At 40.8% G+C, this 115,343-nt stretch carries 82 protein-coding genes, 5 tRNA genes, 2 rRNA genes and 1 pseudogene (2 of these 90 cut by a window edge); 30 read left to right on the top strand and 60 right to left on the bottom strand.

What is annotated here, in order from left to right:
* The 3 genes from HXT29_RS05800 to HXT29_RS05790 form a co-directional block, all read right to left on the bottom strand.
* A 23S ribosomal RNA gene (locus HXT29_RS05800) occupies positions 1–2,303 on the bottom strand (it extends 759 nt beyond the left edge of the window).
* Between the two features lie 375 nt (positions 2,304–2,678).
* Positions 2,679–4,206, bottom strand: a 16S ribosomal RNA gene (locus HXT29_RS05795).
* Together the 16S and 23S rRNA genes form the textbook arrangement of a ribosomal RNA operon.
* Positions 4,207–4,489: 283 nt before the next feature.
* The gene (locus tag HXT29_RS05790) at positions 4,490–4,678 is read right to left on the bottom strand and encodes a hypothetical protein (RefSeq protein WP_410297176.1); all 189 of its coding nucleotides are present in this window, start codon (positions 4,676–4,678) and stop codon (positions 4,490–4,492) included.
* 280 nt (positions 4,679–4,958) lie between these two features.
* Here HXT29_RS05790 and HXT29_RS05785 point away from each other — a divergent pair, with 280 nt between their 5' ends.
* Complete coding sequence (locus HXT29_RS05785; RefSeq protein WP_004106199.1) at positions 4,959–5,729, top strand: SIR2 family NAD-dependent protein deacylase; 771 nt, start codon at positions 4,959–4,961, stop codon at positions 5,727–5,729.
* 25 nt (positions 5,730–5,754) lie between these two features.
* Here HXT29_RS05785 and HXT29_RS05780 read toward each other — a convergent pair whose 3' ends face one another.
* The 12 genes from HXT29_RS05780 to tgt all read right to left on the bottom strand — a co-directional run bounded on the left by HXT29_RS05780 (position 5,755) and on the right by tgt (position 19,335).
* Positions 5,755–7,674, bottom strand: coding sequence for an alpha-glucosidase (locus HXT29_RS05780; protein ID WP_004106198.1), 1,920 nt, complete (start codon positions 7,672–7,674; stop codon positions 5,755–5,757).
* A 214-nt stretch (positions 7,675–7,888) separates the two neighbouring features.
* Positions 7,889–8,857, bottom strand: a complete 969-nt coding sequence (locus tag HXT29_RS05775; RefSeq protein WP_422118346.1) for a ketopantoate reductase family protein — start codon at positions 8,855–8,857, stop codon at positions 7,889–7,891.
* A gap of 242 nt (positions 8,858–9,099) precedes the next feature.
* Positions 9,100–10,146, bottom strand: coding sequence for a ribokinase (locus tag HXT29_RS05770; protein WP_004106193.1), 1,047 nt, complete (start codon positions 10,144–10,146; stop codon positions 9,100–9,102).
* A gap of 46 nt (positions 10,147–10,192) precedes the next feature.
* Positions 10,193–10,588, bottom strand: a complete 396-nt coding sequence (gene rbsD, locus HXT29_RS05765) for a D-ribose pyranase (RefSeq protein WP_004106191.1) — start codon at positions 10,586–10,588, stop codon at positions 10,193–10,195.
* A 293-nt stretch (positions 10,589–10,881) separates the two neighbouring features.
* On the bottom strand, positions 10,882–11,820 hold the full coding sequence (locus tag HXT29_RS05760; RefSeq protein ID WP_004119817.1) for a D-ribose ABC transporter substrate-binding protein: 939 nt from the start codon (positions 11,818–11,820) through the stop codon (positions 10,882–10,884).
* A 264-nt stretch (positions 11,821–12,084) separates the two neighbouring features.
* Positions 12,085–13,086, bottom strand: coding sequence for an ABC transporter permease (locus tag HXT29_RS05755; RefSeq protein ID WP_004106187.1), 1,002 nt, complete (start codon positions 13,084–13,086; stop codon positions 12,085–12,087).
* Positions 13,087–13,257: 171 nt separating this feature from the next.
* Positions 13,258–14,751, bottom strand: a complete 1,494-nt coding sequence (locus HXT29_RS05750) for a sugar ABC transporter ATP-binding protein (protein WP_032842457.1) — start codon at positions 14,749–14,751, stop codon at positions 13,258–13,260.
* Between the two features lie 216 nt (positions 14,752–14,967).
* A complete protein-coding gene (locus HXT29_RS05745; RefSeq protein ID WP_422118345.1) occupies positions 14,968–15,978 on the bottom strand; it encodes a LacI family DNA-binding transcriptional regulator in 1,011 nt (336 codons plus the stop codon).
* Between the two features lie 390 nt (positions 15,979–16,368).
* Positions 16,369–16,830, bottom strand: coding sequence for a nucleoside deaminase (locus HXT29_RS05740; RefSeq protein WP_004106182.1), 462 nt, complete (start codon positions 16,828–16,830; stop codon positions 16,369–16,371).
* A gap of 74 nt (positions 16,831–16,904) precedes the next feature.
* A complete protein-coding gene (locus tag HXT29_RS05735) occupies positions 16,905–17,675 on the bottom strand; it encodes an alpha/beta hydrolase (protein WP_422118344.1) in 771 nt (256 codons plus the stop codon).
* Between the two features lie 176 nt (positions 17,676–17,851).
* Positions 17,852–17,934 (bottom strand) — tRNA-Leu (locus HXT29_RS05730).
* A 75-nt stretch (positions 17,935–18,009) separates the two neighbouring features.
* Complete coding sequence (tgt, locus tag HXT29_RS05725) at positions 18,010–19,335, bottom strand: tRNA guanosine(34) transglycosylase Tgt (protein ID WP_004106178.1); 1,326 nt, start codon at positions 19,333–19,335, stop codon at positions 18,010–18,012.
* Between the two features lie 185 nt (positions 19,336–19,520).
* On the opposite strand from tgt, the gene HXT29_RS05720 reads away from it, so the two are divergent.
* Entirely contained in the window at positions 19,521–21,314 is a 1,794-nt protein-coding gene (locus HXT29_RS05720) for a S1C family serine protease (RefSeq protein ID WP_422118343.1), read from the top strand.
* Positions 21,315–21,453: 139 nt separating this feature from the next.
* On the opposite strand, the gene HXT29_RS05715 is transcribed toward HXT29_RS05720, so the two are convergent.
* Together HXT29_RS05715 and rlmB are read right to left on the bottom strand one after the other, a co-directional pair.
* On the bottom strand, positions 21,454–23,217 hold the full coding sequence (locus HXT29_RS05715) for an ABC transporter ATP-binding protein (protein WP_116442536.1): 1,764 nt from the start codon (positions 23,215–23,217) through the stop codon (positions 21,454–21,456).
* Positions 23,214–24,212, bottom strand: a complete 999-nt coding sequence (gene rlmB, locus HXT29_RS05710; RefSeq protein ID WP_004106172.1) for a 23S rRNA (guanosine(2251)-2'-O)-methyltransferase RlmB — start codon at positions 24,210–24,212, stop codon at positions 23,214–23,216. The genes HXT29_RS05715 and rlmB overlap by 4 nt, the downstream gene beginning before the upstream one ends.
* A 228-nt stretch (positions 24,213–24,440) precedes the next feature.
* On the opposite strand from rlmB, the gene HXT29_RS05705 reads away from it, so the two are divergent.
* From HXT29_RS05705 to trpB, 3 genes are all read left to right on the top strand, one after another.
* Positions 24,441–27,431: a cation-translocating P-type ATPase gene (locus HXT29_RS05705; RefSeq protein WP_422118342.1), complete on the top strand. Its 2,991-nt coding sequence runs from the start codon at positions 24,441–24,443 to the stop codon at positions 27,429–27,431.
* Positions 27,432–27,730: 299 nt separating this feature from the next.
* Positions 27,731–28,312 (top strand): dCTP deaminase, encoded by a 582-nt coding sequence (dcd, locus tag HXT29_RS05700; protein ID WP_004119774.1) that lies wholly within the window; start codon positions 27,731–27,733, stop codon positions 28,310–28,312.
* Between the two features lie 571 nt (positions 28,313–28,883).
* A complete protein-coding gene (gene trpB, locus HXT29_RS05695; protein WP_004106157.1) occupies positions 28,884–30,077 on the top strand; it encodes a tryptophan synthase subunit beta in 1,194 nt (397 codons plus the stop codon).
* Positions 30,078–30,226: 149 nt separating this feature from the next.
* Here the strand turns inward: trpB and HXT29_RS05690 are convergent, their stop codons facing one another.
* From HXT29_RS05690 to ahpC, 3 genes are all read right to left on the bottom strand, one after another.
* The gene (locus tag HXT29_RS05690; RefSeq protein ID WP_004106155.1) at positions 30,227–31,129 is read right to left on the bottom strand and encodes a LysR substrate-binding domain-containing protein; all 903 of its coding nucleotides are present in this window, start codon (positions 31,127–31,129) and stop codon (positions 30,227–30,229) included.
* A gap of 41 nt (positions 31,130–31,170) precedes the next feature.
* A complete protein-coding gene (gene ahpF / locus HXT29_RS05685; protein WP_004106153.1) occupies positions 31,171–32,844 on the bottom strand; it encodes an alkyl hydroperoxide reductase subunit F in 1,674 nt (557 codons plus the stop codon).
* 126 nt (positions 32,845–32,970) lie between these two features.
* Positions 32,971–33,534, bottom strand: a complete 564-nt coding sequence (ahpC, locus tag HXT29_RS05680; protein ID WP_032842454.1) for an alkyl hydroperoxide reductase subunit C — start codon at positions 33,532–33,534, stop codon at positions 32,971–32,973.
* 352 nt (positions 33,535–33,886) lie between these two features.
* On the opposite strand from ahpC, the gene HXT29_RS05675 reads away from it, so the two are divergent.
* On the top strand, positions 33,887–35,065 hold the full coding sequence (locus HXT29_RS05675) for a lipase family protein (RefSeq protein WP_004119768.1): 1,179 nt from the start codon (positions 33,887–33,889) through the stop codon (positions 35,063–35,065).
* 345 nt (positions 35,066–35,410) lie between these two features.
* Positions 35,411–38,409, top strand: a pseudogene (locus HXT29_RS05670) (Rib/alpha-like domain-containing protein).
* 66 nt (positions 38,410–38,475) lie between these two features.
* Here HXT29_RS05670 and HXT29_RS05665 read toward each other — a convergent pair.
* The 12 genes from HXT29_RS05665 to HXT29_RS05610 all read right to left on the bottom strand — a co-directional run bounded on the left by HXT29_RS05665 (position 38,476) and on the right by HXT29_RS05610 (position 51,863).
* Positions 38,476–38,549, bottom strand: a tRNA-Gly gene (locus tag HXT29_RS05665).
* A 130-nt stretch (positions 38,550–38,679) separates the two neighbouring features.
* Positions 38,680–39,555, bottom strand: a complete 876-nt coding sequence (locus HXT29_RS05660; protein ID WP_422118341.1) for a M48 family metalloprotease — start codon at positions 39,553–39,555, stop codon at positions 38,680–38,682.
* Positions 39,556–39,660: 105 nt separating this feature from the next.
* Positions 39,661–41,139: an FAD-dependent oxidoreductase gene (locus HXT29_RS05655; protein WP_116442538.1), complete on the bottom strand. Its 1,479-nt coding sequence runs from the start codon at positions 41,137–41,139 to the stop codon at positions 39,661–39,663.
* Positions 41,140–41,449: 310 nt separating this feature from the next.
* A complete protein-coding gene (locus HXT29_RS05650; protein ID WP_422118340.1) occupies positions 41,450–43,762 on the bottom strand; it encodes a heavy metal translocating P-type ATPase in 2,313 nt (770 codons plus the stop codon).
* Between the two features lie 325 nt (positions 43,763–44,087).
* Positions 44,088–44,160 (bottom strand) — tRNA-Ala (locus HXT29_RS05645).
* Between the two features lie 34 nt (positions 44,161–44,194).
* Positions 44,195–44,268 (bottom strand) — tRNA-Ile (locus HXT29_RS05640).
* 127 nt (positions 44,269–44,395) lie between these two features.
* Positions 44,396–44,875 (bottom strand): Dps family protein, encoded by a 480-nt coding sequence (locus tag HXT29_RS05635; protein ID WP_004106140.1) that lies wholly within the window; start codon positions 44,873–44,875, stop codon positions 44,396–44,398.
* 57 nt (positions 44,876–44,932) lie between these two features.
* Positions 44,933–46,228 (bottom strand): hemolysin family protein, encoded by a 1,296-nt coding sequence (locus HXT29_RS05630; RefSeq protein WP_391496095.1) that lies wholly within the window; start codon positions 46,226–46,228, stop codon positions 44,933–44,935.
* A 76-nt stretch (positions 46,229–46,304) separates the two neighbouring features.
* Positions 46,305–47,075: a TIGR03943 family putative permease subunit gene (locus tag HXT29_RS05625; protein WP_422118339.1), complete on the bottom strand. Its 771-nt coding sequence runs from the start codon at positions 47,073–47,075 to the stop codon at positions 46,305–46,307.
* Positions 47,072–48,166, bottom strand: a complete 1,095-nt coding sequence (locus HXT29_RS05620) for a permease (protein ID WP_422118338.1) — start codon at positions 48,164–48,166, stop codon at positions 47,072–47,074. Before HXT29_RS05620 ends, HXT29_RS05625 begins: the two co-directional genes overlap by 4 nt.
* Before the next feature lie 55 nt (positions 48,167–48,221).
* Complete coding sequence (locus tag HXT29_RS05615) at positions 48,222–48,881, bottom strand: carbonic anhydrase (protein WP_004106136.1); 660 nt, start codon at positions 48,879–48,881, stop codon at positions 48,222–48,224.
* A 225-nt stretch (positions 48,882–49,106) separates the two neighbouring features.
* Positions 49,107–51,863 (bottom strand): phosphoenolpyruvate carboxylase, encoded by a 2,757-nt coding sequence (locus tag HXT29_RS05610; RefSeq protein WP_004119754.1) that lies wholly within the window; start codon positions 51,861–51,863, stop codon positions 49,107–49,109.
* 206 nt (positions 51,864–52,069) lie between these two features.
* Between HXT29_RS05610 and HXT29_RS05605 the strand changes: the two genes are divergently transcribed.
* Entirely contained in the window at positions 52,070–53,791 is a 1,722-nt protein-coding gene (locus HXT29_RS05605; protein ID WP_004106133.1) for a threonine/serine ThrE exporter family protein, read from the top strand.
* Positions 53,792–53,889: 98 nt separating this feature from the next.
* Here the strand turns inward: HXT29_RS05605 and trpS are convergent, their stop codons facing one another.
* Positions 53,890–54,981, bottom strand: coding sequence for a tryptophan--tRNA ligase (trpS, locus tag HXT29_RS05600; protein WP_004119748.1), 1,092 nt, complete (start codon positions 54,979–54,981; stop codon positions 53,890–53,892).
* Positions 54,982–55,126: 145 nt separating this feature from the next.
* On the opposite strand from trpS, the gene HXT29_RS05595 reads away from it, so the two are divergent.
* Positions 55,127–55,507 carry a DUF3073 domain-containing protein gene (locus HXT29_RS05595; protein WP_422118337.1) on the top strand — a complete coding sequence of 127 codons (381 nt, stop codon included), beginning with the start codon at positions 55,127–55,129 and terminating at the stop codon, positions 55,505–55,507.
* A gap of 117 nt (positions 55,508–55,624) precedes the next feature.
* Here HXT29_RS05595 and HXT29_RS05590 read toward each other — a convergent pair whose 3' ends face one another.
* Positions 55,625–56,041: a sterol carrier family protein gene (locus tag HXT29_RS05590; protein WP_004106130.1), complete on the bottom strand. Its 417-nt coding sequence runs from the start codon at positions 56,039–56,041 to the stop codon at positions 55,625–55,627.
* A 237-nt stretch (positions 56,042–56,278) separates the two neighbouring features.
* On the opposite strand from HXT29_RS05590, the gene HXT29_RS05585 reads away from it, so the two are divergent.
* Both HXT29_RS05585 and HXT29_RS05580 read left to right on the top strand, forming a co-directional pair.
* Complete coding sequence (locus HXT29_RS05585) at positions 56,279–58,768, top strand: glycogen/starch/alpha-glucan phosphorylase (RefSeq protein ID WP_004119745.1); 2,490 nt, start codon at positions 56,279–56,281, stop codon at positions 58,766–58,768.
* Between the two features lie 301 nt (positions 58,769–59,069).
* A complete protein-coding gene (locus HXT29_RS05580; protein WP_064340446.1) occupies positions 59,070–61,427 on the top strand; it encodes a BspA family leucine-rich repeat surface protein in 2,358 nt (785 codons plus the stop codon).
* 187 nt (positions 61,428–61,614) lie between these two features.
* On the opposite strand, the gene HXT29_RS05575 is transcribed toward HXT29_RS05580, so the two are convergent.
* The gene (locus HXT29_RS05575; protein WP_004106126.1) at positions 61,615–61,824 is read right to left on the bottom strand and encodes a hypothetical protein; all 210 of its coding nucleotides are present in this window, start codon (positions 61,822–61,824) and stop codon (positions 61,615–61,617) included.
* A gap of 161 nt (positions 61,825–61,985) precedes the next feature.
* Here HXT29_RS05575 and HXT29_RS05570 point away from each other — a divergent pair, with 161 nt between their 5' ends.
* Both HXT29_RS05570 and HXT29_RS05565 read left to right on the top strand, forming a co-directional pair.
* Positions 61,986–62,690 carry a rhomboid family intramembrane serine protease gene (locus HXT29_RS05570; protein ID WP_004106124.1) on the top strand — a complete coding sequence of 235 codons (705 nt, stop codon included), beginning with the start codon at positions 61,986–61,988 and terminating at the stop codon, positions 62,688–62,690.
* Positions 62,691–62,946: 256 nt separating this feature from the next.
* Complete coding sequence (locus HXT29_RS05565) at positions 62,947–64,263, top strand: THUMP-like domain-containing protein (protein WP_116971253.1); 1,317 nt, start codon at positions 62,947–62,949, stop codon at positions 64,261–64,263.
* Between the two features lie 57 nt (positions 64,264–64,320).
* On the opposite strand, the gene crgA is transcribed toward HXT29_RS05565, so the two are convergent.
* Complete coding sequence (gene crgA, locus HXT29_RS05560; RefSeq protein WP_004106118.1) at positions 64,321–64,713, bottom strand: cell division protein CrgA; 393 nt, start codon at positions 64,711–64,713, stop codon at positions 64,321–64,323.
* Positions 64,714–64,790: 77 nt separating this feature from the next.
* Between crgA and HXT29_RS05555 the strand changes: the two genes are divergently transcribed.
* Both HXT29_RS05555 and HXT29_RS05550 read left to right on the top strand, forming a co-directional pair.
* Positions 64,791–65,546 carry a DUF881 domain-containing protein gene (locus HXT29_RS05555; RefSeq protein ID WP_004106116.1) on the top strand — a complete coding sequence of 252 codons (756 nt, stop codon included), beginning with the start codon at positions 64,791–64,793 and terminating at the stop codon, positions 65,544–65,546.
* A 45-nt stretch (positions 65,547–65,591) separates the two neighbouring features.
* On the top strand, positions 65,592–66,698 hold the full coding sequence (locus HXT29_RS05550; protein ID WP_004106114.1) for a class E sortase: 1,107 nt from the start codon (positions 65,592–65,594) through the stop codon (positions 66,696–66,698).
* Between the two features lie 401 nt (positions 66,699–67,099).
* Here the strand turns inward: HXT29_RS05550 and pknB are convergent, their stop codons facing one another.
* The 7 genes from pknB to HXT29_RS05515 are packed head-to-tail and all read right to left on the bottom strand — an operon-like array spanning position 67,100 to position 75,935.
* Positions 67,100–69,103, bottom strand: coding sequence for a Stk1 family PASTA domain-containing Ser/Thr kinase (gene pknB, locus HXT29_RS05545; protein WP_004106112.1), 2,004 nt, complete (start codon positions 69,101–69,103; stop codon positions 67,100–67,102).
* Positions 69,100–70,062 carry a serine/threonine-protein kinase gene (locus tag HXT29_RS05540; RefSeq protein WP_004109538.1) on the bottom strand — a complete coding sequence of 321 codons (963 nt, stop codon included), beginning with the start codon at positions 70,060–70,062 and terminating at the stop codon, positions 69,100–69,102. Before HXT29_RS05540 ends, pknB begins: the two co-directional genes overlap by 4 nt.
* Positions 70,059–71,525 carry a peptidoglycan D,D-transpeptidase FtsI family protein gene (locus HXT29_RS05535; RefSeq protein WP_004106109.1) on the bottom strand — a complete coding sequence of 489 codons (1,467 nt, stop codon included), beginning with the start codon at positions 71,523–71,525 and terminating at the stop codon, positions 70,059–70,061. The genes HXT29_RS05540 and HXT29_RS05535 overlap by 4 nt, the downstream gene beginning before the upstream one ends.
* Positions 71,518–72,999, bottom strand: a complete 1,482-nt coding sequence (locus HXT29_RS05530) for an FtsW/RodA/SpoVE family cell cycle protein (RefSeq protein WP_004106107.1) — start codon at positions 72,997–72,999, stop codon at positions 71,518–71,520. Before HXT29_RS05530 ends, HXT29_RS05535 begins: the two co-directional genes overlap by 8 nt.
* Positions 72,996–74,660, bottom strand: a complete 1,665-nt coding sequence (locus HXT29_RS05525) for a PP2C family protein-serine/threonine phosphatase (protein ID WP_101885817.1) — start codon at positions 74,658–74,660, stop codon at positions 72,996–72,998. Before HXT29_RS05525 ends, HXT29_RS05530 begins: the two co-directional genes overlap by 4 nt.
* A 3-nt stretch (positions 74,661–74,663) precedes the next feature.
* Positions 74,664–75,200 (bottom strand): FHA domain-containing protein FhaB/FipA, encoded by a 537-nt coding sequence (locus tag HXT29_RS05520; RefSeq protein ID WP_004119723.1) that lies wholly within the window; start codon positions 75,198–75,200, stop codon positions 74,664–74,666.
* Positions 75,201–75,233: 33 nt separating this feature from the next.
* Positions 75,234–75,935: an FhaA domain-containing protein gene (locus tag HXT29_RS05515; protein WP_004119721.1), complete on the bottom strand. Its 702-nt coding sequence runs from the start codon at positions 75,933–75,935 to the stop codon at positions 75,234–75,236.
* A 155-nt stretch (positions 75,936–76,090) separates the two neighbouring features.
* On the opposite strand from HXT29_RS05515, the gene HXT29_RS05510 reads away from it, so the two are divergent.
* Both HXT29_RS05510 and mscL read left to right on the top strand, forming a co-directional pair.
* Complete coding sequence (locus HXT29_RS05510) at positions 76,091–76,828, top strand: phosphatase PAP2 family protein (protein ID WP_004106098.1); 738 nt, start codon at positions 76,091–76,093, stop codon at positions 76,826–76,828.
* Between the two features lie 23 nt (positions 76,829–76,851).
* Complete coding sequence (gene mscL / locus HXT29_RS05505) at positions 76,852–77,262, top strand: large conductance mechanosensitive channel protein MscL (protein ID WP_174143496.1); 411 nt, start codon at positions 76,852–76,854, stop codon at positions 77,260–77,262.
* Positions 77,263–77,347: 85 nt separating this feature from the next.
* Here mscL and HXT29_RS05500 read toward each other — a convergent pair whose 3' ends face one another.
* From HXT29_RS05500 to dnaA, 7 genes are all read right to left on the bottom strand, one after another.
* Positions 77,348–77,917 (bottom strand): DUF3566 domain-containing protein, encoded by a 570-nt coding sequence (locus HXT29_RS05500; RefSeq protein WP_407645754.1) that lies wholly within the window; start codon positions 77,915–77,917, stop codon positions 77,348–77,350.
* Positions 77,918–78,162: 245 nt separating this feature from the next.
* The gene (gene gyrA, locus HXT29_RS05495; protein WP_004106095.1) at positions 78,163–80,793 is read right to left on the bottom strand and encodes a DNA gyrase subunit A; all 2,631 of its coding nucleotides are present in this window, start codon (positions 80,791–80,793) and stop codon (positions 78,163–78,165) included.
* Positions 80,794–80,862: 69 nt separating this feature from the next.
* Positions 80,863–82,938, bottom strand: coding sequence for a DNA topoisomerase (ATP-hydrolyzing) subunit B (gene gyrB / locus HXT29_RS05490; RefSeq protein WP_004106076.1), 2,076 nt, complete (start codon positions 82,936–82,938; stop codon positions 80,863–80,865).
* A 181-nt stretch (positions 82,939–83,119) separates the two neighbouring features.
* A complete protein-coding gene (locus HXT29_RS05485) occupies positions 83,120–83,587 on the bottom strand; it encodes a DUF721 domain-containing protein (protein ID WP_004106074.1) in 468 nt (155 codons plus the stop codon).
* A complete protein-coding gene (gene recF, locus HXT29_RS05480; RefSeq protein WP_004119711.1) occupies positions 83,587–84,888 on the bottom strand; it encodes a DNA replication/repair protein RecF in 1,302 nt (433 codons plus the stop codon). The genes HXT29_RS05485 and recF overlap by 1 nt, the downstream gene beginning before the upstream one ends.
* A 98-nt stretch (positions 84,889–84,986) precedes the next feature.
* Entirely contained in the window at positions 84,987–86,111 is a 1,125-nt protein-coding gene (dnaN, locus tag HXT29_RS05475; protein ID WP_004106071.1) for a DNA polymerase III subunit beta, read from the bottom strand.
* Between the two features lie 430 nt (positions 86,112–86,541).
* On the bottom strand, positions 86,542–88,155 hold the full coding sequence (dnaA, locus tag HXT29_RS05470) for a chromosomal replication initiator protein DnaA (RefSeq protein WP_004106068.1): 1,614 nt from the start codon (positions 88,153–88,155) through the stop codon (positions 86,542–86,544).
* 388 nt (positions 88,156–88,543) lie between these two features.
* On the opposite strand from dnaA, the gene rpmH reads away from it, so the two are divergent.
* From rpmH to HXT29_RS05425, 9 genes are all read left to right on the top strand, one after another.
* The gene (gene rpmH / locus HXT29_RS05465; RefSeq protein ID WP_004106067.1) at positions 88,544–88,678 is read left to right on the top strand and encodes a 50S ribosomal protein L34; all 135 of its coding nucleotides are present in this window, start codon (positions 88,544–88,546) and stop codon (positions 88,676–88,678) included.
* Between the two features lie 21 nt (positions 88,679–88,699).
* Positions 88,700–89,197: a ribonuclease P protein component gene (gene rnpA, locus HXT29_RS05460; protein ID WP_004119708.1), complete on the top strand. Its 498-nt coding sequence runs from the start codon at positions 88,700–88,702 to the stop codon at positions 89,195–89,197.
* A gap of 38 nt (positions 89,198–89,235) precedes the next feature.
* The gene (yidD, locus tag HXT29_RS05455; protein WP_004119706.1) at positions 89,236–89,556 is read left to right on the top strand and encodes a membrane protein insertion efficiency factor YidD; all 321 of its coding nucleotides are present in this window, start codon (positions 89,236–89,238) and stop codon (positions 89,554–89,556) included.
* Positions 89,556–90,569 carry a membrane protein insertase YidC gene (yidC, locus tag HXT29_RS05450; RefSeq protein WP_004106059.1) on the top strand — a complete coding sequence of 338 codons (1,014 nt, stop codon included), beginning with the start codon at positions 89,556–89,558 and terminating at the stop codon, positions 90,567–90,569. The genes yidD and yidC overlap by 1 nt, the downstream gene beginning before the upstream one ends.
* A 136-nt stretch (positions 90,570–90,705) precedes the next feature.
* A complete protein-coding gene (locus tag HXT29_RS05445; protein ID WP_004106048.1) occupies positions 90,706–91,260 on the top strand; it encodes a protein jag in 555 nt (184 codons plus the stop codon).
* Between the two features lie 138 nt (positions 91,261–91,398).
* Positions 91,399–92,109: a 16S rRNA (guanine(527)-N(7))-methyltransferase RsmG gene (gene rsmG, locus HXT29_RS05440; protein ID WP_004119703.1), complete on the top strand. Its 711-nt coding sequence runs from the start codon at positions 91,399–91,401 to the stop codon at positions 92,107–92,109.
* 756 nt (positions 92,110–92,865) lie between these two features.
* Positions 92,866–93,837 (top strand): ParA family protein, encoded by a 972-nt coding sequence (locus HXT29_RS05435; protein WP_004106046.1) that lies wholly within the window; start codon positions 92,866–92,868, stop codon positions 93,835–93,837.
* A complete protein-coding gene (locus tag HXT29_RS05430; protein ID WP_004106045.1) occupies positions 93,837–95,195 on the top strand; it encodes a ParB/RepB/Spo0J family partition protein in 1,359 nt (452 codons plus the stop codon). Before HXT29_RS05435 ends, HXT29_RS05430 begins: the two co-directional genes overlap by 1 nt.
* Before the next feature lie 611 nt (positions 95,196–95,806).
* A complete protein-coding gene (locus HXT29_RS05425) occupies positions 95,807–96,400 on the top strand; it encodes a hypothetical protein (RefSeq protein ID WP_410297160.1) in 594 nt (197 codons plus the stop codon).
* 150 nt (positions 96,401–96,550) lie between these two features.
* Here HXT29_RS05425 and trxB read toward each other — a convergent pair whose 3' ends face one another.
* The 5 genes from trxB to HXT29_RS05400 form a co-directional block, all read right to left on the bottom strand.
* Complete coding sequence (gene trxB / locus HXT29_RS05420; RefSeq protein WP_410297159.1) at positions 96,551–97,492, bottom strand: thioredoxin-disulfide reductase; 942 nt, start codon at positions 97,490–97,492, stop codon at positions 96,551–96,553.
* Between the two features lie 34 nt (positions 97,493–97,526).
* Positions 97,527–99,746, bottom strand: coding sequence for a kinase (locus HXT29_RS05415; protein WP_410297158.1), 2,220 nt, complete (start codon positions 99,744–99,746; stop codon positions 97,527–97,529).
* Between the two features lie 166 nt (positions 99,747–99,912).
* Complete coding sequence (gene murJ, locus HXT29_RS05410; protein WP_116442561.1) at positions 99,913–101,709, bottom strand: murein biosynthesis integral membrane protein MurJ; 1,797 nt, start codon at positions 101,707–101,709, stop codon at positions 99,913–99,915.
* Entirely contained in the window at positions 101,706–104,129 is a 2,424-nt protein-coding gene (locus HXT29_RS05405; RefSeq protein ID WP_410297157.1) for a DUF6049 family protein, read from the bottom strand. The genes murJ and HXT29_RS05405 overlap by 4 nt, the downstream gene beginning before the upstream one ends.
* On the bottom strand, positions 104,080–104,856 hold the full coding sequence (locus HXT29_RS05400) for an NUDIX hydrolase (RefSeq protein ID WP_064340307.1): 777 nt from the start codon (positions 104,854–104,856) through the stop codon (positions 104,080–104,082). Before HXT29_RS05400 ends, HXT29_RS05405 begins: the two co-directional genes overlap by 50 nt.
* 42 nt (positions 104,857–104,898) lie before the next feature.
* Between HXT29_RS05400 and HXT29_RS05395 the strand changes: the two genes are divergently transcribed.
* Positions 104,899–106,371, top strand: a complete 1,473-nt coding sequence (locus HXT29_RS05395) for a CCA tRNA nucleotidyltransferase (RefSeq protein ID WP_050397226.1) — start codon at positions 104,899–104,901, stop codon at positions 106,369–106,371.
* A 58-nt stretch (positions 106,372–106,429) separates the two neighbouring features.
* Here the strand turns inward: HXT29_RS05395 and HXT29_RS05390 are convergent, their stop codons facing one another.
* The 4 genes from HXT29_RS05390 to HXT29_RS05375 form a co-directional block, all read right to left on the bottom strand.
* Complete coding sequence (locus tag HXT29_RS05390; RefSeq protein ID WP_004105817.1) at positions 106,430–107,056, bottom strand: LytR C-terminal domain-containing protein; 627 nt, start codon at positions 107,054–107,056, stop codon at positions 106,430–106,432.
* 129 nt (positions 107,057–107,185) lie between these two features.
* On the bottom strand, positions 107,186–108,082 hold the full coding sequence (rsmA, locus tag HXT29_RS05385; RefSeq protein ID WP_116442562.1) for a 16S rRNA (adenine(1518)-N(6)/adenine(1519)-N(6))-dimethyltransferase RsmA: 897 nt from the start codon (positions 108,080–108,082) through the stop codon (positions 107,186–107,188).
* 55 nt (positions 108,083–108,137) lie between these two features.
* Positions 108,138–109,601 (bottom strand): G5 domain-containing protein, encoded by a 1,464-nt coding sequence (locus HXT29_RS05380; RefSeq protein WP_410294565.1) that lies wholly within the window; start codon positions 109,599–109,601, stop codon positions 108,138–108,140.
* 448 nt (positions 109,602–110,049) lie between these two features.
* Positions 110,050–110,126 (bottom strand) — tRNA-Thr (locus HXT29_RS05375).
* 165 nt (positions 110,127–110,291) lie between these two features.
* On the opposite strand from HXT29_RS05375, the gene HXT29_RS05370 reads away from it, so the two are divergent.
* A complete protein-coding gene (locus HXT29_RS05370) occupies positions 110,292–112,130 on the top strand; it encodes a serine/threonine-protein kinase (RefSeq protein WP_422118336.1) in 1,839 nt (612 codons plus the stop codon).
* A 132-nt stretch (positions 112,131–112,262) separates the two neighbouring features.
* Positions 112,263–113,225 (top strand): DsbA family protein, encoded by a 963-nt coding sequence (locus tag HXT29_RS05365; protein WP_004105824.1) that lies wholly within the window; start codon positions 112,263–112,265, stop codon positions 113,223–113,225.
* Between the two features lie 95 nt (positions 113,226–113,320).
* Here the strand turns inward: HXT29_RS05365 and HXT29_RS05360 are convergent, their stop codons facing one another.
* Positions 113,321–114,280: a DsbA family protein gene (locus HXT29_RS05360; RefSeq protein WP_101892176.1), complete on the bottom strand. Its 960-nt coding sequence runs from the start codon at positions 114,278–114,280 to the stop codon at positions 113,321–113,323.
* A gap of 240 nt (positions 114,281–114,520) precedes the next feature.
* Between HXT29_RS05360 and HXT29_RS05355 the strand changes: the two genes are divergently transcribed.
* Positions 114,521–115,343, top strand: the 5' portion of a protein-coding gene (locus HXT29_RS05355; protein WP_422118335.1) for an ABC transporter ATP-binding protein. The gene runs 305 nt beyond the window's last position; 823 of the gene's 1,128 nt are visible here — the first part of the coding sequence; its start codon is at positions 114,521–114,523; its stop codon lies off the right edge, out of view.

The raw sequence follows: 115,343 nt of genomic DNA, 5'->3' as shown, positions 1-115,343 counted from the left end.
CACGCTTCACAGCCTCCCGCCTATGCTACACGATCCACACCTAACGACAATACCAAGGTATAGTAAAGGTCCCGGGGTCTTTTCGTCCTTCTGCGCTTAACGAGCATCTTTACTCGTACTGCAATTTCGCCGGGCTCCTGGCCGAGACAGTGGGGAAGTCGTTACGCCATTCGTGCAGGTCGGAACTTACCCGACAAGGAATTTCGCTACCTTAGGATGGTTATAGTTACCACCGCCGTTTACCGGGGCTTAAATTCACCGCTTCACCGAAGCTAACGGATCCTCTTAACCTTCCGGCACCGGGCAGGCGTCAGAGCGTATACAGCGGCTTACGCCTTCGCACGCTCCTGTGTTTTTGGTAAACAGTCGCTACCCCCTAGCTTGTGCCACCCCCAACAGCTCAACAATGTAAAACCATATCACCATCAGGGGTCTCCCTTATGCCGAAGGCACGGGAGTAATTTGCCGAGTTCCTTGGCCAGGATTCGCCCGATCGCTTCGGTATACTCTACCAGACCACCAGTGTCGGTTTAGGGTACGAGCGGAATCACACCTCACGTTGAAGCTTTTCTTGGCAAGCAGGATCACCGGAATCAGCCTTACAGCCTACCCATCACGCCTCAGCTTAACATCCCCCGGATTTACCTAGGAGACAGCCCACACGCTTAGCCACGGAAAACCACCTCCGCAGCCGGCTACCTACCCGCGTCACTCCCACGCTAACCTACTACCGATACAGTCCCAACACAAACCCATCAACAACCCCGAAAGGCAATCAACAAGAAAATGAAGGTTAGTACTCTCAGATTCAGTTCGAACGGTGTAACACCGGTACGGGAATATCAACCCGTTCATCCATTCGACTACGCCTGTCGGCCTCGCCTTAGGACTCGACTCACCCGGGGACGACGAACGTGGCCCCGGAACCCTTAGTCATTCAGCGGACGGGATTCACACCCGTCTCTCGCTACTCATGTCTGCATTCTCACTCCTGTAAAGTCCACGACAAGTTCACACTGCCGCTTCACCCCATACAGGACGCTCTCCTACCCCGCATGAACAAAATTCATGCAGCCGCGTCTTCGGTGGCGTGCTTAAGCCCCGCTACATTGTCGGCGCGGAACCACTAGACCAGTGAGCTGTTACGCACTCTTTCAAGGATGGCTGCTTCTGAGCCAACCTCCTGGCTGTCTATGCGACTCCACATCCTTTCCCACTTAGCACGCGCTTCGGGACCTTAGACGACGATCAGGGCTGTTTCCCTTTTGACGACGGAGCTTATCCCCCGCCGACTCACTGCCGTGATAAACCTAACAGGTATTCGGAGTTTGGCTGCTATTGGTACCCGGTATGGGCCCGCAAGCATCCAGTAGCTCTACCCCCTGTAAGCAATAACACGACGCTGCACCTAAATGCATTTCGGAGAGAACCAGCTATCACGGAATTTGATTGGCCTTTCACCCCTAACCCCAAGTCATCCCCCCAGTTTTCAACCTAGGTGGGTTCGGTCCTCCACACGGTCTTACCCGCGCTTCAACCTGCTCAGGGCTAGATCATCCCGCTTCGGGTCCAGGACATGCGACTCAAACGCCTTTTAAAACTCGCTTTCGCTACGGCTCCCCCACCCGGGTTAGCCTCGCCACATACCACTGACTCGCAGACTCATTTTTCGATAGGCACGCCGTCACCCCACAAAGAAGGCTCCGACGGATTGTAAGCGCACGGTTTCAGGAACTATTTCACTCCCCTCCCGGGGTGCTTTTCACCTTTCCCTCACGGTACTAGTACACTATCGGTCAGACAGGAATACTTAGGCTTACCCAACGGTCTGGGCAGATTCACGCGGGATTCCACGAGTCCCGCGCTACTTGGGAATAAACATAAAGAGACATCGCACGACAAGCTACGGGGCCATCACCCTCTACGGCTGGGAATTCAATCCCATTCACCTAGCACGACATTTTATCACTCTCCTCAACCCCGTCAGAGGCTGAACAGTCCATCCCACGACCCCGAATGCGCAACACCTGACGGCTATCACACGCACCCGGTTTAGCCTGATCCGCTTTCGCTCGCCACTACTCACGGAGTATCCTTTCCTGCAGGTACTGAGATGTTTCACTTCCCTGCGTACCCCCCACAAAAACTGTGGTGACCACTCATAACAGTGGCCGGGTCTCCCCATTCGGAAATCCTCGGATCAAAGCCCACTCGGCAGCTCCCCGAGGCATATCGCAGCCCGTCACGTCCTTCATCGGTCCTGTCTACCAAGGCATCCACCATACGCCCTTACCAGTGACAAACACTAAAGTAAGAACCCATCAGCAAAATTCTCTAGACAAAAAATCATCACACTAAACGATCACAAAACGATCAAGCGACTCCAACAAAAGGAGCCGGTTGAAATTGATAAAAGCAAAAAAATCGAAACCAAAAAAGTCTCGCATTTTACTCGCGTCCACTATCCAGTTCTCAAACCACCACAACACCACAAAACCAGCATCAACACTCAAAAAGCATCAACCCGAAATCCTGTGAGTCAAGGACCGCAACCCCAAAACAAGGGGGGTGGCAATCCGGGAACCCAAAAGCATGCCCAACAAACTCATATAAAACGTTAACCACTGTTTTCCACACCAGTAACCACACTCAACCGAGCGTGCACAAAAACTCCGTAGAAAGGAGGTGATCCAGCCGCACCTTCCGGTACGGCTACCTTGTTACGACTTAGTCCCAATCACGAGCCTCACCTTAGACGGCTCCATCCCAAAAGGGTTAGGCCACCGGCTTCGGGTGCTGCCCACTTTCATGACTTGACGGGCGGTGTGTACAAGGCCCGGGAACGCATTCACCGCGACGTTGCTGATTCGCGATTACTAGCGACTCCGCCTTCACGTAGTCGAGTTGCAGACTACGATCCGAACTGAGACCGGTTTTAAGGGATCCGCTCCATGTCACCATGTCGCATCCCGTTGTACCGGCCATTGTAGCATGCGTGAAGCCCTGGACGTAAGGGGCATGATGATCTGACGTCATCCCCACCTTCCTCCGAGTTAACCCCGGCGGTCCCCCGTGAGTTCCCGGCATAACCCGCTGGCAACACAGGGCGAGGGTTGCGCTCGTTGCGGGACTTAACCCAACATCTCACGACACGAGCTGACGACGACCATGCACCACCTGTGAACCTGCCCCGAAGGGAAACCACATCTCTGCAGTCGACAGGCACATGTCAAGCCCAGGTAAGGTTCTTCGCGTTGCATCGAATTAATCCGCATGCTCCGCCGCTTGTGCGGGCCCCCGTCAATTTCTTTGAGTTTTAGCCTTGCGGCCGTACTCCCCAGGCGGGACGCTTAACGCGTTAGCTCCGACACGGAACCCGTGGAATGGGCCCCACATCCAGCGTCCACCGTTTACGGCGTGGACTACCAGGGTATCTAATCCTGTTCGCTCCCCACGCTTTCGCTTCTCAGCGTCAGTAACAGCCCAGAGACCTGCCTTCGCCATTGGTGTTCTTCCCGATATCTACACATTCCACCGTTACACCGGGAATTCCAGTCTCCCCTACTGCACTCTAGCCCGCCCGTACCCGGCGCAGACCCACCGTTAAGCGATGGGCTTTCACACCAGACGCGACGAACCGCCTACAAGCTCTTTACGCCCAATAATTCCGGATAACGCTTGCGCCCTACGTATTACCGCGGCTGCTGGCACGTAGTTAGCCGGCGCTTATTCGAAAGGTACACTCACCCAAAAGGCTTGCTCCCAATCAAAAGCGGTTTACAACCCGAAGGCCTTCATCCCGCACGCGGCGTCGCTGCGTCAGGGTTTCCCCCATTGCGCAATATTCCCCACTGCTGCCTCCCGTAGGAGTCTGGGCCGTATCTCAGTCCCAATGTGGCCGTCCGCCCTCTCAGGCCGGCTACCCGTCGAAGCCTAGGTGGGCCATTACCCCGCCTACAAGCTGATAGGACGCGACCCCATCCCATGCCACTAAACACTTTCCCAACAAGACATGCGTCAAGTTGGAGCATCCAGCATTACCACCCGTTTCCAAGAGCTATTCTGGAGCATGGGGCAGGTTGGTCACGCATTACTCACCCGTTCGCCACTCTCACCAGTCAGCAAGCTGACTAGATCCCGTTCGACTTGCATGTGTTAAGCACGCCGCCAGCGTTCATCCTGAGCCAGAATCGAACCCTCCACGAAAAACTTCAATGAAGAGCCAACAAAAGGCTCCAATATTAAAAAGAAAAAGACGAGACATTCTTTAAGGAAAGAACATCCCAACAAAAACCTCACCACCATTTAACCATCTCTCAGGCACCCTGCAATCTGCAAGGCAGGCAATGAACTGGCAATAATTAACTAATAAGTAGTACAGACACGCTCTTGAGTTCTCAAACCACCACCACACCAGCCGGCCCATCAACCTCAACCGAGGAGAACCAGCCGCGCTGAGCAGCAAGAGATAAACTTACACCAACCCACGCTAAAACGCAAACCCACCAAAAACAAACACCCCAAAACCATTGAAAACAAGCCAAAACACCGGCGTGTCGAAAATCGCAAAAAAGCACCCAAAAACCAACACAAAACCAGGAACAATAATCAAAACCAACAAAAAATAATCAAAAATAGCCCCAAAAACCTCAAAATCGGGAGTGTCGCGCACCCACACATTAAGAAAAACAACAACAAATACGCAATTAATACGGAATCAACGCGAAAAATACACAATAAAAGCAGAAAAAGATGAGATATACGATTAGATAACACAAAAATATATGAGTGCGATATATGGAATACATACGAAATAAGAAATACCTATATAAATAGATACTTATTAAATAAACTTTTATAAAGAATACAAAGCACATAAAAACACAAAAAGCATAAAGCACATAAAGAAAATAAGAATAGGACATTAACAGACATTAATAAAAAGAAGGAGCAGAAGAATGAGCAACAAGCAATCGAACAGCAAACGCCATATTGTTGTACTAACCGGAGCAGGAATCTCCACAAGCGCTGGCATTCCTGATTTTCGCGGACCAGATGGCGTATGGACTAAGCACCCAGAACAAATGAGTGTTTACGACATAGACGCGTTTTTAAGCAGCGAAGAAGAACGCATTTACTCTTGGCGATGGCAAAAAGAGTCACCTGTTTGGAATGCTCAACCAGGAACAGCACATAAAGCGCTTGTAAAACTTGAGAAAGCTGGAATGCTAGATTTAATCGCCACCCAAAACTTTGACGCACTTCACGAAAAAGCTGGCAATAACCCAGACATTATAGTGAATTTGCATGGAAGCATTGGAACCTCACACTGCATGAGCTGCCACGCGAGCTATAAAACTGCCGATATTATGGCAGATTTAGACGAGAATCCAGATCCGCATTGCAGACGCGCTCTTCCATACCGTAGCAATATGCCTTGCAACGGTTTAATCAAAACAGACGTTGTATATTTTGGCGAGGCACTTCCTGAAGGAGCAATGGAACGAAGCGCGCAAGCAATAGTTAAAGCGGACGAGCTGTGGGTTATTGGTTCCACGCTAGAAGTATTTCCAGCTGCTTCTCTCGTACCGCTAGCCGCGCGTGCAGGAGTGCCTATTACGATAATGAACTTGGGCTCTACACAATACGACTATTTGGCAGAGCGTATTATTCGCGAAGATATTGCGAAAGCTCTGCCAAAATTAGTAGACGAAACTATTGCAAAGTGATTATTGCAAAGTAACGCTATTAAAACTATTGCAAAGTAACAGCTATACCTTCCCAAGGCGCAAGCGTACCGTTTTTAAGCGATGTAAGCGCGTGATTCACGTCGTAAGTTGTAACCATTACTTCACGCCCCACAAAAGCGTTAGAGGCGCGATTTTGCAATAATTGCGCGCTCTGCGTAGGTATAGGCACGGTTGAATCAGTCATATTAACCATTACGAGCATGCGTTCTGTAGATTTCGCAGAATTTGCAGCAGATTCCGCAGCAGTCTCTGCAGAGTCATCCTGCTTTTCGCAATCAGATTTAAGCTCGCGCACGAAAGCGTACACGCACTCGTCATCCGCATCGACCAAATTCCAAGAGCCAGCAGAAACAATCGGCTCCGAATGGCGCAAAGCAATTAAATACTTATAGAAAGCGTAAACGGAATCTGAATCTTCCATCTGCTCAGCTGCATTAATGTCTACGTAGTTAGGATTCACGCTAATCCACGGCTCTGCGTTATTTTGCGACGTAACATTAAAAGGCATAAAACCCGCGTATTTAGAAGCATTCCACTGCATTGGAGTTCGAGAATTGTCGCGCCCGCGCTTTGCGAGCGCATCCATCATCGACTCAGCCGACTGAATATGCGCTTCTTCTACGCGCTGCTTAAACATATTCAACGCTTCCAAATCGCGATACTGCTCGAGACGCGTAAAGTGCGCGTTAGTCATGCCTATTTCCTCGCCTTGGTACACATAAGGCGTGCCGCGGTGCATGTGAAGAAGCATGGCAATCGCCTTAGCAGAGCGCACGCGCATCTCCTCACTAGCCTCACTACCCCAGCGAGAAAGCGCACGCGGCTGATCGTGATTATTAAAGAACAAGCTCGCCCAACCAGCATCCGCTACCGCTTGCTGTTGCTCTGCCATCACGCGCTTTAATTCCGTAAGCTTTAGCGGCACAGGGTTCCACTTAGTTCCGTTTTCGCAATCGATATCCACGTGATTGAACAGGAATAACATGTCGAGTTCACTGTGAGTAGGGTCAGTAATATAAGTATTACGGTGCGGAGAAATTCCCGGAGCTTCACCAACAGTTAAGAAACCTTCGCGCCCTTCGAAAACTTCTGCACGCATCTCACGTAAGAATTCGTCTAAACGAGGACCATCCGAGCAGAACGGGAACGGCGAAGAATAGCCGTCAGCACCAGCTGGAAAATCTTCAATCTGGCAGCCAACTTCCCCAGGCAAACGACCTTCAGAATCAACATGCTTGGAAATTTGCGTAATCACATCCATGCGGAAGCCGTCAATTCCGCGATCCATCCACCAATTCATCATCTTGTACACGGCAGCGCGAACCGCAGGATTTTCCCAATTCAAATCTGGCTGCTTTGGAGAATACTGGTGAAGGAAGTATTCTCCGCGCTTCGGATCGTAAGTCCACGCGGAACCGCCGAAATACGAACCCCACTTATTCGGCTCCGCACCCGGCTCACCAGGCACACAACCTTCACGCGCAGGCCTCCACCAATACCAATCAGCGTAATCACTAGAAGCATCTCTTGAAGCCTGGAACCAAGCATGCTCGTCAGAAGTGTGATTTACTACTAAATCCATCACAACTTTAAGCCCACGCTTGTGCGCGCCAGCCAAAAGTTCGTCCATATCTTCCAAAGTGCCAAAAAGCGGATCAATATCTTGATAATCGGAAATATCGTAACCGTTATCGTCTTGCGGAGACTTGTAAACAGGGCTGAGCCAGAGCACGTCAACACCTAAATCAGCCAAATAGTCAAGGCGCGAAGTGATTCCCTTCAAATCACCAATGCCGTCACCGTTCGTATCTTGGAAGCTTCGCGGATAAATCTGATACACTACTGCATTCGCCCACCAAGGGTTTGGCGTAGCGCCGTTTGTGCGCACGGATTCTGGCAAGTTTGCTCTGTCAAAAGTAGTCATATAAACCCCATTAATTTACGTTAATAAGTATTTTTATTACAGTTTTATTTATTACAAATAATTTTATTTATTTAATAGTATTGATGATTTTAGACTCTAAATTTTATCAGCATATTAGATGTTACGCGCGGATCATAAAAAGCGGCCCGCAGTAAAAACCGCGAGCCGCTCCTCCTTCTCATTCATTGCAAGAGCTATAGGGATACTCTCTAAATTATTGCTGATTATGAAGCTTGAACGCGAGTTCTGCCAAATGAACTCCGTGCGTTAAGAATTCGTGAGTACGGCAAACGTAATCATTTTCGCGACCGAGCTTTGCTATGCAACCATTAATGTAATCGACTTCAGTCTTTCGTCCGCGACTCATATCTTGGTACATAGAAGGATAGTGCAAAGGATTTGCAACACGACTTACGTAATCGATAGCCTCCAACTCCTGCTGACGCGTATTAACCATACGAATTCCTGCACGATCGCACACGTCGTACGCTTCGTTAATAAGCTGTCGAGCCATATCCATAGACCCAGGGTACGAAATAAACTGGCCCATTTGAATCTGATACATTGTGCACAAAGTGTTAACTACGGAATTGAAAACTACCTTCGCCATGCACGTACCCTTGAAATCTTCCGTAATAGTAGGATTCAAGCCTGCAGCTTTAAAGTCGTCTCGCATAGCAAGCTCAACATCGCTCACCTGCTCGTTTAACGCACACATGTTCATGGTACCAACGCCAACTTTACCAATAAAATCAACGTCGCCCGGACCGTTCAAAACGGTTGCAATCATTGCAGTTCCACCATAAATATGGTCATCCGGGAAATATTGCTGCAACTTTTCGAAATGACCCCAACCATTCATAGCAGCAAACACAACCTGATGCTCTTTAAACAAATGCTTACAACGCTCCAACATTTCCGCAAGCTGCATTTGCTTCATAAACACGATCCACACGTCTGGATCGCCGTCATAATCTTCAGGCGTATACATATTAATCGGCACTAAATGACGGTTTTCGTGGTCACGGCTCACCATTACGCCGCCTTGCTCGCGAACTTTATTCACATTTTCATCCCAGGCATCAATGAAATCAACATGAATGCCAGCCGTTTCCTGCAACAAAACGCCATAGCGATATCCCATAGCTCCCGAACCGATCATTGCATATTTCATGCCACTCATAGTGACACCTCCTTTTAGATAAAAATGTGCTTAGGCGAAATTCGTGCATACATGGAAATTCGTCGAAGCGGCTGTGAATATAATAAAAAGCAGTAAGGCTGATTGTAGTGACTAAAATCAGCCAACTGCTTTTTGGTTTTTATAGCATATTACACAGTTTTAGAAGAATGTCAAAATTCTGTACATCGGCAAGGCGCGAACGTCAACTGAATATACTTACAATTTATGCATGCATCACCTACTTACAAGTGAAAAAATTGACGAATTTGAGCAACTGTACCGTAGGAAGCTTGTGCGCCAAATCCAGTAGCAGCATATGCAGCTACATAAGAAGCGAGTGACGCCGCATCAACCAACCGCATATCCACAGACAAACACGCAAGCACAGTACCCATAAAAGCATCGCCACAACCCGTAGTATCAACGGCATTGACATGCTGAGCCATAATTCGATGCACCGAATTATCAGCATAATCCAAAACCATAGACCCACGTGAGCCAAGTGTTACTATTGCCTCATTAAAGCCAAACTCATGCATTGCATGAAGCGTATGCTTCCAATCAAATGAATCCCAATCACCACTATCTGGTTCTGAAATATGCAATAGCTGTGCCATTTCATGCTCATTGACCAGTAAGATATCTGCAGATCGTATAAGATCTCGCGGTAATGTATCCAAAAAAGGCGAATTATTAAGCAAAACTTTTACGCCATGCTCATGTGCTAAGCGAGCGCACATCGTAACCGATTCTAATGGACTTTCCAAGCAAAGCCCTAATACTTTTGCATTAGTAATAGCAGCTTGCACAGATGACGACTGAATATAATCAATATCAACTTGCGAGTTAGATCCAGGCGCATAAACAATAGTATTTTCGCCACTTTGCGCATCCACTGTAATCACTGTTGCGCCACTGTTGCAATTGGGTACATGACGTACATACGTCGTATCAACACCAGATTCTCGCAAAGCACCAGTAAGAAAATCAGCATTAGCATCATTACCTACAGCACCGAACATACATACGTGCGCACCAAGCTTTGCAGCAGATACTGCCTGATTACCTGACTTACCTCCAGGCAGTATTCGTATTTCGTCACCTTTAATGGTCTCACCAGGCATAGGAAGACGATTAGCAACAATAGTATAATCCGCATTCATAGAACCAACTATCGCTACAGTAGGCATCTTCATATTTCGTAACGCAGGCAATGTCTCATGTTGCAAAGCCACGTTAACAGGCTGAATGACTTTAATCTTTTCTAAACTCTCCAACGAGTCAAGCATATGATAACTACACATAATTCTCCCTAAATATTGCGCAAAACAAAGCTTAGAATGGAACACCACAACGCAGCAACACGTTAGAATACGGAGTAGTCTCACCCGTTCGAATCACGAATTTAGCTTGCGAAACAAGAGACTTAAATCCTTGTTCGCCATCATGAGGCACATAAGTCAATGGCACACCAAGCAAATCCTTGACCCATGTTTCTGGAACATCATCACAAGCTTCTTCCGCCATAATACCAGACTCAAGAACAAGATCGTCCTTTATTGATGCAAGCACATCAGGAAATCGCGGTATTCCAAAAACCAAGGCTAAATCAATAACTTCTACGCCCGCTGGGACAGGCAAGCCACAGTCAGAAACAACAAATTGATCCTTATGCCTCAATTTTGCAATAGCAGCTGCTAATTGTGCGTTCAAAATACCATGAGTTAACATAATTCACCCCATATCGTGGCTCATGAAAGCGACATCAACAATGATCATCACCTTTATAACAAATGCGCCACCACGAACATATATGATAAAAATCTTATTAAGAAAACAATGGCGTTGAGAACGCTAAATCATACGGTATTAATAAATTTTACTGTTACAATTATTTTCACGAAAACATCATGAATGCTCTCAGCGCCATATAAATTTTGCATTAGCTATATTAATCCATAAAACTACTCAACATAAACTTTAATGTTTATACACAGAATTACATAGTTTTATGCAAATATGTATTACTCAAAATCACCTACATTCTTTACTGTCACTGTTTTCACAGTAATTGGCTCAGTCTTTGGAACACTTTGCCCTTTAATAGCTTTTACAGCAGCAGCAACGGCAGAACGACCAAGTTCCTTTGGCTGCTGAGCAATTGTTCCAGCCATTGTGCCGGCTTTAATAGCTTTCATACCGTCAGCAGTGCCATCGAAACCTACTACTTTAATTTCTTTACCAGCTTTAGCTCCTAATGCTTGAATGGCACCTAATGCCATCTCGTCATTTTCGGCGTAAATGCCGGTTGCATTCGGGTGCGATTGCAACAAATTAGTAGCCACATTTAATGCTTCAGCACGGTCAAAGTTAGCAGTTTGTTCTGCTACAACTTTAATATTTGAATATTTTTTAATACGATCTTTGAATCCTTTGCCACGGTCGCGAGTAGAAGCCGCTCCAGGAATACCTTGCAAAACCAAAACTTCACCCTTTTCGCCCATACTATTAGCTAGCGTGTCAGCAGCCTGAGCACCACCAGCAACGTTATCGGAAGCAATATGCGAAGTAACTTTTTCACCAGTTACAGAACGGTCAACAGAAATCACAGGCAAGTTCGCGCTTAGCAACGGGGCAACTGCAGGACCAGCAGCATCAGAATCTACAGGGTTAATAATAACAGCTTTTGCACCTTGTGATTGAGCATTCTGCGCTTGATCCTGCTGCTTTGCAGAATCATTCTGAGCGTCGGAAACTTGCAAATCAACACCAAGTTTCTTTGCTTCAGCTTGGGCACCATCACGTAAATCCACAAAGAACGGATTATTCAAAGTAGAAACTAGCAATGCGACTTTATCGCCACCATTAGTACTACCACATGCACTCATGCTGACAATAAGTGCAGATGCTGCTGCAACCGCGCAAGCAATCTTTACGCCTCGACGCATAATTGGATAATTCATCATATCTCCTTTGATTATTGCCCTGTGCTACCGCAAGTTTTTAGTTCGATAAATCCACAATGTTGCAGTGACATAAGGCTGATGTTTCACCATCTCTTTACCTTATTGTTACGTAGTTTTGAGTTATAAAGTTCAGTTATAATATTCCAAATCGTTTCAATTCTTGCTGAAAATATTGATTACTCGCCACTTACGAATCAACATTTGCAAGATTCACCTCCTTCCTACGAGAAGATCAAGTTTATAAAAAGTATTAATTTGCTGTCAGTGCGTATCTTCCTTGCGGCGCAAAGTGTCAAGGCTCACAGCAAAGGCAATAACCAAACCAATAACTACTTGCTGCCAGAAGGAGGAAACATTCAAAATATTCAAGCCATTACGAATTACAGCCAGCAAAATTGCTCCTACGAAAGTGCCAGAAATCTTACCTTTACCGCCTGAAAGCGAAGCACCACCGATAACAACAGAAGCAATAGCATCCATTTCATAGCCAGTGGCGGCCTGAGGCTGAGCGGAATGTAAACGACCGGCAATAACTAAACCAGCGATGGCAGCGAAAATACCGGAAAAAATAAACACCATAATTTGTGTTTTATGAATATTGATACCAGAAAGGCGAGAGGCCTCCATATTCCCACCAACAGCATACATAGAACGACCAGTAGTGGTGAAGTTCAGTATTACTGCAGCAATAACACCCATGATAATCATCATCACGATTGGCATTGGAATACCTAATATGTTGGCACCAAAGAAATTCACCATACCAGAGGTGGAAATAGGACGACCGTCTGAAACAACAAGGGTAAGTCCACGCGCAACAGACATCATTGCCAATGTAGCAATAAACGATGGTAACTTAAGAAAAGCGTTCGCAACACCTGAAATAAGACCAAAAAGCGCACCGGTTACTATACCTACAACAACAGTTAACACTGGCGGCAACCCCATAGAAACGCCTGTATACGCAACCAACATGCTAGAAATTGCAGCCACCGCACCTACTGACAAATCAATACCAGCGGACACGATGACAAAGGTTTGACCGAATGCCAAAATAGCAACTGTCGCAGCTTGAATACCCACATTGAGAATATTCACACTTGTCAAAAATGCTGGCGTGGCGCACGAAAGCGCAGCACACAAGATAATCAAGCCGATAAGAGCGCCATTACGTGACGCAAACTTTTTCGCTGCAGGCAAAAATCCTTTATCAACTGCACCGTATCCCAAATGCTCAGATTTTGCACTACTCGTAGCAGCCATAATTTATACTCCTTTAACAAATTTTGCTATAACTCACTGCACTACTGTGTGCAATAAATTGTTGTATGCAAGTTTTACGTTTGATTGGTAACTTTAATTTTTAAGATTTCAATATGGCTCATGTATCAGTTTCATATTGAAAGCAGTAAGGTTTTACTCATTCCTGTATGCTCAAATACCAGATGTATTAAGGTGAGTCACTGCAAGCTCCATCACACTTTCCTGCGTAGCCTCGCTTGCAGCTAATTCACCGCTGATTCTGCCGTTCGACATCACCAATACGCGATCTGACATGCCAAGCACTTCAGGCAAATCTGAGGATGCCATCAGCACAGCACCTCCATTTTCTACGATACTGTTAATCAACTCGTAAATTTCTACACGAGCACCAACATCAACACCACGAGTAGGCTCATCCAGCAATAGCACTTTCACGTTCGCCATAGACCATTTGCCGAACACGATTTTTTGTTGATTACCGCCAGATAGCGAACCAGCGGGTTGATCAATGTTTGCCATACGAATACGCAATTTTTTTGCAGTTTCTTCTTCGCGAGTACGCTGCCCTTTCAAATCCGCAAATCCTGCATGTGCTGTAGGAACTAATGTAGAAATTCCCAAATTTTCTGCAACAGATGCTTCAAGAATCAACCCTTGTACTCGACGATCTTCTGGGACTAAACCAAGACCAGCTGCGATGCTTCCTGCAATATTCGCTTTCGCAATAGATTTACCATCAACAGTTATTGAACCTGAATCATAACTATCTGCACCAAATATTGCACGAAGAACTTCGGTACGACCAGCACCTACCAAACCTGCAAGACCCACAACTTCGCCAGCATGAACGCTGAAGGATACATTTTCTAACGTACCTTTTCGCGTTAAGCCTTCTACTTTTAGCAGCTCTTTGCCTTGACTACGTTTGCCATGAGGGAATTGATTTGTAATATCACGACCTACCATGAGTTTTACAAGTTCCTTCTCAGGAACTTGCGCATCAACAGTATCGACGTATTTGCCATCGCGAAGTACAGTTACAACATCACCAATACGCGCAATTTCATCTAAATGATGAGAAATAAACACCATTCCAACATTTTTGGATTTTAAATCTTCCATAATGTTAAATAACTGTTCACATTCTGGTTTTGTTAGAGCAGCTGTTGGTTCATCAAGAATAAGGATAGATGCATGTTGCATAAGTGCTTTGGCTATTTCTACCATTTGTTGACGAGCTACACCAAGTTGTCCCATTGGCTTATTGACATCTTCATCTAAACCGATAACTTGCAATGCAGATTCCGCACGAGCACGCATCGTCGCCCGACTAACAAAACCAGCTTTCGTAGGAAGCATACCAAGGAACAAATTTTCCATAATAGAAAGTTCTGGCACCAAATTTAACTCTTGGTGAATCACAGCAATGCCCAATTTGCGAGCAGTATCCACATTAGGAATTCGCACTGTTTCACCATTGATCTCAATATGACCTTTATCTGGCTGATAAATGCCACTCATCATCTTAATAACTGTTGACTTGCCCGCACCATTTTCACCAAGGAGAACATGCACTTCACCTGGTTTTACTGTTACAGACACATTGTCAACTACCGTAGAATTACCGAATATTTTCGATACTCCTACTAGCGATAGTTCCGTCATGTCCTACCTCTTTCTTCGCTACAGCACCACTGCTGCCACGAAAATGCAATAAATTACGCTACATTACGCTTGTACTTTGGATGAGAATTATGCCGCAATGTGCATGCAAAAACGTAACAACAACGGTACGCTCAGGCGATTGCTGCACACGCTTACAAAGTCACGGTACAAAAATCAATAACAATAGTGTCAAGCTATAGAATAACAGCCTTACAGCTACGCATTTCCTAACGATTCACGCGGAATATACATAGTTTCTACTCGCTGCGATTGAACATCAACATTATGTTCTAACATATCCAAAAAAAGTGCAGCACTAGTACGACCAATGCGCTGAACTTGTTGCGAAATAGTAGAAATACGCGGCGTTGCTAAGCGGAATATTTCAACATCATCAAACGAGATAAGTGAAATATCACTGCCTATCACTAATCCTTCACGAGCCATTACACCCATCACTCGCAGCGCATCTGGCGAATAGCCGATAATAAGCGCTTTTACACCAACGCTAATCATGCGATGCAACACGCTAGCACATGAGGATTGTTCAAATCCCGTAGATTCTACAAATACATGTTCTTCGCCAAATATCTCCGAAGCCACTGTACGAAATACTTGTTCACGTTCTTGCAGTGACGGTGAAGCGATAATTGGACCCGACACGTAGCCAACTGAGCAAAAACCATGTTGTTTAACATCCAATAATGCGTCACGAATACCTTGCTCTGGATCCGAATCCACAACTGGCACATGCGTCAAATCGCCAGTCCGAGGTTCCACATGTCGATCCATAAACATAAGTGGAAGATGCTGCTCCATCAACATTCTCATAGCATCAGTTTCCTCACCTTGAGGCACAATAATCGCACCATCAATGCGTTGAGAAAGAATACTTGTAATAAATGAATCTTGACGAGCCGCACTCTCAGAAGATGTTCCAATAAACGCACAATAGCCGGCATCAAACAACGAGTCTTGCACAGTATACGCAAGCTCAGCAAAATACGCATTGCGTATATCTGGCACAAGTAACCCCACTGTCTTAGTACGAGATGACCGCATCGCCTGAGCGCGAGAATCTGGTATATAACCTAGTTCCGCAACTGCACGCTCAACTTTCGCCTTAGTGTTTGCCGATATACGACCCGTATTATTCAATGCGCGAGAAACAGTTGATACTGATATACCAGCACGTTGCGCAACATCGCGAATCGTAATGTACGACATGACACCTCCAGCTCATCTCTTATGCTCAACCAGTGTTAACAATTTTGCACTGTTATCGATATGTTTTGATTTTAGCTTGTACTCCATGTTTTATACTACGTTTTTCCATATACTCCTCTCGTTGGAGAAAAACAGCACTATGCAACCATGCATAAGAGCCTCTGTGCAATCTTATTCTCAATGAGCAGCTTCATCAGCGCTGAATAGAATCCGCAAATTGAGATAACGTTTCCACAATTGTCAGTTTCTTCAACTTACCTCATGCGGTAACGTTACCGCAACTATAACATTTTGCTAGAATGAACACAAGGGGAACACGCTAAAAATTACTTTTCATGCACTGCGTTATCTTGAATTAAATGCAACATTAAAAAATAATGCAACACTTATCTAACGTTGATGCGCAAAAAAGTTTCGCAAGAGCCTAGCACACTCAGATTCGCATACTGAACCAATGACTTCCGGGCGTGAGCCAACATGAGGATCTCGTAAAATATCCCACACAGACCCACACGCACCAAGTTTGGCATCCCACGCCCCGAAAATCACGCGTTTAAGACGCGTTTGCAGCACAGCCCCAGCACACATGGGGCAAGGTTCAAGAGTTACTACCAGAGTACAGTCAGATAGATTCCAAGATTTACGCGAGATAGCAGCATCTTTCATAGCAAGCACTTCAGCATGAGCCAAAGGATCAGCACTCTGCTCCCGCATATTTGCGCCTTTGCCAATAATATTACCGCCACCATCAAGCACAACTGCTCCAACTGGAACTTCGCCTGCAGAAGCAGACTCTCGAGCCAAATTCAAGGCTTGATTCATTGCAAATACTATCTCATCGCGCATATTCATGAAATCACTTTACAGATTAATTTACAGATTAAGAAAAAACAAAATCGAATAAATTTACATAAATCTAAGTAAATTTACATAAGCCCAGAAGAAATATCGTGAGTTACGAACCACTTGCGAATATCGCCAATTTCGTTCATATCAACAGCGTGATCCAACCCGCGATAACGACGTTCTTCAAGCCAAGTGTGCTCCTCAAGCCACGCTGCAGCAGCCGAGAATTCGTAAGGAGGAATCACGCCATCCTCTAATCCATAGCCGAAAAATACAGGAGTATTACGCTCAGCTAAATCGTCATCTTTTAAAGCAATTTCAGATGCAGAAGCAGGAACATCAGGAGCTATGAATCCGGAAAGCGAAACGGCTGCACGGTAGCGTGAAGGATTCAAACGCAAAACATGCACTGCGAGCGCAGCTCCTTGCGAAAAACCAAATGGCACAATGTCGCGATTTGCTGGAATATTTTCACGCACCCACTCGTCGATTGAGACAGCAGCAGCATACATGTCGTAATCTAAATCTTCTCGCTGCGGCACAGCATCGTGGAACCAACTGTAAGCACCTTCTGCCAGCTTAAGCGGAGCGCGTAAAGCAATTGCATCATTATATGGTGCCACTACTCGCAACAAATCCAATAAATCTTCCTCATTAGAGCCCCAACCGTGAAGAAGCAGAAGCAGCGGATGCGTTGGATGAGCTGAAGCATCCCCTTGCGAATACTGTGCATTTGTAACTTTTAAAGGCTCACCAAAATGACCAGGCACAACATGCAATTCACGACCGATATGAGATTCGTAAGAATTGTTATTTGCATTATTGGTATTTAGTTCATCGTTAGCGTTCATTACATCACCGTCGCTTGTAATAAATAGAAGTTTGTACAATACTCGAGAAGTTTGTACAACATTTGCACTTTTTGCACCGCAGTTGCAATATAGTTGCTTTATATTTGCACTATACTTGCACAAAAGGCCAGAATCGTAAGAGGCAAAACCCTTGCAATTCCAGCCTTTTTGACGAGTGCGAACGGCGGGACTTGAACCCGCACGAGCATACGCTCACTGCCACCTGAAGACAGCGCGTCTACCATTCCGCCACGTTCGCATACAAAGTGCAAGGCTATCATATTTAACATAAATTCGCAATATTTAGCCTAGCATTTTGCGCTCAAAACTACTCTCAGCCTTTTGCACCTTTTTCGTAATAATGAGCAAGAGTTTCATCGCGAAACTCTTCAAAATATCCGCCGTCAATAGAAGCTCGAATATCGTCGAGCAGCTTCACAAAGAAACGCTCGTTGTGAATAGTTGCAAGCGTAAATCCGTTCATTTCACTAGCGCGCAGCAAATGATCCACATACATTCTGGAATAATGCGTACAAGTGTAGCAATCGCAGCCTTCTTCAAGCGGACGCTGATCATGCTTAAACTCAGCACGTTTTACGTTGTAGCGACCATGTCGAGTAAAAATTGCGCCGTTCCTTCCGCAACGAGCAGGAGCAACACAGTCGAAAGTATCTCCACCATTCTCAACACACGCAAAAATATCGTCAACTGCGGCAATACCAAGCACGTGACGAGGTCGATTTTCCGGCATAGCATCGCAAATCCATGCGCAAGTATCACCAATAATCCGCTTCTCAATAGCGCCGCCGATTCCAACTCCATCAAAATCTAAAGAAGCAATTTCTTCAGCTGCATGCCTACGCAAATCCTCATAATTCGCGCCCTGCACAACGCCGTATAACGCTTGATAAGGCTTACCAACACGCTCTTGCGTTAAACGCTGATGCTCAGCAACACAACGCTTAGCCCAGCGGAACGTGCGCTCCACCGACTCCTCCTGGTAGCGACGCGTATTCATCAAAGTAGTAAGCTCATCGAAAGCAAACATAATATCCGCACCCAGCTTATGCTGGATTCCCATAGAAATTTCAGCACTAAAACGGTGCTTAGCTCCGTTAAGAGGAGACTTAAAAGTTACGCCATCCTCGTCAACAAAAGCCATGCGCTCCTTACCAGCTGCAATAACATCATCCGACTTCATGCCGGTAACGTCCATTGCAAGAGTCTTCTTAAAACCAGCACCTAAAGAAAGAACCTGAAAACCGCCAGAATCCGTAAAGGTTGGCTTATCCCAGTTCATAAACTTTCCCAATCCGCCAGCTTCGTCAAGAACATCCGCGCCAGGACGTTCGTACAAATGAAAAGCGTTTGAAAGCATGCACTGAGCACCCAAATCCTTAATGCTTTCTGGCAACACTGCCTTCATTGCAGCTTGCGTTGCAACAGGTACAAATGCTGGGGTCTGAATATCCCCATGAGGCGTGTGAATTACGCCGGTGCGCCCATAGCGAGCGCCGTCACGACCTTTACCTTCAGCAGTATTGGAAAGTCGCGTTTTAGTTGTAAACGAAAATTCTTTGCGGTCACCAGGTTTCCCTGGCTCAGCTCCGCGTGGATGTTCAAGAAGACTTGTCATAGCATTTACTTTATTAGAAGGCATGACGAGTATAAATAAAAAACACGCACAATTTATATTTTTATGTGGCAATATCCAAATTAATTTGCAAAATTTATGAAATTTACAAGGCAAATTATTTAAAAAATTATAAAAAAACATACTATCTCTTACATAGATAATGGCATGGTTTATTATGGTGTGTTAAGAGTCTTTTGTAAGGAGGATGAATGGCTGACGATATGTATGGTGCAAATCAGCAGGAATCCAATGAAACTGCAAATAATGGATATTACGAGCAGCAGGAACAGCCGACGCAACCAGTACAACCAACGCAAACAACGCAACCAGCACAAACATATAGCCCAGCTCCTGAATTCGGAGCTTACGGCCCAACAAATAACGAAAATGAAGTTGGTACAAACACTACACAGTATCCAGCTAACAATTACGCCGTAAACCAAAATAACGATGCGGATAATACAAATATCAACAATGCTCCTACGCAATACATTGGATCACAAAATTACTACGGAAATAATAATTTTAACGGCTTCGGAAATCCGTATAATTACGGCACAGACAATAATTCTTACCCAAATAATGAAGTTGGCAATCAAACACCAGCGCAGCAGAATTTTAACAATAATGCAAGTAACGAAGAAAATGAAAATATAGCAAAAACAAGCATTATTAGCACAAATGCAGCAAATACAAACGACACAAACAAAAAAGGTAACAAAAGAAAAACAAAAAGCTCTTCGTCAACTGCTTTTGTCGCCATTTTATCCTCCGCAATTTCTGCAATAGTTTGCGTAGTTGTAGTCCTATTTGTAGTCTCGCAAGGTCTTATTTCAATTCCACAAAGCGGCTCTTTCGCAAACATCGGCTCTCATTCTTCTGGCCCTGGGACCGCAGTAGTTAAAGGTGGTCAATCTCCAGATTGGCAAGGAGTTGCAAAAAATGTTTCCGGAGCCGTTGTTTCTATACAAACTCGTTTAGAGAAAGGCATGGGGAAGGGTTCTGGAGTAATCATTGATTCAAAAGGTTATGTTGTAACAAACAATCACGTAATTTCTGATGCAAAAGAAATTCAAGTAACCCTTTCTAATGGTCAAATTTATTCAGCTACATTAGTCGGAGCAGATAAAACTACTGATTTGGCAGTACTTAAATTAGACAATTCACCAAATAATTTAAAGACAGTCCAATTTGCAGATTCTAATCTACTTTCCGTTGGTGAACCAGTTATGGCAATCGGAAATCCGCTTGGATATGACGATACAGCTACCACAGGCATTGTTTCGGCTTTGAATCGTCCAGTATCAGTTATGGACGACCAAAGCCGCTCTGAAATTGTAACTAATGCAGTACAAATTGATGCAGCTATTAATCCAGGAAATTCGGGCGGCCCAACTTTTAACACTGCCGGAAAAGTCATAGGTATTAATTCTTCTATTGCAGCAACATCAGCTCAAGGGGAAACTACAGGATCAATCGGCATCGGCTTTGCAATTCCAGCAAATTTGGTGAAGCGAGTAGTTACAGAAATTATTAAAAACGGTTCTGTAAAACACGTAGCACTGGGAATCATGATTAAAAGCACAGCAGTTGAGTCCGAAGGAATTACTCGCGGAGGAGCTCAAATTGTTTCTGTCAATCAAGGAAGCCCTGCTGAAAAAGCCGGACTCAAAGCCAATGACACTATTGTTGCCTTTGACGATAAGCCTGTATCCAATAATTACGCACTCCTCGGGTATGTAAGAGCAACAGCGTTCAATCAAAAAGCTACGCTCACAATAGTTCGTAACGGCAACACACTTAAGTTGCAAGTTACATTCAACCAAGAAGAAGCTGCTGTTAATGGCACAAATAAGCAAGAAAAGAAATTAAAGAAAAACCAAAAGAAGCCTAGTAAAAAACGCGGCAGTAAGTCGGACGATGACGACGATGACGATTTACAACAACGTGGAGATGACGATGGTGACGATGGTGGAATATTTGATCCATTCGGTTTCTGGTAAATAAAACCGCATGTTTTACTATTAAAAAGTAAAGCATTGTAATAAAAATAAATGCCCCTAAATAAGTTACTTAACTTACGCAGGGGCATTTTCATAATGTAATTAAATATATTTAAATGTATTTATATAAATGCGCTAATTATTTTTTACGCTCGTATACAATAATTCTTCCTTCTGAGGTCCCTGCTTTCCAAGATGATTTTGTTTTAGCAATAGTACGCTCAGTATAATGGTCAATATTGTAGTTTAAATACACAAAATAATACCAAGGCTTATCTGATTCTGTGACAAAGAATTTAGGTTCTTTCTTTGCTCTGCAAGCATCCATTTCATTTGATGCCTGTTCTTGAGATGGCTGCTCATTTGTAATAAACGAGCTATTCTTATAACTGCAATCAATAAGATTCTTTGAGAAATAAGGATTTGCTGTAATAAGCTGCCACGAATATTGATGAATATCTTCAAATTCAGGAACAATAACATTACCTTGTTTATCGGTTTTTTCGTCTTGATGCAGCCAAGACGTTACGAATCGCATGTTTTCAGCATGATTTTGCTTAATAAATTGCGCAAGTGCGCGCGAACCTGAATAGTCGAATCGAATATCGTTAACGCAAGAATATGCGTTCCAAATCAAGCTTGGGGACAATAAAACAACAGTAATAATGCCAGCAATAACTTTGTTTCCAACAGATTTACTTGCAGATCTACTGTTGCTATTTTCAGCTTTATTTGTATTTTTATTTACAACTTTGAATAATCTAAAAATAATCGTCGGCATATCTTTAGATTCCAGTGACTTACGCGCAATGCACATCCAAAGTTGAGCTACGAAGAATGCAAAAACGATTCCTGCGTGATGCAAAGTGAAATACTGCGTAGCAACTACTGCAAAAGTCAAGTAAGGGAGTATCAAAGAAACAAGCATGCCCCTTCGATAAGCAATTCTTACGGCGAAAGCCCATATTAAAATCGAAATAATAACGCAAATAATCGCGGACGGTACGCTTAGTGTAAGTCTGCGTAAAGAGACATCGCCGGCAAATTGGGTAAACATACTTTCTGATGGCATAACGAAAATAAACGACAAGAATTGCGTAAGAGGAGAATTTCCGTCGAATGTTTCACGTGATGCAAAAGCATTAGCAGCAGGCCAAATGCAAATAATGCTTGCAATTCCAACTAAAGCAAGAATTATCCAGCTTACTAATCTGTTAATGTTAGAGAATATTTCAGCAAAAGCTTTTTTAATTCCTGCAGATTTTGCAGCTCGCCAAATCCAAGCTAAAGCAAAACCTGCCGATAAAGCAATACCGTACGCGCTGATTGCACATAAAAGTACAAGACTTAAAGCGAGTTTCCAAGTATCAGAAGGTTTAGAATCAGATTGTTTCCAATAATGTGCAACCATAAACAAAGCCGCGCAAAGAAGAGCATATGGACGCGAGGTAACGCCATATTGGAAGCACAAAAAATACGTAAATGGAAGCAAAAATACAGCCAATTTACTAAAAGGCGCGCGGAAAATAAGCCAGCCACCCAAAAGCGCAGTACATAAAAGCTGCACGCCTTTAAGACCTATCTCGTATGGCACTCCTGTTTTTGCAGGGATTGAAAGAAGCAAAGTCCAAAGCGGTGGATGGCCTTCATAATGTGGGCGAAGAGTTAACAAATCAGCAAACGAAGAATCGCGTGCAATAAGCCAACTTTGAGCTTCATCGAACCAAGGCTCATGGAAGCACATCACTACTACAACAACAGCCATGTACGCAATAAAAATAATCGCGCGCGCATGTTTTACGAACCATAGTTTATTTGGAATATTTAAAGTTTTAGTCGTATCCGTAGTTGCAGTTGCATCTGTAATAACTGCATTTGTATTCACAGTAGTATTTTCGCTCATAGTTGTTCTGTTTTCGCAGCCAAACGACGAGCATTAGCAACAGCGTACAAACTAATGCCTGCTGCAACAGAAGCGTTAAGAGATTCAACCGCGCTAGAAATTGGGATTCCAGCAATAGCATCGCACGCTTCTCGTGTAAGGCGACTCATACCCTTGCCTTCGGAACCGAGCACAACAACTAACGGGTCAGTTTCAAAACCAGTTTCTCCAACAAGCTTATCGCCTCCGCCATCAAGACCAATTGCATACCATCCGCGCTCACGCAAACTTTGAATTGCCTTATTTAAATTCACAACTCGAGCAACCGGCAGATGAGCTGCAGCACCGGCAGAAACCTTCCAAGCGGCAGCAGTTACGGAAGCACTTCTGCGCTCAGGCAAAATTACGCCATTAGCACCAAAAGCCGCTGCAGAACGAATAACAGCACCCAAATTTTGAGGATCTGTAACGCCGTCCAAAGCAATAAACAATGGTCGAGCATTAATGCGAGCAGAATCTGAATCAGCAGCTTCCATTGCGCGCGCCTTCTTTTCAGCGCGTTCAACCAACTCTTGCAAAGAGTGATACTGGTAAGGCTGAACTTTCAAGATAATGCCCTGATGATTCGTGCTATGTGCAATACGATCCATCTCAAGGCGATCTGCTTCAAGCAAACGCAAACCTTGCATGCCTGCTAACTTCACGATCTCGCGCGTGCGATCGTCGTGCTCAATGCGATTAGCTACATACAATTGCGTGCTTGGAACTCCAACTCTTAAAGCCTCTAAAGCAGCATTGCGACCAATTACCAACTCGTCTGAATCGCTACCAAGCTTATCCACGCGACGACGCGCAGCCAAACGAGGATCCGCAAACGTGCGCTTAATAGCAGCCTTCTTAGCAAAATAAGCTTTGTGATACACGCGATCTTCAGCCTTCGGAGTAGGCCCTTTTCCGCGTAAAGCATTGCGATGTTTTCCACCCGACCCCTTGGTCGGTCCTTTTTTCGTAGTCATACTCCTATTCTCACATGCCCCCGAGGCATTGCTATTAATGGCTTTCTGGAGTCGGCAAAATTTGCTGATTCTAAGCTCGGCGCGTTGTATGGCATAATAGAACGGTACTTAATTGTTGCAAACTATTGCAATATTCCACAACCGCGCAATAGTTACAATACGAAGCGCTAAAAATAGCGTTAGCATTGCGATTATTGACTACTCCGCGGCACTCCCAAGGGGGAAGATATGGTTGATCACGCTCTTGATCAATCCAATAAGACAGCTGACTCTTCAGCTAATAGCAAAGATCCATCATTGTGTGATGTTCAACAAGTAGCTAAATCGCTTAACGTAGATATTTCATGCGGTTTAAGCTCTGAGGAAGCTGCAAAAAGACTTGATCAATTCGGTCCGAATGCGCTTGCTGCTGCTCCTAAAATTCCAGCATGGAAACGATTCCTTGATCAATTTAAAGATCCGCTCGTTTACTTGCTTATTGCAGCAACTATTATTTCTGCAATCGCGTGGTTTGTTGAGCGCGCACAACATAAAGGAAACAGCGGTGGGGAGATTCTGCCGTTTGATTCAATCGTAATTATCATTATTTTGATTGCAAACGCAGTTCTTGGCTACATTCAAGAGTCGCGAGCAGAAGAAGCAGTCGAAGCTTTAGCTAGAATGAGCGCTCCGCAAACTTCAGTTTTGCGCGATGGTAGCGTGGTGCGCATTAATACTGCAGAAGTTGTGCCAGGCGATATTTTAGTGCTTGGCGAAGGCGATGCCGTGTCTGCAGACGGTCGACTTATAGCAGCAGCCTCCTTACGCGTAGCAGAAGCAAGCCTTACAGGCGAATCTGTAGCAGTAAGCAAACGCCCAAACACACTTTCGTCTGCAAAAGCTTTAGGCGATCGTACAAATATGGTTTTCAACGGAACTGCTGTTACGCAAGGAACCGGTCGCGCTGTAGTCACCTCTACAGGCATGCGCACACAAGTTGGCAAAATCGCGGATATGCTTTCAAAATCAGATGACGAAGCAACACCTCTCGAGAAAGAAATGGTACACGTTTCTAAAGTTCTTGGAATTGCGGTGTGCATTATTGCGGCTGTTGTTCTTGCTTCCATGTGGCTGATTGAAGGCTTCCACAGTATTCAAGATATTATTGATTCTCTGCTGCTTTCTGTTTCCCTAGCTGTTGCTGCTGTTCCAGAAGGTTTAGCTGCGATTTTGACAGTAGTTCTTGCGCTTGGCGTGCAACGAATGGTGAAGCATCATGCTGTTGTAAAAAAGCTTTCATCCGTGGAAACACTTGGTTCTGCTTCTGTTATTTGCTCCGATAAAACAGGTACTTTAACTCGAAACGAGATGACTGTTGAGCGCGTAATAACACCTAGCGGCGAAGTTCAGCTTACAGGAAGCGGTTACAAGCCTGAAGGTCGTATGATATTAATTGGTTCTGTAGATGCTGACTTAGCAGTGCCGCAAAATCTTGCTACAGAAGTATTAGGCGCGTTAGGCTCCGGATGTTTAGCTAACGACGGCGATTTACACTATGACGAAACTACTAAAAGTTGGCAGCCTGTGGGAGACCCTACAGAAGTTTCGCTAGTAGTAGCAGCGCGTAAAACAAAGGCAGACAAACGTTACGCTCATTTGACTCGAGTTGCGGAAGTACCTTTTACTTCTGAACGCAAACGTATGTCTGTTGTCGTTAAAGATGGTTCGGATTCTGGAAATCTGATTGTTTGTGCTAAGGGCGCTCCGGACGTGCTGCTTTCTTATTGCACGCGTATTGCAGTAGCTGGTGCCGTGCGTCCGCTTACTGACGGCGATCGCGAAGATATTTTAGCAACTGTTGAGCGTCTTTCCGGAGAAGCCTACCGCACGCTTGGAATGGCTTATAGGCCGCTTGGAGTCGATAGTCTTTCAAAAGTTGATGGCATGGTTTCTAACGCTGCAGGTCAAATCGCGGACGTCGCAGAACAAAGTGACGTACTAGAATCTGATTTGATTTGGAACGGCATGGTTGGAATTATTGATCCTCCGCGAATTGAAGTTCGAGATAGTGTAGCTCAAGCTCATCGCGCTGGAATCCGCACTGTTATGATTACAGGCGATCATCCTCTTACGGCTACGCGTATTGCTCGAGATCTTGGAATTATTGGAAAAGATGAGCATGCGCTTACAGGCGACGAACTTGACGAGTTGCTCTCACGCGACGACGACAACATTGCTTTTGATGAAGCAATCAGTAAAACTAGCGTGTATGCGCGAGTAGCTCCTGAGCACAAGTTAGCTATCGTTTCTTCGCTTCAACGTCAAGGAAATATTGTTGCGATGACAGGCGATGGCGTGAACGATGCTCCAGCCGTAAAATCTGCCGATATTGGCGTAGCAATGGGCATTACGGGTACAGAAGTAACTAAAGAGTCTGCCAAGATGATTTTGGCTGACGATAACTTCTCTACAATTGTTGCAGCAGTGCGCGAAGGTCGCGGAATTTTCGACAATATTCGTAAATTCTTGCGATACTTGCTCAGCTCTAACGTTGGTGAAGTTTGTACGGTTTTCGGCGGCGTAGTTTTTGCTGGCGCACTTGGAATTACGCAGCCAAACTCTGTTGGAGTTACTTTGCCTTTGCTTGCAACTCAGCTTTTGTGGATTAACTTGCTTACGGATGCAGCTCCTGCACTCGCGATGGGCGTTGATCCGCAAACTGACGACGTAATGGATCGAAAGCCTCGAAAGCTTACCGATAGCGTTATTGACCGACGAATGTGGGGAGATATTGTATTTATCGGCATAATCATGGCTGCTATTACGTTAATTGGCATGGATATGCATTTGGCAGGCGGATTCTTTACGGACCGTTCTGTTGGAATTATGGATCACGCTGCTCAGCTTACTCACGCTCGCACAATGGGCTTCACAATTCTTGTGTTTGCGCAAATGCTGAATGCGTTAGCATCTCGTTCAGACTCACAAAGCGTATTTGTAGGCTTATTTGCAAATCGTTGGCTTTGGGGCGCTATAGCAGTTTCTGTTGTGCTTCAGTTGGCTGTAATTTACATACCGTTCTTGAACGAGCCATTTGGCACTGTTCCTTTGAGCGTAACGGAATGGTTCGAGTGCCTCGGTCTTTCAATGGTTGTGTTAATTGCTTCCGAACTTAGAAAGTGCTTCTTGCGTTTTCTTGCTAAGCGTAAAGCGGCTAAATCCTTAACTGCAGTTGCTTAAAAAGCAAGCAATTAGCTAAAAAATATCAGCTGATTTATAAATACGCGGTACAGTACGTAGTTTTCTTACATAACCTACGTCTCTGTGCCGCGTTTTGTGTTTTTATTTTCTATAAAATTTTTTGCTGATTGCTCATGAATATTTATTTGTTTTCAGGAAATAGCTTGCATCATAATCACAGACCGCGGCACGCGCTACAATTGTGCGTATTGTATTTTTCGCGCAAAATAGCAATAAATATTTCGTGCGAACAATGAAGTTGCTGATGTATAAGCTTTATTGCAAGGAGATTTGACGTCATGCTGTTGTCTGATCGCGACATTCTCAAAGCTCATGATGAGGGTCACATTGATTTGACCCCGTGGACCCCGGAAATGGTACAGCCAGCGTCAATTGACGTGCGCCTCGACCGTTTCTTCCGATTATTTAACAATCATGCTTACACGTATGTTGATCCTGCAGAAAATCAGGGAGAACTTACAGAACAGTTCGAGGTAGCTCCTGACGAGCCATGGATTCTTCATCCTGGAGAGTTCGCACTCGGCGCTACGTGGGAGTATGTAAAACTTGACGCTACTATTGCTGCACGTTTGGAAGGCAAAAGCTCGCTCGGTCGTCTTGGCATTTTGACACATTCCACAGCTGGCTTCATTGATCCAGGTTTCGAAGGTCATATTACTTTGGAGCTTTCAAACGTTAGCACTTTGCCAGTTAAACTTTGGCCTGGCATGAAGATTGGTCAAATGTGCTTCTTCCAGTTAAGCTCACCATGTGAAAACCCATACGGTTCAGCTGTTAACGGATCACACTATCAAGGTCAGCGCGGTCCAACTCCGTCACGTTCGTATGAACATTTCTATCGTGCTGATTTAAGCGAATAGTATTTTTAGAAAAATGATTCCGTTTTTAGAAAATTAATTCCTAAAATAGCAAGATTTAGAAGAAAAGTAGATAATTCTCAGGTAATTATCAGTTAGCGTTACTGTTCTGCTCAGAATAGTGTGGTTATATAATATTGTCGACAAAAAGACAGGTGCAAAGCACCTAAAAAATTATTCTTTTCTTCTCTCCTTTATTTCCCCGGCGCATAGACGCCGGGGTTAAATTTTTTCCGCACGAAACGCCGAATTAACACTAAAAGGTTGACATTGTCACAGCTACGGCTAAACTTGTGCAACAAGATTGGAGGTTGATGAACATGAATACTCGTTTCTGGCGCAGCTGGCGTAGTTAAAAGCGAGTTCACATATCGGTGTGGGCTTGCTGATTTTAAACAAATCAACGGGGCTATGCCGGATTCATCATCAACATTATTTGAGCTGAATGGCATATAAGCTGCCATCCAGCTTTTTTATTATCTGAGCACACGCCCTTCAAAATTACAAAATAATCAACACAACAAATAACAAACCTAATGCCGATTTCCTCGGCACTCACAAGAAGGGCAAAATTATGGTAAACGCAGTTGAACAAAACATGTATTACGGTGAATTTGGCGGACAGTACGTACCAGATATGATTCGTCCAGCACTCGACGCAGTAGCAGCAGCTTACTTACAATACAAAGACGATCCAGAGTTCCGCAATGAATTGGCTGGATTATTAAAAGATTACGACGGTCGCGAAACACCTTTATACTATGCTGAATCTTTCACAAAATATTTAGGCGGCGCAAAAGTGTATTTAAAGCGCGAAGATTTAAACCATCTCGGCGCTCACAAAATGAATAATGTTCTCGGACAAATTTTACTCGCTCAGCGCATGGGTAAAAAGCGCATTATCGCTGAAACCGGAGCCGGTCAGCATGGCGTTGCCACTGCTGCTGCAGCAGCACGATTCGGCATGGAATGCGAAATTTTTATGGGCGCACTTGATTGCGAACGCCAAAAACTTAACGTTTTTAGAATGACTTTGCTCGGTGCAAAAGTTCATGCTGTTCAAGAGGGCACAAAAACTTTAAAAGATGCTGTAACTGCAGCATTTATGGATTATGCACAGCACTTGGATGATACCTTCTACATCGTTGGTTCCGCAGTGGGACCTTACCCTTATCCACAAATGGTTCGCGATTTTCAAAGCGTTATTAGCAAAGAGTCAAGAAGGCAGATCCTAGAAAAAGAAGGCAGATTACCGAATGCTGTAATTGCTTGCATTGGTGGCGGTTCTAATGCAATTGGTTCTTTTGCAGCATATATTGATGATCCGTCTGTACGATTGATTGGTGCTGAAGGCGCAGGTAAAGGTGCTGATACTCCTCAAAATGCTGCTACTATGACGAATGGAAAAATTGGTATTACGGACGGCATGAAAACTTATGTTCTTATGGATGATGACGGTAACGAGCTTCCAGCCTACTCTATTTCTGCAGGATTAGATTATCCTGGAGTCGGCCCAGAACATTCATATTTAAAGGATTCTGGTCGCGCAGAATACTACGCGATCACTGATGATGAAGCAGTTCAAGCTTTCCGCGCACTTTCTAGAGTCGAAGGAATCATCCCAGCTTTGGAAAGCTCACACGCAATAGCACAAGCTATGAAGATGGTTCCAAAGATGAGTAAGGATGACATTGTTTTAGTAACAGTTTCCGGCCGTGGAGATAAGGATGTGAATCAAGTAGCACGCTATCTTGGCATTGAATTATAAATCATTAATTTAGCAACAAATAAAACGAGGCAGTAACTCTCAAAATAAAGTGAGAATAAAAGAAAAGTAAGAGAAGAAGAATACGGCACTTCTGTAGCTAACTTAGCAAACAGAAGTGCCTATTTTCATTTTTAAACAGAATATCCTACTTATTTTTTATGCAAATCAGAACATGCTGAACTAATTATTTTGCACAATTCTTCCATAATTTTGTCTACTGGAGAAGCTGCACGCCAATTCAAATATAACGATCGATAAGGTTTAGGATTCTTAAACTCACGCAACGTCAAACCAATTGGTTGCACAATTGGAGGTACAGTTGCAAGACGCGGCAATAATGTCACATCTTTGCTACCTATAACCATATATCGCAAAGTTTCTAACGACGTTGCCCTAAATTCTGATTGTTTCGCACCTACTTTTTGGCATACATCGAGCATGCTCCTACGCATACAGTGCCCATCTTCTAATAAAAGCACTTTCTGAGTAGACAAATCTGAAAGTTCAATTGGTTTACTCTCGTGGCCTAGCAAAGAATTTGTAGAAGCCGCAAGAAGAAAATCTTCGTCAAAAACATGACACACTTTTATTGAAGGCGCATTCAAACTTTCGCTTAATATAACTGCGTCGACTTGACCACTATCTAGCAAATCAATAAGTTTCGCTGATTTTTCTTCTATAAAACGAATAGTAAGTTTTGGTTTTAAACGCCTGAGTGCAGGCATAATTCTTGGAAGTAAGTATGGTCCTAACGTTGGGAACACACCCAAAACCACTGTAGATGACCATGGATCTTCTGAACGTCTTGCAGCTTGTCGAATACGTGACATATCTGCCTGAATACGTTTAGCGTAATAAACCACTTCCCTCCCAGCAGGAGTTAAGATTTGTTTCCCGGGAGTGCGCTCAATAAGTTCTACGTCTAAAGTCTCTTCAAGTTTTTTAATTTGCGTTGAAAGAGTAGGCTGAGAGACGCGCATACGAACAGCCGCCTTGGTAAAGCTTCCTTCTTGTGCAAAAGCTATTAGATATTCTAACGCTCTAATATTCATAAGACGCCTCCCATTGTTTATTGCATAATAAATTTTATAAATTATTTATTTTGCGGGTTGCGGATAAGATAGTCAAATGCAGATAACGCAGCATTGGCTCCAGAACCATACGCTGTAACGATCTGCTTATACGGTTCGTCTGAACAATCTCCAGCAGCAAAAACACCCGGAGTATCAGTGCATCCAGCGCGATTCGTAATAATTTCTCCTCGATTATTAAGAGAAATATTATTTGCAAGCCAACGAGTATTCGGAGCTAAACCAATTTGCACAAAAACCCCATCGGTTTCAACAATATGTTCTTCGTTTTCATCATTGTCTGCTTTATTGCGATCTATGTAACGTATTGCAGTAACTTTACTACCACTACCTTCAATACTGCTTACTGCAGCACTTGTAATAACTTCAGTGTTAGGTAATTTATGCAAAGCATTAAGCAATACTTGATCCGCTTTAAGCACATCCATGAACTCAATCACAGTAACGTGTTTTGCAACTCCTGCTAAATCAATAGCAGCTTCAACACCAGAATTTCCACCGCCAACAACGACAACATTCTTATCTTTGAAAAGTGGACCGTCGCAATGAGGACAGAATGATACGCCTCTATTCCTATACTCATCTTCTCCAGGAACGCCCAACGTACGCCAAGTCGCGCCAGTTGCAATAATCACTGCACGCGCTTTCAAAGATCCGCCAGAACGCGCATGAATAGTATGTAACCCATATGGTTCCTTAGATAAATCGAGCGAGTCTGCCCAATCAGGAGTAAATACGTCAATATCGTATTGAGAAATATGCTTAGTTAAATCTACTGCTAGTTGAGAACCAGTCGTATGAGTTTGTGAAATATGATTTTCAATACTTTCAGTTTCTACAACCTGGCCGCCACGATGATCCATAATCATAGCCGTACGCAAGCCCTTGCGAGCAGTGTAAATTGCGGCAGCAGAAGCAGCAGGACCGCCGCCAACAATAACAATATCGTATGGATTTTGCGAATTCATTTTTTCTGCGAGCGCAACATTTGCCGAAGAAACGCTATTACCATTATTGCCATCCTCATCCTGCTCAACAGATTTTTCTTGTGATGCAAGCACAGATACAAGTTCGTCAATTCCTGCTCGTCCGGAGGAAATAAGTTTGCCATTTTCAAAAACTGCTGGCACGCTCATTACACCAAGTTTATCTACTTCTTCGCGGAAAGCGCTACCTTCAACTACAGTATGCTGAACTTTAGGGTTAATAATAGAAATGGTATTAAGCGATTGCACAACTTCTGGGCAATTCAGGCAAGTTACCGACATGTATGTTGTCACATTGTGTGAACCAAGCTTTAGTATTGCATCGCGTTGCTCATCACTAATTTTTGGCGCATAGCCACTTACTTGTAGAAGTGCTAGTACTAAAGAGCTGAATTCGTGCCCTAAAGGCAATCCCGCAAAACTAATCGATACAGTGGATTCTCCATTTACTGGATTATCTAGTTTTCTACGCAATTCAAAGCTTGGCTTACGCTTTACATTGCTAATTTTATTATTATTTACTTCAGAAATACTAATTTTGTCACTTTGTTGAGATACTTCTTCTAGTAAGGATTTAACTTTTTGAGATGTTTCAGAATTATCAACGTAAGAAACGATTTCTATTTTAGATACCATCTTTTTTAGTAATTCTGAAAGCTGAGCAGTTAATGACGCATTCAACAAAGACATAATTTACTTCCTTCGGTAATTTTAGTCACAAGTAAAAATAAGCGAATGCGTAGGAAACTATGAACGTAGCTCCCTACGCATTGAGAATATTCTTTAAAAAGATTCTTTAATATTTAATTGCAAAAATCAGATTTTGCCGACTAAATCGATAGAAGGTTCCAAGGTTTCTTCGCCCTGCTCCCATTTTGCTGGGCAAACTTCGCCTGGGTGCGCTGCAATATACTGTGCTGCTTTAACTTTACGAAGGAGCTCGTCGGCGTTACGACCAATTCCGTCTGCGGTCATCTCAAAGAACTGAATCATACCTTGCGGATCTACGAGGAACGTAGCACGGTGAGCTAAACCGGATTCTTGATTCCAAGCGTCAAAATTACGCGAAAGAGCTCCAGAAGGATCACCCAACATAGTGTACTTTACTTTTGCAATTGCTTCAGAATCGTCATGCCATGCTTTGTGTACAAAATGTGTATCCGTAGAGACTGAGTAAACTTCAACGCCTAGCTTTTGCAATTCCTCATAGTGGTTTGCAAGATCTTCCAATTCAGTTGGGCATACGAATGAAAAATCAGCTGGATAGAAGAAGAAAATTGCCCATTTGCCAAGAACATCAGTATCGTTTACTTCAACAAATTCGCCATTCTTATAACCATTTACTTTGAATGGAAGAATATGTGTGTTCATTAAACTCATATCATTCTCCTAAATAGGTCATTTGCGCCTTCGTTGCGCTTTTATTTTCATTATTAAGAATAGATTATGGCTATTGATAATTCTAGTTATATAGATGTTTTCTATGGCTCTTATACACATCGTCAATGATTTTAGTAAACAAAAAGGAGCAACAACATTTATTTAGAAGTATGGACTTTTGTTTATGTAGACTATACAATTGACGAATTGTGTAGAATAGCAATTGTGGCGGCAAAATAAATTTCGATTAATTTATATAACGCACGTAGTTAACAAAGAGGTGCTACAAATCGTAAACAGTCGTCCTATACATTTGTTGACTACAAAACTAAACAAAATATGGGAGGATACTATGAAACGCAATGCAGTAACAGGGTTCCTAACTAGCCTATGCATGCTCTTGAGCCTATCTGCTTTCGCAATGCCAGCAATGGCAACAACCGCAGATAATTATGCAAAAACTCCACTTACTGCTGAAACAGCTAAACAAATCGCAAATGGAACTATAGGCTTAGATTTACCTGGGGCTTTGGATATGTCTTTATATCACAAGAAGCCTCTTGATCCGCAAGCTGATTTAGATGGTGACGGCTTAACTAATAGTCAGGAAATTTACACTTACACTAAAGACGGTAAGACTTATTATGGGTACAATTCTCACCCTATGATGAACGATACCGACGGCGATGGTATTCCAGATAATCAAGACAGCAATCCTCGCAGGTGGGATATTAGTCCTCGCGATATGGCTTTATTCTCTGAACTTTCTTATCGAGATGATAATTACATAAATAAGGTACTCGATTACACTAAACCGCTTCACGACATTTACAAAAATCGCAATGAGTACCGCCTTATGCACAACGAGCTTGCACCATTCTGGAAAGTTAAAGAAACCTACCACAAGAGGGGAGGATTTGATGCTGTTTTGTTTGAAAATGTAAGTCCATACCCATTCTTAGAACAAGGCACTGTTCAAGTACTAGCAATTCGTGGAACTTCCCAATTTAATGATTACGATGATGATTTTGCAATAGCTGTAGGTCATAACCCAGATCAAGCTAAAGATGTTGAGCAGTTGATTGAGCGTTATGGTCGCGAAAATACTGTTAGCAATTTGTATATTACCGGACATTCCCTCGGAGGGTATCTTGCACAGCGTGCTTTAATTCGTGCTAAAGGCAAAGGCTACAACTGGATTAAGAAAATTTACACATTCAATTCACCACAAATTTGGGGAAATATTTTCAACCGTTGGTTACGTACCGTCGCCAATACTGGCAATAAGCTCACTCGAGAAGGTTACGCTGTTCATTACAAAGTAGACAACGACAAGGTTATTCGTTCTGTTGGCAATTTTGCTGGAGCTATAAGCGTCGGCAATTCTGCGCAAGGACATAGCTCTCGAAGCTATCTTGAGGCTCGTATGAACAATTTCCCAGGTTTCACCGTAGGTACTAGAGGAGATATTTCTGGCACTGGACGTTGGATGGAAGAACTTAACAACTTCTACGATGTTCGCACGTTCTAATTACTGCTAATTAAGGATTGCTAATTAGCACCAGCAATAGATAGCTACCTCGTGTAATTTATTAACAATAAGCTAAGCGCTGATTTACCGATGATTCATTAATATCCCAAGTAGCTCAGCGCTTTTCCTATATCAATTAATCTAATGAAATTCTTTCCTATTACACCGCATAAGCTTAAGTATTAACTTTTGGTACTTATTAAAATTATCTGATTCAACTAGATACAATTTTATGAAGTTGTTAAATCTGATAAAATCAACACGTTGAGCTAAATCTGTTGTGCTGCTCGCAAAAATATTTTCAAAATAAAGTAGAAGTCTGTACAAAAAGTAAGGAATAGCAGTATGAGAAAAGTAAGTACCATTCACACAATTAGTGGAATTGTATTAGCTTTTGGTTTGATTGTTTCATCTCTGATTTACGTACCTTCGTTAGCAACAACCGCAGTTGCAGAAGAAACATCACCAATTCACACTCCTTTGACTGCACAAACTGCTCACGACATTTCTACTGGTCGAATTCGTTTGGAAAATAATCAGATTGATTCTTTGCTTTACCATAAAGCCGCGCTAGATCCAGATCAAGATAGCGATGGCGACGGTCTGAAGAACAGCGAAGAGCTTTACACTTACGTAAAAAACGGACGCACATATTACGGGTATAATTCGCATCCACTTATTAAGGACACCGACGGCGACGGGTTAGATGACAAAAACGATAACAATCCTCGCAGGTGGGATATTAGCCCTCGCGATATGGCGCTTTTTATGGAGCTTGTGTATAGGGAAGACAGTTACGTCAAAGAAGTACTTGACTACTCAAGACCACTCACTAAAATTTACAAAAATCGCAACGAATACAAGCTTATGCATAACGAGCTTGCGCCATTCTGGAAAGTCAAAGAAACATACCACTTTGGAAGCGGATTTGATGCTATTCTTTTTGAAAATGTAAATCCTGCATACCCATTTATTGAGCAAAACGGCGTGCAAGTTCTTGCAATCCGAGGAACTGAAAGCGGCGGAGATTTTACTAATGACATTAAACTAGCAATTGGATTAAACCCGAGCCAAGCTTTAGATGTAAACAATGTGATGGATAAAATCAATAGAGAAAAACTTGCTACTAATTTATATATAACAGGGCATTCTCTCGGAGGTTATTTATCTCAACGTGCTTTAATTTACGCTAAACAAAAAAATTACCAATGGATTACAAAGGCCTATACTTTTAACGCTCCGAGGATCAAAGGTAATATATTCAACAAATGGCTTTGGGAAACATCTGATTTTGGCGATCAATTAACAAAAGAGGGTTATGCTGTTCATTACAAGGTTGATAATGATAAAGTAATAGGACCAATAGGAAACCTTAACGGCGCAATAAGCATAGGAAGATCTGGAGAAGGTCACGGATCTCGTAGTTACTTTGAGCCTAGAATGGATAGTTTCGAAGGATTCACAGTTGGCGAACGCAATAAAATTGAAGGAACCGGTCGCAAAATTGCTGCACTCGACGGATTAGTTAACGAACCAGTTATTAAAACTGACGAACAATCTTTCGAACCTAAAATTACGAATATTGACATTATGGAAAATGATCCATTGCCAAAAGGCACAGCAATAAAGCATCTTCTTAATCCTAACGATATACCGCAAGGCTCTACCATTACAGACATTACAGAATACGACAAAATTGACACTTCTCAATGCGGCAATTACGAAGGTAAAATACTGCTCGTACTATCTGATAATAAATTAAAAACTATTCTAGTTCCAATAACTATTCATAAACGATTGGTTAATATCGAGGAACTTCCAAATGTTACTGCTGAACCTGGCAAGAAAATAGAAGTCAAAAAAGACAATAAAATCCCCGATAATTTCGACTTCAAACCATACTTAAAAAACTTACCAGAAAACAGCACAGTACAAGTTGTAAAACAACCAAACACAACAAACACTGGAGAAACAACATTTATCGTAGAAATAACCTTTGCAAACAAAGCAAAACAGAAAGTAACTCTTAAAGCTCACGTTGTAGAAATCATTCCAGCAACACCACTAAACCCAGCTAAAAACTCATACCAGGCAAAACCATTACTCCGATTCCAAATGTTACTGCTGAACCTGGCAAGAAAATAGAAGTCAAAAAAGACAATAAAATCCCCGATAATTTCGACTTCAAACCATACTTAAAAAACTTACCAGAAAACAGCACAGTACAAGTTGTAAAACAACCAAACACAACAAACACTGGAGAAACAACATTTATCGTAGAAATAACCTTTGCAAACAAAGCAAAACAGAAAGTAACTCTTAAAGCTCACGTTGTAGAAATCATTCCAGCAACACCACTAAACCCAGCTAAAAAGAGTATTACGTGGGCCGAGTTAATTCCTGCAAAGAAATCAACACCATGGACCGAGCTAACACCAGCGACACCAGCTCCAACACCAACTCCCGTACCTCCGACGCCTGATCAACAACCTGCAGTGCCTCTGCAGCCGAAACCAAACCCGGTGAATCCAACACCCGTTCCGCCAAAACCTGCGCCTAAACCAGAGCCACAACCTGTTCCACCAACACCAGAATCTCATTCTGGCAACAGTGAGCACTCTAGCAATGGCGAACCTGATAAGTCTGCAAATAGCACAACCCCACAGACTAATAAGTTCGATCAAGACCATAAGGAAATTCCAAGCATGGGATTTCCCGGACCAACGCATCCTTCCAAAACTCTACAAACTCCTGCAGTTAGTAACGATTCTATGCGCGGAAACCACATAGAGCTTAACGCAAACTCAGAATCACACACATTACAGCAACAGATTCCATCAGCACCAAAGAGTATTGCAGATTTACTTCCAGCGTTGTGCAACACTCTCACCGTCGGGAATAATAACATTGCTTATGCGGGAAAAAATAACCATATCACTGTTACAGTAAATGCAACATCAGAATTCATGCGCAGATTACAACTAGAAAAAGCAGTAAAAGCTTATGCCTACATATATTCCAACCCTAAACTTCTTTATAGCGCAAATGGAATGAAATATGTAACAGTTCACATTAATGAATATGGCAGAATTGTATTCGACGTAGTTATTCCAGAAGAATATAAAGGCAATCATACGATTGTCCTTATTGACGAAAACGGTAAACAAGTTGCGTGGACGAATACTTTAGTAAAGAAAGACCCTCATTTACACAAACAATCCACAATAGCCAATAATGCACTCCCTCGTACTGGAATACAAATAATTCCAATTGTACTTAGCGTTGCATTGATGCTGTTTGCTAGCACAATTGTGACAATTGCAAGAAAAAGAAAGTTTAACTAAGCGTAAGTTGTAGTTTTTATACATCCAATGTACAAAAACTACAACTTAACAATTTTACAATCTGAATGGAGCGGATGACGGGAGTCGAACCCGCCTCTGAAGCTTGGGAAGCTTCCATTCTACCGATGAACTACATCCGCATGCTGTAACTAAAAGCAAACTAGTTTCAACAACCATCTAAGGGTATCATGCACAGCTTACCGCTTCAATATTTAGGAATCAGTTTATGAACTCAATAAACAAGACAAGCAAGTTCAACAAACAAAATATTCATGCAGCAATGCTCATTAGACGCCCAATCCTATCCTGAACAGTAGGACGCGCAGTACACAAACGCACAAGCGCAGGAGCGTTATTATTCCATGGGCAAATAATCATCAAAGAAGCAACAGCCTGCAATCCAGCAGTAGATTTCATCTCGTGAAGCTGCATGCCGTAGGTAATTTTATTAAGTGCGGAAGCAAGCGCAGCAAAATCTCCAGTAATTTCACTACTTCCCTTATCTGCGTCAAATTCACGCGAACCAGGAATAATTGCATTGATAATAACAGAAGCAATAGGAGCGAATAAAATATTTAAAAACTTACCAATAAATTTGCAATACTTGCGAATATCACGACGATATGTATCACCAACATAAACAAGCCAAGAACCAACGTACGTTAATACTGTTGCTGTAGCAGTAGCCAGCGAAGAAGCGAGAATATCATGATTATAAATATGAGTTAATTCATGACCAATAACACTACGTAACTCGCGCTCGTTAAGGATATTAATCAAACCACGAGTACAACATATGCTTGCATGACGCTCACTTCTACCGGTTGCAAAAGCATTAGGACTTTCGTAGGGAGAAACCATTACTCGCGGCATAGGTTTACCAATTCGAGCAGATAAATCTCTAACCATTGCGTAGAGCACAGGCTCTTCTTCACTAACCTCTGTAGCACGCATAGCAATAATCGCAAGCTTACTTGAGCACCAATAAGCAAAAACACTAAATGCAATACCAGGAATAATGAACCATATTAGTGATGACAGATGCGAGCCAGCAAGAACCCAACATAAGGCAAGAAAAAGCCACACAACAACAAAAAATAGTGCGGCTTTTAAGCTGCCATAGTGTATTCTCAAGCCTTTCAACATACGAACTATCCTAATAATGCGAACTTAAATTTTTCTGAATATATACTGCGTATTTACTAACTACAAACTTAAATACTAAGCAATATTTTCAGTTTATTTAGGGCATTATTTGCTACCTAAAGCAATATTTACAAGTTCAGACGCTGAAACAACTTTCTTTCGAGTTCTCTGCTCATTGGCTCCAAGCTCACGCTCATAAGAGTCAACTCGCTTCCAACCGGCGTAATCAATTGGTTTAATGCCTTTTTCTGCCAATAATTTATCTATAGAATTTTCATCGCGATCAGGTGCGATTCGCCCAGCATTGCCAGCTTTAGATAAATCTTCAAGCATATTATTAACAATCAAAAGAGCATCGGATTTTGTAGAGCCGATTAATCCTACCGGCCCACGCTTAGCCCAGCCAGTTGCATACAATCGCTCACGGACTTCGCCATTTTCTACAGACGTCACTAAGCGTCCATCAATATTTGCAAGCAAAGTACGCTTTTCATCGTAAGCAATTCCTGTAACTTCTGCAGGATGGTAGCCAATGGCATGGTAAACAGCTTGCACAGCGTAATCTTCAAATTCACCTGTGCGAGTCATTGTGCCATCCGCGCTTGTTACAGTTCGCTCAACTCGTATTGCTTTCACACGCCCATCTTCACCAAGAATTTCTACCGGCGCACAGTTGAAGTGGATAATATAGCGTTTGTCGGCTGGATTCCCCTCAAAATCAACGTTTCCGCCATCTTCCATATCTTCTGCCATGTCTCGAATCGCAAAAAGTTCCTCAACCATTTGACGCGTGAGCTTATCGTTACCGGCTACTTCAATAGTCTCATCGTCAAGTTCAAAATCATCCTCATTAATAACAATTTGCACTCCGGATAACTTTTCCATTTCGCGCAATTCTTGAACAGAGAATTTTGCTTGGGCAACTCCACGACGAATAAATAAATGCAAGGTTTGGGTTTTATTTTTTTGCAATCCCTCATACACGTCGTCTGGAATATCCGTATGCGCGCGCAAATAATCAGGATCTCGTAAAAGCTCACGAGCAACATCCATTGCCACATTTCCGCCGCCAATAACAGCTACTTCTTTTGCTTCAAGCGGCCATTCTCGATTGCTAGTTGGGTATCCGTCGTACCATTCTACGAATTTTGCAGCTCCGTACACTCCGTCTAAATCGGCGCCTGGAACTCCTCGAAGAGGCCTATCTTTCACAGCGCCGGTTGCAAATAGCACAGCATCGTAGCGTTCCAATAAATCTTCTAATGCAATATCCTTACCAAATTCAACATTTGCATAAAGATGAATATTTGGATTATCAAGAGTTTTTTCAAGAGCATCGGCAATAAATTTAATACTTGGATGGTCAGGAGCTACTCCGTAACGCACTAATCCAAAAGGCACTGGCAATTTTTCAAAAAGATCAATGCGAGCGCTAGAGCCTAATCCCAATTCTTCTCCACGCTTTGCAATCTGACGTAAGAAGATATCGGAAGAATACACTCCTGCAGGGCCTGCTCCTATTACAGCAATACGCAGTTGAGATGTTTCTTGTGAAACATTTTCGTTTAAATTATTTTTTTCCATTATTATCCCCATATTGAGCTGTATTATACGGCACTTTTCGCCGTTTTCGCGCTATTTAGCGCGGCCTACAAGCATAGGTTGCCTCAATCCACTCAGCAGCGTAACTGTAAAGCGTTTATATGTAATTCTTCGCCAAAAATAAGTTACGTACAAGCTTGAGCTGTTACCGTTTGCAGCTAACTCATATGCTTTCATAATTAGACTAGCGCATTACTTCGTCTTACAACATGCTCAAATAAATAAAATGCTCAAACGAATATTATTAAAGGTGTCGTAATGAATATCGTAAAAAATATTGCCAAAAATATTTTTATTTTCGTTCGCGCAATGCTGTTAAAGCCCACATAATAGCAACAACATCAATTGCTTCTTGCATCATTGCGCCAATAACTGCTGGAATAAAACCGAAAGCCGCAAAAATCATACTTATAATTGCCAATCCAATGCCCATCAATACTGACTGAACCATAACGCGTTTAGTATGTTTTGCTACTCTTATTGCGCTTGCAACGGAAGAAATATCGTTGTTCATAATAACTAACTGAGCACATTCAGATGCTGCCGTATCTGTGCCATCTGTTACTGCTACGCCAATATCGGATGCAGCAAGAACTGGAGCATCGTTTACACCGTCTCCAACCATCATTGTTACAGTCGAATCTTTCTTACTTTTGGCTGCATTGTAATTGTGCTTTTTTACATACGCTAATTTATCTTGCGGAAGCAAATCTGCATATATTGTGTCAATTCCAACGCTTTTACCAATTGTTGTTGCAGCTTGCAAACTATCTCCAGTAAGAATAGATATTGAGCGCGCACCAAGCGTACGCAATGCGTCAATAGTTGATTTCGCGTTATCGCGAGGCACGTCTTTTAACACAATCCGACCAACTAGCACTCCGTCAAAGGAAACATAGGTTGCCATTTCGTCTGCAGCGAGCGCATTGACTACATGTTGTGCCGCAATATGTTGTGCTGCAATATGATTCATGCCCTGTTTATCAATATCAGTTTGCTCAGTAACATACTTTCTACGCCCAACGCGCACCAAAACACCATCTACAACGCCTTGAATACCCTGACCTGCAGTTTCCTTCACACTATGCACTACTGGGTATTCTCTAACGCTAGGCAATTGCGGAGTTGAAGATGGATGCGTGTGCTCCCACAAAACTGAACCTGCTTTTGCTATACCTCCAGCGAGAATATGCTGAGAATACGTTTCTAGCACACCTGCGAGCATCACAATTCGATCAGCTTTCTGCGTAGTATCGATTACGTCTACGTTTACAACTTGCGGCTGTTTTACAGTTAGCGTGCCGGTTTTGTCAAAAAATACGTCTGTTACACGACTTAATTGCTCAAGCACATCCTGACTTTTAACAACAATTCCAAGTTTTGCTAAACGCCCAGTACCAGCCATGCAAGCAACTGGAACTGCAATAAGCAGAGGACATGGGGTTGCTAGAACCAATACTTGCGCAAATCGCAATGCGTCGCCAGAAAAGCTCCAAGCAAGACCTGCAATCGCAAAAGATAATACTGTAAACGGCACAGATAGCATGTCTGCAAATCTAACTACTGCAGCTTTAGAAGACCTAGCAGACTCAACAAGCTGCATGATTTTCTGATACTGCGAGTCTTTAGACAGCTTTGTTACGCGCATAATAAGCACAACTCCACCGTTTACACAGCCTGAAAGCACTGCAGCTCCCGCATAGACTTCTCTAGGAACAGATTCTCCGTTAATAGCACTTGTGTCTAAAATTGCAGAACCGCTTAATAATTCACCGTCAACTGGCACTGTTTCGCCAGGAAGCACAATAATTACGTTTCCTATCTTTAGCTCATCAACAGGAACTGTAGCGTAACGCTGCAAATTTGAGGAGATTTCGCTGTCTGTAGATGCTTGCAAAAATGGGCAATTATTTTGTTTACAGTTGCAATTTTGCAAGTCATTATTTTCGCAATTACTTTCGCTATTTTGCTCGCTACTATTAGATTGCTTAGAATTAGCGGCATCTACTTTTCTAAATTCAGCATGCTGGCACAGAACACACGAGCTAGGCTTGCACTGATTTTCACTCAAACATGGCGGTTCGTATGATTCATCATTTGCTTGATTATTATTCATACCATGCTCAATACCTGGCAAAGTCATAAGGTGAGCAGTTTTTGGAGCTGCGCTTACTAAAAGAGATAGATTGCGCTGAGCTTTCATATGCGCAAAATCTTCTATAGCTTCTCCAGTCCAAACCATTACAACAATCAAATAACTTGCCCAGAACTCACCAATACAAAGTGTTGTAAGCAATGCAACAAAAGCAAGTAGATCAATACCTAAAGTTCCATGCAGTAAATGTTTAATCATATTACGCAAAGAAATAACGCTCGTATATAAAACGAGAATAGCGATAATAGTTTTGCCAAGACTAATACTTATGGAAATACTGCAATTAATTTTTAAAAAATCAAAGATTTGCTGCGAAAAATTAGAAATTTGCTCACAGAAAGTAGTTAATATAGGCAAATTATACGAGTACAAAGGCGCAATAAACGGAAAAGCAAGAATTACGACTGTTAATTGTGGTGCACGACGGCAATATGCTAAAAGTTTACGCATACACTTTCCTTACGCTGATCAGGTTAACTACGCTTAAAACGCTGCTAACACACGATTTCACGCCTTGTTAACCCACTGAGCGCAACCTAAATAGCGCACTCAATACACGGCGTAAAGATACTTATGTTGATTTTTGGTTAATCCCAATTTTGGAATTAACAATGACTTTTAATTATTTATTTGTCTCTTTAATATACCATGAAGCCTTGATGAGAAACATTCTCATAAACACAAGCTTAAATAATGCAAAACCAAAACAAATCCAAAAAAATAAATTAATAAATAAAAAAAGTTCTGATTGAAAAATCAATCAGAACCCTGTTCGTGGAGCTAAGGAGACTCGAACTCCTGACCCTCTGCTTGCAAAGCAGATGCGCTACCAGCTGCGCCATAGCCCCATTCGGTATTGAATGAAATAATCACTCAATTCCGTGGGCCCGGGAGGACTTGAACCTCCGACCTCATCCTTATCAGGGATGCGCTCTAACCACCTGAGCTACGGGCCCAACTCGTACGCCTAAAACATACAAGTAGTTACATTAGCACAGACACAGAAAATGTCAAACCGCAACACGCCATAAAAAAGAAAATAGCATGTTGCGGTTTGAATCAAAAAAATTAAACAGAGGTTAATTAATCAAGATGACTGCGCATGAACCACTGGAACTTTTCCAACTGTTGAACATGATCTTGAATAATATTTGAGCTAACTAAATCAAGCTCATCAAGCTCCGCGATAGCTTTGCGATCGTCTGCAATCATATCGTTATAGTATTCAATAAGCGCTTGCAAATACTCCTTTGTGGACTTGCGACCAGTCAAAGCAAAACGCTTCCATGTACGAGCAGCAACAACATCATCAGCACGTCCAAGTGGAGAACCACCCAAAGTTGCAATTCGCTCAGCAGTTTCATCCGCCTGCGCCAAAACTTCAGCAACCTGTGGATCAAGCATTTCATGCACTGCAATAAAATCTGAACCAGTAACATTCCAATGCGCATGCTTAAGCACCAAAGCAGCTTCCTGCTCGTGGCTTAAACGATTCTGTAAAATGGCAACAGCCTTTTCACTGGCCGCTTCGTCGAGACCTGGCAAAATATGCAACAAAGCCATGTTCTATCCTTCCTTAGGTTTGTTAATACCGTTATTATTCTACTGCTATGGCTTAAACTACGCGCGGCGACGCACTTCAATCGTCGCAATACGCCTACCATCAACCGCAGTCACAGTCATATCGTAACCATCCGCATCATGCAAAACAGCTCCAACACTTCCCATTGAACCAGTATGCGCTAAAAAGTAGCCTGCAACAGTCTCATACGGACCGTCTTCAAGCTCAATGCCGGTAATGTCAGCAAAATCTTCAATGGTCATACCGCCATCAATTTTTGCAACACCATTTACAAAAGCAGTTGTTTTATTCACATTATTTTGCTCAGTTTCACCAGGCAAATCATATTCATCGCGAATATCTCCAACTAGCTCTTCTGTCATGTCCTCGAGCGTAACAATACCGTCAGTTCCACCATATTCATCGATGACAACAGCCAAATGAATACCACGTTTACGAAGAAGTTCCAGGCTCGGCAATAGTTTGGAAGTTCCAGGAAGACTAATTCCTTCGCGAGTTACATCTGCAACAGTTTTTGCATTTGGATCACGCACATCTAGCAAATCGCGAACATGCACAAAACCTATAACATCATCAAAATCTTTGCCAATAACAGGGTAGCGAGAATACGGAAGCTCACGAATTTTCGCGGCAGCTTCTTCAAGGCTCAATGAACCATCCAAAAACTCAACATCAGCACGAGGACGCATCACTTCAGCAACAATAGTTTCCGAAGCATCAAACACGTCATCCAAAATATTGCGCTCATCCTGACTTAAACGCTTATTGCTATTGACAAGCACGCGCAATTCTTCGTCAGAAACTTCGCTTTCCTTCTCGTTAGGATCAAACCCAAGAAGGCGCACAAAACCGTTAGTATTCTTACCAATAAGCCAAATTAAAGGCTTGCAAATCTTTGAGAAAATATCTACTGCCGGCACAACCGATCGCGCAATCTGCTCAGCACGCTGCATAGCAATACGTTTCGGAACTAATTCAGAAATAACAATAGAACAGTAAGAAATAACAAGAGTTAGGAAGATTGTTGTAAGTGGGCCAGCAACGTGCGAAGAAACACCCCATGAACATACAACCGGCACAACATACGGAGCTAAAGCAGACTCACCAAACGATGCAGAAAGAAAGCCAGAAAGAGTTACCCCAATTTGTAGAGCAGATAGAAAAGTGTTAGGATCGCGGGCAATTTTTGCAACTCTAGCACCACGCGCATCCTGCAATTCCATGCGATCAATTTGCGAACTTCTCAAGCTCACTAAAGCTAATTCGGTTGCCGCAAATACGGAACCAAATAGCAAAAAAATCATAATGAGTAGAATATTAAAACCAATCGCCATACTTGTTATCTTAGTTTACTTCTATGCGATATCAACAATTCTAAAATAATTATCACCATTAACGAAGATAAATTATTTATGGGCGATAAAAATATCCAGTTGGAGCTTGAGCTGTTTGCATTGATATAACGTGCAGCACAACTCCAGGATGCTGATATCCAGGAATGCCAATATTGCCTCTAGAAACGCGTGCACGAACACGCACCCATTCATGATCTTGAATTTCGCCAATATTTGATTTTTCGGCAACTAATCCAAACGGAGACATGTCGAGAATACAGCATGACATAAGCTGACGAGATACCCTAAATTGATTTGCATTCAACGTAGAATCTCTGCTAACAAAACCTGTAAGAGTAATCGTGTATCCATCATATTTTGCAGCATTATGATCGATTTCGTCGTACCAGGAGCCGAAATCATCATCATCAACTGTTATCTCATGAGATTTTTCATACAATCCTGGCAAAGGATAATTTTGGCTACGAATAGCAATAGCACGACCACCAGCATACTGGTCAAATCCATCTACACTAATATTTTGAGCGTAACGCAAAGGAACAATAATAAGTAGCGCAGGAACAACGAAAGCTACAAGCATTCGCCAAGCATCGCGCGAAGAAACAGGAAACCATCCAATCGCAGCGCATATAGACAGAATAAATAGCAAAATAGCAGTAATTAACAAATAATAATATGCTCTAGGCGTAGTAAAAAGCGTATATTGACCGCTTAAAGTAACTTCCGCAATTATGACTGCAAAAAATAGCAATAAAATAGCTTCTACCAATTGAGCTAAAGTGATTTTTTTACAAGCATTATGCTCAACACATTTTTGTTTTTTCATGCGATGAACCCCCAAGCCCAGTGAGCTAATAATGACGCTAGGAAGCACGCAAAAGCAATAGTTAATGTTAAGCGCCACACAAATTTACCACGGCAATCCTCAACGAGCATAAGCGTATTCTTTAAATCAAGCATAGGACCAAACAGCAGAAATACTAGCACCGACGACATAGGCAATGATGTTGCTAAACTTCTTGCAATTACAGCATCTGAGCTGGAGCATAGAGAGCTTGCGTACGCAATAGCCATCATTACAGGAATAGCAATTAACACATTACTCACTTGTACGCGAGAAGCAGGATCAGCTCCGAGCCATGCGCGAATTACAGAAGCAACTATAGTTCCACATACAATAATTGGAATTAATTTTATTAAATCCTGATGTATATGCTGCACATATTTGCGAATTTGCGCAGAAATACTATGCTTTTCAATATTATTTTTTGTGAGATTACTTTCGTTATTCAATTCGCAAGAACAATGTAAAGAAGATTTATTTTCTACTAAAATTTTCTTACGCAAAATATTGGTTTTTGAAGGGAATATAACAAAACTTAATCCAACCAGTAATGCAACACCAACACCTAGAGCAATACGCATAATAGCAACAGCTGGGGCGTCAGAGAACGCATAAAATGTTGCTAATACAGATACTGGATTTACAACAGGAACTGCACATAGAAAAGTTATGGCGCACGGTAATGGTAGTTTTCTTGCAACTAAACGAGAAAACGTTGGAACTACTACACAATCACAAACAGGCACGCAAACGCCAGCCAATATGGCAGCCAAAAAACCGTTTGCCGTAGATTTTGGAGCATGTTTCTCAATAAAATCAGCAGTTACCCAAGTTTCTACTGCAGCAGAAACAAGCACACCTATGAGAGTAAAAGGTATCGCTTGTAGCAACAAACCGGAAACACCTCGAATTGTTGTATCAATGAGAAACCAAGGATGTCTCCCCTGTAAAGCAGGAGCAGCTGCAATAATAAAAGCTACTAAAGGAGCTCCAACAAGCAAGAAAAGATAATTCGCAGAATTAGAGGAATTCGCAGAATTCGCACCAAGCGTACCTTTAGATGATTGATTCATATTTGTAACCTAACAACGTATTAATAATTCTGTTAAAAATGCGACTACATGCTACTTAGCATGAAAGAACCTCTACCAAACCATCCTTCATTCTATACCTAGCACCAACTAGCATGAGGTTATCATTAAAAGCGGATTCACGAATAGTTTGAGATTTATTACATATTTCAGCAAGAATATTAGATACATGGATTCGTTCAATATCATCCGTGTTTAATTCTTCTTCAATACCAGCAAGTGCAGCAGGACCTAAAGAACGAAGCAATATTGACTCGCTAGACTCAATTATTTCGCTTGTTTCATCTTCGCCGTATTTAGAAACCAGCTTTTGCACATTCGGCAAAACGGCTTGTACTGCACCGCAATGCTCGTGCCCAAGCACAACAAGCACTTTTACTCCCAAATCGCTTACAGCGTATTCTAAAGATGCAATTACAGCATCATCAAGCACTTCACCTGCAGTGCGAACAGAAAAAATATCACCTAAACCGGCACCGAACACAAATTCTGGAGCAACGCGCGAGTCAGCACAGGAAAGAACAACAGCTCCAGGATGCTGACCTTCAATAAGAGATAATCTCGTTTCTTCACTAAGCCCATCGCAATTTAATGAGCCTTCTGCAAACTTACGATTACCAGCTAGCATCGCGCTCCACACAGATGTAGCCAAAAGTGAATCTTCTTTTAAAAGATCTTCTTTGACTGTCTCGTGCATTATTACCTCCTTGTATTGATGCGCTTGCGCAAAGGACGAATACAAGCTATCAACAAATTTTGAAAACACTTCGACTTATAAAACATATTCTATCGTTACTGTGTTAAATAGAAAATATGCTATAAAAGCTAACAAAATTTATAAAATATGATTGTAAAAAGAAAAGCCAACGCACAGCTAATAAAGCAGCACGAAGGCTTTTCTTAATCATATAAACTTATAAAATCATCCAGTATTCTGCAAGCCTGCAGCAACACCAGAAACAGTGCAAAGAATAAGGTAGATGAACTCTGCCTGCTGGCTTTCGCTAAGCTCTTCTTTGTCTACCTTGTTGCGAAGCTTGTGCAATGCAAGCGACTGGATTACAGACAGCGCGTCAACATAAGGCGAGCGCACACGAATAGCCTGACCAAGCACGTGACGGTGCTGCAAAGGCCACTTGTCGTCAACAATTTGCAAAACCCACTTACGAGTAAGCTGCATTTCTGAAAGTACTTTATCGCTCAAATCTTCACGATCTCCAAGGCTTAAGTACATGCGAGCAATACGCTCATCTGTCTTAGCCAAAGACATCTCAATATTGTCAATAAAAGTACTGAACAGCGGCCACTCTTCGTAAGCTCTGCGCAAAGTTTCCAAGTCACCAAACTTTTCACAAGCCGTGCCCAAACCGTACCATGCTGCCAAGTTGATTCGAGCCTGAGCCCAGGAGAACACCCACGGGATTGTGCGCAAATCGTCCAAAGACTTCGCACCCAAACCGCGCTTAGCTGGGCGAGAACCGATTGGTAGCAAGCCAATCTCGCTAAGCGGCGTAACCGTGGAGAACCATGGAGTAAAATCATCCGTTTGCAACAAATCAAGGAAGCGCTCATGAGCTGCAACATCAAGTTTTGCAGCCATATCCGCATACTTCTTCGTCATATCAGTGTTAGTTTTCTCAACACTTGGCGAAGACTGAAGCAAAGTTGCAGAAGCAACAGATTCAACGTGACGAATAGCAAGAATTGGATTGCCATATCGTGCGAAAATAACCTCGCCCTGCTCAGTAAGCTTGAATCGGCAGTTGACGGAGCCAACAGGCTGAGCAAGCACTGCACGGTTTGCAGGACCGCCACCGCGACCAACAGCACCACCGCGGCCGTGGAACAGTGTCAAATCAATATCATGCTTCTTAGCCCATTGAGCAATTCGCTCCTGAGCGGAATGCAAAGCAAGCGTTGCGGAAGTAGGGCCAGCATCCTTGGAAGAATCCGAATATCCAAGCATAACTTCCATCTTGCGACCAGTAGCCTTAAGACGAGCTTGCACTTCAGGAATTTTAATAATCTCCTCAAGCACATTTACGGAATTCTGCAAATCTTCAAGCTGCTCAAACAGCGGAATGACGTCGATTGTTGGCGCATCCTGTGGATGAGCGAAAGCAAGACGATTTAGCTCAAATACGTCACGTACATGCTGAGCAGATTTTGCGAAGGAAATAATGTAGCGTCGAGCAGCGCGCATACCGTTGCGCTTTTGAATTGCTCCCAAAGCGCGGAACGTATCGAGTACTTCACGAGTCATTGGCTGAAGCGGACCGCGTTCGCCATGCAATCCATGTTCGCGAATATCTTCCAAAGCACGAGAATGCACGAGAGAATGCTGACGGAATTCCATTTCAACCATGTGGAATCCAAAGGTTTGCGCCTGCCAAATCAAATCCTGCAAAGGACCATATGCAGCACGAGGATCTCCGCCTTCTGCCAAAGAGCGTTGCACAATTTGCAAATCCTCAATGAAATCTTCGCAAGAATGATACATCAAATCCGTATCGCGGCTAATAGTGCGATGCAAACGGTCAGCCATTACAAGCATTACAGCACGATGCGGCTCACTGTTAGAAACATCCGAAGCGTTTTCTGTAAGCTGTTCGCTCATTTCGCGCTGACGATTCCACAACTCAAGCAACTCCACACTTGGAGGCGTTGTGCGCGTTTCCATAGTTAAGCATTTTCCAACTTCGCGAGTACGATTCTCCAAAGCCACAAGCACGTGATCGCTAAACTTTCGAGCGACTTGACGACTCACTTTAGCTGTCACATTAGGGTTGCCATCTCGATCTGAACCAATCCAGCTTCCTGGATGGAAGAATGCAGGGCAACGCGGAGGAACTAATCCAGCCTTCTTGCCAAGCAGCCAATCGTCAAATCGACGATACACGACTGGAATCGTGTCAAACAAAGTAGCGTCAAAAATGTCAAGAATAGTGTCGGCTTCTTCAACTGGAGTTGGCTTCTTCAAAGCAATCGGAGAAGTGCGAAGAAGCGCATCAATTTCGTTATAGAGACGACGATAATTTTCGCGCTTATCAGATCCGCCTAAACGATGATGTTCGCTTAATAATTGCGAAATTCTGCGAATTTTACCTGCAACGGCTTTACGACGAGCTTCGGTTGGGTGCGCAGTAAATACAGGATGGAACTCAAGCTTTGCGAGCAATTCTTTCGCTTCAGCAGGGCTCATTTCAGTAAGCAACTTGTGATAAGCACAAGTTAGTTCATTAACTGGATCAACCGGTAACGAATCTTCAACTTCACATTCACGCTGATGAAGTACAGAAACACGATAATTTTCCTCGCACAAATTTGCCAAGTGGAAATATGTTGCGAAAGCACGAGCTAAAAGCTGCGTATCGTGCAAATTCATTCCGTTGAGCTTGCTAACAGCTTTACTTAAGCCATCATCTGCAGTTACTTTTGCGTCTACCATTTGCGCAAAATGAGCTGCACTAGCTTCTACAGCATTCAAACGCACATCGTCGAATACTGCTAATAATTTTTCATCAAATTCGCCAAGAACATCGCGAAGAATATGCAAGCACAAATCCATGTCTTGCTTAAGTGATGCTGGAAGGTCACGCTCCTCTGGGCCTTTTCGCCCTAAACCAGACGTAACAATAGTTGCGTCTGCCGGAGTAACCTGCTGATTTTCTGTTGCCATCAGACCTCCTTACGCCAGACTAAGGTTGCTTGGTCGTCTGACTTCCGCGGCTCCTCCGCGGTTATGTAGGTCAGAAGTTGCAAGCCCACAGCCTTGTTTCCAGCGAGATACCAAGTTAATTGTGAAACTACCACCGGACGTAGTAAAGAATGCTGATTTATCAACAAAATATAACTCGGCAACGGGGTTGCGTATACTAAAAAATTGTGAGTACAGCAGAGAATAATATCGAGAATAATGAATACGACAACAGCATCAACAACTGCGATTGCGATAAGCCTGAAATTCTTTCGACTGGTCATATAGTCGGAAAACCTTCTGGGCGTTTTCATACTCATGCTATTCCACTCGATATGGACGATGTTGAGCGAGATTGGGATAAGCCAGTTACGCAAGCAGGAATTGCTGCGAAATCGAGTATTATTATTCGCGTCGGTGCGCTCGGTTTAGGAGCAGGCACAGGAAGCTACCGAGTTCGCGAGCTTATGCACAGAATCGGCGAACCAATGGGTGTACATGTGCGCGCGGACGTGAATCTCACAGATATTGAAGCAACTTGTACTGATAAGCATGAGCGAATTACTGAAGTTGTAGATCTTCCAACCACAGGTGTTAACACTGAGCGCATTTGGCTTCTAGAACATTTTGCAGATTGGTTTAACGTCAAGCTTGGAAACGATTCTTTATATCACTCTAAAGCTGCTGTTTCTAAGGAATTAGTTGACACATTGCAAGCGAGCGACGACGAACATACCATTGTACAAACAGCTAAGCAGTCTGAAGAAAATGCTACTAAAATTGCAAAAAAGAAAGCGTTGCAAGAAGCTATAAAAAAAGAAAAACCACGCGGCATTTTTGCATTGCAGCCAGAAAGTGCTTACGCTGAACATTTTTCGCACGTAAACGCATCTAATAGTAATGACGAATCTAAAAATGATCATCCTCTTACAGTTAGGGAAGTACACGACCGTCTTGATTTGATTAAAAATAGGAAACCGCTATACAAACCGTGGTTTGCTGGTCTTGCTTCGGCAGTTGCTTGCGCATCCTTTGCGTTCTTGCTTGGCGGCGGCATTTACGACATGATTGGTGCTTTTATTGGAGCAGGAATCGGTCACTATATTCGTCGCAGAATGTTTATGAAGCATCTAAACCAGTTTGTAGTTACATTCGTAGCTGTTGCAATAGGTGCACTATCATGCATTGGGGCTTTACGTCTTATTGGCTTCTTTGACCCTAGCGCGCTCAATCATACAACTGCATATATTGGTTCAGTGTTGTTTGTTATTCCTGGATTCCCTCTTATTACAGGCGGCTTAGATATTGCAAAAATTGATTTCCCTTCAGGAATTCAACGACTGTGTTACACAATGGCGATTATTTTGATGGGAACTCTTGCAGGATGGACGGTTGCAAGCCTTGTACAGCTCAATCCTCAAGGCTTCCCTCCTCTCGGATTAAACCCTTGGCTTAACACAGTTCTTCGACTTATTACAGCTTTTGCCGGAGTATGGGGCTTCTCAGTGCTGTTTAATTCTCCACAACGCATGTGCATAGTTGCTGGCATTATTGGCGCTATTACAGATACTCTTCGCTTAACTATGACAGATTTTGGAGTTGCTGCCGAAATTGCAGCTTTCAGCGGTGCTTTATTGGCAGGTTTGCTAGCTTCTGCTTGGAGAACTATCGTTCGTCACGGATTAGCGCCTCAATATTTGGGTTATCCACGAATAGGTCTTACGGTTCCATCTATCGTAATTATGGTTCCTGGACTTTATATGTATCGCGCAATGTTTTATCTTGGTCAATTCCACACGCTTCCGGCGTTAGACTGGACTTTCCGCGCTTTCATGGTAATTATTTGCTTACCTATTGGTCTTGCTGTAGCACGCGTTATTACAGATAAAAGCTGGCGTTACGACGTGTGATGTTCTAAGTTTCAGCCCGTTAATTTTTAACAAAAAGCCGCTTACAAGTTTTCTTGCGAGCGGCTTTATTTTTTATTACTTTACTTATTGAAATTTAATTAATACTTCATTCCCATAGCATCTCGCACTTGGGAAAGCGTTTCTTCTGCAATAGCATTTGCACGCTTATTGCCGTCATGTAAAATGTCTCGAACAGTATCCATGTCTTTTGCAAGTTCTGCACGACGCTCACGGTGAGGTGCCAAGAAATTATTTACATTTTCAATTACGTAAGCTTTCAATGCGCCAGCACCAGCGTTGCCAATTTCTTCAGCAATCTCTTTAGGATCCCTGCCTGTAACTAAACCTGCGGTAGTAAGAAGCGCAGAAACTTGCGGACGAGTTACCGGATCAAAAGTAATCATCCTCTCAGAATCAGTTGGACTCTTCTTAATTAATTTGGCAGTTTCCTCGGCAGTAGCTCCGAGCATAATCGAATTACCGTAAGATTTACTCATCTTTCGTCCGTCCAATCCTGGAATTTCAGGAGCATCAGACAAAATTGCTGCTGGCTCTGGGAACACTGGATTCTTTTTTGCATATCGCTCATTAAAACGACGCGCGATCGTACGAGTAATTTCAACATGCGGCAAATTATCTTTACCAACCGGCACAACATTAGCTTTGCAGAACAAAATATCGCAAGCCTGGTGCACTGGGTACGTAAGGAGCAATCCGGTTAAAGCATGTCCAGATGATTCCATTTCCGACTTTACAGTAGGATTCCTGTGTAATTCTGCTTCTGTAACAAGCGAAAGGAAAGGCAACATAAGCTGATTTGCTGCAGGAACTGCGGAATGAGTAAATATCATTGTTTTTTCAGGATCAATTCCGGCAGCCATATAATCCAGCACTAAATTCAAAACATTATCTTCAATATGCTCAGTAGTGTCACGATCAGTAATTACTTGATAATCTGCAATAATAATATTAGTTTTTACTCCGCGCTGCTGCATTGCAACACGCTCACGAATAGATCCAAAATAATGTCCTAAATGCAAACGGCCAGTTGGGCGATCTCCAGTAAGCATAGTAAAAGACGAAGGGCTAGCTTTTAACTTTTCAAGCGTTGCATCTGAACGTTTACGCGCTGCAAGGAAGCTTGCGCTCATCTCATTACCAGCAGCTGTAACCTGTGCTTCTTCCGGCATTTTAGGCTCCTTAATTGTGCGTATTTTTACGCTGAAAATATGGCTTTTATGGTAAAAGTTTACACAGACAATATACTCGGTTGCGGTTAAGTGGTACGCTCTTGTGTGATGAACTGATTGTTACTTAATTTTTAGAGGGGGTCAGATGGGCCGCGGACGACAGAAGGCAAAGCAACAGAAAATTGCCCGTAAGCTCAAATACCTGACGACCGATACGGATTATGACGAGCTTGCTAAGGAACTTAATTCCAGCGAACCCGGACAAGGATCCTTCGATCCATTTGCGTCGAGCGAAAGCTATGAGGAAGATACATATCTTCCAGGAGAGAATGACACAGATCAAGAAAATGATGCCGTTGATGCTTCCAACGAAGATGATTTAGACGAGTATGCTAAGTGGGCTGCGGAAGCAGCTGCGAAAGCCGTGAGCAGCGAAAACTCTTCTACAAACTCGGGAGCACACACGCCAGCGCATCATCATATCCCTATGCCAATTCCAAACTTCATACACAAGCACGACAATTAAAAATTAAATTTTATTAAAATTATTTTATTTACGTATCCTGGGCATTCGAAATACTGTTTGCTCAGGATATTTGTAAATACACGCTGTCAATACGCAATTAAGCTACATAAAGCCAACTTACAGCGGCAAAATATCGCTTAAATCATCACGCTCGCCAATTGCACTTATGTTGCCAAAGTCCTGTTCCTGATGCCATTTAGTAACACCACTCGCTAATCGAAGCCATACTTTAGGCTCAAGTTCAATAACATCTGGCGGCGTGAGATTATGCGGATCCGAAGCTGGTCCTTCCAAAATTTTTACTGCACCAAAAGGAGCAACTCTTACTTCTACTGCACACCCAGGCACCTTATTTTCAAGAAGATATAGCGAATATCTAACTGCTAAAGCTTCGTCGCTTAAAGAGATATTTAAAATATTACTATTTATTTGCGTAGCTTCTACGCCATCGCCAAGTGCTTTAATAGCTGATTCGCGCCAGGATTGCCAAGCACATTGTCCTCGTTTTATATCTCGTTCAAGTATTACTGACATACTTTTTATTATCTTCTAAACAACCTACTTTCAGCAATATATTTGTATTAAGACGTTATATACAAATATTTAAAGGGGTTAGGTTGTGGTATTCTTGGGGTTATCGTGTGCATTCACATGCCTCTTGTAGTTATCTGCAAAGGTTATCTGCAAAATGGTGGTGGTTTAATTGCCTAAACACAAAGTTTTAGGCTGCACACTTTTAGGAAATATATCAAACGGCACAAGGAGTCAAATATGACTAAACACGTCGCGCCGAAAGCCAAAACTACTGCGACGGCATTTGCCAAAGAACTTCAAGAGCACCTCAAGTACACCCAGGGTGTAACGCCAGAGCAGGCCACTACGGCAGATGTGTATGTTGCCGCTGCTACCGCAGTTCGTCGTCACTTGATGGACTCTTGGATGCAGACTCAGCATGACATGGTTAATGGCAACACCAAGGCTGTGGGCTATTTGAGCGCAGAGTTCTTGATGGGTAAGCAGCTTGAGAACGCTTTGTTGAACGCTGGTCTTACTGACCAATTCAATAAGGCTGTTACTAAGCTTGGCTTTGATCCAAAGGCTGTTATCGATGCTGAGTATGAACCAGGTTTAGGTAACGGCGGTTTGGGTCGTCTCGCAGCCTGCTTCATCGATTCACTCGCCTCTATTGGCGTTCCAGCATTTGGCTACGGCATCCAGTATCGTTACGGCATCTTCAAGCAGCGCTTTGATGAAGAAGGTAAGCAGGTTGAAACCCCTGATTACTGGCTTAGCAATGAAGAGCCATGGGGTCACATTGATTATGGTCGTGACCAGCGCGTCAACTTCGGTGGTGAAGTTGTAGAAGAAAACGGCAAGCGCGTTTGGAAGCCAGCTTGGTCTGTTCGTGCAGTACCAGTTGACTACATGGTTCCAGGTTATAATTCTGGTCGCGTAAACACTCTTCGTTTGTGGACTGCTAAGTCTTACGACGAGTTTGATTTGCTCACCTTCAACAAGTCTGATTACTTGGACGCTGTTAAGCCACAGGTTGCAGCGGAAAACATTTCTAAGATTCTTTACCCAGAAGATTCCACTCCAGAAGGTAAGGCTTTGCGTCTTGAGCAGCAGTACTTCTTCGTAGCTGCTTCTATTCATGATGCTATCCGCGTATTCTACCCAGGTCAGGATAAGCCGGATCTCACCACCTTCCCAAGCAAGATCAACTTCCAGTTGAACGATACTCACCCAGTTATCGGCATTCCAGAGCTTATGCGCGTTCTTATGGACGAGTACGGCTACGATTGGAACACTGCTTGGGGTATCACCACCAAGACCTTCAACTACACTTGCCACACCTTGCTTCCAGAAGCTTTGGAAGTTTGGCCAGCCAAGCTTATCGGCGAACTTTTGCCACGCCACCTTGAGATCATTCAGGGCATTAGCGAGCAGTTCCGCAACGAGCTTCGCGGTAAGGGCGTTGCTGAGGATCAGGTTGAGCGCATGCGCATCGCTACCGATGCTGACGAAAATGGCGAAGGTGCTGTAGTTCGCATGGCTTACTTGGCTACCTACGGCGGTTCTTACGTTAACGGTGTTGCTGAGCTTCACTCTGAGTTGTTGAAGGATGTCACTTTGAAGGACTTCTCCAGCGTTTACCCAGATAAGTTCAAGAACGTCACCAATGGTGTAACTCCTCGTCGCTTCGTGCGTTTGAGCAACCCACGTATGTCTGCTCTTATCACTGAGGGCTTGGGCACCGACGCTTGGCAAGGTAATTTGGAGCTTCTCGAAGGTTTGAAGCCATTGGCTGACGACAAGGCATTCGTTAAGAAGTTTGCTGAAGTCAAGAAGCAGAACAAGCTTGCCTTCGTTGATTTCGCAAAGCAGAAGTATGGCTTTGAGATCAACCCAGACACCATGTTCAACACCATCATCAAGCGTTTGCACGAGTACAAGCGCCAGTCCATGAAGATCCTCCAGGTCATCTCCATGTACGCTGGAATTAAGAACGGCACAATCGACGTCGACAAGATGCTTCCACGCACCGTGTTCTTCGGCGCTAAGTCTGCTCCAGGCTATGCTATGGCAAAGCTCACCATTCAGCTCATTAACAATGTTGCTCGCGTGGTGAATAACGACCCAGCATGCAAGGGCAAGCTCGCTGTGTTCTTCCCACCAAACTACAACATCGAGTTGGCTATGAACTTGATTCCTGCCACCGATTTGGATGAGCAGATTTCTCAGGCTGGTAAGGAAGCTTCCGGTACTGGTAACATGAAGTTCGCTTTGAACGGTGCTTTGACTGTTGGTACTCTCGATGGTGCAAACGTTGAGATTCGCGAACGCGTTGGCGCTGAGAACTTCTTCCTCTTCGGCATGACCGTTGACGAGGTTGAGAAACTTTACGCTGAAGGCTACGATCACGGCGGCTCCCGTAAGTACTATGAGTCTGATCCTCGCTTGAAGACTGCTGTGGATATGGTTGCTGACGGCACCTTCTCCAACGGCGACAAGAGCGTGTATGAGCCACTCGTTAACGATTGGCTTACCCACGATTACTTCATGGCAATGGCTGACTTCAGCTCTTACATGGATATTCAGGCTCAGATTGAGGAAACTTACCGCGATCCAATGAAGTGGGCTCGCATGGCAGTCTTGAATGTAGCCAACTCTGGTTACTTCTCTTCTGACCGCTCTATCGAAGATTACCTCGATCGCATTTGGCACACTGGTGCTCTTCCAACACCTGTTGCTGAGTAATTGAGTATTCTCTAATAGCAATACATAATAACGCCTGCGTGAGTTTTGTACTTCCGCAGGCGTTATTGTTTCTAAACTCACTACTGCTTTTCGTAGTGTTATTTATTTCGTAGTGTTATTTATTTGCATAGTTACGTTATTTATGCATATATTTTTATTTTTAATCTTTTGAAGAAATTGTAAATATTGTTATTTTATTTTGCATGCACCTACCATTTGACACTAATAACTCCTAGAATAGCAATGTATTTTCAACAATATTCGCATGCCTTTAGTTGCGTGCTTTATTAAAGAAGGTTTTATGAAGAAGAAGAGTATACGCTTATCGTATTCATACATAATTACAGCAGTTATATGCGCTCTCGCGCTTTTGTTTAGTTTTGCAGCAAACAGCTTTGCTTTAACTTCTCGCGCAACTGCGCAGTCAACGCAACAGTCACAAAATAATAAACAAACGAATACCCCCCCCCTGAAACAAACTGATAGAAGCACAACTCAAACAAATAACACTGAACTACAATCTCTTAAACCATTAGACGAAAATATTTACGGCAAAGTTGACGTAAGTAAATGGACTGTTACAGTAAATGGCACAAGCGCGACCATTGAATCTTACAATGGCGATAAAAAGCATGTAGTTGTTCCAACGCTTGCAGATCTTAAAGATGATACAACTAATGGAAGCAAGTACAAAGGTGTTACTAGCTTAAGCATTGCAGAGAACACTTTATCTGGATTAATTGATAAAAATCAAACTGACACTACAAATAACACTAAAACTATTGCTATTTCTCATAATGGCAATCCTGTTAATATGCCTGACACTAACTTAAGTTATTTGTTTGCAAGCACAAAGCTTACACATATTGATCTTGCTAATTTACATACAGGTAGAATTACTGGTTTACATAGAACATTCTTTGACAATGGGGAACTTCAAACTATAAAAGGCATAGAGAATTGGGATGTAAGTACTGTTACTAGTTTAGAAGAACTATTTTCTCAATGCTATGTTTTGGTAGATCTTCCTAACTTATCTAGCTGGAATACTTCTAAAGTAACGAACATGGATTATGTATTCAACGGATTAAAAATAGTGCCAGATAAAGATTTTGGATTCTTGAGCAAATGGAAAACCGACAATGTCACAACAATGGACAGCATGCTTGCACAATGCTATGAGTTGAGATCAGTAGAACCATTGAAGAATTGGAACACTGCTAAAGTAACGATTATGAAAGATATGTTCTATGCTGCAGACATAAGAGATTTATCTCCACTTGCTAACTGGAATGTTAAAAACGTTACTAATATGCAACAGATGTTTATTTCTAACTATAATCTCGAAGACTTCTCTGGTTTAGGTAAGTGGCAGCTTAATCACGATGTCAATATGAACAGAATGTTTTCAAAACTTACCGGTACATTAATAGCTAAAGATTGGAAGTCTGTTACAAGTTATAAGAATAGTCCACTGTTTATTAAAATTATCAATAATATGGCACAAGGAGAAGAACAAGGGCCTTATAACAGATCAGGAATCGGCGCAATTTTCATAACTGATGGACCCTTTGTTAAGGAAATAAAAAATATAAGTGGATTCCACCATTGTGTGCGCCTCTATCATTCTCGCAAAGATTATGACGATAAAAAAGCTCCTTTTGCAACTATCAAAATGCCAGTAGTCTACTACAGCACAAGCATTGATGCTTCAAATAAAGATGCACAACGAAACGTTGTTCTTGCGGAAGCTCAGAAAAAAGTCAATAACTGGATAAAAGAAAAAGAAAAGAAAGATAATAAAAAATACGTAATTACAGATACCATTTTCGACAAGTTCAAAAACAGCTACAATGACGCTCATTTAACAGCTAACGCATCATTTGTTATTGAAGAAGTAAAATACAAAAAAACTATTACGCAAACTATAACAGTTCACGATCAGCCGGGCGAGCCAGAATATACTATTATTCGCAAAAGAGAGATTCATCGTACTCTTAAAACTGATAGCAAAGGCAATAAAGTGTTAAGCCCTTGGTCTAAAGCTGTTTTTGAGAAGTTTACACTTCCTCAAATTAAGGGATATAGTGTTATGCCAGTAGAAAAAGCTTCTACTACTGTCAATATTAAAGATGATGTTTATTATGTTCAATACAATAAGCAAACAACCACCGATACCGGCACGCAAACTGATACACCGGAAACAACCGACACTGGCACTGGCACAGATACAGTGACAGATACGCCAGAAACCACTGATACTGGAACACAAACAGATCCAGAACCACAAAAGCCTGCAAATCCAGATCACTCAAATGTTCCAGACAAGCCGAATATTATTTACGTTCAAACTATGCCAAATAATGCCGGCACACAAAATCAAAAAGATCAACAAAATAACGATACTTCGCCTGCTTGCAATTGTGATTGTTCCGCTAAAAATATCGGTAATAACGAAAATAAAAGAAACAACCAGTCTGCAAATAGCACTTCTAACGCATCGCACACTGAACAAAATAATGCGTCAAAAAATCTATTAGCAGCAACAGGTTCTGCAACGCAATATGCAGCATTACTGTCGTTGTTCATTGCAACCTCCGTTGGATCGTTCTCCTTGGGCAAACTGCGTTTCAAAAAGCGCAAGCATGCAATTAAGTAATACTGCTGCGTAAATTACATAAAAGGCGGAAGCTGTTAATCAGTTTCCGCCTTTTTGTGTAGATTTTAGTTAAATTGCATGTAAGACAAACGCTTTTGTTTGCAACAATTCTTTAGTAATTACAAATAAAGGCGACTACGAATATACGCAATCGCCTTTATTTTGGACTGTATAAAGCAAATGTCACTTATGCCTCAGCGGCAGGAGTATCGTTAGCTTCTTTCTCTTCTTTTTCTAACCCTAGGTCAATTGGCGAAGAACTGTTCTCCCATGGTTCCTCCCAAGGGTCATAATCAGGATTATGCTGCTTGTACACATACAACGCAGCAATACCTGCGAGCAGTGCTCCGAAGAGCAGTGCAAAGAACTTCCAACCGCCAGAGGATCTGTTCTCCATGATGGCTCCTTTCCGGTTAAGCTGACCTGCTCGTCCAAGTCAACAATCTATACCGCTTTTTGTCGCGTAATAACTATCATAGTTGCTTTTCTTCAGAGTTGCATCTTTTTTAAATAATGTTATTGATTAAATTTGTGAAGTAAAACCGATATCATAAGCATATGCACAACTTTGATATTAAAAATATTTTAAATAATATAAGACTTCGTTTTAACACAACCACAGCCATTTTAGTATATTCATGCATTTTTATTTGGATATTGGAAATGGTACTAAACTTTGCATATCCAAATTATTATTCGACTCTAATAAGCTATACTGCGTTTCTTCCAATTACTGCGTTACAAACACCTTGGACTTGGTTCACATCAATGTTTGTTCACGCACCAAATTTAACCCATATTTTCTTCAATATGCTATGTCTTTGGTCGCTCGGAGTTGAATTAGAACGATTCTTCGGTAAATGGAAGTTTTTTGGATTGTATTTAATATCCGGCTTTGGCGGAAGCGTAGCTGATATCGTATGGTGCAAACTCACTAATAATTGGTTCGTTGCTTCATACGGTGCTTCGGGAGCTATTATGGGGCTTATAGGTGCACTTCTCGTAGCACAATGGCGACTAGGAGAAAACATGCGAGGAACAATTATTTGGATTGCTATTACTCTCGCTATGCCAATTATTGTACCTAATATCGCTTGGCAATCACACGTTGGAGGCTTAATTTCGGGTACTGCAATTGCAGCATTGCTCGGAGTACAAAATCCGCTACTTAAAAAAGCTTCGTTTAATACGCGTTTCTTAGTATATTTTGTATCACTATTTGCTATTCTCACTGCTTGTGCAATGTTTTGTTTGAAGGCATGATTTATTAAATTACACACGTGTAGTTTTCCACCAATGTGCACAGGATTGTGTATAAGTTGTGCCTAAATTGGTGACAACTATATAAGTTATCCACATAGTTAATCACAAACGTTGATAACTTGCCTTTTGTGAACCTGTGCACAAGTGTATAAGAGTTATCCACAATTTAAGTTTTTTGTGGACTAAACTATCGACTACATAATTTTAAAATTTACTTGCTCTAAAATTTTCTACACCTCCATAAGGAATGAGATTTATGTCTACACTTCAAGTTCCAAAAACAATAGAACCAGCAAACGCTTCTACACTCACTTTTATTAAAGAAAACGCACAATTGTCGCCAAGCAAAGCTGCTCTTAAAGCTCCACGCAACGCGAATATCGACATACCGTTTGCAATTAACCAAATAGCAGGCAGACAGATCGCGCAACAAAAACTGCCAAAATGGGCTTCCTGCAACGAAGTTATATACCCTGCGCATATTTCTATGGAACAGTGTTCTTCTCAATCAACAGCACAATACAAGGCAAATGTTGCAAAAGAATTACTCAACAAATTAAATTCAGAAAATTTTAGTAGCACACTTGTGGACCTTACTGGCGGCTTTGGCGTTGATTGCACAATAATGTCTGAAGTTTTCGATTCTGTTATTTGTATTGAACAGCAAAACGAACTTTCTAGCATTGCACATCACAATATGAATGCACTTGGTATTACAAACGTAAAATGCTACAACAACAATAGCCTTGATGCACTCAAAAATATTCCTAAGTCAACGATAATATACGTCGATCCAGCTCGCCGTAACAAACAAGGATCTCGCACATACGCTATTGAAGATTGCGCTCCAAACGTATTAGATCTTAAAAATCAGTTGCTCACTAAAGCAGAAATAGTAATTATTAAACTTTCTCCAATGCTTGATTGGCACAAAACAGTTAGTGATTTCAGTGGCAATGTAGAAGCCGTACATATAGTCGCACATAATAACGAGTGCAAGGAACTATTGATAATACTCAGTAACTCTCAGCACACAAAAGTACCAGTATATTGTGCAAACGATGATCAGATAACTGTTATACAAGCAACTTACAATACTTCAACAAATCAGGTGTCAATACAGCCTGAATCAAATGTTTTAAATAATAGAGAAGACAATAATAAAAAAGATGAAATTTTAGATATAAATAACTGGCCAGAATGGTCACAATACGTTTATGAGCCAAATGCAGCAATCATGAAAGCTGGCTGTTTTTCAGTGTTAGAAACTCAATACAATATACAACAAATCAGTGCGAATAGTCATGTTTATGTATCGGAAGAATACTACTCAGAATTTCCAGGAAAGACATGGAAAATTGAAAATATATGCAGCATGAATAAACGCGAGATAAAACAAACTTTTGCTGATATTACTCATGCAAATATTGTTACTCGTAACTTTCCAATATCTGTAGAAGCATTGCGCAAAAAATTAAACCTACAAGATGGCGGAAATACAAGAATTATTGCAACAACTGATAACAATAAAAATCACATACTTATTCGAGCAGTAGCAGCAACAAAAAAGTAGCTACGCAACATTTGCATAGCTACTTTTAAAACATATTAAAACAGTTTGTTTTACAGACTAACGCCACCACATTGTCATAATGAATCCAGTCATTACTATTACTAATGCAATAACTAAATTCCATGCACCAATTCCAGGAATTGGAAGCACAGGGTTCAAATAATAAACAACAGCCCAAATTAATCCAACGACCATTAATGTGCAGAACAGCGGCACAAACCATGCAGCATTAGCTTTTGTGCCTTTAATGCTTTCTTCGACACGTCGTCTATTTTCAGCTTGTCTCTGCATCATTTGCTGAATCTGTGGAGAAAGCGTTGCTTTATCCGCAGTAGCATTCAACACTGCTTCAACTTCGTCCATAGGAACGCCATAAGTATTCTCATTTGACGTATCGCTCTTCTTTGCAGCGTCGTCAGCTGCAGTCGTGTGCAATTCTTCATCAGCCATAACTGTAACTCTCCAATCAATCGGCTACACGCTATAATAGTGGTTACACTCGAACGCGTGAAGGATGAAGATAAAATATGGCTAAGAGAACTGGGAAACATCGTGCTCAACACTCGCTGTTAAGCAGTTTTGCTGTTGCCGTTGCAGTATTTCTTACCGGCTATTTATTCGTTCTTAATTTGCGCGTAAACCGCTCTGCTTTTGTGACTTCTAATACGAGTCAAATGGTTGAAAGAAATTCGCAGCGCACAAAAAATTTACGAGAAGATATAAAATCTTTAGATTCTAAAATTAATTTACTTAATAAAACGCTCGGCAGCAGCACTAGTGAAGGAAAAGAATCTTCTGATACTGGAAGTAGTACCGTACTTCCAAAACTTGAAGGACCTGGAATTGTTGTAACTCTTAACGACTCTCCTCTATGGAAAGGCGCAGTTAATGGTTCCGGAACATCCGGAAATATTAATGATTACGTAATCCACCAGCAGGATATTGAAGCTGTAGTAAATGCTTTGTGGCGCGGCGGAGCAGAAGCAATAACTATTCAGGATCAGCGAGTATTATTTAACTCCGCAGTTGTTTGTATTGGTAACGTTCTTATGTTGCAAGGTCATCAGTACTCGCCACCGTATAAAATATCTGCTATTGGTCCAATGGATAGCATGGTTGATGCTCTAAACAATTCACCAGCCATACACACCTACAAGGAGTATGTAAGTTCGTTTGGATTAGGATGGAAAGTGGAGAAAAAGAATAATCTGCGATTCCCCGAAGCATCGGCCTTGTTGCAACCATTAAGGTACGCAACAGTTCCTAAAGTGCTAAACAAATAAAATATGTTGCAAAGTCTTCATACATCAATAAAGGAGTAGCACACTATGCAATCTGCTAATATGCAGGAAGGAAAAACGAAGCGTAGCAGCTCGAATTTCTGGTGGCAAGCCGCTGGAATTATTGGCGAACTGTTGATAGCTTTTGCAGTTATTTGCGCATTGTACATTGCATGGCAAATGTGGTGGACTGGAGAGCAGGCTGAGCACACTCAAGTAGAGGCACGTCAAGCAATATCTTGGCAAAACCCAAAAACTGGCGATAAAACGAAGATTGCTTTACCACAGAATACTGACCCACCTGCTTTAAGCAAACCAAAGTCTGAAGACCTTGTAGCTCGTTTATACATACCACGTTTTGGAAATCAGTGGGAACGAAATGTTGTAGAAGGCATTACGCCAGACATCTTAAGCAAGCGTGGTTTAGGTCATTATCCAACCACACAAATGCCTGGCGCAATAGGTAATTTCGCAGTAGCAGGTCACCGAAATGGTTATGGTCAGCCATTGGGAGATGTAGACTTACTGAAGCCTGGCGACGCAATAGTAGTTCGTACAAAGGATTATTGGTTCGTCTATAAGTACACTTCTTACAAGATTGTTACACCAGATCACGGTGAAGTTATTGATGCAAATCCTGATCATCCTGGTGAGAAACCAACAAAACGTATGCTTACTCTTACAACTTGCGAACCTAAGTATACTGCTGCAACTCATCGCTGGATTAGCTACGCAAAATTCGCTTATTGGGCAAAGATTAGCGATGGCATTCCAAAAGAACTTTCTACTATTGATGAGCAAGGAAAAGTGAAGTTTATTAACAATGAGCAACAATCTCTAGTTTCTCATCTTTCTTCACTAGTGCCAGTTATGGTGGTTGTTTTATTAGTGTATGTGATGATTTTCGCAGCAGGAGCAATCGCTTGGCAATGGCCAGAACTTCGCGCTATTCATTCTGGATTAAAGAAAAAGCCTGATGCAAGCATTTTTGGCGGTCTTTTGCGCATACAACCAGGTATTACAGCGATTCGTTGGATTCTTTCGATTCTGATTTATTTCTTCATTGTATTAGCATTATTCCAGTGGATTTTCCCTTGGGCCGCATCTACAATTCCATTCCTTCAGCAGATGTCTAATTACTCAACAACTGTATGATAACGGGTTAAGTAGTAAGTTTTAAATATTCTTACGATTGCTTTAAAACTTACAAAATAAAAACATTTAAGGCGATTGCGTATGAAGTGCAGTCGCCTTTTGTTTATATTAATAAAATAAAAGCCTATAGAAACACATAAAATAACGCATTGCTATAAAACTATGTCTAAATAAACAAACATATCTTAAACAGCTATTTTTTCGTTTTATCACATACTTTGCAACCTAATATAAGTCTATTTTTGCAGATCTATTTTCACGCATCAATTTTTATAAGTAATATATGGATTTTATTAGAGATACAAACATTAGAGATACAAAAATGCTGCTTGCTCTACTTTTCTTGTAGAACAAGCAGCATATACATTATTTTTACAGACTTAATCTAACACAAATCTAAATCAGTCTGAATCAGACGAAGAACCAAGGCTTGGACGTGTAACTAATGTAATCGCTTTGCCCTTCTCAACCTTGCTTCCTGCTTCCTCAGACATGCTCATGACTATATCGTCATCTTTTGCCATTGAATCAGATACTACTCTCAAACCTTTTGCTTCAAGTATTTTCTTCGCCTGTTTGAAGGTAACAGTACCAAGATCTATACTAGGAACTTCAACTTTCGAAGCACCTTGAGAAACGTACACAGTAATAGAGCTGTGTGGTTTAACAGAGGAACCAGACGACGGATTTAGTCGAGTTACAGAACCTTCAGGCACATTATCTGAATCTTCCTTAACTACATCCGTAGTAAAACCAAAATTCTCTAATTGGCTAACCACAATGTCTTTGCTTTGACCAACAAGACCGTCAGGAATTTTAGTTAAGCCGGATGCAATATATAAAGTAATTAATGTACCCTTATCAGCAAACGAATCTGCGTCAGGATCTGTGCGAGTTACATGATCTTTCTTAATATCTGCACTATCTTCTACTCGAACATTAGCAATCTTAAACCCAGCACGCTCAAGCATTTTACGAGCAGCTTCTTGCGTTTTACCACTTACATCTGGCACGCGAGTTGATTGTGGTCCAACCGAGAACCATACAGTCACCTTGGATCCAGAAGCAACATGCTCACCTCCACGCGGTGATTGCTTAGTAAAAGTTCCCTCAGGTTGAGAAGAATGATCATCTTCACGAATATCTGGAACCAAACCAAGTGCACGCAACTTTTCACGAGCAGCATCCTGCGTTGTTGTCTCCATAAATGTTGGAACTACAACATCTCCAGTAGCACGACTTCGGTTGAGCATAAACAGCACACCCAGAAGAACTAATACTGTTACTAATACTCCAACTATAGATCCGATTACTACTCGTTTACGACGTTGCGCTTGCATTGTTGCTCTTTGTGACGCGCGCGTGCTAGGAGAAAATGCAATATTTGCAGATTCAACTTGACCAGTAATAGGATTAAACGATTGAGTTGCAGCACCATCTGTCATGCCCATAGCCATAGTTGCAGCATTCTGTTCAGCCTGCTTACGCGCCTTCATATTAGCTAAATCAGTCAATGGATTAAACGCTGCTGCAACAGGCACTCCACCGTTCATAAACGCTAGAATGTCATTCTTAAACTCTGATGCTGTGGCATATCTATTTTGTCTATCTTTTGCCATTGCTTTAGCACAAATCTTGTCCCACATAGCAGGCATGCCTGGAACAAGTGTGCTAAGAGGTGTCGCCACTTCCGAAACATGCTGATATGCGATGGCAACAGCTGAATCTCCAATAAAAGGAGGACGTCCAGTTAGCATTTCATACAGCACACACCCTGCAGAATACAAATCAGAGCGCATATCTACTTGTTCACCACGAGCCTGCTCTGGAGACAAATATTGTGCTGTTCCAACAACACCTTGAGACTGTGTCATAGTTGTTGCAGAATCATCAAGAGCTCTAGCTATTCCAAAATCCATGACTTTTACTAAGCCTTGTTCAGAAATCATAATATTTCCAGGCTTAATATCGCGGTGAATAATACCCATTCTGTGCGAATACTCTAAAGCATTGAGCACGCCAAGCATAACTTGTTCAGCGTCTCTCTGACTTAAAGCTCCATTCATTTTTAGAATATCGCGTAATGTTTTACCTTTAATGTATTCCATTACAAGATACGGTAAACGCTCTTCTAAGCCATTTTCTGCTATAACAGATTCTTCTCCAGAATCATAAATATTCACAATATTAGGATTGTTCATCTGCGCAATGGCATGCGCTTCCCTGCGGAATCGCGAAAGGAAAATCTCATCGTTCGCTAAATCGGAACGCATAATTTTCACAGCAACTGTACGACCTAAGCGCTTATCAACAGCAACACGCACTTCTGCCATGCCGCCACGGCCAATAAGCTCCCCTAATTCGTATCGACCATTCGCTAATGAGGTGGGCATTGTGGTATTCATTGCTGCTCCTTGCGATCATTGGTATTAAAAATATTAATAATATTTACTTGGTTTTGCGGCATACTTTTAATACATCTTCGTTGTCGCAAATTTGTAGAAAGTACTCCTGTTGTATTGTTGAAGGCTGTTTCTTGATCTAGCAGTCTGCGCTCAATACGAGATAATACTTTCGACACGACTAATGCATCTTTTGGACGATCTTTTGGATTCTTTGCAAGCATAGACATAATAAACTGTTGCAATTGCAAATCAACATTTTCTGGCAAAGGTGGCACAGGATCATTAACATGTGCAGCAGCAATATCTACCGGCGTTGCTCCAGTAAATGGACGATGTCCACACAAGCCTTCATATGCCACAACACCTAACGAATAAATATCAGATTGTGCAGTAGCTTGCTCACCTTGCGCTTGTTCTGGAGAAATATATTGAGCTGTTCCAACTACCATGCCATCTTGAGTGATTTGTTCTTGGTCGCTGGAATATGACACGCCAAAATCTGTGATTTTCACATTGCCAGTATCAGAAACCATAATATTTGCAGGTTTTACATCGCGATGAATTACACCATGAGAATGAGCTACAAAAAGCCCTCGAGCTGTTTGAATAAGAATAGGAAGTAACTTAGTAGGATCAATTATTTTTTCTTTATGATACAAATCTGCCAATGATTTACTTGGCACATATTCCATAATTAAGAATCCAATACCATCGTGCTCATAATAGTCAAATAATGCTGCAATATTAGGATGCGCTAAATTGGCAGAATTATGCGCTTCAGCACGAAGACGACGTAATTTTGCTTCAACGTTTACGGTATCTGTACGTAACGCCTTAATGGCAACAATTCGCCCAAGTTGAATATCAAAGCCTTTCCAAACTTCTCCCATACCGCCTTGAGCAAGGCGGCGATCAAGTCTATAACGATGATGAACTAACTGTCCTTCAACGAGTTTCATTGTTTAAGCGCCTCCTCCATCACTTGTCGCATAATAGGTCCTGCCGCGTAACTACCAAATGTACTTGTGTTATGTACTATAACTGCTATAGCTATTCTAGGATTTTCAGCAGGAGCAAATCCAATAACCCAACCATTAGCAGCTTGATTATACATTCCAATCTGTGCAGTACCTGTTTTAGCAGCAACATGAATATTAGGTAAAGCAAGATTAGGATTTTCTTTTGTAACAACAGCCTGCATCATAGAAGTTAATTTAGATGCACTGTCACTACTCATTACTTGGTTCATAACGGTTGGTCTAGTTTGTGACAATACTGACAAATCACTAGATCTTACACAATCAACAAGAGTAGGCTTCATCAATGTTCCATTATTTGCAATAGCTGCCGCAATCATAGCATTTTGCAAAGGTGTAACCTTAGCATCACCTTGACCTATTGATTCCAGAGCTAGTCTATCTGGAGTTGGCTTAATAGAAAAAGTAGATTTCACGGATCGCATTGGGAATCCAGTAGAATCAGAACCATCAATAGACAGCGAATCGAAGAATCCAAACTTTCTTGCTTGCTTTACAATTACGTCAGATCCTAAAGAATTACCCAATTGAGCAAAAGCAGTATTAGACGAATATGCTAAAGCATCCTCAAAAGATATTTTTCCATCAACGCCATTCGCTTGGTAAGTGACATTTGTAAGAGACGTCTTGGTTCCAGGCAAAACATAGCTCGCACCAGCAGGTATTTTCGTATCAGGCTTGTATTTTCCAGATTCTAATGCTGCTGCTGCAACAACAGTTTTGAACGTAGAGCCAGGAGCATAAAGCTCAGAAACAGCACGATTCAGCATAGGATTTGACACATCTGATGTTATTCTCTCATACGATTTATTTACTTCATTAATATTGTGAAGAGCAAGATCATTCGGATCATAACTTGGAGTGCTTACCATGGCGCGAATTCTTCCGGTTTTTGGCTCAATTGCAACTAAAGCTGCGTCTTTGCCTTTAAGAAGATTGTAAGCAAGATTTTGCAAGCGTGAATCAATTGACGTCTCTATAGAAGCTCCGCGATTAGTTGCTCCAGTAAATAATGAACGGAATTTTTGCCAGAACAGAGCGTCTGATTCTCCACTTAATAAGCTATTGCGAGAAGCTTCAATTCCTCTATCTGCACGCTGGCTAATAGAAAAATATCCAGTAACTGGAGCATATACTAATCCGTTAGAATACTGACGTTGATACACAAAAGCATCTTTAGATGGTTCAGATTTCGCTATAACTGTGCCATCTGATGTAAGTATTGCTCCACGTGGAGCACCAAACTCATGGTATAAAGCTCTGCGATTTCGAGGATCAGAATTTAGAGCATTCGCTTTAATAGAAGTAATAATTGTACTTGAAATACCAAGTATTACAAAAAGTACCAATACTGCAGTAAAAAGTTCTCTAAGACTTTTATTCATTGTTATCACCTCTCTCTGAAGAGGAAATAACAGCAGAAGCATCTATATTATTTTCATAATCTGTATTGTTATATTCGCTATTATTTGTATTCGTATTAGCTCGCTCTCGCAATTCACGCTCGCGCAACGCTGCTAAGGCAGCGTATTGGAAAGTATCTGAAACAGGAGCAGATTCAGGTTTATTTGCAGCGTGAGAAATAACAATAAGCAAAGATGCAAGCAAATAATTTGCCACTAAAGAAGAGCCTCCAGCTGCCATATACGGCAAAGTTAAACCGGTTAATGGAATAACCAAAGTAATTCCACCAACAACAGTAAACACTTGGAAAGCCATAGTAAAAACAAGCCCTGAAGCTAATAATTTTCCAAAGCCATCTTTAATTTTCATTGCAGTAATCATTCCAGATGCAATAATAATTAAATACAAAACCAATACGGCTAGAAGCCCAGTAAGACCAAGCTCTTCACCAACAGAAGCATAAATAAAATCAGAATTAGCTAGCGGTGTTATAGAAGGATGACCTTGTCCTAAACCTGTTCCGGTTGTTCCTCCAGCAGCCAAACCAAACAATCCAGATACAATTTGCGCTGAGCCACCAGGGAAACGATTATAGACCGCATTATCAAATGGATGAAGCCACGAATCCACACGATATTGCACATGTGCGAATAACTTTACTGCCATCAAGCATCCAGCTACAAAAGCAATACCTCCAACAGCAATCCACCCTCTGCGACCTGTTGCAACATACAACATTGACACAAACATTGCGAAGAACATCAATGACGTTCCAAGATCATGCTGAATAACGAGCACGCCCATTGATGCGGCCCATACTAAAGCAATAGGTCCCATGTCTTGTAAGCGAGGAAGGTGAATTCCCAAAACTTTATTTCCACCTACAGCAAGTCGATCACGATGATTAAACAGATACGCTGCAAAGAAGAACGACAGGAAAAGCTTAGCAAACTCTCCTGGCTGCACTGTGTGATCACCAAAACCTATCCAAATTCTTGCTCCACCAATTTCTTTACCTAATCCAGGAACCATAGGTGAAAGCAAAAGAATCAAGCCTATGACCATATTCACATAAGAAAAACGCCTTAAAATGCGATAATCATTCAAAAGAATAACGAAAATAATTGATAATACCAGTGCCGCACAAATCCACACCATTTGTTTTATTGCAACATTTGTATTATTTTGCCTATCAATTCTAGCTATAAGAACTGTTCCAATTGCAGTTAAAAGCATAATACAAGGTAAAATAGCTTGACTTGCATATGGCTGTTTAACAAGAAGAACACCCCAAAATACGAAAAACAGTGCCATAACGAGAATCAACATTGCTGCATAATTAGCAGAAATATAACCGTCAATACGGAAAAACATCTGTAAAAATGCCATGCCAGAAAGCAACGTTGCAAAAAGCAACAATGCTATCTGTCTGATACGCGTAGCAATCATATTCATGAGGTTTTACCCCCCTGCTTCGCATTATCTTTATTTTTATTTATTTTATTTTCTAATTTCTTTTGATTCTGTTCATTAAGTTTTTCTTGTTCTCGTGCACGCATTTCTCGACGAATTAACGAAGCATGACCACGAGCCTCAACTAAGCTGCCAAAACTAATGCCTTCTTTTAATTGATCCTGCCAAGATCTATCTAGTTTATTAACAGGGATGTCAGTAGATTCCACTTCATGAGATAATGCAATACCGAAAATATTTGTTGGCACTCCTTGGTAGATAACAACTTTGTTACTGTCTTTTCCAATATAATATTGCGTTTGAGTCCACGCATATACTCCGTAGCCTACTCCAGAAATAACAAATAATACTAACAATATTCCCAAAGATATGCCTATGCGAGTCCACCTGCGCCTCAATGAATGAGCACGATGTGCCTCATCCTGCTCATGTTTAACAGCACGAGCAACATCTGGATCATGAGGATCCGTTGAAACTTTACCATTCTTTTTTTTGACTATAGGAATCTCATTAGTGTCAGGTGTATGTAATTCTCCAACTTCTTCACGAATGTGTGAAGGTTGCACAATTCTTGTAATAGATATTGTTCCTTCATCTGGATTTTTAGAATTATCATCATCTTGAGCTAGCGCGGCTGCTCGTTGAGCTGGTGAATTCTTATCTTCGCGCAATGCCGGTGCTGAAGCTACTGCTTTATTTACGATATCTGCAATTGACTCGAGATCCTTACTTGCAGCTCCTCCAATAAGTGGAGTTTGATGCGGAAGATCAAATGCATCAGCATCAAGTGCAAGCGTTGCATCTGCAATAACGGCTGTAACATTATCTGTACTACCAGCACGAAGTGCCATAGATACTAATTTTTGAGCGCATTCTTCTTGATTAGAAATACTACTCATCACATCTTGAATAGTTGAATCTTCAAGAACTCCACACAATCCATCAGAGCAAAGAAGCCAACGGTCAGAAGGATGAGCTGAACGCAAAGCAATATCAGGACGAGGATCTATATCAAAATCACCTAATACTCGCATAACAACATTTCGTTGAGGATGATTTCGCGCTTCTTCAGGCGTAATATGACCTGTATCAATCAAATGCTGAACATAACTATGATCAGTAGTCATGCGCATAAGATGATTATCTCTTAGTAGATACGCTCTAGAATCACCTAAATGAGCCAGAACCCAGTATCCTCTTACAAGAGTTACTGCAGTCACTGTCGTTCCCATTCCAGCAAGACGGCGCTCACGCTTAGCTTTACCAACAATCGCATCATGAGCAGCCATAATCGATGTTTCCATCATTGAAGAAACAGTCTTAACATCATGCGGTCTTGAATCTTGTTCAATATGTGCAAGAGAACGAATCGCTATAGTAGAAGCTGTATCTCCTCCAGCATGACCACCCATTCCGTCGCAAATTGCAGCTAAATGTTCACCAGCAAATGCAGAATCTTGATTATTACTACGAACAGTTCCAACATCACTGACAGCCGTAGCATACATAAAAAGTATTTTTTCTACAGAATTTGCGCGATTTTCTTTAATATCATTTTTATCTGTTATAGATGATATTTTTTCTATTTGCCCAGTAACTGCGGTCTGAATTTCTTCTTCGTTATTTGAATTGATTTGTTTCATTTGTTACCTCAATTCAAACATTGTTGCGCCGATTCGCACAGAAGTACGCGGAGCTAATATAACAGGCTCAGTAACACGATTATGACCAATCATGGTTCCATTTGTGCTGCCTAAATCTTCAAGAACCCAAGAATTAACTGATTGATTAAAATAAACACGAGCATGGTGTGAAGATACAAATTCATCGTTTAAGACGACCGTATTAGAAGCAGCACGACCAAGAGTCACACCAGCAGCGTTCAATGGGAATGAAGATCCTGCCAAAGGTCCATCAATAACAACTAACAAAGTTGGAGAACCGGATGTATTTTCTTGATTTTCTGCTTTGGTAAATACTGGCGTCTCACGCACTTGCATAACTTGTGAAAACTTTGCTTCACGAGAATTACGACGAGAACTTTTCTTCCAAAAACGAGATTTTTTAGGACTAAATACTTCAATATCGCAGCGAAGCGAACGGATAGCGCACCATACAAAAATCCAGAGTAAGACTAGAAAGCCATACTTAAGTATTGCAAACGTTAATTCAGTGAACATCATGCGCGTTATCGTCTCCTAGCTCGGAAATACTTACTACTCCTGGTCTTGAGACGATGCCCAATAAAGAATACGCGTACGACCAATAGTAATAGTGTTGCCATCAACCAATGTTGCTGCAGGAACCTGATGACCTTCTACATATGTACCATTAGTAGATCCAAGATCACGAGCAATAACACCGTCAGGAGTTATATCAATACCAAGATGATGACGAGAAATACCTGGATCATCTATTACAATATCGCAACCAGACCCACGTCCTAAAATAGTACGATCCTTTGTAAGCAGGTACTGGTTACCATTAATTTCAAGCATAGGATGATTCTGTTGCTGATCGTCTGTGGTAACAGGAACAGCATTACCCTGAACAGATTCAGATGTCAAATGGAAATTACCTTTAGTTAATTCCAAATCCTCTTCAAAAATAACAACTACAGGTCCTACGAAAGCATAATGCTGACTCTTAGCATATTGAGTAAGATTATCTGCAAGCTCATTAGCTAATGCCTCACTGCCCCATTGTTCAATATGATCAAAATCAGGCGTACTCAGCTTAAAACGATACTCATTTGGAGCAACTGTGTGATCTCTGCCAATAGGCATGGCTTCAGCGTCAATTTCACGTTCCAAAGCACTCGAAAAATCGACTGGCTGCAAATCTTTGGAGCCGAATTTTGCGAAGACGCCGTTCATTGCACCTTCCACGCTCTTCTCAAATCGGTCAAACACGCTCATGGTAAACCCTTTCTATCTGTTCATCATAGTACTCGTCACCGGGTACGGTGTTCAACTACCACACGCTTTTCTTCTAATATATTTTCTTTTTTATACATATTATTTCGTACTCTCCAACGTGCATTTACATCATTGTGCGTGTAATCTTAACAAGTATGATGCAGAAAAATAACAGTAATCACAGCGGATTATCGGTTTTCACTAGAAATTCCGCTACTATTTTTACACTATTACTCGCAGTTGTTATTCCGTGCTTAGGAAAAGCACTACTAGTTACGAGTAAAGAGCGCACTTATGAATCATCCATAGTCTCCTGGTTCCACAAGAGTGTTCCCTCTGTAATTCTCAGTATTTCAAAAATATTAGCTTTAGTTTTTTCAACTAAGGGTTGCATAGCAATACTTGTTTTATTAGCAGCGCTTTCATTATTTATAAATAAAAATTGGAAGATGACAATAATTCAACTTTTAATTTCGCTTCTTCCTATGATTTACATTTTTGCAGTTAAATTTGCTGTAAATCGTCCGCGTCCGTACATTGGTTTGAATATTAAATTACCACCTGATCCAAGTTTCCCAAGTGGTCATACTTCAGCAGCTGTAGCAGTTTGCGTTATGGCAATGTTAATTCTTTACATTAATAAACCATCGTCAGTTCAATTTGGATTACTTTTTAGCGCAATTCTTGTTGTTATAGTTGCTGTTTCACGTATTATTGTCGCTGCTCATTTCCCTACGGATGTATTAGCTGCAGCAATTATATATCCACTACTTTCTGTTACAATTTTGCGCTCGTTCCAGCGACATAATTTATATATTGACAACAGAAATGATGACAAATCTACTTACGAAGAACAAGTACTAGATTCTAACTCACAATCTAATATTCAATAATGTATAAAGGGAAGAAAATACTAATGATAAAAGGATTTAAAAAATTTATTTTACGAGGCAGCGTAATCGATATGGCTGTCGGTGTTGTTATGGGTAGTGCAGTAACTGCAGTAGTAACAACGATAGTTAATTATATTATTAATCCTCTTATCGCAATGATTTTCGGAAAGCCAGAACTTAATGGCGTTCTAACTATTAGTATGAATGGTGCAACAATTTCTTTTGGCGCAGTAATTGGAGCATTATTGAATTTCCTTATTGTTGCTACAGCAGTTTATTTCTGCATTGTTTTACCTATTAATAAATTACGTGAAATTGGTGCAGATTTGTTGCAAATTGAACATGAAAAAACTGAAGAAGAAAAAAGAAAAGAGCGCGAAGAAAAAACTATTCAACTGTTACAAGATATTCGTGACGAACTAGTAAAACGCTAATTTCTTATTTTTCTTATAAAAAATTCCCACTGCTTCGTAGTAAACAGTGGGAATTTTATTATCCAAAACTAAATTATTCACACTATCAGTCGTCACCTAAAGTAATGTGAATTCCTCCAACTAATGAACCAACAACGTTATATAGAAGGGCAATTATTGCAGATAATACGGTTATTATAATTATTTCTACAATTGAAAAAATAGTTACAGCACTTAATACTGTTGGAAGTGAGAACACATCTGCAAGATTAAAACCGTTACTATCCAAACCAGTAGAAGAAACAATCTGCGTTACTTGATCAAATACACCAATCATATTCAAGAACAACCACACTAAACCTGCAGCAATAACTTGAATAATTCCTCCTGCAACACTTAGAAGGAATGTTACTTTTGCTACAGACCATGCATCTACTCTTACTAAAGAAAGACTCATACGACGAGCACGCGGAACACGTCCTGATTTTGTTGCGTTTGTTTTATTGGAAATAGATGAAGCAACGCCACCAATTGTACGACGATACGTATTGGAACTACCACTAACACGTCCAGAAGATGATGAATTTTTAACAATATTTCCTAAAGAAGAATTACCAGATACTTCATCAAAATTATTTTCTTCACTTGAATAATTAGCTTCCTTAGAAGGAACCATTTTTTCTGCAGATAATTCTGTGTCATTAGACAAAAATCTTGCAGATTCCTCATTCATATTCATCGGATTTTGCGATGGCTCAAAATTTTCGCTCATCTCAGTGTTCCTTCTCTTATTAATTTGCTTATAATCAGTGCCATTATACCAATGAGAGTACCAATAAAAACAGACTAGAACAGTTTTTATTAGTACTCTCAAATTTTTAAGAAATAATATTATTAATATTATTCCGTATAAGAAGTTTCTTAAGCTTCCTCATTTTCTGAAGTAGCTTCTTTTTCTTCTAATTGATTTTCTTCGTCATCCGTTTCTTCATTACGGGCAATAGAAATAATTTCATCGCCTTTATCCGGCTTAGCTAAGGTTACGCCTTGAGTTGTTCTACCAGTACGCTTCACTTCGTTAACGTCAGAACGAATTACCTTACCGGACTTCATAATTGCCATTACTTGATCTGTTTCTTCAACAATCAAAGCTCCAACTAATGAACCACGACCCTCTGCAAGTTGAACAGCTTTAACACCGTAGCCGTTTCTTCCTTGCAAACGATACTCTTCAATAGCAGTTCGCTTAGCAAAACCTTCATTAGTAACAACAAGAAGATCTTTACTAGTTTCTGCTGCAACAACGTCCATATCAAGTAATTCGTCACCTTCACGGAATCTCATACCCTGAACGCCGGCAGTCTGACGACCCATTGGTCGAAGTTGTTCATCATCTGCTCTAAACTTCAAACTCATTCCAAGCTTAGAAACAAGAATAATGTCGTCTTCTGAATTACACAAAGCTGCACCAATAAGCTCATCAACAGGTTCACCTGTTTCTTCATTTGCCATCAAACGTACAGCAATCAAACCGCCTTGACGTGGAGAATCATACTCTTGCAATGCAGTTTTCTTAACTTTTCCAGAACGAGTTGCCAATACCAAGTATTTAGCGACATCATAATTTGGAATTGATAACACTGCTTGAATTGTTTCTCCAGGAGCAAATTGCAACAAATTAGCAACATGCTGACCTTTAGAATCGCGAGATCCTTCTGGAAGTTCGTAGGCTTTCAGACGATAAACTCGACCACGATTAGTAAAGAAGAGCAACCAATTGTGTGTAGAAGTTAAGAAGAAGTGATCAACTACATCATCTTCACGAAGCTTTGCACCCTTAATACCTTTACCACCGCGGTGTTGAGCACGATACTCGTCTGCCTTAGTACGCTTAATATAACCTGCGCGAGTTACTGTTACAACAACGTTTTCTTCAGCAATAAGATCTTCAACATTCATTTCACCAGAGAATGGAAGAATCTTAGTTCTGCGATCATCACCATATTTTGCAACAATTTCATCCAGTTCATCGCCAACAATTTTGCGCTGACGTTCTGGGCTTGCCAAAATATCGTTGTAATCAGCAATTTTAATCATCAAATCTTCATGCTCGTCGAGAATCTTCTGACGTTCCAAAGCTGCAAGTCTACGAAGTTGCATTGCAAGAATGGCATCCGCTTGAACTTCATCAACATCAAGCAAATTCATTAAACCAGTACGAGCAGTTTCAACATCTTTAGATGAACGAATTAAAGCCACAACTTCATCAATCATATCCAAAGCTTTCAAATAGCCTTGCAAAATATGATCTCGCTCTTCAGCTTCACGCTTTAAGTAACGTGTACGCCTATCAATTACTTCAAGCTGATGGGTTACCCAATGACGAATAAACGCATCCAAGCTCAAAGTTCTAGGAACACCATCAACCAAAGCAAGCATATTTGCGCCGAAAGTTTGCTGCAATTGCGAATGCTTATACAAGTTATTTAAAACAACTTTTGGAACAGCATCGCGCTTAAGAACAAGAACCAAACGCTGACCAGTACGGCCAGACGTTTCGTCGCGCATATCTGCAATACCTTGAATTTTGCCATCTCGTACAGCTTCACGAATAGAAGCAGCTAAGCGATCAGGATTAACTTGGTATGGAAGCTCGGTAACAACCAAGCACATACGTCCCTTAATTTCCTCAGTATTAACTACTGCTCGCATCGTAATTAAGCCACGACCTGTACGATAGGCTTGCTCAATTCCCTTATGACCTAAGATTGTTGCTCCAGTAGGGAAATCAGGTCCTTTAATTCGCTGAATTAAAGCTTCAAGAAGTTCTTCCTTGCTTGCATCAGGATGATCCAACGCCCAGTGCACACCATCAGCCACTTCACGCATATTATGAGGTGGAATATTGGTTGCCATACCAACAGCAATACCAGCAGAACCATTAACTAAAAGATTCGGGAAACGAGCTGGCAAAACCGTAGGCTCTTGAGTTTTACCATCATAATTTGGCAGGAAATCAACGGTATCTTTATCGATATCTCGTACCATTTCCATAGCCAACGGTGCCATACGGCATTCCGTATAACGCATTGCTGCTGCAGGATCATCACCAGGAGAACCAAAGTTTCCTTGACCATCAACAAGCATATAGCGCATTGACCAAGACTGAGCCATACGCACTAAAGTGTCATAGATAGCAGAATCACCATGAGGGTGATACTTACCCATAACATCACCGACAACGCGAGAACACTTGTTATATCCGCGATCAGGCCTGTATCCTCCATCATACATTGCATAAATAACACGACGGTGAACAGGCTTTAAACCATCACGAACATCTGGTAAAGCACGCTCAACAATAACAGATAATGCGTAAGCTAAATAAGATTCGCGCATTTCCTGCTGCAAATCCATGTTCTTTACGCGAGCACCCTTCATTAAGCCATAATCAGTATTATCTGCTTCCTGAGGGCTCTGTGGTTCCATAGAACCATCTGGAAGCTGATCTCGCTCAGCATCATCACGAGCGGAATTTATTTCGTCTACCACTTCAATTCCTTCTTAATCTTATAAAAATTAAAGTTTTTTCTTTTTATCTTTTCGAATAAATTAATACTTTTAAGCGTCAATAAACCTTGCATCATGAGCATTTCTTTGAATAAAGAGTCTACGAGGCTCTACTTCATCGCCCATAAGCATAGAGAATGTTTCATCAGCTCGAGCAGCATCTTCAATATGAATTTGCTTCAAAATACGATGTTCAGGATCCATTGTTGTTTCCCACAACTCCTGATAACTCATCTCACCCAAGCCCTTGTATCGCTGAATACCTTCACCTTTAGGAAGTTGACGACCAGCAGCTTTACCTTCTGCCAAAACTCTGTCTCGCTCAGCATCCGTATAAACAAAGTCATGTGCTCCCTTGCTCCACTTCAAACGGTACAAAGGTGGCATAGCAACATAAACGTATCCTGCAGTAATCATAGGACGCATATAGCGGAAGAATAGTGTCAAATTCAAAGTAGCAATATGAGCGCCGTCGACATCAGCATCAGCCATAATAATGACTTTGTGATATCGAACCTTGCTTAAATCGAAGTCTTCTCCATAACCACCACCAACAGCAGTAATTAAGGATTCAATAGTTTCAGACTTCATCATTCTGTCAATTGAAGCGCGTTCAGTATTCAAAATCTTACCGCGCAAAGGCAAAATTGCTTGCGTAATAGGATCGCGACCTTGAATTGCTGAGCCACCTGCAGAATCACCCTCGACTATGAATAATTCACATTCCTCAGGATTACTTGACTGGCAATCCTTCAACTTATCTGGCATTCCAGCAGTTTCAAAAATAGACTTGCGACGAGTATTTTCGCGAGCTTTTTTAGCAGCAAGTCGAGCACGAGAAGCTTCTATAGCTTTTTGAATAATATTTTTTGCTTCATTTGGATGAGCATCAAACCAATCTCCAAGCTTTTCAGTCATAACTCTTTGTACAAAAGTCTTAGCTTCAGAATTTCCAAGCTTTGTTTTAGTCTGACCTTCAAACTGTGGAGTTGTAAGCTTTACTGAAACAACTGCTGTTAAGCCTTCGCGAACGTCATCACCAGAAAGATTAGTATCTTTCTCTTTTAAAATATTCTTTTCGCGAGCATAACGATTAACTAAAGTAGTAAGCGCTGCACGGAATCCTTCTTCGTGAGTACCGCCTTCAGTAGTTGAAATAGTATTAGCAAAAGTGTGAACTGCTTCAGAATAAGCAACAGTCCATTGCATAGCAATTTCCGCAGAAATACCAATTTCAAGATCTTCAGCCTCAAAGTCAATAACATCTGGCTCTACTGGAACAGCTTTTCGAGATTTAACTAAGTAATCAACATAGTCTTTAATACCATGCTCATACTGGTAGCTTACACTTCTATGCTTTTCTTCACTAGAAGATTCAGAATCACCTGCAACTTCATCTCCAGCTTCATCTGGCTTACGTAAATCAGTTAAAGAAATCTTCAAACCCTTATTTAAGAAAGCCATCTGTTGGAAGCGAGAACGCAAGGTTTCAAAATCATAAACTGTTGTTTCAAAAATTGTTCCGTCTGGCCAGAAAGTCACAGAAGTTCCAGTAGATTCTCCTTCTGCCATTGGCTCACCTTTTGCCAAAGGAGCAGTTGGATGCTGATCAACATAAGTTTGAGTCCAGTGGAATCCTTGACGACGAACCTCAATTTCTACACGAGTAGAAAGTGCATTAACAACAGAAATACCTACACCGTGTAAACCACCAGAAACAGCATAACCGCCGCCACCAAACTTACCGCCAGCGTGAAGCTTAGTCATAACTGTTTCAACACCAGAAACACCTTCGCCTGGCACTTCATCTACTGGGATACCTCGACCATCGTCGACAACACGAATAGCATTATCAGGCAAAATTGTTACTTCAATATGCGAAGCATATCCTGCCAAAGCTTCATCAACAGAATTATCAACAATCTCATAAACCAAATGATGCAATCCACGAGGACCAGTAGAACCAATATACATACCTGGTCTAATACGAACTGCCTCTAATCCTTCTAGAACGCGAAGGTCACTCGCATCATAATGTTCAGGAGCAAGTGAATCATCGAGTTGAGCATCATCAAGTTTATGCTCTTCGACGGCATTATCCATCGAATTATCTTCCGTGTTTGCCACTTTAGGTCCCTTCACAAATTGCCTCATATCAAAAGGCATTTATAGAGCCAACACATGCTAGAAAGCACATAAAAGGGGATTCTAGCGTTTTAGCCATAATACATGACATTCTACACACATACTATGACCTCTCTTCAGAAAGAGGCATTTTTACTATTTTTAAAAAAATATAATACTATTATTAAAATTTATTTCTTAAAAATCCTAATCCACTCGTTGTTGGACCAATAACTTTAATTTCTTTTATTTCAATATTTTCAAGGTTATTATTAATTTTTTCTTTTAATTGTGGAATTAAATAAGAAAGTTGAGTTGCCCAAACTGTTGATTGAGCACGAACAATAAGCACACCATTTACAACTTGACTTATTTCACAATGTTTTGCAATACTTTCCCCTACTACTTTATGCCAAGAAGAACGTAATTTTGCTATAGAAAGTTGACTATTCCAGTTACTTGTAGAAGCAAAATTTTTTAAAATACCACAGAATGATTTAGGATCTCTACCAGGTTTTCCAAAATTTTCCCAAGCTTGTTCTGCAATTTTTTCACGATTATTTTCGCGTTCAGCTTTTTTATTAATAGGATCAAAAATAATTGCAGGTAATTTTCGAGTATCAATTTTTAAAAGAATATTAACAGGAATCATTATTTTTCCTCCTGCTTATTTTTTCTTTGTTCTATTACATCAAGCAAAATATTATTATGCTCTTCACTGAAATTATTAATTTCATTATTTTTTTCTAATAGTTCTCCAATATTTATAAGATTTGTTTTTTTAATATATTCTTTATTAGGAATGTCGCTAAGAGAAGAAGTAGTAATAAAAACTTGACCTTGATTAAGTGCAAAATTTAATATTCTTATGCGCCTATTTTCATCAAGTTGTGCAAATACATCATCGAGAATAACAATAGGTTTATTATTATTTTTTTCTTCTAAGGCCTTGCATAATGCCATTTTTGAAGCTATTGCAATTGTCCAAGATTCACCATTCGAAGCAAAATCTTTAGCAGAAATATTATTAATAACAAAGTCAATATCATCACGATGAGGGCCAATAAGATTGCATCCTCTAGCTAGTTCTCCCTCATAAATACGTTGAAAATGCTCACTTATTTTAGAAAAAAGCTCGTTTTTATTTTCAACATTTTCCTCACTATTTTTTTCAAATAATACTTCTTCAAAAGAAGGAACATATATTATTCCCGTATTCTCTTCATTAGTAAAAGATTTAATTATATTTTTGAAATATTTATTAATAATTTGCACAGTTTCTTGTCGTGCTTTTGTTAAGTTAATACCACTTTCAATAAATTTACCAGTCCAAATTTCTAATCCGGATAATGAAACTGTCTGATTTTTGTATGAATAATCTCTAATATTTTTTAACAGTGCAGCACGCTGTTTAGAAATATGTTTAAATTCTTGCAATAGTTGCACATAATTTGGTACTAACAAAGATCCAGCTTGATCGATAAAAGTACGCCTAACATTAGGATCACCAATTATAAGAAATTGGTCTCTTGGAGTAAAAGAAACTATTGGCAATAATCCAATAATGTCTTTAACATATAATGCTTTACCAGAATTTATATGTGCTCTATTAGAACCTTTTAAGTAAAGGTCTATTTCATAAGTTGTTTTATCTAAATTACTTTCTAAAGATGAAATATTATTTAAATCAGTATTTGTTTCATCTTTTTTATAATTTATTTCGTTATTAATTGTATTTATTCTTATTATTGATTTTTCATAGCCCTTTTTAATAAGAGGCAATGTTGAAGATGTTCTGTGACTTATTCCAGTACCAGTAACTTCTAATGCTTCTACAATATTGGTTTTCCCTAAACCATTATTGCCATATATAACATTTATTCCAGGTTTAAAATCACAAATTATATGGTTCCAAGAACGAAATGTATCAAGGGCAATTCGCGAAATATACATTGCTTAATTACCCTTTCTTAATAGTTTTAAAAGAAAAATGCGATATTACATTGTACATCAAAAAATAATCTAAAATACAATGCAATATCGCAACAATATTAATTATTAAAACGCATAGGAACAAGCAAATAGCGATAATCTGTTGATTCATCACCATCTGATTCCTGCTGACCATTAAATTCAACAGGTTTTACAGCTGTTGCCATTTTCATATGAACGAATGGCTCTGGAATAGCTCCTAAACCTTCAAGTAAATAGTTTGGATTAAAGGCAACAGTTATGTCTTCTCCATCCATATCGATATCAAGTACTTCTTTTGCTTGTGATTCGTCAGCAGTACCAGCACTCAAAGTTAACTCCTGATTTGAAAAAATCATTCGAATAGGAGCATTTCTTTCGGCGACTAAAGATACTCGCTTAATTGCATTTATCAATAATTGTTTATTAATAATTGCGTGAATAGGATATTCATCTACGAATAGTCGATCTACAGAAGGGAATTCTCCATCAATTATTTGTGAAGTACTTGTACGACCGGAATTTTCAAAACCTAAAAGTGACTTATCTTCCTCGTTAAAATGAATAATAACATTTTGATGATCGTCAAGAGAATGAGCAATATCTCTTAGTAATGACCCACGAGTAAGAGTGGTCGAATGAATGTCATTATGTTCTGGTGTCCACTTAAAAGTAGATCTAGATAGACGGAATCTATCAGTAGAAGTCATAGTAACGGTGTCATCTTCAAATTGGATCCTAATTCCAGTTAAGACCGGTCTATTTTCTTCTCTAGATGTAGAAACAGATGCTTGGTTTACAGCTTGAATAAATGTTGGTGCATCAACCTGACCTAATTTATTAGGCAATTTAGGCAAATCAGGATATTCTCCAAGAGGCATAAGTTGCAGAGTAAATGTTGATTTTCCGGAAGTAATAGTCAAAGTATTATTTTCAGATTTTAGATAAGTTTTTTCTGCAGGAAGAGACTTAGTAATATCTGCCATCAATTTGCCTAGAATAAGTATGCTTCCCTCTTCGTCAACACCAGCTTCAATGTGATGGCAGCTAGAAATTTGATAGTTGAATGCAGAAAGTTGCAATGTGCCATTTGCTGCTTCAATCTTTAAGCCTGCAAGAATAGGGTTTGCAGGGCGTGCGTCAATTACGCGTGTAGTCCAAGCTACAGCATCAGCAAATGATGCAGAGTTGACTTCTACTTTCATGCTTCCTCTTTTCTGTAAAGTCTGCATTTATTCTACAGTATGATGTTGCCTATAAAAAAATATTTTTAAATGATTACATTGCTTTTGCAATTGTTATTTTTCTTATTAAGTAAGTAATAAATAAAAGCAGTAATAAAGACTGTGTATATGTGGAAAAGTGGTTAAAAATCGCTTTTTAAAAGACTTATTAACAATTAAAAGATGTGGATAACGCAAGAACAACAATGTGGATAAGTAGGCAACTTATCCACAGCTTTTTCTATTTTTTAAAGTTTCCACATTTTTAAATGCCTTATAAACAACTTAATAACATTTTTAAGCGGCGTTTTCCACGAGTTATGCTCAGCTTTTACCCACATTTGTTATTAAGTATGTGGATAACTTTTTATAAACTTTTAAACATTTCTTCATAAATATGTGGAAAATAAGTTTACTTTCTACGCTCAACAGGATTTTGTTTTAAACGAACAGTTAATTCCATGACGTAGTTATAAATTTCTTGCTTTTCTTGCATCTCGCCACTTACTCGAGTATAAGCATGCATAACTGTAGTATGATCCCTACCGCCAAAAACTTCGCCAATATCAACCAAACTCATGCTTGTCATTTCTCTTGCAAGATACATTGCAATTTGACGAGCGAGTGCAACATTCTTTGTGCGCTGACGACCAACAAGTTCATCAAAAGTCATGTGGAAATACTGAGCTACTTGACTAATGATGTCAGTTGGTCTTACTTCAATATCTGTAGCAAAGAAATCTTGTAATGCTTGTTCAGCTAAAGCTTTACTAACAGGCTGATTACTTAAAGATGCTACAGCAGTAACGCGTGTCAATGCACCTTCAAGTTCACGAATATTTTCCGTAAAACGTTCAGCAATTAAATCAAGTACGTCACTTGGAACATTACAGTGATTCATTGATGCCATCATTCTCAGAATTGCAATACGCGTTTCCAAATCTGGCGGTTTAATATCAACCGTAAGACCTGATTCAAATCTGGAAATTAAGCGTGCTTCAAATCCCTTCAGATTTTTTGGCGCAACATCTGAAGCTATAACTATTCGCTTATTTGCTTGATATAAAGAATTAAAAGTATGGAAGAATTGTTCAAGTGTTGCTTCTTTTCCACCAAGGAACTGAATATCGTCAATAAGAAGAACATCTACTTCACGATATCGCCTATTAAAATCAGCAATTTGACCTTGACTTTGATTTGGTGTTTGAAGAGCTTCAATAAATTCATTAGTGAATTCCTCACTTGTTACATAACGAACTTTAAGTGAAGAATCTTTTACTAAAGCATAATTGCCAATTGCATTAAGCAAGTGAGTTTTGCCAAGACCGGAGCCACCATAAATACATAAAGGATTAAAATCTCTGCCGGAACCCTCTGCGACTGCCAAAGCTACAGTTCTTGCAAAACGATTTGAATCGCCAGGCACAAAAGTATCAAAAGTTGCGCACGTATTTAAATGTGTAATTGCATCGCGTTGAACAGAGACAGGCATTTTTTGCTGTGCAGCCTGTTCAGTAGAAATATCAGTTTGTTGAAGAGTAGATATTCCAGTTGCATGATCAAAATCTGGTTGTACAGGAGATACATCATTAGCTGTAACTGATGGCAAATCATTAGATGCTGAAACTGAAATATTATCAACAGGTAAAACTGTATTATCAGTTACTGCTTTATTTAAAATCGTATTGTTCTGTGCTTGATGAGATAAAGAATTTGAAGGACTTTGTGCAGTTTTTTCCTGATATTCAGATTGAGGAACAATCCTAAAAGCAGGAAACATATCTTTACCAGTGCAAATCTTTAATGCTGTAAGTAGAGGAGAATTTAATTCATTTTGCAAAGCTTGTTGCGTTTCAGCATTAGATACACACAAAACAATGGTTGTACCAAAGATTGCTTCTGGTTTAACACCTTCAAACCAACCTTTATCGCGCGCAGTTAAAAGGGCATTATGCTGTAAAACAGTAAGCGTATTAGACCATACCAAAGCAGCTTGCGATGTAGGATCGCCTAATGTATCAGCCATTTCACCCCCAAACTTGCATTTAGCGCATGTAATAATGCTGATTCTGTTTACGAGCGCACGTGTGTAATAAGTATCAGTAAGATATGTTTACTCTGACCCTACGAAGTTATCCACAGTCTAGCGTGTTGAAATTGTTTAATTGTGAATAACATGTGTGTAATTTGTGGATAAGTTTAAAGCTGAGATTTGGCTATTTTTCAACGATTCTGCGTGTATAATAAATTATGATAGAAATGTGAATAAATCATTTTTATTTATATTTGACTATGTTGATTCTTTAATAAGAAAATGTGGAGTTTTGAACATTGGTGAGGGGTAATAGTATTTTGGTATAGCTTGACTCATACGGGGCCATGCTTTTGCATGGCTGAATACAGGAGCATTAGTTATGAAGAGGACATTTCAGCCGAATAATCGTCGTCGTCACATGAAGCACGGCTTCCGCGTTCGCATGCGTACGCGTGCAGGTCGCGCAGTAATCAATCGTCGTCGTGCCAAGGGCCGCAAGTCACTGTCTGCCTGAGTTAAGGTAGCGTCGTAAGGCATGGAAAGGCTGAAAAGCCACCGTGATTTTGTTGCGGTGCTAAAAAAACGGCGCAAGGTGAGTTCCCGGGATATCGTCGCGCATTACATTATGCGTGACGATATAGCCGTGCAGAGCACACTTAACGAAGATAGAAGTGCAAGTTTAGATTATATTGCCACGGGTTTTGAAAGTGATACTCCCGCGGCATTTTCTGGTACCTTCTTACATGATCAAAAATTTGAACATGTAAAGAGGCTAGGTCTTGCTGTATCTAAATCAGTGGGGAAAGCTGTAGTTCGCAATAAGGTAAAAAGACGTCTACGAGTAATCGCAAAAAATTATGAATCTTTATTACCTGCAGGTTGTGATGTGGTGCTAAGAGCAAAACCTTCTGCAGCTCAATCTTCATTTGATTCATTACAATGCCAGATACAAAAGCTTTTTGGCAAAATTAGTGCAGATTTATGTTCTACACAAAATTGCAAAATGCATGAGAATAATCAGAATCAAGGATAATTGAAATATATTATTTTGAGTAAATGGTGGTTATTGTTATGCGTAGTAAAAAAAGTTTAAGCTCTAAGTTTGTAATTAGTGCAATTAGATGGTATCAGCGCACGATTTCTGCAAATAGACCAGCTTGCTGTAGATACTATCCTACGTGTTCGCGTTATGCTATTGAAGCAATTGCTAGATATGGCACGTTCAGAGGTGGTATTCTTGCATTATTACGCCTTCTACGCTGTAGACCTTGGACAAGCTGCAGTATTGATGATGTGCCACGCAAATATTCAATTTTTTACAGATGTGCTTGGTCTAAGGCACATGAAGAGCCACGGCTAACTCCCTTGGCTGAAGAAGACAAGGAAAACTAATGTTTAATCAAGATAACTTCATACTTGATAATGGATTCTTGGGATGGTTTTATAAAATCTTGACGCCAGTTGAGTGGCTTATGACTCAAATTATGTCATTATTCCACAAGTTATTAACTCTTCTTGGAATGAATGAAATTGGCTTTTCATGGGTTTTTTCCATCGTATTCTTGGTATTAGTTGTGCATGCGTGCATTTTCCCTGCATTTATTAAAAGCATTAAAGGCATGCGCAAAATGCAAGCTATTGCGCCTAAGGTTAAGAAAATACAGCAGAAATATAAAGGTAAAAATGACCCTGCAAGTAAAGAAGCTATGCAGCGTGAAATGATGAAGCTTTATCAAGATAACAAAGCTAATCCTGCTGGTTCGTGCTTGCCTATGATGATTCAGGGTCCTGCATTTATGAGTATTTGGTATACGCTCTCCGTTATTCCTTTTATTGCTCGTGGTAAGCATGCAGCTCTTGGTGCCTTTGATATTGCAACAGCACAGCAATTCGTTAAAACTCGCGTATTTGGGGTTGGTGTTGCAGATACTTTTATGACAACTGCTGGCGCAGGTAAAATTGTTATAGTTATATTTGTTGTACTTATGTGTGCTGCAATGTGGTACATGCAATTCAATAATATTCGTAAGAATCTTCCGCCTGAGTCTAAGCAGGGTAGCCAATATACTGTACAAAAGCTCATGATGTGGGGATTCCCGTTGATTTACGTTTTCTCTGCGTTTGCTATGCCGTTTGCAATGTTGGTTTACTGGTTAGTAAACAATGTTATAAATATGCTGCGTTCAATTTGGCAGGTTTATGCATTCCCAACTCCTGGATCTCCTGCAGCTGAAGAAAAAGAAAAGCGTGATTATCAAAAAGAAACTGCTCGGCGCGAGCGCGAAGGTTTGCCTTCTATTGAAGAAGAGAATCTTCAAAAAGCTCGTGAAGAAGCTGAGCGTAGAGAGATTGAGGGATTCCAACGCAAGCAGCCGCAACGTAAGCGTAAGGTGGCAAAGCGCTAATATTTAGATACATTTTGCGGATATATAAAGTCATTTTTATGACTTTAAAATAAGTTAGTAACTTGGCTTTATTATCCGCTAAACTAGACTTCAGAAATTTTTAAAACGTGAATTTTCTCACGATAAGGAGTAATTAATGGTACAAGATGAGAAGAGGACGGTTGATCAACTCAATGAAGAAGCTGATATTGCCGCAGATTATTTAGAAGGCTTACTCGATATTGCTGATTATGAGGGTGATATTGAGATGGGTGTGCGCAATAATCGCCCAATGATTCAGATTGTTGCAGATGATGACACTGATATTAAGAATTTAATTGGTCGCAATGGTGAGGTTGTCGATGCCTTGCAGCAATTGAGCCGTCTTGCTGTTCAGCAAAAAACCGGTGATCGTTCGCATCTTATAGTTGATGTAGATGGATTCTTAAAGCGTAAGCGCCAGCATTTGCGCGATATTGCGTTAGATGCTGTTGATGAGGTGCGTGAAACTGGTGAACCTGTGAATTTGAAGCCAATGAATTCTTTTGAACGCAAAGTTGTTCATGATACTGTACGTGACGAAGGTTTGCGTTCCCGTTCACATGGTGAAGAACCACACCGCTATGTAACTGTTTACATGCCTTCAGTTGCTTCTGAAGATGAAAATATTGACGAAATTGACGATGTAGACGGCGAATATTCTGAAGAATAATTAATTTTTATTTAATTGTTTCTTTTCAAAGGAAAAGAGAAATAAAATGAAAAGTAACACAATGAAACAAAAAATGTTTTGTTGTGTTACTTTTTATTTATTTTTTATTATATTTCTTTTATTTGTTTTGGGGAAAATATGGAAGCTAGTTTAGATAAAAAATATGAGGAAGATGCACAAAAAGTAGCGGACGAATTAGAAGGATCCCCATTGTTAAGTGAAGTTTTAGGTGAAGCATTAGAAAAGTGCAAGCTGTTTCACGTGAAACTTCAGCAAGAAGGATTAGTAAGAGGTCTTATCGGTCCTAGAGATATGAATATTCTTTGGGAAAGGCATATATTAAATTCTGCAGCAGTTGTTCCTTTTATTAAAGAAGCAGTAGTTGGTAGGAAAAATAAAAGAGTTGCAGATGTAGGTAGTGGCGGAGGTTTTCCTGGTCTAGTTTTAGCTGCGTGCTTACCTGATTATGACGTTACTTTGATTGAACCTATGGAGCGTCGTGTTGATTGGTTGTGTGAGTGCGTTGCTCTTATGAAATTAAAAAATGTTACTATATTTCACGGCAGATCAGATGAAGTTATTGACAAAATTAAGTCACATGAAATTCCAGCGTTTGATGTAGTAACATGCAGAGCCGTAGCTCCTATGACGAAATTAGCTGGATGGACTATTCCTCTATTGAATAAGCACGGGAAATTAATAGCATTAAAAGGTAAATCTGCTCAAGCAGAAGTAGAAAAAGCTGTAAAAATGATTCGAAAAGCTGGTGGCACAAATCCTCGCATTCTTGAAGCGCCAGTTGCATCTGGTTTGCAGCCGACTACAGTCGTATTAATCGATAAGGCCTAATTTTTAATTAAAATTTGTGTTTGCGCGAGTTATCGTTTAATGTGGCGCGAGTTTTGGGCTGGTGTTTGGCTGGCGGGTTTCTGAAGTGGCTGTGTGAGATAGGAATTACTAGCGCGACGACCTGCTTTCGCGCTCAGAGCGTAGCGCGCGAAAGCAACTCGGAGCGTGAGCTTGTTCAGACGGAAAGTCCAGTGGACTTTCCGTGCAAGCTCAGCCGAATGGCGATTAGCCATGAGGACAGCGCTCCGCTCTTATACCTTATTTGGACTTAGCGGTTGTGTAGTTAAGTTTAGTTTTTTACTTACTTTTTCTGCAAAAATAGTATTCGTCAATAAGATTATTACTATCGTTCCGCTTTTATATTGCTCGACCAAGCAATTCCTATCTCCCATACGTTAATTCCAATCACAGTTGTTTTTGGTACGGTAGGAGTGCCTGGTATGGCGTGTGCAGCAGCAATGGCGCTAGTGTTCTTTAAGCAATAAATACTCAACGTCTGCAGAGCAATACTGTTAAAGCTCACTAAGCAACAAATAATCGCTGTTAGCAAAGCATTACTGCAAAGCTTCATGAACGTGCAAGATTTAATCAGTGCGAAAAATCGAAAAAATACGTAGTTAGTTATGGAATAAGGTGTTGATGTTTCATGTGAAACATCAAAAAAATTTGTGCTTTTTATGTCCATAGAAACGACGAAACTTAAAACACGATATTTTATTTTAAGAGTTTCGCATATTTAATTGGGGGTGATACATCGTGGAATCAGCTGCTGAAACGATTCAACGAATTTTTGGAGATTCGAAATCCTCCCTAGGTATTGAATTGGCAGATTTGACATCTCGTTTTCATTCCATTGAACAGGCGAAATATCCTAAGCCTAAGCAAACGCGTTTTATTGCTGTTGCTAATCAAAAAGGTGGAGTAGGAAAAACAAGTTCTGCTGTAAATCTTGCTGCAGCTATGGCTGTGAGTGGATCAAAAGTACTTCTTATTGATATGGATCCACAGGGGAATGCATCAACTGCATTAAATGCTCCTCATGCTTCTGGTAATTTGTCGGTTTACGATGTTCTTGAAGGGCGAAAAAGTATCGCTGAAGTAAAACATGCTTGTCCAGATATTGAGGGACTTGATGTTGTTCCAGCATCTATTGATTTAAGCGGTGCTGAATTAGAGCTTGCAGATATGGATAATCGTAATAATCTGTTAAAGGATGCCTTGCAAGAATATCTTGATAATAGCAGCGAACACTATGATTATGTTTTTATCGATTGTCCTCCGTCGCTTGGCTTATTAGTTATTAATGCAATGTGTGCAGCACGTGAAATGCTTATACCAATTCAAGCTGAGTATTATGCTCTTGAAGGTTTAGGACAGCTTATAAGAACTATTGGTTTGGTCCAGCAACATTACAATCCAATTTTAGTTGTTTCTACAATGCTTGTTACTATGTTTGACAAGCGAACTTTATTAGGCAGAGAAGTTTTCCAAGAAGTTAAAAAACATTATCCAAATATTGTGCTTGAGACTACGATCCCTCGTACTGTGAAAATACCTGAAGCGCCAAGTTTTAACCAAAGTGTTATTACTTATGATCCTCATGGATCAGGAGCGATTTCTTATCGCGAAGCTGCGTTGGAAATTGCGAAAAGATCTAAGACTGTATTATCTGTTATTGCAGCAAAGCAAGATGCTAATCGACAAGAACAACAACAGGAGAATAAATAATGAGTGGAAATAAGTCTCGCCTGGGTAAAGGTTTAGGTGCTTTGTTCCCAGCTTTGCCTGGCGAGGATGCGCTTGCCGATGCGTCTAATAATTTGCAATTTAATGTTTCGCATGAAACAGAAAAATCCGAATCTGTGGATAGTCAATTAGAAAAACAAGCAAAAGTTTCACGTGAAACGTTACATAAAGATAATAATCAATCAAAAAATGTTTCACATGAAACAAAGGTCCCTAGTATGAGCAATTCAATTGCTCCTCATGTGGATAAGAATAATAACAAAATAAAGAATGTTTCACGTGAAACCGTGCCGTCAATTCATACTAACAAGCATTCTCACAAACGTTCAACTATGCCGTCTCTTGGAGATGTCACTAGACCTATGGATTTCTTTTTTGGAGATTCAGCATCGACTACATTTATGTCATCTAAGACAAAAAATAATGAAGAAAATGCTTTTGGCGAAAAAAATAAAGCTGTTGAAAAATCGAATAAAACCGCAAAAAATGAGCCTTTGAAGCCAGTAAAAGGCGGATATTTAGCTTATCTTAAGCCGCTAGATATTGTTCCTAATGCGCATCAACCGCGAACAATTTTTGATGAAGATGAGCTGCGAGAACTTGCATCATCTATTAAAGAAGTTGGCGTTTTACAGCCTATAGTTGTGCGACCTATTGTTGATGCCGATAAAAATGATGAACAAATTGCACATTATGAACTTATTATGGGTGAAAGAAGATGGCGTGCTTCTCAGCTAGCTGAACTTGATACAGTTCCAGCGATTGTGCGCACAACTGCTGATGAAAATATGTTAAGAGATGCATTGCTTGAAAATCTTCATCGCGTTGCTCTTAATCCTCTTGAAGAAGCGGCAGCATATTCTCAGATGATAGATGATTTTGGTTTAACACAGATTCAGCTTTCTCAGTCTGTATCAAAATCACGTCCACAAATTGCTAATACTTTAAGACTTCTCAATCTTCCTGCTAGCGTGCAAAAACATGTCGCCTCAGGCGTGCTTTCTGCAGGTCACGCACGAGCACTACTTGGCTTGGAAAATCCAGAAGATATGGAAAGTCTAGCTAAGCGCATTATTGCAGAAGGATTGTCAGTTCGTAGTACTGAAGAGATTGTTTCGTTGAAGAATGAAGATACATCTCATGGAGCAGTACGTACGCGTGTGCGTCGCAATAATCAGTGGTCTTCTTCGCCTGTGCGCAAGCAGCTTGAGGAGCATTTTGCTACCAAAGTTTCTATTAAGGGCACAGAAAATCATGGTCGCATTGAAATCGTATTTTCTTCTCCTGAAGAAATGCAACGAATTATTGGTTTACTTGTTGATGGGAATGGTAAAAACTAGAACCAGATTTGAAGAGCATGTAGCACAAAATATAACAGTAAGTAAATTGCGCTAATATTCCTATCTCCGCAGTTTATGGACGGAATAAATTTATGCAACGAGTAATTGCATCTCTGTTAAGAACTATTAAGAAATAAATATCGGAGTGTGCAAATAAGTTGCTCAGTAGTAGCAACGTAATTAGGATGGCATGTATAAGAATAGCATGTGAAGTAAGTAAAATAGGAATATCAAATCCAATATTATGCATAATGCTTGATTTTTGATCGGTTCGTATATAGCCTAATGTTTAGTGTTATCCGATATTTAAAACAGATAACGCTCATTCGCATAAATGGTGAATAATATTTGCAAAAATGCATATATAGAAGAAAGGGAAAGATATGTTAAATAAGAAAGTTGCTAAAACTTTTGCTTTTAGTGTAAGCGTGGTTTGTGGGCTAGTTGTTTCTGGATTATTTGCATCCAGTGCTCATGCATGTGTTTTTGATGATGTTGATCATAGTGTTTATACCAATCCTTCTAGTTCTTACCTGAGTAGTTTAGACTCATTTGATAATCTTTATTCAGGTAAAAAGGTTTCAGTTGAATTATTGAACAAGTGTGATTATATGACTGGTGGGGATTGTGCTCCGCTTCCGCCTTATGCTTCTATTCTTGACGGTGTTGATCATAGTGTTTATACCAATCCTTCTAATTCTTACCTGAGTAGTTTAGACTCATTTGATAATCTTTATTCAGGTAAAAAGGTTTCAGTTGAATTATTGAACAAGTGTGATTATATGACTGGTGGGGATTGTGCTCCGCTTCCGCCTTATGCTTCTATTCTTGACGGTGTCGATTCTGATACCTATGTCAATCCTTCTTCTTATCACTTGGGTGATTTAGACTCATTTGATAATCTTTATTCAGGTAAAAAGGCTTCAGTTGAATTATTGAATATGGGTGATTATACAACTGGTGGGGATTACACTTCGCTTCCATCTTATGATTTTACTTTTGACGGTGTCAATCTCGATACTTATGCTAATCCTGGCAACACTAACATAGATGATGACATCAGATTGGATGAAGTAAATGCTTACGACACGATCAGCTCGGATTCAGAAATTGAAAATGAGTTGCTAGAGAAACATAAAGAATTAGCCGAGGCAAAGTTGAATGCTAAGATTGCTCTTCCTGTGCCAGGTTCTCAGCATAACTAAATGCTAACTAATATATCTATTAGATAAAATCGTTTTTCGGCTGAGCTTGTTTCACGTGAAACTTACTCAGCCGAAAATACTTTAATAATATTTTAATAATAAAATTTAGTAATTTAACAAATATAAAAGCTGGAGTTTATATTATGATGCTTAGCTATATTTTTCGTTAAGATAAGCTTGAGCGTCAAGAGCTGCTCTGCATCCCATTCCTGCTGCAGAAATTGCTTGACGATACATGTTGTCGACAACATCTCCAGCAGCAAAAACGCCTTCAGCAGAAGTGCGAGTAGTTGCGCCATCAACAACAATCGTTCCATCTTCATTAAGCTTTAATTGGCCGTTTAAGAACTTTGTTGCAGGAGTGTGACCAATTGCCACAAACAATCCGGCTGACTCAACTTCTTGAGTTTCTCCCGTAATAACATTGCGAACAGTGAGTGAAGTAGCTTCTACATCGTTGCCGTGCACTTCATCTACAACGCTATTTGTAATAAATTTGATTTTTTCGTTCTCTTTTGCTCTGTCAACCATAATCTTTGAAGCGCGGAACTCATCTCTGCGGTGAATTAAAGTAACAGAAGAACCAAATCGTGTGAGGAACAATGCTTCTTCAAAAGCAGAATCTCCCCCACCAACTACAGTAATTGGTTTTCCTCGGAAAAAGAAGCCGTCGCAAGTTGCGCAATAAGATACACCTCTGCCGGAGTACTCGAGTTCTCCCGGAACGCCCAATTTGCGCACTTGCGAGCCCGTAGAGACAATAACTGCGTCGGACTCATAAGTTATACCGTCATCGGTAGTAACGAGCTTTACAGCGCTCTTAAAGTCTACAGAAGTGACATCGTTCAACAATACTTCTGCGCCAAACTTTTCAGCTTGTTTTTGCATAGATTCCATTAAGTCAGGGCCTAAAATACCTTCTGGGAATCCTGGATAATTCTCTACTTCCGTTGTGTTCATCAATTGACCGCCTGGAGTAAGAGCTCCAGCAATAACAAGTGGTTTGTACCCAGCGCGACCCAAATATATTGCAGCAGTGTATCCTGCAGGTCCGGATCCAATTATGATAACTTTTCGAAGTTTATTTTCCATTACTTATTTCCTTAAAGCACTTATTATAAGAGATTCAGTACAGTTTTACAGAATTGATGTACAAACTGTTCTTAGGCATGCTATCTTTTGGAACCCATAGCATGAAATCTTGAGATTTTACAATCTTCTTAAGTTTTACATCTGTTGTTCCACTTTCGTCGAATGTAAATTCTGCTACTTGAGTTCCCTTAGTTGGATTATCTTTAGTATCTGCCAACAAATATGCGTGACCTCCAGAGGAACGTATCGAAACAACGAAGCGATACACAGTTTGTGGTTCGGTTAAGTGAATATAGTATCCATATCCAGCTTGATTAGCTGGGAAGCTTAAGAATTGATAACGATCAGCTTCGTAAGCAACGTTATTAGTAGGAATTTTAGGCTTAGGCACAGGTTTTACTTGCTTACGACCCATATTTTTCTTAGCAGGTTGTTTTTCTTGAGGAAGAATACCTTGGCTGCCAAACGGAACATTTTCTAGACTAGTGCTATCCCATGAGCCGTTGTTTCCGAAGCTATCTGTGCTTTCATGATTTCCAAATAGACCATGTAATGCCAAAGCTAATCCAGCTACAAGGAGTAACGAGACAGCCCCGATAGCAATAACTTTGGTTGAAAGACCCCACCAAATCTTAGCATCTGCAATAGTGTTGTTATTTTGTGTATTCTGCTTTTGTTTATGCAAAGTAGCAGCTTGTTCCAGAGGCTGGAAGCTTGGCGGCAAAGAAAGTGCTCCATTTTCTTGGACATCGTCGTTTTGGTCACTGTTTATTTCGTCTCTAAGTGCTCTTGCTGATTCCTCTCCAGGAGCTACAAATCTTCCGTGAGAATCAACAACAGGAACGCGACCAGTAGATTCGCCTTCTGAAGTTAAGTTTTGTGGTCTTGACATTAATTCTGTGTGCTGATTATTTTCAGTAAGAAGATGCCCAAAATCAAAACTACTAACTACGCCTGTTTCGCTAATAGTATTTTTGGAAGTTTGATTTCTCGTATTTTCAACGTGATCAAAAATATTTTTAGACGTAGCAGTATCAGGAAAATGTTTATATGAAGCAGACAATGTTGGGAAAAGAGCATCGTCTGTATCAAGTTCTGTAGGAGCGAGAATGCTAGCCATTTCTGCTGCTGCAATATCATGAAAATCTATATCTGTATTAGTGTTAGTTTCGTCACTAAAACTATTGTTACCAATGCCTTCAGAATCTGAGTTAGTGTTGCTTCTTTTAAGAAGAGATCCTAATGTTCTCCCAGCATTTTTGAAACTATTACTTAATTTAGCGGATCCATTTGTATTGTTTGAAATAGTGTTGGCTGAATTAGTTGAAGAAAAATCGTTAGAATCCTGATTATTTCTTTGCATTAATTGTGCATCAAATTCTTCTTCACTTTGTGAAAGACCTTCAGGCAAAGGTAATATAAAATCATCTTTTGCTTCGCGAAGTCGAACATTGCTAATAGAAGCAGCACTTGTTTTACCATCAAGCACAATATCTTTTGTTGTGAGCTTCGATAAAGGCGTATATGAACCTAATAATGCTACTAATTCTGCAATAGACGCCATAGGTATTACGTTGTTATTTTTATTTGGAGCTAGGCTTCTTGTGCAAATCATCCTAAATTCTGAAGGAGTATTATCTGGCAGAAGAGACGCATCAAAACGAGCTTGTATTCGAGAAGAAGTTTTAGTAATCAAAGTGTATAACAATGACGCAAGTTGCTTAGTTGCAATATGTTCAACATTTTGCCTTGGAATTTGATCATCATCTTTTTGAGTCACATCTTCCAAAAGAGGACTTACTGGAGTATCTGCTAACTCAATTCCTGAAGAACTTATGCGAACAGTGTCACTAGAAACAGCGTGGTGAGTGATATTGCTAGCAAGTAATCTGCTTAAAGCTTGTGCAGTTTCTGCAACAATAGTTCTTATTGCTTCGTAGCTTAAAGGTGCTTTTTTAAGAGCCAAATAATCATTGATAGTAATACCGCGATCTAAAGCTGTAACAATAATTGCAACAGAATCATGATGCCGTAATTGAAGTACTTGCGTAAACTTGCGGCTATGCGATAAAGCCAAGGTTGATGCAATTGTATTTACTTGCGGCAAAAAACGTGAATCTCGTACAATAAAAAGCTGGCAATCCTGCGTAAGTATGCGGTCATTAGCTTGCCATACTTGCAAGCCTGCTTCGTTGCGCAAAAGCGATACTAATACGTATCGATTTAGTACAATATCTCCTAACCGAGGTTCCATTTGTTCCTCATCTTCCTACGCATGTGCAATAAGTAACTTAACATTTTTTACTAACACATAATTGTACTGGTGAGCCGTCATGTTATGTACAGCATTTTGCTGTTATTGAAATAATTTCCCAAATAATCACATATTTTAAGGAAAAGCTCAATATGAAACTACGCTCTTAGAAGTTTTTGCCGTTAGAAGAATCATGATATTTTGCATCGGATTGTATTCTACGTGGAATTCTAAGATTTTTCTGTTCGCGTTGTGATTGACTTTTTGCAGTTTCTTCAAAAATTTTAGCAAGAGGAATAAGAGCAGGAATCTTTTGGGCAAGCTTACTAATTATTGGAGCAGACAAATCTACAAGTTCTCTGGTCCTCAAAAGTAAGAGTGCTGACAGATAAACAACAGCAATAATAATTGTTGTTATTGCGCAAATAAGTATTGCGTATACCCACCTTAATACTCCATGCATATGTGGGGAATTGAAGTTTAAAACATGCAATAGCGGTTTACTCACTAAGAAACCAACAACAATAGATACTATTGAAGCAATAATAATTTTTATATGCGTAATTATAAGATTTCGATCATCTAAGTCATTGTTGAAACGATTTCGAAGCATATGAACAAGTGATGGGAAAGTCAAGAAGTAGCTTATTGAAACTGATGAGCCTAAAGCTGTAACCCAATAAGTAGGTGACAGTACATTAATGCAACCGATAAAAGCGAAAAGCTCAGTAAAAAGTTGCGCTGCTGCGAAAATAAAAGGACTTTTACCGTCTTCAAAAGCAAAGAATGTGCGTTGAATAATCAAATAGCTACTAGTTAAAGGCAAGCCAAAAGCTAGCATCATTAGAGGTGCGGACATAAGGTTTGCTTCTTGAACACTTATTGATGGTATTAAAGCTAACGAAATAGGTGTTGGAATAACAATAAAAATGACTGTAAAGAAGCACATAATTATGCTTACATGCCTGAGTGCTTCACTTAAGTCATTGCGCGCGCTATGTAAATCGTGAGATGCAATAGAGCGTGAAATTTTAGGGAAAATTGCTGTTGCAACAGATACTGCAACTAAAGAGTATGGCAATAGGAACATTGTGTAAGCGTTTTGATAAGTAGCATTACCTGCTACTTCAAACTGATCTAATCCTAAACGTTTTTCAGCAACAAATGGGACGCTTGTTGTTATATGCGTAGTAATCATTACAACTATTTGTGTAACAATAACAATGCCCATGCTCCATGCAGCAACAGGGCCCATTGATCTTAAACCGATATCTCGTATACCAAAACTTGGCTTGTAGTGTATTCCGCATTTTATAAGAGGTAGGAATAACACTAAAGCTTGTGCTGCTACGCCGATAGTCCAGAATCCTGCAGTGAGCAAAAGAGTATTGCCATTCCAAAAACTTAGTGGCATCCTATTTGCTTTACCAAAGATGATGATAAAAACGCCAAAGCCTAGGCAACTAATAATATTTGCTGCAACTGAACTCCACGCGTACATGGCAAAATGCTCTTTTGCTGCCAAAACTTGCCCAAGTACTGTATAAATACCGTAAAAGAAAATTTGAGGCATGCACCATAAAGTAAATGAACAAGTTAATGTTTGCATTTCGGCGCTTCCGCCGGCGTATAGCATAGTGAGCACAGGCGTTGCTATAGACATAAGAACTGTTAGCGCGAGAAGCAGAAGAATTGCAAATGTAATAAGTTTATTTAAGCGTTCCTCGGCATTTTTCTTTTCGAGAGTGCGAACAATTTGCGGTACTAATACAGCGTTGAAAATTCCACCTGAAACAAGTGTATATATTAGCTGTGGAATCATAGATCCAGCTTGATATGCGTTTGCTGCCAAACCTGTTGTTCCAAGGGCTGCTGCTAATAAGATAGTACGTATTTGACCTGTAATGCGTGATGCGGCTGTTCCGCTAGCCATAATTACAGAATTTCGACCTACTGAACTCATTCGTCTGGATCCTTCTTACGGTGGAATTGCCTCCAAAGGCCAAGAAGACCAAGAATGAAAGCAAATACTATAATAATCGTACCGCTTTTATCACTAATTTGCAGTGTACTAGTAATAAGTGTGCTCTGTTCTTTTGCAAATACGCGATGCTGATTGTCTTCAAGCACAAAAGTAGCTTTTGTGTGAATTGATGTAGTAATTCTCAACGGTAAAGTTACTTGAGTTTCGCTATTAGCTGGAATTTTTACTAAAGTTTTACGGCGTGTAACAATTTCCATAGCATGAGTATTTGCAGATAAATACACTTGCACAGGGTAAGAGTATGTGTTGCTTATCGTAATAGGCATGCTTGCTGTTTCGCTTACGGCAGTAATATCATGCGGTGGGATTATGCGAATGCCATTCATCAGTGTATTTGCAAAAGTCTTAGCAGTATTTTTACTTATACAAGACTTGTTATTTTTCTTGCTGTGTGCAGTAGTTTTGGCTGAATTTTGCTGCTCGATTGTATTATTGGTAAATTCATGCAACGAAATATCGTCGTATAAGCGTAATAGATACTTTTCTAAGTCTTTTATGTTAATAAGTTTTTTTGTTTTGGCTGTTTGCTTTGCAAGTGCTTGAGCGTCACCTTCAGTATTATGAGGATGCTTAGCGGCACTATAGTCGAGAATATTCTTAGTAAAACGTAAAACGTCTTTCCTTGAATGTGACAAATCGTTTAGGCAAGAGCGTCTTGTTTTAGTAATATTCGCGCTTATAGAGCTGTTGCGAGATATTTCACGCATTATGGAATTTTTCTTCCAGTCAGGCAAGGCATTTTGCTTCGTATTTGCCATTGTTTGCAAGTCGCTTAACGACAGCCAAGGAGATTGTTCTAATGCGTTCATAACAGCATCAATATTTGAATTAGATGCATTATTCGAAAAAGTAATAAGAATATGCCTATCAACATACGGCTGTTCCATTTGGTAGAACGCGCTTTGTGCTACTAAACGATTAATGCGCCCAGCCTGAGTTCTTTCGCTTGTTGCGTTATCGCTTGTAGGCTTTCCATTTGCTAGAAGAGTAAGCACTGATTGAGGTGACAAAACTCGCACATTCCCTGCAGGCGTATCTATATCGTATATGCCATTTCTAACAGCAAACTGTGAAGCATTATTGTCAAATTCGTCTGTTGCAATAACAGTTTCATATCCATTACGTTTTGCTTGCTCTAGTGCATGAATAGTCCACTTGCCATATGTTTGCCATGCATAAGCTTTATTTAAATTATGATTAGCTGAGTCGGTTTGTTTTGAATTATTTGCTTTAGTAATATTTTTCTGCGATTGCGAATTTTTTGCAGACCATTTTTCTTTAGTAATTCCTGCCGATTTATACAAATCGTCATTATTGTCATCTGCATAAGCACTGATATCAAAACCAGATTGTTGCATATAAGCGCTTGGTTTGAGTGTTAAATGCGATGCTTGTATTGTGCTTAAATCTGCGATTGTTTGTAATTTTGAGTGTTTATTTGCTAAATCAGCTTTCCCAATAATGTTGTGAATACTATCTTTGTCGGCTCTAAGTAGCGTTTCTAAATGATCGCTAGGCTGAATGTTATTAGTTTTAAAATTGCGTAAATCGTTTTGTGTACGAATTAATATTGGCATAAGCGCAGTAAGTTTCATCGCTGGTAAGCTAGCTGAGTGCATGCCAATATTTGCTCTTGTCAAAAAAGAATGTATCGATTTGTATTTTGAATAATTTTGTGAGAAATACGTAATTTTTAGTGGTTTTGGACCCCAATTCAGGATGGAACGTAATTCTTGTTTATCTGCGGGTATGTTAAAGCTAAGAGTGCACGTGTGACCGGAAGCTAAACTTGGAGTTTTTACGGAATCTAAAATTTGAGGAGTTGGTATAAGAGATTCCTCTTGCGACCAATTTTGCACGTCCGTGCGCGAAACAAAAGTGTAATTGGAATTTATAGAAAGTTGTAAAGTGCCTTCTGGAAGTGCCGTTTTTACGGCTTTTAGTGTTGCAGTAAGGTGGTATCCGCTTTTATCTGTTACTACAGGCGTTGCTTGAGTTATATCTATTTCAATGCCCTTGCTATGCGGATTCTCATACGTAGATTGTTTTTTATTTTGCCTTGTAGAAGTTTTGTCAGATAAATCTGCTTTTTTCGTGTTTGCATATGCATAATTTACTAATCCTGCATATTTTGCTGTTGGAAAAGCAAAAATCGTTGCAAATACTACGAATAATATAAAAATAAAACGTGCAGAAATTAAGCAAGTCTGTAACGTAATTCGTAATAAAGAAAATACGTATGAAAGTGATTTCTGCTTTAGAGCAGTAGACGCATTTGTGGTCTGATGTTTACGCGTGAGTTTCTTCACTGTTAGACCGCCTATGTGCTTTTTTGGCATAAAGCCATGCAATTTTACGTTCATTTGGATAGCTTAATATTGCATTAAGTTCTTTAAAATTCACCCATATTGCATCTTCTGCTTCGTGATCAGGATCTCCTAATACAGATAAGTCGCCACTTACATAACGTAACGCAAAATGGTGCACTAGCTTGTGTACTCTATGCGTTGTGCCTGTAAACCAATAGTCGATTGTGGCAATCGAATCTACTACTTCGCCAACTATACCCGTTTCCTCATGAATTTCGCGAACTGCTGTTTCTTGAGGTGTTTCACCTTTTTCTATATGTCCTTTTGGTAGACACCATTCAAGGTGTCCGCTTCTTGAATGACGAGCAATAATTGCGACACGCCCAAGAGAGTCAAATACTAAACCGCCTGCGGAATATTCTCGAATAATTGGCAAGTCTTGCGCATCTAAAGAAGCAAAAGTTGTAGGAGTATCTGCCTGTCTACGTGGTGGCATAAGTGCTGGAGATACGCCTGAGAAAGAAGATGTTTTTTGAAGATTATCTTCCGGCGATTCTGAGTCTTGCGCAGTGCTGTTATCCTTAGAAAACAGCGGAATATCAACAACATTTTGTTCTTCACAACTGTCTTGCTGGCAAGACTTTTTTCTATGCATTTTAGCTAAATCAAGTGGCGTAATAACAGGAGCAGCTTGATTTTGGGCATGATTATCCGCAAGCTTGGCGAGTGTACGTCGTAAATCTGCAGGAGTAATCATATAGTCAACATTACTCAATCCGCTGTGCATTGGGGTAACGGTATGCTGGAATATAGATTGATTTTTGCTGAAAGGGTGTCGGTAAGGGTGACTGAGAACTTCGAAGTTTGGCCTGAAGCTATAGAGTTGGGGCGACTTTTTGCTGAGCGTCATTATGAACTTGCATTAGTTGGTGGTCCTGTGAGAGATATGCTACTGCATCGCGTGTCGCATGATCTTGATTTTTGTACATCAGCTCGACCTGAAGAGTTTGAACCTATTTTGCGTCGTTGGGGACATGATGGTTTTTGGGATATGGGTCGTAAATTTGGCACGTTGGGAGCTATGCGTCGGCGTGCTGATGGTACAGAAGTAAAAGTTGAAATTACTACATATCGTTCTGATGTGTACGATCCAGATTCTCGTAAACCTGAAGTGCAATACGGTGATACTTTAGAAGGTGATCTTTCTAGGCGTGATTTTACTGTCAACGCAATGGCGTTGCGCGTGCCAGATTTAGAGTTTGTGGATCCTTTTGGCGGTGCCAGTGATTTAGCTAAAGGCGTGTTGCGAACCCCGGTTGATCCTCGTCAATCTTTTGATGACGATCCTTTGCGTATGATGCGTGCAATTCGTTTTGTTGCGCAACTTGGGTTTAGTATCGAAGCAAATACTGCTGAAGCGATTGTAGACATGGCAGATAGGTTAGATATTGTTTCTGCTGAAAGAATTCGCGACGAAATTACTAAAATGTTACTTTCGGACAGACCTCGTAAAGGATTAGAAGCTCTTGTTGAATCTGGTATAGCTCAGCGTGTTCTTCCGGAGATTCCAGCTTTACAGCTTGAAATTGACGAGCATCATCGTCATAAGGACGTTTTTGAACACACAATGATGGTTCTTGAGCGCGCTATAGCTTTGGAAACAGATCAAGAAGGTCCAGTGCCGTCTCCAGATTTAACATTGCGTCTAGCTGCTTTATTGCATGACATTGGGAAGCCAAAAACTCGAAAATTTGAAGATGGAGGGAAAGTTAGTTTCCACCACCATGATGTTGTTGGCGCAAAAATGACTCGTAAACGTTTGAAAGCACTGCATTTTGATCATCATCTTATCGACGATGTTACTGAATTAGTGAATTTGCATTTGCGTTTTCATGGGTATGTTGATGAACCGTGGACTGATTCTGCAGTTCGTCGTTACGTAAAAGATTCAGGACATCTGTATGAGCGGTTGAATCGACTTACTAGAGCAGATGCAACCACTCAGAATCGTCGCAAATCGTTAATGTTTGAGCATGCGATGGACGAGATGGAAGAGCGCGTAAAAGAGCTTAAAAAGCAGGAAGATTTTAACGCTATTAGACCTGATGTAGACGGTAATGAAATAATGCAATTATTGCATTTGCAACCAGGTCCAATAGTTGGTGAGGCTTATAAGCATATGCTTGATTACCGTCTCGATAATGGTCCGGTAGACCATGATATTGCTGTAGAAGAATTACAGCGATGGTATGAGGAAACGTACAAAAAGTAAAAGTTTCTTCACTTAAATAAAAGAGTAGCAGTAAAATATTTTATACTGCTACTCTTTTTTATCTAACTTCCTTATGCTGATCTGCCTTAGGAATGTTTTTCATAAGGTCAGCTCTTATACATCCTTGCACTTCATGTATTGCTGCGCCTGCTGCTGGAACATCTACTTTAGGGCGAAGATTATTAAAAGTAGAGCCAAGCACAATATCGACGAGCTTATCTTTTCTATCATCCATTCGCATAATTGCATCGGTAAAATTAGCGTTTACTGTATAAGCTTCATTAATAGCGTTTTTTCCAAAGTAAATGATTGTTCGTTTAATATTACTTGATTTGTTATTGTTAACCTCTGTTAAGTTAAATCCACGAGCGTTTAAAGCTTCGCCAACAGCGCGAGCAAAACCGCGGAACTTTGTGCCGTTTAGAACTCTGATTGCTACAGCTCTATTATCTACGTAAGGGGCTTTGGCTCCTTCTTTTCCTATTATTGCGCATGGAGCTGGAACACCATAATTTGGGTTATCTTTTGGAGCACGCACAGAATTTATACCAAAAGCGTGGAATTGCACAAGTAAAGCAAATATAAAGGTGACGCCTAGGCCTACGCCCACTGTGGTGAGTACAGATCTTTTTCTTTGATACATGAAAGCTTTACGAGCAATACGTTCGTCGTATTCTTGCGTCATGTTCACTTCCGATCTGTGGTTTGTAACTTTGTTAGCAGCAAGTTTACACAAGCTGCAGAATATACGTAATATTTCATTGCGTAATATTTTATTTTGCATATTTATTCAACGAATAAATATGCGTTTTATTTATAATTGACAATCTTTGCATGCGCGATACAAAGCAATAAATTCATCGCAAGTAAGCGTCTCGCCGCGTCTAGTTGGGTCAATTCCAGAATTTTTATATGCTTCTTCTGGAACTTGATTTTTAAGAGCTGCGTGCAATGTCTTACGTCGTTGCTGGAAGGCTGCATCAATGAAAGCGAATACTCCCTCACGCTCATTGTTGTCACCTTTGCTTGTGCAATCGCGAGTAAAAGAAACTAATGCCGAATCAACGTTTGGCGATGGCCAAAACACATTACGACCGATAAGCCCTGCGCGCTGGGCTTTGCCGTACCACGCCAACTTAACACTTGGTGTGCCATATACTTTATTCCCAGGTTGTGCGCATAAACGATCTGCTACCTCTTTTTGAACCATAACTAGAAAATTCTGTAAGTTGCTAAATTTTTCTAGCAAAGTAAGAATAATAGGCGTCGCAACATTGTATGGCAGGTTTGCAACAAGAGTAAATTTTTTAGCCTGTGCAATTTGTGGAACATCATCGGCATTTACTGTTAAAGCATCTTTTAGAATGACATTAAACTTTTGCATTGCTTTAGGCATAAATTCTTCTACAGTATGCGGCAATCGTCGAGCTAGCGGAGGGTCTATTTCTACTGCAGTAAGCTGTGCTCCTGTTTGCAATATTGCAAGAGTAAGAGAACCAAGACCAGGCCCTACCTCCATAACGATATCGCCAGATTTAACTCCAGCTGCCGCTACTATTTTTCGCACTGTACCAGGATCAATAACGAAATTTTGACCAAACTTTTTGGTAGGAGTAATGCCTTCCTCGGCAGCAATACGTCTAATATCTGCTGCACCTAAAAGCTGACCTTCATTTTCAATGCTGATTTCTGTCAAAGTTTTACCATCCAAATTTCGTAACAATTAATCTGTTGCACCAAAGTGCGTTAAAACACGCTGCTGCCTTTTAATACCAGCCAATTTCGCGCGAATGCTTTACTGCTCCACTAGGTGTTTTATATTTGCCCTTAATGTAACTTAGACCCCAGCTAATTTGTATTGCGGCATCTTCATGCCAATTAGCTCCTGCGCTGCTCATTTTATTTGCAGGAAGAGCTTGAGGAATGCCATAAGCGTGTGAGCTAGGATTTTCTGCGTTCCATCTCCATCCAGATTCCCTATTCCATAACCATAAAAGATCTTCCCATTCTTTACCGGTCCAACCCATTTGCGCAGCCGCGCCCTGAGCAAATAGTTTAGCTTGTTCTGGAGTAGCATGTACGAGGCTATCGGGATTAGAGCTTGGAGCGGGTGCAGGTGGATTAGCTGCAGGTGCGGGAGCTGCAGATGCGGTTTGTTGTTGAGTTTGTGATGTTTGCGCACCATTGTTACTATTCTGGTCTTTACTTTGAGCCTGATTTTGCGTTTTATTCTGATTTTGTTGAGTTTGCTGTTGGCTGTTTTTCTTCTCCTGTTTTGCAGGCTGCTCAGTATTCTGCTTTTTGTGTTGAGAGTTTGTTTGTTGTTTGGATTGTTTTGACTTTTGTGTATTTGTATTATTTTTGTGAATTGGTGCGGGAGCAGCCTTACCTACAGCAATAACTTGATTAACTGCAGGCTTTACCAAATTTTGCGAAACTAGAGTTGCGCTTTCTGCTTTGCCATCTACGTATGTAACGTTATAAACATCTTCTCGCTCACCATTCACGCCAACTTGTTGTACAACGCGAGAATTTGCTGGAAGTTTAGGATCTACTACAGTTTGTGTGGCAAAAGGTAATGAAACCGTACGAGTTTCTTTGCCATGAGTAACTCGAGAAACACGTAAAACAGTATTTCCATCATCTTCTTCTACGCTTACGCGATCTTCCTTGCCGAGCACTATACCTTGAGAATCAAGAATTGCGCTCGCAGGTAAGTCTCCATTTTGCACAACGCGTGTTTTCCCGTCAGCGATAACGCTAATTGGGCCTTTTTTATTAATCGATAAGCCGCAAGTTAGTTTATCGTAAATATTTTGCAAATTTACTGTAATTCGTGAAGCGTTCTTAGCATTAGCCTTAAAAAAGCCGATTAATTGATCGACACTAGTTGCAACAGTCCAGAACGGTATAGTTACTCCATCTACAGTGATAGAAGTTTGATAAGCACTGCGAACTGTTACAGTAGAATGATTTGTGAGAATATCTCCAGAAGAAGAAATAATTTGATCGTGAGTTTTTACTGGTACGTGTTGTTCTTCCAGTAAACGTATTGGATTTGTTGAATAAGTGCTTACAATACGCGTTTTTCCATTTACGATCATTGCAACAGATTTTTTAGCTGTAAATATAAACAAGCTTGTTGCTGTGAGTGATATAGATAAAACACAGGCGATTATTCTTGCACGACGCATCACTATTAATCGTCTAGGCGTCCATCGACGTGCCATACAATCACTCCCTTCGCAATAATGCTAACTTTTCTATTATACCTTCAGTTTTGCATTCAAAATTGAGTGCAAAACAAAATAAAAGTGGGGGCGGGAGAGAAGGGGATATTCCCGCCCCCTATGAGGTGGAGCTGGTTGGGGGACGCTCCACTCTCACCTCGGAAACCCTGAGTTGGGGGAAGGTTCCCGAGTTCTTACTCGCGAAAAGTTTTGTTATAAAGATGATCGTGTGCGCAGATATAGATTTGTTATTTTCATAATACGCCATAATTTGGCACTGTATATGAAAAATAGAAATCTTTTCTATTTTTGAATAGTTAATTAGCCACTATCCCCTCTGCTTTAATCATTTCACGTCATTATATGTGATACGAAAGATAACAAAACTATAGTTCTGGAATATGTGAACAGAAAATAAGAAATACTTACGAAACGAGTGGAATAAAAATGGAGCCTCCTGCCGGGATCGAACCGGCGACCTGCCGCTTACAAGGCGGCCGCTCTGGCCATCTGAGCTAAGGAGGCGATGTTTTCTCGTTAGCATAACAAATCATGCTAAGTAGAACAATTGATTAGTGTACCATATGCCACGTCATTACAAAATTACGGCGATGTTGAATATAGAAACGGCGTGTTTTTTGTTGTTTATATTTGCGTATTTGGCAATATAAGGCATTAACATAATGCAGTATGGAAGATACAAGCATGTTCGATTTGCAGCCAGGAAATAATGTAGGCGGATACACGCTTATTTCTAGGCTTGGCGGCGGCGCAATGGGGTCAGTTTGGCGCGTTAATGACGATGGCGGCAATCAATATGCTATGAAAATATTACGTGCTTCTGTTCGTACAAAACAGAGTGAAGATGAGGATTCTGAGCAGGAACGTGCTCGAATGCGTTTAAAACGTGAAGCTTTGGCTTTGCAGAGGATTCATCATCCAGGTGTTTGCGCGATAGTGGATATGGAATTAGATGCTTCAATCGCTTTTATTGTGACAGAATTGATTGAAGGACATAATTTGCGCGAAGACGTGGATGAGAATGGGCCCTATATTGCAGATGATTTAGAGCGTCTTGCGCATAAGCTTATTGAAGCTGTTAAGGCAGTTCATGAAGCCGGTATTGTTCATCGCGATATTAAACCAACTAATGTAATGATTTCTGCTACTGGACCAGTATTAGTAGATTTTGGTATTGCGATGGGTGAAGGTGAAAGCCATGTTACTCGCACGGGATTAGTGATGGGCACTCCTGGTTTTATTGCTCCAGAAATTATTGAAGGCGGAGATTCAGATGAACTTACAGATTGGTGGTCTGTTGCTGCTGTGCTTGCGTTTGCGGCTACCGGTAAGCCTGTTTTTGGCACAAAGCCTATGATGGCGGTTTTGGAGCGTGCTGCCTCAGGCAATGCAGATTTAACTGGGTTGCCTCCTAGAACAATGGCTGCTTTTCGTAAGGCGTTGAATCCGATTCGAGAACAGCGTTGCATGCTATCTGATTTAGAAAATGCAATTAGTCAAGATGCTATGGATCCTTTAGCCTGGCCGGAGGTGAACCGCCCTTTTGACCGTAATGCCACTAACATAACTATGCGTAAAATGTGGCGTGAAACAAGTCGTGAAACAAAAGAAAAAACTGCTATACTAACAAATTCTCGTACCTGCGATGCAGCTGGTACAGCTGGCATAACAAATCTTAACTCTGATGGAGAAACGCCAACCGTAACTGTTCGTTCTACTACTGTTATGCCGCATTCATTAGATAGTGAAGACGATAAAACATTTTGTGTAGATGAAAAAACACGAATTAATGCGTTAAACGATGTCGATTTACAGCATATACAAAACGACAATTCAAACAATTCACGTATTGCACAATCTTCAAAACTTATTCATGCCTCTAATAACGTTTTTGATAATGACAATATTGAAAATGAAGCAGGCGATTCCCTTCATGTTAAAAGTGATGAAGTGCCTTCTGTAGATCATACTCTTAATCAACATGATTATGTGCGTAAAGGAACATGGATACTGCTGATTTGTATAATTCTTCATTTAGCCATTGCTTGCTTAAGCATTCTCGATTCTATTGGTTTTGCGATGGTTTTTATGTGGATTAGTGCAACATCCGGCTACAGTATTTCATCAAGCTTGCGAAGATGTCAACTTAACGATGGAATAATTCCTCGTCATGATTCTGTAGTGCGTATTGCAACTTTGCCATGGCATATTATTCGAGGATTCGTCTACATGCTTCCACGAGTTATAACTATTGTGATTTCTGGAGGTATTGGAGCTGTTATATATCCATTTCTCTGTGGTGATAATCCTGAATTACTTTCTATAGATGTTGGATCCTTGCGTATTCTTTTGCCAGCTTACTCACCTAATATTTTTTCAAATACTGCATTTGGATATACTCTAGGATTTATTGTTGCATGGGTTGTTTTTGCTGTAGTTAAATGGACTACAAAATTCCGTTTAGGATTAGGTGCGTTATTTTATTCTGGAAAATCATTTGAAAAATAAAAATAGTACGATACGTAATGTGTATTTTCCGTTGATGCCATCTACTAAACTGTGGTGAGGTTATTATTTCATTAGCAAGAATGCTGCTAGGAACTAGTCTTAGCATGCGAAATAAAGGGTTGAAGGATAACAATGCCTAAAATTCAGATGCGTGATAATAAGCAGGGAGATTCATCTGCTACTCGCCTACAAAGAACCATAGAAAATCGCGAACGTGCCGCGCGTGAGCGTCGTCAGCAAGCAATTATCGGCGTTATTGTAGTAATTATTGTTGCGGCTATGTTGGCTGCTGTAGGCATTACTGCGTATCAGGCAGCTTACGTTCAGCCTCAGAAAAAAGTAGAGCAATCTGCAAAATCTAATCATAATTTGGATAATATTGATCCAAGTATTCGTCCAAGCGGTGTTAATTCTAAGAATGGAATTCTTCTTAGCAAGGATGGGTACGGCAAGCAAGCTGCTGGTGCTCCTACAGTTGCTACTTATTTTGATCCTTTGTGCCCTGGCTGTGGAAACTTTAATCGTACTGTTGATGAAACTTTAATTAAAATGGTTGAAGCAGGTCAAATTAACCTAGAACTTCACCCAATGTCATTCTTGGATGGACTTTCTACTGACCATTACTCGACTCGTGTTTCTAGTGCTATTGCTTATATCGCTTCATATGATAACGATCCAAAGCATTTGCTTCAGTTTATCAATGGTATTTTTAACGAAAAATTCCAGCCGGAAGAAGGCGAGGGATATAAGCCTGTAAGCAATAAAGAATTGATTAAACTGGCTAAGAAATCTGGAATTCCAAACGAAATTGCAAGTAAAGCTTTTAACCGCCAATATTTGAAGTGGCAGCTGCTAGTTAATAAATACACTCCTGATCGTAAGGAATTGTGGAATGTCAGCGGTTCAAATAAAGGATCTATGACAACTCCAACAGTAACTATTAACGATAAATTGCTTGATATGAATGCCATTAATGAGAAAAAAATGAAGGTGCTTGATGCTCTGCTTCATTGCATTGGCTTGGATAAAAAGCAAGTTGGAGTTGCAGGTCAGATGCCTAAAGTGTCTGACACTAGTTCCCCTATTGCATTGTAAATAAGCTAAATTATAGAAATATAAATTATTAAATAAAAACGGACGTTGAGTGTATTCTTAACGTCCGTTTTAGTATAGAAATTACTTAATTTTATTTATAAATCAAGCGGCTTGCTCTTATATGTAACTTTTGGCATATGGCCAGATTTGCCAACATGTTCTTTATCGATTCCCAAAGACTTTAATATAGCTTCCAAAGGATCCATCTGCTTTTCAGAAGCTGCATTGAGATCTACTAGCTTACCATTAATTGTTACTGTTGGAGTTGTCATAGCGCCTTTATTAGAGCCAGAAACATTCCATAAAGCTTTTTCTTCTGGAGTATTCTCATTAATAACTTCTTGCCACTTAACATAGTGTAGGTTAAAGGCTTCATTCGCAATCTTATTTGCAACTCCAGCATCTTCAGCTAAATCAATAAGAGCTTTATTCGGTGTTGCTTGGTATCCATCGCCTTCTTCCGGCTGGAATCTTTCACTAAAGATGCTATTGATAAACTGAAGCAAATGCTTTGGATCGTTATCATATGAGGCGATATAAGCAATACCGCTTGAGACGCGATAAGAATATTGATCTGAGCTAAAACGATTTAAGAATGACATAGGGTGAAGTTCTAGGTTAATTTGACCTGCTTCAACCATTTTAATTAAAGTTTCATCAACAGTACGATTAAAGGATCCGCAACCAGGGCACAAAGGATCAAAATAAGTAGCAACTGTAGGAGCACCAGCAGCTTGCTTGCCGTACCCATCCTTGCTAAGAAGAATTCCGCCTTGTAAATTAGATGCCGGTGGGATGTCAGAAGAAGGCAGTTTTTTAATCTCTTTGGCTATTTGGGAGTTTGCTGTATCCTCAATTTGTGTATCTGGCTTATTGGTTGTTGGATTTTCAATTTTTACTTGTGGTTTATTGATTGAATTGTAATAAGTCATAAACCCAGCTCCTGCAGCGAATGCAAGAATAACTAGTGCTATTACGATGCCAATTAAGCTTTTACTATAAGGGGTATTTGATTTTTGCATTTCATCATTTGTTGTTTCTTGTTGTTGATCCATAGTTATTCTCCTTTTGTGCGTCTTACTCGACACGCCGAGTTTATGCAAAATACTGATTTTTTGCTGTTTTTCTAAGATAAACATGATATATTAAGGCATGGCTCAACGAAGAGAACCTTCAATGGACCAGGTAAGTAAACTGTGGACGATTGATACCCGCCGATGTAGGAATTGGGGTCATGAGTGCACACCCTTCACTACGGATCGTTCGGCACGTACCTGCCGATGAAAGGACATATCATGGCAGAAGTTGTATTTGATCATGTGACTCGTATATACCCGGGCAACGATAAGCCTTCGGTTGATGACTTGAACATGACTATTAAAGATGGTGAGTTCCTCGTACTCGTTGGTCCATCTGGTTCCGGTAAGTCAACTACTTTGCGTATGTTGGCAGGTCTTGAAGAGGTTAACAAAGGACGTATCCTCATCGGCGGTCAAGATGTTACTACAATGCAGCCAAAGGATCGCGATATTGCAATGGTCTTCCAGAATTATGCACTGTATCCACACATGACAGTTGCTGATAACATGGGCTTTGCTTTGAAGATTGCTGGTGTTCCTAAGGAAGAAATTCGCAAGCGTGTTGAAAAAGCTGCAGAAGTGTTGGATTTGACAGAGTATTTGGATCGTAAGCCGAAGGCTTTGTCTGGTGGTCAGCGTCAGCGTGTTGCTATGGGTCGCGCAATTGTTCGTGAACCAAAAGTCTTCCTCATGGATGAGCCTCTTTCCAACCTTGATGCTAAGCTCCGCGTTCAGACTCGTACTCAGATTGCTGCTTTGCAGCGTCAGCTTGGTGTTACTACTCTGTACGTTACCCACGATCAGACTGAAGCTTTGACCATGGGCGATCGCATTGCAGTGATTAAGCTTGGCGTATTGCAGCAGGTTGGAGCTCCTACTGAGCTTTATGACCGCCCTGCAAATGTATTCGTTGCAGGCTTCATTGGCTCGCCATCCATGAATATCAATCAGCACCCAGTTGTAAACGGTCGAGCTCAGATCGGTGAGGATTCTATAGTTCTTCCAGCTGAGGCTGTTGACAAGCTCACTGCAGAAGATA

This window comes from Gardnerella sp. DNF00550, assembly GCF_049262685.1.
GTDB classification, from domain to species: domain Bacteria; phylum Actinomycetota; class Actinomycetes; order Actinomycetales; family Bifidobacteriaceae; genus Bifidobacterium; species Bifidobacterium leopoldii.
This window is presented reverse-complemented; position numbering and strand designations above follow the sequence as displayed.

Coding starts and splice junctions, on each gene's coding strand:
- HXT29_RS05785 (WP_004106199.1), top strand. CDS start 4,959: ATGAGCAACAAGCAATCGAACAGCAAACGCCATATTGTTGTACTAACC.
- HXT29_RS05780 (WP_004106198.1), bottom strand. CDS start 7,674: ATGACTACTTTTGACAGAGCAAACTTGCCAGAATCCGTGCGCACAAAC.
- HXT29_RS05775 (WP_422118346.1), bottom strand. CDS start 8,857: ATGAGTGGCATGAAATATGCAATGATCGGTTCGGGAGCTATGGGATAT.
- HXT29_RS05770 (WP_004106193.1), bottom strand. CDS start 10,146: ATGCTTGACTCGTTGGAGAGTTTAGAAAAGATTAAAGTCATTCAGCCT.
- rbsD (WP_004106191.1), bottom strand. CDS start 10,588: ATGTTAACTCATGGTATTTTGAACGCACAATTAGCAGCTGCTATTGCA.
- HXT29_RS05760 (WP_004119817.1), bottom strand. CDS start 11,820: ATGAATTATCCAATTATGCGTCGAGGCGTAAAGATTGCTTGCGCGGTT.
- HXT29_RS05755 (WP_004106187.1), bottom strand. CDS start 13,086: ATGGCTGCTACGAGTAGTGCAAAATCTGAGCATTTGGGATACGGTGCA.
- HXT29_RS05750 (WP_032842457.1), bottom strand. CDS start 14,751: ATGACGGAACTATCGCTAGTAGGAGTATCGAAAATATTCGGTAATTCT.
- HXT29_RS05745 (WP_422118345.1), bottom strand. CDS start 15,978: ATGTCGTACATTACGATTCGCGATGTTGCGCAACGTGCTGGTATATCA.
- HXT29_RS05740 (WP_004106182.1), bottom strand. CDS start 16,830: ATGAATATGCGCGATGAGATAGTATTTGCAATGAATCAAGCCTTGAAT.
- HXT29_RS05735 (WP_422118344.1), bottom strand. CDS start 17,675: ATGAACGCTAACGATGAACTAAATACCAATAATGCAAATAACAATTCT.
- tgt (WP_004106178.1), bottom strand. CDS start 19,335: ATGCCTTCTAATAAAGTAAATGCTATGACAAGTCTTCTTGAACATCCA.
- HXT29_RS05720 (WP_422118343.1), top strand. CDS start 19,521: ATGGCTGACGATATGTATGGTGCAAATCAGCAGGAATCCAATGAAACT.
- HXT29_RS05715 (WP_116442536.1), bottom strand. CDS start 23,217: ATGAGCGAAAATACTACTGTGAATACAAATGCAGTTATTACAGATGCA.
- rlmB (WP_004106172.1), bottom strand. CDS start 24,212: ATGACTACGAAAAAAGGACCGACCAAGGGGTCGGGTGGAAAACATCGC.
- HXT29_RS05705 (WP_422118342.1), top strand. CDS start 24,441: ATGGTTGATCACGCTCTTGATCAATCCAATAAGACAGCTGACTCTTCA.
- dcd (WP_004119774.1), top strand. CDS start 27,731: ATGCTGTTGTCTGATCGCGACATTCTCAAAGCTCATGATGAGGGTCAC.
- trpB (WP_004106157.1), top strand. CDS start 28,884: ATGGTAAACGCAGTTGAACAAAACATGTATTACGGTGAATTTGGCGGA.
- HXT29_RS05690 (WP_004106155.1), bottom strand. CDS start 31,129: ATGAATATTAGAGCGTTAGAATATCTAATAGCTTTTGCACAAGAAGGA.
- ahpF (WP_004106153.1), bottom strand. CDS start 32,844: ATGTCTTTGTTGAATGCGTCATTAACTGCTCAGCTTTCAGAATTACTA.
- ahpC (WP_032842454.1), bottom strand. CDS start 33,534: ATGAGTTTAATGAACACACATATTCTTCCATTCAAAGTAAATGGTTAT.
- HXT29_RS05675 (WP_004119768.1), top strand. CDS start 33,887: ATGAAACGCAATGCAGTAACAGGGTTCCTAACTAGCCTATGCATGCTC.
- HXT29_RS05660 (WP_422118341.1), bottom strand. CDS start 39,555: ATGTTGAAAGGCTTGAGAATACACTATGGCAGCTTAAAAGCCGCACTA.
- HXT29_RS05655 (WP_116442538.1), bottom strand. CDS start 41,139: ATGGAAAAAAATAATTTAAACGAAAATGTTTCACAAGAAACATCTCAA.
- HXT29_RS05650 (WP_422118340.1), bottom strand. CDS start 43,762: ATGCGTAAACTTTTAGCATATTGCCGTCGTGCACCACAATTAACAGTC.
- HXT29_RS05635 (WP_004106140.1), bottom strand. CDS start 44,875: ATGGCTTTGTTGCATATTTTGCCAGGTCTCGACGAAGCGGCCAGTGAA.
- HXT29_RS05630 (WP_391496095.1), bottom strand. CDS start 46,228: ATGGCGATTGGTTTTAATATTCTACTCATTATGATTTTTTTGCTATTT.
- HXT29_RS05625 (WP_422118339.1), bottom strand. CDS start 47,075: ATGAAAAAACAAAAATGTGTTGAGCATAATGCTTGTAAAAAAATCACT.
- HXT29_RS05620 (WP_422118338.1), bottom strand. CDS start 48,166: ATGAATCAATCATCTAAAGGTACGCTTGGTGCGAATTCTGCGAATTCC.
- HXT29_RS05615 (WP_004106136.1), bottom strand. CDS start 48,881: ATGCACGAGACAGTCAAAGAAGATCTTTTAAAAGAAGATTCACTTTTG.
- HXT29_RS05610 (WP_004119754.1), bottom strand. CDS start 51,863: ATGGCAACAGAAAATCAGCAGGTTACTCCGGCAGACGCAACTATTGTT.
- trpS (WP_004119748.1), bottom strand. CDS start 54,981: ATGCCGGAAGAAGCACAGGTTACAGCTGCTGGTAATGAGATGAGCGCA.
- HXT29_RS05595 (WP_422118337.1), top strand. CDS start 55,127: ATGGGCCGCGGACGACAGAAGGCAAAGCAACAGAAAATTGCCCGTAAG.
- HXT29_RS05590 (WP_004106130.1), bottom strand. CDS start 56,041: ATGTCAGTAATACTTGAACGAGATATAAAACGAGGACAATGTGCTTGG.
- HXT29_RS05585 (WP_004119745.1), top strand. CDS start 56,279: ATGACTAAACACGTCGCGCCGAAAGCCAAAACTACTGCGACGGCATTT.
- HXT29_RS05580 (WP_064340446.1), top strand. CDS start 59,070: ATGAAGAAGAAGAGTATACGCTTATCGTATTCATACATAATTACAGCA.
- HXT29_RS05575 (WP_004106126.1), bottom strand. CDS start 61,824: ATGGAGAACAGATCCTCTGGCGGTTGGAAGTTCTTTGCACTGCTCTTC.
- HXT29_RS05570 (WP_004106124.1), top strand. CDS start 61,986: ATGCACAACTTTGATATTAAAAATATTTTAAATAATATAAGACTTCGT.
- HXT29_RS05565 (WP_116971253.1), top strand. CDS start 62,947: ATGTCTACACTTCAAGTTCCAAAAACAATAGAACCAGCAAACGCTTCT.
- crgA (WP_004106118.1), bottom strand. CDS start 64,713: ATGGCTGATGAAGAATTGCACACGACTGCAGCTGACGACGCTGCAAAG.
- HXT29_RS05555 (WP_004106116.1), top strand. CDS start 64,791: ATGGCTAAGAGAACTGGGAAACATCGTGCTCAACACTCGCTGTTAAGC.
- HXT29_RS05550 (WP_004106114.1), top strand. CDS start 65,592: ATGCAATCTGCTAATATGCAGGAAGGAAAAACGAAGCGTAGCAGCTCG.
- pknB (WP_004106112.1), bottom strand. CDS start 69,103: ATGAATACCACAATGCCCACCTCATTAGCGAATGGTCGATACGAATTA.
- HXT29_RS05540 (WP_004109538.1), bottom strand. CDS start 70,062: ATGAAACTCGTTGAAGGACAGTTAGTTCATCATCGTTATAGACTTGAT.
- HXT29_RS05535 (WP_004106109.1), bottom strand. CDS start 71,525: ATGAATAAAAGTCTTAGAGAACTTTTTACTGCAGTATTGGTACTTTTT.
- HXT29_RS05530 (WP_004106107.1), bottom strand. CDS start 72,999: ATGAATATGATTGCTACGCGTATCAGACAGATAGCATTGTTGCTTTTT.
- HXT29_RS05525 (WP_101885817.1), bottom strand. CDS start 74,660: ATGAAACAAATCAATTCAAATAACGAAGAAGAAATTCAGACCGCAGTT.
- HXT29_RS05520 (WP_004119723.1), bottom strand. CDS start 75,200: ATGATGTTCACTGAATTAACGTTTGCAATACTTAAGTATGGCTTTCTA.
- HXT29_RS05515 (WP_004119721.1), bottom strand. CDS start 75,935: ATGAGCGTGTTTGACCGATTTGAGAAGAGCGTGGAAGGTGCAATGAAC.
- HXT29_RS05510 (WP_004106098.1), top strand. CDS start 76,091: ATGATGCAGAAAAATAACAGTAATCACAGCGGATTATCGGTTTTCACT.
- mscL (WP_174143496.1), top strand. CDS start 76,852: ATGATAAAAGGATTTAAAAAATTTATTTTACGAGGCAGCGTAATCGAT.
- HXT29_RS05500 (WP_407645754.1), bottom strand. CDS start 77,917: ATGGTTCCTTCTAAGGAAGCTAATTATTCAAGTGAAGAAAATAATTTT.
- HXT29_RS05485 (WP_004106074.1), bottom strand. CDS start 83,587: ATGATTCCTGTTAATATTCTTTTAAAAATTGATACTCGAAAATTACCT.
- recF (WP_004119711.1), bottom strand. CDS start 84,888: ATGTATATTTCGCGAATTGCCCTTGATACATTTCGTTCTTGGAACCAT.
- dnaN (WP_004106071.1), bottom strand. CDS start 86,111: ATGAAAGTAGAAGTCAACTCTGCATCATTTGCTGATGCTGTAGCTTGG.
- dnaA (WP_004106068.1), bottom strand. CDS start 88,155: ATGGCTGATACATTAGGCGATCCTACATCGCAAGCTGCTTTGGTATGG.
- rpmH (WP_004106067.1), top strand. CDS start 88,544: ATGAAGAGGACATTTCAGCCGAATAATCGTCGTCGTCACATGAAGCAC.
- rnpA (WP_004119708.1), top strand. CDS start 88,700: ATGGAAAGGCTGAAAAGCCACCGTGATTTTGTTGCGGTGCTAAAAAAA.
- yidD (WP_004119706.1), top strand. CDS start 89,236: ATGCGTAGTAAAAAAAGTTTAAGCTCTAAGTTTGTAATTAGTGCAATT.
- yidC (WP_004106059.1), top strand. CDS start 89,556: ATGTTTAATCAAGATAACTTCATACTTGATAATGGATTCTTGGGATGG.
- HXT29_RS05445 (WP_004106048.1), top strand. CDS start 90,706: ATGGTACAAGATGAGAAGAGGACGGTTGATCAACTCAATGAAGAAGCT.
- rsmG (WP_004119703.1), top strand. CDS start 91,399: ATGGAAGCTAGTTTAGATAAAAAATATGAGGAAGATGCACAAAAAGTA.
- HXT29_RS05430 (WP_004106045.1), top strand. CDS start 93,837: ATGAGTGGAAATAAGTCTCGCCTGGGTAAAGGTTTAGGTGCTTTGTTC.
- HXT29_RS05425 (WP_410297160.1), top strand. CDS start 95,807: ATGACTGGTGGGGATTGTGCTCCGCTTCCGCCTTATGCTTCTATTCTT.
- trxB (WP_410297159.1), bottom strand. CDS start 97,492: ATGGAAAATAAACTTCGAAAAGTTATCATAATTGGATCCGGACCTGCA.
- HXT29_RS05415 (WP_410297158.1), bottom strand. CDS start 99,746: ATGGAACCTCGGTTAGGAGATATTGTACTAAATCGATACGTATTAGTA.
- murJ (WP_116442561.1), bottom strand. CDS start 101,709: ATGAGTTCAGTAGGTCGAAATTCTGTAATTATGGCTAGCGGAACAGCC.
- HXT29_RS05405 (WP_410297157.1), bottom strand. CDS start 104,129: ATGCCAAAAAAGCACATAGGCGGTCTAACAGTGAAGAAACTCACGCGT.
- HXT29_RS05400 (WP_064340307.1), bottom strand. CDS start 104,856: ATGATTACTCCTGCAGATTTACGACGTACACTCGCCAAGCTTGCGGAT.
- HXT29_RS05395 (WP_050397226.1), top strand. CDS start 104,899: ATGCTGGAATATAGATTGATTTTTGCTGAAAGGGTGTCGGTAAGGGTG.
- HXT29_RS05390 (WP_004105817.1), bottom strand. CDS start 107,056: ATGACGCAAGAATACGACGAACGTATTGCTCGTAAAGCTTTCATGTAT.
- HXT29_RS05380 (WP_410294565.1), bottom strand. CDS start 109,601: ATGGCACGTCGATGGACGCCTAGACGATTAATAGTGATGCGTCGTGCA.
- HXT29_RS05370 (WP_422118336.1), top strand. CDS start 110,292: ATGGAAGATACAAGCATGTTCGATTTGCAGCCAGGAAATAATGTAGGC.
- HXT29_RS05365 (WP_004105824.1), top strand. CDS start 112,263: ATGCCTAAAATTCAGATGCGTGATAATAAGCAGGGAGATTCATCTGCT.
- HXT29_RS05360 (WP_101892176.1), bottom strand. CDS start 114,280: ATGGATCAACAACAAGAAACAACAAATGATGAAATGCAAAAATCAAAT.